At 58.9% G+C, this 97,592-nt stretch carries 102 protein-coding genes, 2 tRNA genes and 2 pseudogenes (1 of these 106 running past the window's edge); 48 read left to right on the top strand and 58 right to left on the bottom strand.

What is annotated here, in order from left to right; genetic code table 11:
- From A3H92_04705 to A3H92_04650, 12 genes and pseudogenes are all read right to left on the bottom strand, one after another.
- Positions 1-567, bottom strand: a pseudogene (locus A3H92_04705) (hypothetical protein); it reaches 776 nt to the left of the window's first position.
- Positions 568-574: 7 nt separating this feature from the next.
- Positions 575-1,225, bottom strand: a complete 651-nt coding sequence (locus A3H92_04700; protein OHC74978.1) for a protein-L-isoaspartate O-methyltransferase — start codon at positions 1,223-1,225, stop codon at positions 575-577.
- 75 nt (positions 1,226-1,300) lie between these two features.
- Positions 1,301-1,387, bottom strand: a tRNA-Leu gene (locus A3H92_04695).
- 17 nt (positions 1,388-1,404) lie between these two features.
- Entirely contained in the window at positions 1,405-1,836 is a 432-nt protein-coding gene (locus A3H92_04690; protein ID OHC74977.1) for an NTP pyrophosphohydrolase, read from the bottom strand.
- Positions 1,837-1,846: 10 nt separating this feature from the next.
- A complete protein-coding gene (locus tag A3H92_04685; protein ID OHC74976.1) occupies positions 1,847-3,037 on the bottom strand; it encodes a bifunctional ornithine acetyltransferase/N-acetylglutamate synthase in 1,191 nt (396 codons plus the stop codon).
- A 55-nt stretch (positions 3,038-3,092) separates the two neighbouring features.
- A complete protein-coding gene (locus tag A3H92_04680) occupies positions 3,093-3,932 on the bottom strand; it encodes a hypothetical protein (GenBank protein ID OHC74975.1) in 840 nt (279 codons plus the stop codon).
- Between the two features lie 98 nt (positions 3,933-4,030).
- The gene (locus A3H92_04675) at positions 4,031-4,552 is read right to left on the bottom strand and encodes an RES protein (GenBank protein ID OHC74974.1); all 522 of its coding nucleotides are present in this window, start codon (positions 4,550-4,552) and stop codon (positions 4,031-4,033) included.
- Complete coding sequence (locus A3H92_04670) at positions 4,549-4,953, bottom strand: DUF2384 domain-containing protein (protein ID OHC74973.1); 405 nt, start codon at positions 4,951-4,953, stop codon at positions 4,549-4,551. The genes A3H92_04675 and A3H92_04670 overlap by 4 nt, the downstream gene beginning before the upstream one ends.
- Before the next feature lie 359 nt (positions 4,954-5,312).
- Positions 5,313-6,029 (bottom strand): Crp/Fnr family transcriptional regulator, encoded by a 717-nt coding sequence (locus A3H92_04665; GenBank protein OHC74990.1) that lies wholly within the window; start codon positions 6,027-6,029, stop codon positions 5,313-5,315.
- Between the two features lie 143 nt (positions 6,030-6,172).
- Positions 6,173-6,853, bottom strand: a complete 681-nt coding sequence (locus A3H92_04660; GenBank protein OHC74972.1) for a hypothetical protein — start codon at positions 6,851-6,853, stop codon at positions 6,173-6,175.
- On the bottom strand, positions 6,850-7,605 hold the full coding sequence (locus A3H92_04655) for a cobalt-precorrin-6A reductase (protein ID OHC74971.1): 756 nt from the start codon (positions 7,603-7,605) through the stop codon (positions 6,850-6,852). Before A3H92_04655 ends, A3H92_04660 begins: the two co-directional genes overlap by 4 nt.
- Entirely contained in the window at positions 7,595-8,695 is a 1,101-nt protein-coding gene (locus tag A3H92_04650) for a cobalt-precorrin-5B (C(1))-methyltransferase (protein ID OHC74970.1), read from the bottom strand. The genes A3H92_04655 and A3H92_04650 overlap by 11 nt, the downstream gene beginning before the upstream one ends.
- 60 nt (positions 8,696-8,755) lie before the next feature.
- Between A3H92_04650 and A3H92_04645 the strand changes: the two genes are divergently transcribed.
- The 4 genes from A3H92_04645 to A3H92_04630 are packed head-to-tail and all read left to right on the top strand — an operon-like array spanning position 8,756 to position 11,844.
- On the top strand, positions 8,756-9,385 hold the full coding sequence (locus A3H92_04645; protein ID OHC74969.1) for a hypothetical protein: 630 nt from the start codon (positions 8,756-8,758) through the stop codon (positions 9,383-9,385).
- Positions 9,382-10,710, top strand: a complete 1,329-nt coding sequence (locus A3H92_04640) for a cobyrinic acid a,c-diamide synthase (protein OHC74968.1) — start codon at positions 9,382-9,384, stop codon at positions 10,708-10,710. The genes A3H92_04645 and A3H92_04640 overlap by 4 nt, the downstream gene beginning before the upstream one ends.
- Positions 10,703-11,146 (top strand): hypothetical protein, encoded by a 444-nt coding sequence (locus A3H92_04635; GenBank protein ID OHC74967.1) that lies wholly within the window; start codon positions 10,703-10,705, stop codon positions 11,144-11,146. The genes A3H92_04640 and A3H92_04635 overlap by 8 nt, the downstream gene beginning before the upstream one ends.
- Positions 11,143-11,844, top strand: a complete 702-nt coding sequence (locus A3H92_04630; GenBank protein OHC74966.1) for a hypothetical protein — start codon at positions 11,143-11,145, stop codon at positions 11,842-11,844. The genes A3H92_04635 and A3H92_04630 overlap by 4 nt, the downstream gene beginning before the upstream one ends.
- A 350-nt stretch (positions 11,845-12,194) precedes the next feature.
- Here A3H92_04630 and A3H92_04625 read toward each other — a convergent pair whose 3' ends face one another.
- Positions 12,195-13,397 (bottom strand): argininosuccinate synthase, encoded by a 1,203-nt coding sequence (locus A3H92_04625; GenBank protein ID OHC74965.1) that lies wholly within the window; start codon positions 13,395-13,397, stop codon positions 12,195-12,197.
- Between the two features lie 125 nt (positions 13,398-13,522).
- Between A3H92_04625 and A3H92_04620 the strand changes: the two genes are divergently transcribed.
- The 5 genes from A3H92_04620 to A3H92_04600 all read left to right on the top strand — a co-directional run bounded on the left by A3H92_04620 (position 13,523) and on the right by A3H92_04600 (position 18,867).
- Positions 13,523-14,260 (top strand): 3-deoxy-D-manno-octulosonic acid transferase, encoded by a 738-nt coding sequence (locus A3H92_04620; protein ID OHC74989.1) that lies wholly within the window; start codon positions 13,523-13,525, stop codon positions 14,258-14,260.
- Between the two features lie 136 nt (positions 14,261-14,396).
- The gene (locus tag A3H92_04615) at positions 14,397-15,338 is read left to right on the top strand and encodes an arginase (protein ID OHC74964.1); all 942 of its coding nucleotides are present in this window, start codon (positions 14,397-14,399) and stop codon (positions 15,336-15,338) included.
- Complete coding sequence (locus tag A3H92_04610) at positions 15,335-16,540, top strand: ornithine--oxo-acid transaminase (GenBank protein OHC74963.1); 1,206 nt, start codon at positions 15,335-15,337, stop codon at positions 16,538-16,540. The genes A3H92_04615 and A3H92_04610 overlap by 4 nt, the downstream gene beginning before the upstream one ends.
- 72 nt (positions 16,541-16,612) lie before the next feature.
- Positions 16,613-18,340 (top strand): hypothetical protein, encoded by a 1,728-nt coding sequence (locus A3H92_04605; GenBank protein OHC74962.1) that lies wholly within the window; start codon positions 16,613-16,615, stop codon positions 18,338-18,340.
- Positions 18,337-18,867 carry an HAD family hydrolase gene (locus A3H92_04600; GenBank protein ID OHC74961.1) on the top strand — a complete coding sequence of 177 codons (531 nt, stop codon included), beginning with the start codon at positions 18,337-18,339 and terminating at the stop codon, positions 18,865-18,867. Before A3H92_04605 ends, A3H92_04600 begins: the two co-directional genes overlap by 4 nt.
- 205 nt (positions 18,868-19,072) lie before the next feature.
- On the opposite strand, the gene A3H92_04595 is transcribed toward A3H92_04600, so the two are convergent.
- From A3H92_04595 to A3H92_04585, 3 genes are read right to left on the bottom strand one after another with little or no spacing between them, the layout of a single operon-like run.
- A complete protein-coding gene (locus A3H92_04595) occupies positions 19,073-20,839 on the bottom strand; it encodes a hypothetical protein (GenBank protein ID OHC74960.1) in 1,767 nt (588 codons plus the stop codon).
- 11 nt (positions 20,840-20,850) lie between these two features.
- Positions 20,851-21,852, bottom strand: a complete 1,002-nt coding sequence (locus A3H92_04590; protein OHC74959.1) for a cobaltochelatase subunit CobS — start codon at positions 21,850-21,852, stop codon at positions 20,851-20,853.
- A gap of 2 nt (positions 21,853-21,854) precedes the next feature.
- Positions 21,855-22,427 (bottom strand): hypothetical protein, encoded by a 573-nt coding sequence (locus A3H92_04585; GenBank protein ID OHC74958.1) that lies wholly within the window; start codon positions 22,425-22,427, stop codon positions 21,855-21,857.
- Positions 22,428-22,484: 57 nt separating this feature from the next.
- On the opposite strand from A3H92_04585, the gene A3H92_04580 reads away from it, so the two are divergent.
- Positions 22,485-22,757: a transcriptional regulator gene (locus tag A3H92_04580; GenBank protein OHC74957.1), complete on the top strand. Its 273-nt coding sequence runs from the start codon at positions 22,485-22,487 to the stop codon at positions 22,755-22,757.
- Here the strand turns inward: A3H92_04580 and A3H92_04575 are convergent.
- The 5 genes from A3H92_04575 to A3H92_04555 all read right to left on the bottom strand — a co-directional run bounded on the left by A3H92_04575 (position 22,754) and on the right by A3H92_04555 (position 26,479).
- Entirely contained in the window at positions 22,754-24,073 is a 1,320-nt protein-coding gene (locus A3H92_04575; protein ID OHC74988.1) for a peptide-modifying radical SAM enzyme CbpB, read from the bottom strand. The genes A3H92_04580 and A3H92_04575 overlap by 4 nt on opposite strands.
- Positions 24,074-24,159: 86 nt before the next feature.
- Positions 24,160-24,312, bottom strand: coding sequence for a modified peptide precursor CbpA (locus tag A3H92_04570; protein ID OHC74956.1), 153 nt, complete (start codon positions 24,310-24,312; stop codon positions 24,160-24,162).
- Positions 24,313-24,458: 146 nt separating this feature from the next.
- The gene (locus A3H92_04565) at positions 24,459-25,544 is read right to left on the bottom strand and encodes a hypothetical protein (GenBank protein OHC74955.1); all 1,086 of its coding nucleotides are present in this window, start codon (positions 25,542-25,544) and stop codon (positions 24,459-24,461) included.
- Between the two features lie 36 nt (positions 25,545-25,580).
- Complete coding sequence (locus A3H92_04560) at positions 25,581-26,222, bottom strand: isoprenylcysteine carboxyl methyltransferase (protein ID OHC74954.1); 642 nt, start codon at positions 26,220-26,222, stop codon at positions 25,581-25,583.
- A gap of 5 nt (positions 26,223-26,227) precedes the next feature.
- Positions 26,228-26,479, bottom strand: a complete 252-nt coding sequence (locus A3H92_04555) for a hypothetical protein (protein OHC74953.1) — start codon at positions 26,477-26,479, stop codon at positions 26,228-26,230.
- 168 nt (positions 26,480-26,647) lie between these two features.
- Between A3H92_04555 and A3H92_04550 the strand changes: the two genes are divergently transcribed.
- The 6 genes from A3H92_04550 to A3H92_04525 all read left to right on the top strand — a co-directional run bounded on the left by A3H92_04550 (position 26,648) and on the right by A3H92_04525 (position 33,642).
- Positions 26,648-26,956: a hypothetical protein gene (locus tag A3H92_04550; GenBank protein OHC74952.1), complete on the top strand. Its 309-nt coding sequence runs from the start codon at positions 26,648-26,650 to the stop codon at positions 26,954-26,956.
- 127 nt (positions 26,957-27,083) lie between these two features.
- Positions 27,084-27,749, top strand: coding sequence for a hypothetical protein (locus A3H92_04545; protein ID OHC74951.1), 666 nt, complete (start codon positions 27,084-27,086; stop codon positions 27,747-27,749).
- An 11-nt stretch (positions 27,750-27,760) separates the two neighbouring features.
- A complete protein-coding gene (locus A3H92_04540; protein ID OHC74950.1) occupies positions 27,761-29,428 on the top strand; it encodes a hypothetical protein in 1,668 nt (555 codons plus the stop codon).
- 13 nt (positions 29,429-29,441) lie between these two features.
- Positions 29,442-29,624 (top strand): hypothetical protein, encoded by a 183-nt coding sequence (locus A3H92_04535; protein OHC74949.1) that lies wholly within the window; start codon positions 29,442-29,444, stop codon positions 29,622-29,624.
- A 92-nt stretch (positions 29,625-29,716) separates the two neighbouring features.
- Positions 29,717-31,669 (top strand): sodium:solute symporter, encoded by a 1,953-nt coding sequence (locus A3H92_04530; protein OHC74948.1) that lies wholly within the window; start codon positions 29,717-29,719, stop codon positions 31,667-31,669.
- A 32-nt stretch (positions 31,670-31,701) separates the two neighbouring features.
- Complete coding sequence (locus tag A3H92_04525) at positions 31,702-33,642, top strand: acetate--CoA ligase (GenBank protein ID OHC74947.1); 1,941 nt, start codon at positions 31,702-31,704, stop codon at positions 33,640-33,642.
- 42 nt (positions 33,643-33,684) lie between these two features.
- Here A3H92_04525 and A3H92_04520 read toward each other — a convergent pair whose 3' ends face one another.
- Both A3H92_04520 and A3H92_04515 read right to left on the bottom strand, forming a co-directional pair.
- The gene (locus A3H92_04520; GenBank protein ID OHC74946.1) at positions 33,685-35,538 is read right to left on the bottom strand and encodes a dihydroxy-acid dehydratase; all 1,854 of its coding nucleotides are present in this window, start codon (positions 35,536-35,538) and stop codon (positions 33,685-33,687) included.
- Between the two features lie 7 nt (positions 35,539-35,545).
- Positions 35,546-36,055, bottom strand: a complete 510-nt coding sequence (locus A3H92_04515) for a hypothetical protein (GenBank protein ID OHC74945.1) — start codon at positions 36,053-36,055, stop codon at positions 35,546-35,548.
- A 138-nt stretch (positions 36,056-36,193) separates the two neighbouring features.
- Here A3H92_04515 and A3H92_04510 point away from each other — a divergent pair, with 138 nt between their 5' ends.
- Positions 36,194-36,514, top strand: coding sequence for a hypothetical protein (locus tag A3H92_04510; GenBank protein OHC74944.1), 321 nt, complete (start codon positions 36,194-36,196; stop codon positions 36,512-36,514).
- Here A3H92_04510 and A3H92_04505 read toward each other — a convergent pair.
- From A3H92_04505 to A3H92_04495, 3 genes and pseudogenes are all read right to left on the bottom strand, one after another.
- A complete protein-coding gene (locus tag A3H92_04505) occupies positions 36,511-37,695 on the bottom strand; it encodes an acyl-CoA dehydrogenase (GenBank protein OHC74943.1) in 1,185 nt (394 codons plus the stop codon). The genes A3H92_04510 and A3H92_04505 overlap by 4 nt on opposite strands.
- A gap of 236 nt (positions 37,696-37,931) precedes the next feature.
- Positions 37,932-38,678 (bottom strand): annotated as a pseudogene (locus A3H92_04500) (hypothetical protein).
- Between the two features lie 947 nt (positions 38,679-39,625).
- The gene (locus A3H92_04495; GenBank protein ID OHC74942.1) at positions 39,626-39,940 is read right to left on the bottom strand and encodes a hypothetical protein; all 315 of its coding nucleotides are present in this window, start codon (positions 39,938-39,940) and stop codon (positions 39,626-39,628) included.
- A 201-nt stretch (positions 39,941-40,141) separates the two neighbouring features.
- Here A3H92_04495 and A3H92_04490 point away from each other — a divergent pair, with 201 nt between their 5' ends.
- Positions 40,142-40,810, top strand: coding sequence for a phospholipase (locus tag A3H92_04490; protein ID OHC74941.1), 669 nt, complete (start codon positions 40,142-40,144; stop codon positions 40,808-40,810).
- On the opposite strand, the gene A3H92_04485 is transcribed toward A3H92_04490, so the two are convergent.
- From A3H92_04485 to A3H92_04470, 4 genes are read right to left on the bottom strand one after another with little or no spacing between them, the layout of a single operon-like run.
- On the bottom strand, positions 40,807-41,961 hold the full coding sequence (locus A3H92_04485) for a mannose-1-phosphate guanyltransferase (protein ID OHC74940.1): 1,155 nt from the start codon (positions 41,959-41,961) through the stop codon (positions 40,807-40,809). The two genes, A3H92_04490 and A3H92_04485, sit on opposite strands and share 4 nt — an antisense overlap.
- On the bottom strand, positions 41,958-42,911 hold the full coding sequence (locus tag A3H92_04480; protein ID OHC74939.1) for a multidrug ABC transporter ATP-binding protein: 954 nt from the start codon (positions 42,909-42,911) through the stop codon (positions 41,958-41,960). The genes A3H92_04485 and A3H92_04480 overlap by 4 nt, the downstream gene beginning before the upstream one ends.
- Positions 42,908-43,867, bottom strand: coding sequence for a hypothetical protein (locus tag A3H92_04475; protein OHC74938.1), 960 nt, complete (start codon positions 43,865-43,867; stop codon positions 42,908-42,910). The genes A3H92_04480 and A3H92_04475 overlap by 4 nt, the downstream gene beginning before the upstream one ends.
- Positions 43,864-44,505, bottom strand: coding sequence for a hypothetical protein (locus tag A3H92_04470; protein OHC74937.1), 642 nt, complete (start codon positions 44,503-44,505; stop codon positions 43,864-43,866). Before A3H92_04470 ends, A3H92_04475 begins: the two co-directional genes overlap by 4 nt.
- 153 nt (positions 44,506-44,658) lie before the next feature.
- Here A3H92_04470 and A3H92_04465 point away from each other — a divergent pair, with 153 nt between their 5' ends.
- Both A3H92_04465 and A3H92_04460 read left to right on the top strand, forming a co-directional pair.
- Positions 44,659-45,216, top strand: a complete 558-nt coding sequence (locus A3H92_04465) for an MFS transporter (GenBank protein ID OHC74987.1) — start codon at positions 44,659-44,661, stop codon at positions 45,214-45,216.
- Positions 45,217-45,358: 142 nt separating this feature from the next.
- Entirely contained in the window at positions 45,359-45,973 is a 615-nt protein-coding gene (locus A3H92_04460) for a 30S ribosomal protein S4 (protein OHC74936.1), read from the top strand.
- A gap of 210 nt (positions 45,974-46,183) precedes the next feature.
- Here A3H92_04460 and A3H92_04455 read toward each other — a convergent pair whose 3' ends face one another.
- The 3 genes from A3H92_04455 to A3H92_04445 are packed head-to-tail and all read right to left on the bottom strand — an operon-like array spanning position 46,184 to position 48,541.
- A complete protein-coding gene (locus A3H92_04455; GenBank protein OHC74935.1) occupies positions 46,184-46,873 on the bottom strand; it encodes a hypothetical protein in 690 nt (229 codons plus the stop codon).
- A 4-nt stretch (positions 46,874-46,877) separates the two neighbouring features.
- Entirely contained in the window at positions 46,878-47,690 is an 813-nt protein-coding gene (locus A3H92_04450) for a type I methionyl aminopeptidase (protein OHC74986.1), read from the bottom strand.
- 32 nt (positions 47,691-47,722) lie between these two features.
- Positions 47,723-48,541 carry an SAM-dependent methyltransferase gene (locus tag A3H92_04445; GenBank protein OHC74985.1) on the bottom strand — a complete coding sequence of 273 codons (819 nt, stop codon included), beginning with the start codon at positions 48,539-48,541 and terminating at the stop codon, positions 47,723-47,725.
- Positions 48,542-48,595: 54 nt separating this feature from the next.
- Here A3H92_04445 and A3H92_04440 point away from each other — a divergent pair, with 54 nt between their 5' ends.
- The 4 genes from A3H92_04440 to A3H92_04425 all read left to right on the top strand — a co-directional run bounded on the left by A3H92_04440 (position 48,596) and on the right by A3H92_04425 (position 50,986).
- Positions 48,596-49,342, top strand: a complete 747-nt coding sequence (locus A3H92_04440; protein ID OHC74934.1) for an amidophosphoribosyltransferase — start codon at positions 48,596-48,598, stop codon at positions 49,340-49,342.
- A gap of 18 nt (positions 49,343-49,360) precedes the next feature.
- Positions 49,361-49,624, top strand: coding sequence for a glutaredoxin 3 (locus A3H92_04435; GenBank protein OHC74933.1), 264 nt, complete (start codon positions 49,361-49,363; stop codon positions 49,622-49,624).
- 9 nt (positions 49,625-49,633) lie between these two features.
- The gene (locus A3H92_04430) at positions 49,634-50,452 is read left to right on the top strand and encodes an amidohydrolase (GenBank protein ID OHC74932.1); all 819 of its coding nucleotides are present in this window, start codon (positions 49,634-49,636) and stop codon (positions 50,450-50,452) included.
- Between the two features lie 105 nt (positions 50,453-50,557).
- Positions 50,558-50,986 carry a hypothetical protein gene (locus A3H92_04425; protein ID OHC74931.1) on the top strand — a complete coding sequence of 143 codons (429 nt, stop codon included), beginning with the start codon at positions 50,558-50,560 and terminating at the stop codon, positions 50,984-50,986.
- Between the two features lie 307 nt (positions 50,987-51,293).
- On the opposite strand, the gene A3H92_04420 is transcribed toward A3H92_04425, so the two are convergent.
- On the bottom strand, positions 51,294-52,811 hold the full coding sequence (locus tag A3H92_04420; protein OHC74930.1) for a hypothetical protein: 1,518 nt from the start codon (positions 52,809-52,811) through the stop codon (positions 51,294-51,296).
- 240 nt (positions 52,812-53,051) lie between these two features.
- Between A3H92_04420 and A3H92_04415 the strand changes: the two genes are divergently transcribed.
- From A3H92_04415 to A3H92_04365, 11 genes are all read left to right on the top strand, one after another.
- A complete protein-coding gene (locus A3H92_04415) occupies positions 53,052-53,945 on the top strand; it encodes a hypothetical protein (GenBank protein ID OHC74929.1) in 894 nt (297 codons plus the stop codon).
- Between the two features lie 22 nt (positions 53,946-53,967).
- Positions 53,968-54,249, top strand: a complete 282-nt coding sequence (locus A3H92_04410) for a hypothetical protein (GenBank protein ID OHC74928.1) — start codon at positions 53,968-53,970, stop codon at positions 54,247-54,249.
- 97 nt (positions 54,250-54,346) lie between these two features.
- The gene (locus A3H92_04405) at positions 54,347-54,598 is read left to right on the top strand and encodes a hypothetical protein (GenBank protein ID OHC74927.1); all 252 of its coding nucleotides are present in this window, start codon (positions 54,347-54,349) and stop codon (positions 54,596-54,598) included.
- A gap of 21 nt (positions 54,599-54,619) precedes the next feature.
- Positions 54,620-54,958 (top strand): twin arginine-targeting protein translocase TatB, encoded by a 339-nt coding sequence (locus A3H92_04400; GenBank protein ID OHC74926.1) that lies wholly within the window; start codon positions 54,620-54,622, stop codon positions 54,956-54,958.
- A 2-nt stretch (positions 54,959-54,960) separates the two neighbouring features.
- Positions 54,961-55,749, top strand: a complete 789-nt coding sequence (locus tag A3H92_04395; GenBank protein ID OHC74925.1) for a twin arginine-targeting protein translocase TatC — start codon at positions 54,961-54,963, stop codon at positions 55,747-55,749.
- A 26-nt stretch (positions 55,750-55,775) separates the two neighbouring features.
- Positions 55,776-57,050, top strand: coding sequence for a serine--tRNA ligase (locus A3H92_04390; protein ID OHC74924.1), 1,275 nt, complete (start codon positions 55,776-55,778; stop codon positions 57,048-57,050).
- Positions 57,043-57,819, top strand: a complete 777-nt coding sequence (locus A3H92_04385) for a 5'/3'-nucleotidase SurE (protein ID OHC74923.1) — start codon at positions 57,043-57,045, stop codon at positions 57,817-57,819. The genes A3H92_04390 and A3H92_04385 overlap by 8 nt, the downstream gene beginning before the upstream one ends.
- Positions 57,816-58,454, top strand: coding sequence for a protein-L-isoaspartate O-methyltransferase (locus A3H92_04380; protein OHC74922.1), 639 nt, complete (start codon positions 57,816-57,818; stop codon positions 58,452-58,454). Before A3H92_04385 ends, A3H92_04380 begins: the two co-directional genes overlap by 4 nt.
- The gene (locus A3H92_04375) at positions 58,451-59,452 is read left to right on the top strand and encodes a hypothetical protein (protein OHC74921.1); all 1,002 of its coding nucleotides are present in this window, start codon (positions 58,451-58,453) and stop codon (positions 59,450-59,452) included. Before A3H92_04380 ends, A3H92_04375 begins: the two co-directional genes overlap by 4 nt.
- The gene (locus A3H92_04370) at positions 59,452-59,850 is read left to right on the top strand and encodes an acetylglutamate kinase (GenBank protein OHC74920.1); all 399 of its coding nucleotides are present in this window, start codon (positions 59,452-59,454) and stop codon (positions 59,848-59,850) included. Before A3H92_04375 ends, A3H92_04370 begins: the two co-directional genes overlap by 1 nt.
- A gap of 351 nt (positions 59,851-60,201) precedes the next feature.
- Positions 60,202-60,573, top strand: coding sequence for a hypothetical protein (locus A3H92_04365; GenBank protein ID OHC74919.1), 372 nt, complete (start codon positions 60,202-60,204; stop codon positions 60,571-60,573).
- Between the two features lie 13 nt (positions 60,574-60,586).
- Here A3H92_04365 and A3H92_04360 read toward each other — a convergent pair whose 3' ends face one another.
- From A3H92_04360 to A3H92_04325, 8 genes are read right to left on the bottom strand one after another with little or no spacing between them, the layout of a single operon-like run.
- Positions 60,587-61,081: a hypothetical protein gene (locus A3H92_04360; GenBank protein OHC74918.1), complete on the bottom strand. Its 495-nt coding sequence runs from the start codon at positions 61,079-61,081 to the stop codon at positions 60,587-60,589.
- A 25-nt stretch (positions 61,082-61,106) separates the two neighbouring features.
- On the bottom strand, positions 61,107-61,838 hold the full coding sequence (locus A3H92_04355) for a hypothetical protein (protein ID OHC74917.1): 732 nt from the start codon (positions 61,836-61,838) through the stop codon (positions 61,107-61,109).
- Between the two features lie 20 nt (positions 61,839-61,858).
- Positions 61,859-62,224, bottom strand: a complete 366-nt coding sequence (locus A3H92_04350; protein ID OHC74916.1) for a hypothetical protein — start codon at positions 62,222-62,224, stop codon at positions 61,859-61,861.
- Positions 62,225-62,240: 16 nt separating this feature from the next.
- Positions 62,241-65,954 carry a cobaltochelatase subunit CobN gene (locus A3H92_04345; protein ID OHC74915.1) on the bottom strand — a complete coding sequence of 1,238 codons (3,714 nt, stop codon included), beginning with the start codon at positions 65,952-65,954 and terminating at the stop codon, positions 62,241-62,243.
- A 13-nt stretch (positions 65,955-65,967) separates the two neighbouring features.
- On the bottom strand, positions 65,968-66,990 hold the full coding sequence (locus A3H92_04340; GenBank protein OHC74914.1) for a cobalamin biosynthesis protein CobW: 1,023 nt from the start codon (positions 66,988-66,990) through the stop codon (positions 65,968-65,970).
- 3 nt (positions 66,991-66,993) lie between these two features.
- Complete coding sequence (locus tag A3H92_04335) at positions 66,994-67,512, bottom strand: bifunctional adenosylcobinamide kinase/adenosylcobinamide-phosphate guanylyltransferase (protein ID OHC74913.1); 519 nt, start codon at positions 67,510-67,512, stop codon at positions 66,994-66,996.
- Positions 67,513-67,548: 36 nt separating this feature from the next.
- Entirely contained in the window at positions 67,549-68,205 is a 657-nt protein-coding gene (locus A3H92_04330) for a hypothetical protein (GenBank protein OHC74912.1), read from the bottom strand.
- The gene (locus A3H92_04325) at positions 68,202-68,987 is read right to left on the bottom strand and encodes a cobalamin 5'-phosphate synthase (GenBank protein OHC74911.1); all 786 of its coding nucleotides are present in this window, start codon (positions 68,985-68,987) and stop codon (positions 68,202-68,204) included. Before A3H92_04325 ends, A3H92_04330 begins: the two co-directional genes overlap by 4 nt.
- Positions 68,988-69,084: 97 nt before the next feature.
- Here A3H92_04325 and A3H92_04320 point away from each other — a divergent pair, with 97 nt between their 5' ends.
- Positions 69,085-70,101 (top strand): nicotinate-nucleotide--dimethylbenzimidazole phosphoribosyltransferase, encoded by a 1,017-nt coding sequence (locus A3H92_04320; protein OHC74984.1) that lies wholly within the window; start codon positions 69,085-69,087, stop codon positions 70,099-70,101.
- Here A3H92_04320 and A3H92_04315 read toward each other — a convergent pair.
- Together A3H92_04315 and A3H92_04310 are read right to left on the bottom strand one after the other, a co-directional pair.
- Complete coding sequence (locus A3H92_04315; protein OHC74910.1) at positions 70,082-71,455, bottom strand: hypothetical protein; 1,374 nt, start codon at positions 71,453-71,455, stop codon at positions 70,082-70,084. The genes A3H92_04320 and A3H92_04315 overlap by 20 nt on opposite strands.
- Before the next feature lie 9 nt (positions 71,456-71,464).
- Positions 71,465-72,721 (bottom strand): hypothetical protein, encoded by a 1,257-nt coding sequence (locus A3H92_04310; protein ID OHC74909.1) that lies wholly within the window; start codon positions 72,719-72,721, stop codon positions 71,465-71,467.
- A gap of 150 nt (positions 72,722-72,871) precedes the next feature.
- Here A3H92_04310 and A3H92_04305 point away from each other — a divergent pair, with 150 nt between their 5' ends.
- The 5 genes from A3H92_04305 (at position 72,872) to A3H92_04285 (ending at position 78,214) form a co-directional block, all read left to right on the top strand.
- The gene (locus tag A3H92_04305; GenBank protein OHC74908.1) at positions 72,872-74,317 is read left to right on the top strand and encodes a DNA methylase; all 1,446 of its coding nucleotides are present in this window, start codon (positions 72,872-72,874) and stop codon (positions 74,315-74,317) included.
- 47 nt (positions 74,318-74,364) lie between these two features.
- Positions 74,365-75,102 (top strand): hypothetical protein, encoded by a 738-nt coding sequence (locus A3H92_04300; protein ID OHC74907.1) that lies wholly within the window; start codon positions 74,365-74,367, stop codon positions 75,100-75,102.
- A 21-nt stretch (positions 75,103-75,123) separates the two neighbouring features.
- Positions 75,124-76,062 (top strand): NAD-dependent dehydratase, encoded by a 939-nt coding sequence (locus tag A3H92_04295; GenBank protein ID OHC74906.1) that lies wholly within the window; start codon positions 75,124-75,126, stop codon positions 76,060-76,062.
- Positions 76,059-76,559 carry a hypothetical protein gene (locus tag A3H92_04290; protein ID OHC74905.1) on the top strand — a complete coding sequence of 167 codons (501 nt, stop codon included), beginning with the start codon at positions 76,059-76,061 and terminating at the stop codon, positions 76,557-76,559. The genes A3H92_04295 and A3H92_04290 overlap by 4 nt, the downstream gene beginning before the upstream one ends.
- 65 nt (positions 76,560-76,624) lie before the next feature.
- Positions 76,625-78,214 (top strand): DNA methylase, encoded by a 1,590-nt coding sequence (locus tag A3H92_04285; protein ID OHC74904.1) that lies wholly within the window; start codon positions 76,625-76,627, stop codon positions 78,212-78,214.
- A 36-nt stretch (positions 78,215-78,250) separates the two neighbouring features.
- On the opposite strand, the gene A3H92_04280 is transcribed toward A3H92_04285, so the two are convergent.
- From A3H92_04280 to A3H92_04260, 5 genes are all read right to left on the bottom strand, one after another.
- The gene (locus A3H92_04280; protein OHC74903.1) at positions 78,251-78,718 is read right to left on the bottom strand and encodes a DNA polymerase III subunit chi; all 468 of its coding nucleotides are present in this window, start codon (positions 78,716-78,718) and stop codon (positions 78,251-78,253) included.
- 19 nt (positions 78,719-78,737) lie between these two features.
- Positions 78,738-80,261, bottom strand: a complete 1,524-nt coding sequence (locus A3H92_04275) for a leucyl aminopeptidase (protein OHC74902.1) — start codon at positions 80,259-80,261, stop codon at positions 78,738-78,740.
- Between the two features lie 25 nt (positions 80,262-80,286).
- Positions 80,287-81,255 (bottom strand): hypothetical protein, encoded by a 969-nt coding sequence (locus A3H92_04270; protein ID OHC74901.1) that lies wholly within the window; start codon positions 81,253-81,255, stop codon positions 80,287-80,289.
- 86 nt (positions 81,256-81,341) lie between these two features.
- Positions 81,342-82,439 (bottom strand): AmmeMemoRadiSam system radical SAM enzyme, encoded by a 1,098-nt coding sequence (locus A3H92_04265; GenBank protein ID OHC74900.1) that lies wholly within the window; start codon positions 82,437-82,439, stop codon positions 81,342-81,344.
- 34 nt (positions 82,440-82,473) lie between these two features.
- On the bottom strand, positions 82,474-84,441 hold the full coding sequence (locus A3H92_04260; protein OHC74899.1) for a hypothetical protein: 1,968 nt from the start codon (positions 84,439-84,441) through the stop codon (positions 82,474-82,476).
- 295 nt (positions 84,442-84,736) lie between these two features.
- Here A3H92_04260 and A3H92_04255 point away from each other — a divergent pair, with 295 nt between their 5' ends.
- From A3H92_04255 to A3H92_04240, 4 genes are all read left to right on the top strand, one after another.
- Positions 84,737-85,240 carry a hypothetical protein gene (locus A3H92_04255; protein ID OHC74898.1) on the top strand — a complete coding sequence of 168 codons (504 nt, stop codon included), beginning with the start codon at positions 84,737-84,739 and terminating at the stop codon, positions 85,238-85,240.
- A gap of 32 nt (positions 85,241-85,272) precedes the next feature.
- A complete protein-coding gene (locus A3H92_04250) occupies positions 85,273-87,066 on the top strand; it encodes an aspartate--tRNA ligase (GenBank protein OHC74983.1) in 1,794 nt (597 codons plus the stop codon).
- 650 nt (positions 87,067-87,716) lie between these two features.
- Positions 87,717-88,004, top strand: coding sequence for a hypothetical protein (locus A3H92_04245; protein OHC74982.1), 288 nt, complete (start codon positions 87,717-87,719; stop codon positions 88,002-88,004).
- Positions 88,005-88,067: 63 nt separating this feature from the next.
- Positions 88,068-88,973: a restriction endonuclease gene (locus A3H92_04240; protein ID OHC74897.1), complete on the top strand. Its 906-nt coding sequence runs from the start codon at positions 88,068-88,070 to the stop codon at positions 88,971-88,973.
- Positions 88,974-89,194: 221 nt separating this feature from the next.
- On the opposite strand, the gene A3H92_04235 is transcribed toward A3H92_04240, so the two are convergent.
- The 6 genes from A3H92_04235 to A3H92_04210 all read right to left on the bottom strand — a co-directional run bounded on the left by A3H92_04235 (position 89,195) and on the right by A3H92_04210 (position 94,171).
- On the bottom strand, positions 89,195-89,734 hold the full coding sequence (locus tag A3H92_04235) for a peptidylprolyl isomerase (GenBank protein ID OHC74896.1): 540 nt from the start codon (positions 89,732-89,734) through the stop codon (positions 89,195-89,197).
- A 77-nt stretch (positions 89,735-89,811) separates the two neighbouring features.
- A complete protein-coding gene (locus A3H92_04230; protein OHC74895.1) occupies positions 89,812-90,354 on the bottom strand; it encodes a hypothetical protein in 543 nt (180 codons plus the stop codon).
- A 110-nt stretch (positions 90,355-90,464) separates the two neighbouring features.
- Complete coding sequence (locus A3H92_04225; protein OHC74894.1) at positions 90,465-91,457, bottom strand: hypothetical protein; 993 nt, start codon at positions 91,455-91,457, stop codon at positions 90,465-90,467.
- Positions 91,458-91,645: 188 nt separating this feature from the next.
- Complete coding sequence (locus A3H92_04220; protein OHC74893.1) at positions 91,646-92,197, bottom strand: iron transporter; 552 nt, start codon at positions 92,195-92,197, stop codon at positions 91,646-91,648.
- Between the two features lie 15 nt (positions 92,198-92,212).
- Entirely contained in the window at positions 92,213-93,214 is a 1,002-nt protein-coding gene (locus A3H92_04215) for a tryptophan--tRNA ligase (protein OHC74892.1), read from the bottom strand.
- 72 nt (positions 93,215-93,286) lie between these two features.
- Complete coding sequence (locus A3H92_04210; GenBank protein OHC74891.1) at positions 93,287-94,171, bottom strand: hypothetical protein; 885 nt, start codon at positions 94,169-94,171, stop codon at positions 93,287-93,289.
- Between the two features lie 250 nt (positions 94,172-94,421).
- Here A3H92_04210 and A3H92_04205 point away from each other — a divergent pair, with 250 nt between their 5' ends.
- Positions 94,422-95,399, top strand: a complete 978-nt coding sequence (locus A3H92_04205; GenBank protein OHC74890.1) for a hypothetical protein — start codon at positions 94,422-94,424, stop codon at positions 95,397-95,399.
- 288 nt (positions 95,400-95,687) lie between these two features.
- Here the strand turns inward: A3H92_04205 and A3H92_04200 are convergent.
- Positions 95,688-95,774: transfer RNA gene (locus A3H92_04200), tRNA-Leu, on the bottom strand.
- A 96-nt stretch (positions 95,775-95,870) separates the two neighbouring features.
- On the opposite strand from A3H92_04200, the gene A3H92_04195 reads away from it, so the two are divergent.
- The gene (locus A3H92_04195; GenBank protein OHC74981.1) at positions 95,871-96,374 is read left to right on the top strand and encodes a hypothetical protein; all 504 of its coding nucleotides are present in this window, start codon (positions 95,871-95,873) and stop codon (positions 96,372-96,374) included.
- On the opposite strand, the gene A3H92_04190 is transcribed toward A3H92_04195, so the two are convergent.
- Positions 96,367-96,687 carry a hypothetical protein gene (locus A3H92_04190; GenBank protein OHC74889.1) on the bottom strand — a complete coding sequence of 107 codons (321 nt, stop codon included), beginning with the start codon at positions 96,685-96,687 and terminating at the stop codon, positions 96,367-96,369. The genes A3H92_04195 and A3H92_04190 overlap by 8 nt on opposite strands.
- A gap of 52 nt (positions 96,688-96,739) precedes the next feature.
- Entirely contained in the window at positions 96,740-97,165 is a 426-nt protein-coding gene (locus A3H92_04185; GenBank protein OHC74980.1) for a peptide chain release factor I, read from the bottom strand.
- A 118-nt stretch (positions 97,166-97,283) separates the two neighbouring features.
- On the opposite strand from A3H92_04185, the gene A3H92_04180 reads away from it, so the two are divergent.
- Positions 97,284-97,544: a hypothetical protein gene (locus tag A3H92_04180; protein ID OHC74888.1), complete on the top strand. Its 261-nt coding sequence runs from the start codon at positions 97,284-97,286 to the stop codon at positions 97,542-97,544.
- The last annotated feature ends 48 nt before the right edge of the window (positions 97,545-97,592 follow it).

The raw sequence follows: 97,592 nt of genomic DNA, 5'->3' as shown, positions 1-97,592 counted from the left end.
GGCCAGCCGCGATTGCGCCTGGGAAACGTCGGTGCGGGTGATCTCGCCGACCTGGAAACGGTCTTCGGTAGCCTCAAGCTGGCGCCTGAGAACCTGTTCGTTATTGATATTAAGCTCCAGCACCGCCTGATCGCGGAAAACATCCATGTAGGCTTTTACCGCATTCAGCAACACGGTCTGCTCGACCACGTCAAGATGATGTCGTTCGGCGCTCACCGTATTTTCGGCGCCGCTGATCGCCGCCTGGGTCTGTCCGCCCTTGTAGATGGACTGGGAAAGATTAAGGCCGAGAGAACGCGGGTCGCGGTGCTGATTACGGTCGACTCCCGTCGAGCCGTTGCTCATGTTGGCCGAGGTTCCGACATCGCCCACCACATCCACCGTAGGGCGCCAGTCGGCAAGCGCCTGGGGCACCTGCTCGTCAACGGCGCGCAATTTGGCGCGCCCGCTCATCAAGGTGGGATTGTTGCGATAGGCGGCGGCCAGGGCCTCATCCAGAGTCTGGCCGTGGGCTAACCCCGTCGATCCCATCAGTAAACACAAGACAACGGGCGAAAGCTTCTTCATATGGAATTTATAGCGCGAAAGCGGGTTTATCGGCAAAACCGGAAAGAATCGGCGTTCCGGCGTCGAAAAGATCGCGGCGCGACACCCCCGTCGCGTGGCGGGTGACAAGAACGCCTTTACCCAGGGCGGCGCCGGAAATCATCGTCGCCAACCGCCCTCCCTCGGCAAGCTGCTTTATGATGCCGGCGGGGATGCTACCGACGGCGCCGTTGATAAAAATAATGTCGTAAGGGGCTTGTTTGGGATAGCCTTTTTCCAGTTTGCCGCTGACAACGGCGACATTGTTGATTTCCAGCCCGCCGAGCGTGGCGACGGCTTCCGCCGCCAGCGCTTTGTCGCTTTCCAGCGCCACGACCGTGGACGCCATGCGGGCCAGCAGGGCGGTCACATACCCGGCGCCGCAGCCGATTTCCAGAACCACGTCATCGGGTTGCACCTTAAGCGCCTCAAGCAAACGCGCCGACACCATCGGCTCCATAAGGTAACGTCCGCCGCCGAGAGGAACGGCTTCGTCAACATAGGCAACGCCCTTCATTGCCGCAGGCACGAAGGCCTCACGCGGGATTTCCGCCATGGCCGACAGCACCGGCAGGTCAGTCACCTTGTTGGCGCGAATCTGGTTTTTCACCATTCTCATGCGGGCGTCGGCGTAGTTCATGGCAAAGGCCCTCCAGTGAAAAAAAGACGATAATCCGACGGCGGCGCAAACTCAATAATAAGAAATAGGAATCATTGGTGCGGACGGCGGGAGTTGAACCCGCATGGGCTTGCGCCCAACAAATTTTAAGTCTGTCGTGTATACCAATTCCACCACGTCCGCGCCGTTGTCGGAAAACCCTACAGAAAATCCCTGAGCATGGCTACCAGAGGCTTGTCCGCCGGGAGCATTTTAAGGTCCATCATGCGGACAGGCTTCAGCCACTTCAGTTGTTGGCCTTCCAGCGGGGTGACGGCTCCCCTCCATACCCGGCAGACATACAACGGCATCAACAAATGAAAATCGTCGTAAATGTGCGAAGCGAAGGTAAAAGGTGCAAGGCAGCTTTCGCTGATGTCGATAGCCAGTTCTTCCTTTAATTCGCGCACCAGCGCCGCTTCGGGAGTCTCGCCCTGATGAACCTTGCCGCCGGGAAACTCCCAAAAGCCGGCCATGGACTTGCCGGCGGGGCGCTCGGCCAGCAGCACCCTGCCGTCGGTGTCAATGATCGCCGCCGCCGCCGCCAGCACGGTGGGAAGATTCCCGTCACGCCGACGGGGAATCGCCTGCATGCAGCCCGAATCAGGACCTGTATTTGGCATTGATATCGATGTAGCCGTGGGTGAGGTCGCAGGTCCATACGGTGGCAGAGCCTTTGCCGATGCCGACATCGACGGCAATATCGATCTCGGCGCCTTTCATATGCCCGGCTACCGGCGTCTCGTCGTAACCGGCCACGGCGGCGCCGTTCTCGGCCACCGGATGGCCGCCTATTATGATCGACAGCTTGTCCCTGTCTGCCCTTTCGCCGGCCTTGCCGACGGCCATGACTATGCGTCCCCAGTTGGCGTCCTCGGCGGCCACCGCCGTTTTGACCAGCGGCGAGTTGGCGATAGACAGCCCGATAGCACGCGCCGCCTTTTCGTTTTCGGCGCCGTTGACGGTAATGGAAATAAGCTTGGAGGCGCCCTCGCCGTCGCGCACCACCTGCAAGGCGAGGTCAAGCATAACCTCGTTCAGCGCCCGACGGAAATCCGCAAGATGGCGGTCGTCGGCGTCGGTTACCGGCAGATGCTTGTCGCCCTCGCCGGTGGCGAACAGCAGCAACGTGTCGCTGGTCGAGGTGTCGCCGTCAACGGTGGTGCAGTTAAACGAGCGGTTGACGGCTTCGCCCAGCAATTTCTGAAGCACGTCCGAGGGAATGGCAGCATCGGTGAAGACGAAGGCCAGCATGGTCGCCATGTCGGGAGCGATCATGCCTGAACCCTTGGCGATGCCGTTGATCGTCACCTTTACGTCGCCGATAGCGGCGACGCGGACGGCGCCTTTGGCAAAGGTGTCGGTAGTCATGATCGCCTCGGCCGCCGCCTTCCAGGAATCCGCCTTCAAATTATTCTCCAGGTCCGGCAGAACGGCGATGATCTTGCCGCCGTCCAGCGGCTCGCCGATGACGCCGGTAGAGGCGGCGAACACCGTTGACGGACGGCATGGGAACAGGTCGGCGACGGCCTTGACGGTATCTTCCAGCGCCCTGTCGCCGGCGGCGCCGGTAAAGGCGTTGGCGTTGCCCGAATTGACCAGCAGGGCGCTTGCCGTCCCCGAATGCAGGGCTTTGCGGCACCATTCAACGGGAGCGGAGGCGGTGAGCGATCTGGTGAAAACGCCGGCCACCGAAGCGCCGTGAGCCAGCTTCACCAGCAGCACGTCGTTTCGCCCCTTGTAGCGCAGACCGCACGCTCCGGCGGCCAGCATCACTCCGCGAAGGGGCGGCATGTCAGGAAATGAATCAGGGGCGAGAGGAGATATCTTGCTCACGGGTCCACTTTTTCTATTTGGATTTCACTTGTTCATCCATGGGCGAGCCGTCGGGTTTGAACACCGTAATCTTGGCGCTGCCGCGCAGCCCCGTGACCAGATCGCGGCCAAGCTCATTGGACAATAAAGACTTCACCTCATCCTTGGCCTCATCAAAGGAAGGCGTCTTGCCGGCGCGGCGATCCTCGGCCTTGATGACATGCCAGCCGAACTGGGTTTTGACCGGAGCGCCGGTATACGCTCCCTTGGCCAGCCCGAAGGCGGCCGCCGAAAACTCCGGCACCATCTGCTTATCGTTAAAGTAGCCGAGATCGCCGCCGTCGCCGGCCGACGGGTCCACGGAGTGCTCTTTCGCCAGTTTGGCAAAATCACCGCCGCCCTTGAGCTTGGCGATGATCTCTTTGGCCTTGTCCTCGCCGTCAACCAGGATATGACGGGCGTGCACCTCTTCCTTGCCTGATGTTTCCTCGACAAATTTTGCGTAGCGGAGCTTGACCGCTTCTTCGGTCAACCCCGTCTTGATGTGCTGCTTGAGCATGATGCGTTCGAGTAATTGTCTCTCTATCCGCGAAACCTGTTGTTTGTATATTTTATCCTCGTGAAGCCCCTGCTTGCGCGCCTCGGTCGCCATTAAATTGGTGTCGATAAGGCTGTTCACCAGCAAGCCGTAGACGGCTTCGGGGGGGTAGTCCTTGAAGCGGGCGGGCAGCCGGGTTTCGGCCTCGTCAATTTCCGAGCGGTAGATTTCCACGCCATTAACGACGGCGACGACCGGGCCGTCTCCCGCCGTTGCGCTGAAAGGCAGAAAAGCGGCGGCAACCACCATGACGGCGCAGAGGATTCGCAGAATCATCAGATAGAACTCCTTAATTAATAACGGTCTCGGGGAACAGTAAACATGTTCTTCGCCATTTCAAATGGAATCAAAGATGATGCCGGCGATCAGCGCATTTACGGCCATGAGTCCCGGTTCTTCGGCAAGGACTGATCAGGATCGAATATCGAGAGCATATCCGCAGCGCCGAACGTTCCGGGATAAACTACCAGATTCGTTCCACCTACAGACAAGCCGGACCGGAAGAGGATGCCTTTTGCCCCCGCCGCCGTGACTTCATCGCCTGCAACCCAACTGGGCGGTTCAATACGTTGGTTGAAGTACAATTCGCGCCAATCGCAGTAGAAATCATCCCAAATCGGATTCCAGTCGGTCGCCTCGAAACCATTCCGAAAATCGGCGACATCCCCTACCGTTATCTGGTAGCTGACCAGCGTACCCGGCGGCAATAACGCAGACGCCTGCCGGTACTCCCTGACCGCCGTCTCAGTGTCCAGCGCCAGATAGATCGCCGGAACGCCCGGTCGATTGGCGCGTCCGCCATGCATAGCGGCGCCTGCCCCGCTCTTCGGCGCGACGGCCCATTTGGGGACACACATTCGGTAGGCGGTCAGTTCCTCCAGCCGGGTCAGAATCATCCTGCCGCCCCGGCCTCCAGCGACTCGATGTAGCGCAGCAGGTCTTCGGTGCGACCATCGCTCACTAACTGCTCGGCCGTTTTGTAACCGAACGGCGGCAAGGGTTCGTTGTGATACCAAAAAAGAGCCTTGTTTACCTCGCCGGACAAATCCGCCGCCGCCCGAATGACGCGCAACGCTTCACGCAGGAACCGTTGTACGCTTTCAGAGGCGGGAGATCGACTGATGGTGTTGCGGTGGACGTGGGCCTGCGCGGCCAGGGTCAGGAGGTCCATGTTGAATACCTCGCTGAATCGCTTGGGCGAAAGCGCGGCGACGCCGATTTCCTGGTCGTGCAGAAAATCCAGAAAGCCATTAAAGTCCTTGCCAAAAGCAGGAACGGCATAAATCGTGGCCGTCATGATTTTACTCCTTAATCGCGAACCATTAATGCACTTATTGTGCACTTTATGTGCCGCAGATCAAGAGGCGCATCACGCAGAATCTATTTCTAGAGCATTATCCGACCAAACGGAACCGCCTGCGCCGGAGCGATTTTGAGTCGTGGGCAGGAAAAGGGCGCAGCCCGTAGCGGGTGCTATGGGCAAGCCTTTCGACGAACCCACGCCCCAAAAGCGCCCGGCCCTTCGGGTTTCGATGCGGCGGGCGCCCGCTTCGTTGCGCCGCTCAACCGATGCTTTTGCATCGCTTTTCGCGTCGCGCCTGGCGGATCGCCTCGCCGGATCGAAACGCAGATGATCCCATTTGGTCGGATAACGCTCTAATCGCCGCGCACCGCCTCGACCATGTCCCGCAGGCGTTCAATGTCACGAACTACCAGAATGTCTTTCTTGCGTTCGATAATATTTTTGCGCGCCAGTTCATTCATTACCCTGGCGACGGTTTCGCGGGTGGTGCTGACGCGGGCGGCGATCTCGCCATGGACCGGCATGGGATTGATCTTCGCCTCGTTACCCTCTCCTTTGCAGGCGAGGGCTTGGCGCAGCAGGTCGGCGTGGACTCTGTTGTTGGCGCCGAGCGTGCTCAAATCCATGATGCGTTCGGTGGATATGCGTATGATCTTCGCCATGCTTTTCATGATGTTGAGCGCCATTGCCGGATAATTGCCGACCGCCTCAAGAAAGTCGGCACGCGGAAGGGCGACGATCAGACTGTCGGTCATCGATCTGACGCCGGCCGAGCGCGGTTCGCCGTCGATGGCCGACAATTCTCCGAAATGGTCGCCTTGGGTAACGTCGTCAAGGGTAATTTCCCGCCCGGACAGGGAATAATTGACGATGCGCACCCGGCCGCGAACAACAAAAAAAACATCGCTGGTGGAACTGTTCCGGTCGAAGATTTGATCATGGGCGGAGAAGCGCCGATAGCGGCAGTGCGTGGCGATCTTCTTCAATTCATCGGGCTTGAGGCCTTTCAAAAGCCGGATGCCGGTCAGAACCTGGACAATGGAATCCGATGGCGGCGCCGGCTTCGGCACCGGCTTCGGCGTCGGCGTTTTCACCGTCACCGCCTTCACGATCAGCTTGTTTTCCGCCTTCGGCTTGTCCAAGTTCAGGTTTCTCCAAAAACCGCCGATGTATAGATAGCTTACGGCGAGGGCGGCGAATATCCTTTTTTACCCTAAGGGATCGCCGATATTCCGATAACGTACTCGTGGCCGAAAAGGATAGCGGCATAAAGCAATAGTCCGCCGATGATCCGGCGCCGGCCGATTCCCCTCCAGTCAGGCCGTATTCTCCCCGACAAAACGGCGGCAAAGGGAATATTGGAAGTAGACGCGAATAATTTCCTCAGCGCCTCGTCATCCGTTTTGACGCGCCGCTTGTGATCAAGGCTGACGGGACCGAACAGGCTTAACGCCAGAAACATCCCGAACAGGATCAGGTCAGGCGCGTCGCCGTTGGCCATAAAGTGCATTCCCGACCACAGCGCCAGCGCCCACATAAGCGGATGGCGGGTAATCGACACGATGCCGGGGCGTTCGGGATTAAAGCCGTCGCTTCCCGCCCCGATCGAGAAGGGATTGCGGCTGGTCGCCCCGGCCGTCAGCAGAATGCACGAGAAAGGCATTATCAGGACCACCGCCCACCGCATCCATTCCCAAGGATACCACAACATGTCATGGGGCGCGGCGGAATAGGCGATAATCAGCCAGGCAATGGCGGCAAGGCTGATGGTTCCGTAAAAAAGCTGATAGCCGACGGCCCCCATGCGGCGGATAAGGGCATCGCGCCATGGCCGGTAGGCGGGAATGGTGTGGCTGGCGATAAAAACGATCATGGCGATAATAAATTCAGTCATTGCCGGAGGCGCTCCTTAAGCCAGGCCATGGCCTCTTCCGCCGTTTCCACGCTTTCGCCCGGTTCGGGCGGAGGCCTACTGACGGCAACGACGGCGATGCCGGCTTCACAGGCGGCAATGATCTTCGCCTCTCCCATATGGCCGCCGCTTTGCTTGGCGATCAAGGCGTCGATGCCGTAGTCGTCGATCAGGGCGCGTTCGCTTTCCACCGTATGAGGGGGGCGTCCGGTGACCAGTTGATAATCGGCCAGGGGCAGGGGGGCGTCCGGTTCCTCTATCAGGCGCACCAGGAACCACACCCCTTTCACCGTGGAGAAGGCTTCGATGCCGCCCTTGCCGACGGTGAGAAAGGCCCGCCGCGATATGCGCGGCAACGCCGAGGCGACTTCCTCAAGGCTGTCCATCTCGATCCATTTTGCGTGCGGCGGCGCCTGCCACGGCGGACGAATCAACGACAGGCGCGGCACACCGGAGCTTAGGCACGCAACATAAGCATGACCGGAAATGGTCTCGGCAAAGGGATGGGTGGCGTCGATCACAAAATCGACGGCCTCGTCCTTGAGATAATCGATAAGCCCCTCAACCCCGCCGAAACCTCCGAAACGCACCCGTCCGGGAATGTCCGGCCTGTGCTTCAGACGCCCGGCCAGCGAGGTGATCACCTCGACCTTTCCTTTGAGGGCGACGGACGCCTTGCGCGCCAGATCGGCGGCCTCGGCGACGCCTCCCAGAATGAGCAATTTACTTACCATCCGCGTATCCCGTCATTTCGCCGGCGCCGTCGAAAACGGCGACATCGACCGCCGTTCCTCCGGCAAGGACGGCCAGCGCCGTTTCCCGCGCCCGTCGCGCCACCAGACCGGACAAGTCCAGGCCTTGATCGCGGGCCTCGGCAAGCACCTGGGCCGCCGTATTGGCGCGGCGCGACCGCTCGACCTGTTCGGGCGCGGCTCCCAGTTCCCCCAGCATAGCCGCCAGCGCGGCAAAATCCACCGGCGAGCGCGAAGAGTGCAAATCAAGACTGCCCTGCGCCAGCTTTGACATCTTGGCGAAGCCGCCGGCCAGAGTCAGTCGTTCCACCGGATGCCTGCGCAGATACTTGAGCAAGGCGCCGGCGAAGTCTCCCATTTCGATGCAGGCGGTCTCGGCTAGTCCGTGCAGGGCGCGCGCTCCGGCTTCCGAAGTGCGGCCGGTGGCGGCGGCTATATGATCAATATGCGAAGCGCGGGCCACGTCAACGCCGCAATGAATGGCGTGAATCCACGACGAGCAGGAATAAGGGATCACTATCCCGGTGGTGCCTAATATCGACAGACCGCCGATAATGCCGAGTCGCCGGTTCATCGTCTTTTGCGCCCGCTTGTCGCCGCCGGGAATGGAGATAGTGACCAAAAGATCGGCGTTCCCGCTCCTGCCCGATCTCGCGCCGACGGCCTGCACCGCGTCGACGATCATCTTCCTGGGGCCGGGATTAATGGCCGGCTCGCCCACCGTCAACGCCAAACCGGGGAGGGTGACGACGCCGACGCCTTCTCCGGCGCCGTATGTAATTCCGCTGCCGGGCAGGCCGAATTGCACCGTCGATATGATCTCGGCGCCGTGGGTAACGTCGGGGTCGTCCCCGGCGTCCTTGATAACGCCGGCGAAAGCCCGCCCGTCCTCAAGCCCGCACCAGGACAGGGCGAAGCCGGGCGTTTCGCCTTTCGGCAGGGTAATGGCGACCGGATCGGGGAATCTCCCGGTAATCAGAGCCTCATAAGCGGCGGCGGCGGCGGCGGCGGCGCAGGCCCCCGTCGTCCACCCCTTGCGCCACGCTTGTTGTTTTGCTTTGCTGCTCGTCATGGTATGAAATTGATATGCTCTATTTGCACGGAAATAAATAAGGGAGTAGAACAGGCCCCCATGGAAACTCCTGACAACATCCCCCAAAGCAAGCTGCCCAAACGTCGGCCCGGGCGCCTGATCACCTACCTGGGCCTTTTCATCATCGCCGGCGCCGTCGCCATAGGCGGACGCTTTCTCATGGAACCGGACAAAAAGGCGGTCCCCACGGTCGGCGGGCCGTTCTCTTTGGTCAATCATTTCGGCAAGCCGGTCACCGACGCCAATTATCGTGGCCGTTATATGCTGATTTATTTCGGCTATACATACTGTCCCGAAGTTTGTCCGACGGCGCTGACCATGATGGTGGACGCCATGGAACGGCTGGGCAAGAACGAGGAAAAGGTGATGCCCATCTTTATTTCCATTGACCCCGAGCGGGATGCGCCCGATGACCTGAAACAATATGTCGCCCATTTTCATCCACGGATGATGGGGCTGACCGGCGCGCCGGACCAGATCGAGGCGGCGTCCAAGGCCTTCAAGGTCTACGCCGCCAAGATCGCCGTGGAAGGCGCCGACAAGGACGACTATGTCATGGATCATTCGTCGGTCATTTTCTTCATGGGGACCGACGGAAAATACCTGACCCATTTCGGCGAAGGCACCACGCCGGAGACCATGGCCAAGCGGATGCGGGAATTTTTGTGAGTCTGGTCGGCGGCCTGATAATCGCCGCCACCGCTTCGGGCAGCGGCAAGACCGTGTTCACCCTCGGCCTGCTGCGTCATATGGCCCGCTCGGGCGTAGCCGTCGCCCCGGCCAAGGTCGGCCCCGACTATATCGACCCGGCGTTTCACGCCGCCGCCGCCGGCAGGCCGTGTCTCAACCTGGACCCCTGGGCAATGCGTTCCTCGACCCTGGCCGCCGCCGTCGGAACCCTCGCCCAAGGCGCGGAAATCATCGTCTGCGAAGGAGTCATGGGCCTGTTCGACGGCGCCACAATGAACGAGGGATCGACGGCGGATATGGCCCGGATTACCGGCTGGCCGGTAATCCTTGTCGTTGACGCCCGCGCCCAGGGCGCTTCGGCCGCCGCCGTAGTCAAGGGGTTCGCCACCTTGCGTCCCGAATTGAAACTCGCCGGCGTCGTCTTTAACCGCACAGGCTCCGGTCGTCACGTTCGGATACTATATGATTCATGCGCCGAATATGTGCCTGACGTCCCGGTTTTCGGCTTCGTGCCGCGCCATCAGGACCTCTGTCTGCCCGAGCGCCACCTGGGTCTGGTCCAGGCCGGCGAGCACGGCGACCTGGAAACCTTTCTCAATAACGCCGCCGACCTGATCGGCAAGGCGGTGAACGTGAAGTCCATTCAACGACTGGCCAGGCCGTGGCCGGGCGTCGCCGCCGATAATACGGCTGTTCCCTTGCCGCCGTTGGGCCAGGTCATCGCCGTCGCCGACGACGAGGCCTTCCGCTTCAGTTACCGACTGGTCATCGACGGCTGGCGGGCCATGGGCTGCCGGATCAGTTTGTTCTCTCCCCTTGCCGGACAGGCTCCGGCGGAAGATGCCGACGCCGTTTATCTGCCGGGCGGCTACCCGGAACTGTACGCCGGCAGACTCGCCGCCAACGCCGCCTTCCTCGACGGGCTGCGCCGGGCCGAAAGACGGGGCGCCGTTATTTTCGGCGAGTGCGGCGGCTATATGGCTCTCGGCGGCGGCATCGAGGACGCCAACGGCGTGCGTCACGCCATGGCCGGACTGCTGCCGCTGGAAACCTCGTTCGCCGAACGTCATCTGCACCTGGGTTACAGGTACGCGGCGCTGGAGGCCGACGGCCCCTTGGGCCGGGCGGGCAGGCGCTTTCGCGGCCACGAGTTCCACTACGCCAGGATCGCCCGGCAAGACCCCGGCTCGCCGCTGTTCAAATGTACGGATGTGGAGGGAATCGATCATGGTCCGGCAGGGTTAACGAAAGGCCGGGTGATGGGGTCGTTCATCCATCTGATCGACGGCGAAGACGATGGTTAGAACCCCTTTCTGGAAACGCAAATCGCTCTTTGACATGAGCCTCGCCGAATGGGAGGCGCTGTGCGACGGCTGCGCCAAATGCTGTCTTGATAAACTGGAAGATGAGGACACCGGCGAAATCTCCTACACCGAAGTCGCCTGTCGGCTGCTGGATTTAGAAACATGCCGCTGCAAGAATTACAAGAATCGTAAACGCTTCGTTGCCGAATGCGTGACTATTACGCCGGAGTCTCTCCCCAGGATATCGTGGATGCCTCCCACCTGCGCCTATTTGCTGATCTTGCAGGGTAAAGATTTGGCGCTGTGGCATCCGTTGGTGACCGGCGATCCCTCGACCGTGCATCTGGCCGGAATGTCGGTGCGCGGGCGCGTGGTGTCGGAAACCGAGGCCGGCGCCCTGGAAGACCATGTCGTCGCCTGGCCGGAGCAATCATGAACATCGGGCAGGCTTTTTCCATTGATCTCGGCGGGCGCGTCGTGGCGCTGAGGCTTCGGCGCAACCCTCGGGCGCGGCGGCTGATCCTGCGCATTGACGCGGACAGCGGCGGCGTCGTGGTGACTCTGCCCAAACGCGCTTCTGCGGAAGAAGGGATGGCGTTGGTCCGGCGCAAGGCGGCGTGGATCGCCGACCGCCTTGATGTCCTGCCCAAGCGCGTGCCGTTCGCCGACGGCGCGGTAGTGCCGCTGCTGGGGGATGAACGCCTGATTATCCACCGGCCGGATGGCCGCTTTTCCGTCGGCGACGGCGACGGCGGCATTGTGGTCGGGGGCCGCCCCGAACATCTGGCGAGACGGCTCACCGACTGGCTCAAGAAAGAGGCGCGCCGTCACATTGAACCGCGTGTCGAAGCCAAGGCGGCGCGTCTCGGCCGCAAGGCGGGCCGGATAACCATCCGCGATACCCGTTCGCGCTGGGGGTCCTGTTCATCTTCCGGCGCCCTGTCGTTCTGCTGGCGTCTGGTGATGGCCCCCGAAAGCGTGCTCGACTATGTGGTGGCCCACGAAGTGGCGCACCTTGCGCACCTGAACCACGGACCCGAATTCCGGCGCGTCGTCGGCGAACTGACCGATGACGCCATATCCGCCCGCGCCTGGCTCCGCCGCAACGGCGAAGACCTGCGCCGCTACGGGTAGACCGGAATACCCGGCCCGCGCCCCGCTCCACCATGTCAGTGAAGAAAGGTTGAAAGGCCACGGATAAACACGGATTAACGCGGATAATACCAGCGGCTTTAAAAAGTGACTCATCATCAGTGGGTAGAGAAAAATTCCTCCCCCTTGCTTCAAGGGGGAGGTCAGGAGGGGGTTAAGAGTAACCTCCCCTGCCCCCTCCTTCGTAAGAAGGGGAAAGTGCCGAGGCCGCTATGGGTCAATAATTATTGCCGCTGGCATAAGATAATCATCAGCGTTTATCTGTGTTCATCTGTGGAAAAAATGTCAAATGAGTTTCATCCTCCGCCAACTTAAGGCGCGGCGGCAAATGCCTACTTCTTTTTCCCCAGCTTTAATCTCAGGGCGTTGAGTTTGATGAAGCCTTCGGCGTCTTTCTGGTTATAGACGGCATCGGTCTCGAAAGTGGCGATGTTTTCGTCATACAGGCTGTTGGGCGATTTGCGTCCGGTAATGATAACGTTGCCCTTGTACAGCTTCATCCTGACCGCGCCGTTGACCGGCTCGGAAGCCTTGTCGATGGCGGCCTGCATCATTTCGCGCTCGGGCGAAAACCAGAAGCCGTTATAGATCAATTCGGCATAGCGGGGCATCATCTCGTCCTTGAGATGAGCCGCCCCCCGGTCCAGGGTAATGCTTTCCACGGCCCGCCGGGCGTGAGCCAGCACCGTGCCGCCGGGAGTCTCGTAAACGCCGCGAGACTTGATGCCGACGAAGCGGTTTTCGACCATATCGACGCGGCCGACGCCGTTGGCCCCGGCGACTTTGTTCAGGGTCTCCAGCAGGACGGCGGGAGACAGGCGCTTGCCGTTAATCCCAATCGGATCGCCTTTCCTGAACTCGATCTCGATCTCCGTCGGCCGGTCGGGAGCGGCCATCGGCGAAACGCTGCGGGTGTAGATCGCTTCCGGCGGCTCCAGCCACGGGTCTTCCAGCGCCTTGCCCTCGCATGAGATATGCAAAAGGTTGGCGTCCGCCGAATAGGGAGGGGCGCCTTCCTTGTCCTTGGCCACCGGAATCTGGTGGTCGCGGGCGTACTCGATCAGTTTGGTTCGGGAGTCGAGGTCCCATTCCCGCCACGGGGCGATAACCTTGATCGACGGCTTGAGCGCATAGTAGGCCAGCTCGAAGCGCACCTGATCGTTGCCCTTGCCGGTGGCGCCGTGGGCGACGGCGTCGGCGCCGGTGATTTCGGCGATCCTGATCTGATGCCTGGCGATCAGCGGACGGGCAATGGCGGTGCCCAGCAGATAGGCCCCTTCGTAAAGGGCGTTGGCCCTGAACATGGGGAAAACGTAGTCGCTGACGAATTCCTCGCGCAGGTCTTCGATGAAGATATTCCTGATCCCCATCGCTTCGGCCTTTTTCCTGGCCGGCTCCAGTTCCTCGCCCTGGCCGATGTCGGCGGTGAAGGTAATCACCTCGCAGCCGTAGGTGTCCTGAAGCCAGCGCAGGATCACCGAGGTATCCAGGCCGCCGGAATAGGCCAGCACGACTTTTTTTACGTCTTTTATCATAGCAGGCGCATCCCCATTTTAAGTGTGAGTGTAGTATAAGGGACCACGGCGGCGAGGCAAGCGCGGGACAACGGCCTGAACGTGAGCATCAGATGAAAAAACGACTTCAGGGAAAACGGGCGGCGATGAATTACAGCGACTACATTATTTACGTTGATGAAAGCGGCGACCACGGCCTGGAGTCCATTGATCAAGACTATCCCGTCTTCGTTCTCAACTTCTGCATCTTTCATAAGGATATCTACACAGCGTCCGTCGTGCCGAAGATTCAGGCATTCAAGTTTGCCCACTTCGGCCACGATCTGGTTATTCTTCACGAACACGATATCCGCAAGCAGAAGCCGCCATATGTCTTTCTGCAAAATCAGGCCAGACGCGCCGTTTTCATGGATGGTCTGAACCGGATCATTGAGGACGCAGATTTCACTATTATCGCTGCGGTGATCGACAAGATGCGGCTGTCGCGTCAATACGCTCATCCCGGCAATCCCTACGAGATCGCGCTTTGTTTTTGTATGGAACAAGCATATGCCTTCCTCAAGGATCAAGGCCAACATTTTCGGACCACTTACCTTGTGGTCGAGCGTCGCGGCAAGCGAGAGGATGACGATCTGGAACTCGCCTTCCGCCGCATACGCGACGGAGCTAACCGATGGGGACAAATGCCGGGCTTTCAGATCGTATTCGCCGACAAGAAGATCAACTCGTCAGGACTTCAGATCGCCGACCTGACGGCACGTCCCGTCGGTCGACACGCCATTAATCCCAAGCAGCCGAACCGAGCCTGGGACATCGTGGAAACAAAGCTGCGGAAAAGTCCGGCGGGAGAAACCACCGGCTGGGGTTTGAAAAACTTCCCCTGAAAAGCGAAAGGCCCCGATATACACCGAGGCCAGCCGCCGACCGGGAACATCCCCCAGTCCAATGAGTATAAGATCGGCTTCCGGCGATAAATTGTCAAGTTTTTCTGCTATCGACAGGACGGGAACGAGTTGTCAGATGAAGAAACGGCTTAAAGGAAAACGGGTGGCGCTGATCGGCGCTCCGACCGATATCGGCGCCGGTCGCCGGGGCGGGTCGATGGGGCCGGAGGCGCTGAGAATCGCCGGCTTGAAAGCCGCCATCAACCGGCTCGGCTTTGACGCAGAGGACAGGGGCGACTTGACCGGCCCGGTAAATCCGGGGGCCGAACCGATGAACGGCTATCGCCATCTCCGCCAGGTTGTCGCCTGGAATGAGGCGGTCAGGAACGCCGTTCATCAGGCGCTGAAAGACGGAGACTTTCCCGTCGTCATGGGCGGCGACCACAGCCTTGCCGTCGGCTCGACGGCGGGAGTATCCCGTTACTGCGCCGAGGCCGGCAAGCCGCTTACGGTGCTGTGGCTGGACGCCCACGCCGATTTCAACACGCCGGCGTCCTCGCCGACGGGGAACATTCACGGCATGCCGGTCTCCTTTATTTGCGGCCATGGTCCTTCGGAACTGGCCGGACTGGGGGCCTTTACGCCGATGCTTGATCCTTCGGCCATCGTTCAGGTGGGGGTGCGCTCCGTTGACGCCGTCGAGAAGCGACTGGTGGCGGAAAGCGGCCTGATCGTTCATGACATGCGCCGGATCGACGAATACGGCATGAGGGCGGTAATGAAAGAGGCGCTGGATCAGGTTCGTCGGCGAAACGGCCACCTTCACGTCAGCTTTGACGTGGACTTTCTCGATCCTTCCATCGCTCCGGGGGTGGCGACGGCGGTTCCCGGCGGTCCCACCTATCGGGAAGCCCAGCTATGTATGGAAATGATTCATGATTGCGGTCTGATGGCGTCGCTGGATGTCATGGAACTGAACCCGGTCTTTGACGATCATAACAAAACGGCGGAATTGGTCGTGGAGCTGATCGAAAGCCTCTTCGGGGAGCAGACCCTGGCGAGAAGTTCAAAGCCATGAGCAGGCAAGACGAAATTATCGCCCAGGCGGAAAAGTACGGCGCCAACAACTACCTTCCGCTGCCGCTGGTTATTTCCAGGGCGGAAGGCGTGTGGGCGTGGGATGAGGACCAAAACAAATATATGGATTGCCTAAGCTCCTATTCGGCGCTTAACCAGGGCCACCGCCACCCGGCGATCATCAAGGCCTTGATCGAGCAGGCAGGGAAGGTGACGCTGACTTCGCGGGCCTTTCATAATATGCGCATGGGCGCTTTCCTGGAGAAGCTGTGCCGCTTGAGTTCGATGGAAATGGCCCTGCCGATGAACACCGGCGTCGAGGCCGTTGAAACCGCCATCAAGGCGGCGCGCAAATGGGGATATCGCATCAAGGGCATCAAGGACGGGCGGGCGGAGATCATCGTCTGCAACAACAACTTCCACGGACGCACGACGACGGTTGTCGGTTTTTCCTCGGAGCCTCGCTATCGGGACGGCTTCGGCCCCTTTGCCCCCGGCTTCAGGCTGATTGATTTCGGCGATATCGGGCAACTGGAGGCGGCCATCACCCCCGACACGGCGGCCTTCATGGTGGAGCCGATCCAGGGCGAGGGGGGCATCGTCGTGCCGCCCGAGGGCTATCTGGCGGCGGCCAAGAAAATTTGCCGGCAAAACAATGTGTTGTTCGTCCTCGATGAAATCCAGACCGGGCTGGGGCGCACCGGAAAGCTGTTTTGCCATCAGCACGAGGCCGGCGCCGAACCGGATGTGCTGATCGTCGGCAAGGCGCTGGGCGGCGGCGTTTATCCGGTTTCGGCGATGCTGTCGTCAAAAGAAGTCCTCGGCGTATTCACTCCCGGCGATCACGGCAGCACCTTCGGCGGCAATCCGCTGGCCTCGGCGGTCGGCGAGGCGGCGCTTGACGTAATCGTAAACGAGCGTCTCGCCGAGAAGGCGGAACGATCGGGACGCTATTTGATGAAGCGGCTCGCTTCCATTAACGGCGGCGCAATCAAGGAAGTGCGCGGCAAGGGCCTGCTGATCGGCATCGAGATCAAACAGAGCGCCGGCCCGGCCCGGCCCTATTGCGAAAGACTGATGAAACTGGGGGTGTTGGTCAAGGAAACCCATGTCCGGGTGATTCGCCTGGCGCCGCCGCTGATCATCACCATGGAGGAAATCGACTGGCTGGCCGAACGGATGCAAATGGTTCTTGGTAACTGATATAAAGACCATTGAATCATGGTATGATCCTCAGCGGTAATCAAGACAACCGGTTATGAAGGAAGGTTGCGGGTGGCGAGAAAACGTTCAACGGATTCCGACGAGCTTGGAACGGCGGCGCGTCTGCGGGCCGCCGAGACCATGTTCGAGGTCACGACGCAGGGAATCATGATCTGCGATTCCAAAGCCAGGGTCGTCAGGGTCAATCCCGCTTTCACCAAAATTACCGGCTATTCACAAAGCGATATTTGCGGCAGGAATCCGCGATTCCTTTCCTCGGGACGCCACGACGATGCTTTCTACAAGTTAATGTGGGACGCCATTTACAGGACCGGCAAGTGGGAAGGTGAAATCTGGAACCGTCGCAAAAGCGGCGAGATTTATCCCGAATGGCTGATCGTCGCCGCCAACAAGAACGAAGACGGCTCTGTTGAAAGCTATCTCGCCCTGTTCAGCGACACCTCCAAGCACAGGCGCGATGAAGAACGCATCAGCTATCAGGAAAACTATGACGCGCTGACCGGCTTGCCCAACCAGCGCCTCCTCCATGACCGGGTTCATCAGGCGCTGAAGCAGGCTGCCGCCGCCGGTCATCAGGCGGGAGTTCTTTACCTGGACCTGGATAACTTCAAGATAATCAACGACAGTCTCGGCCATGGCGTCGGCGATGCCCTGCTGGTCGAAATGGGGAAAAGGATCAAGTCCTGCCTCAGGGATCACGATACCGCAGGCCGTTTCGGCGGCGACGAATTCCTGGTGGTCCTGCCGATGGTTCATTCCGCCGAGGAAGCCGCCATGGTCGTTCACCGTCTCCAGGCGGCGATTTCGCAGCCGATACGTTTAAAGGGTCAGGAGGACGACACCGTACTCACCGCCGGCATCGGAGTAGCTTTCTATCCCGACGACGGAAAGACCGCCGGAGAACTCATTCGCAACGCCGATACCGCGTCCTTCCACGCCAAGGAACAGGGCCGCAACACCTACCAGTATTTCACCGAGGAAATGAACGCCAGGGCCGTGGAAAGCCTGAGCGTGGAGAATATGTTGCGCAGTTCCCTGGATCGAGGCGAGTTTGTGCTTCACTACCAGCCCAAGGTCGATCTGCGTCATGGTAAAATTACCGGCGTCGAGGCGCTGGTGCGGTGGGCGAGGCCTGACAAGGAGGGGCTGGCGCTTCCGTCCACGTTTATTCCTTTGGCCGAGGAAACAGGTTTTATCATTCCCCTCGGCGAATGGGTGATGAAGACTGCTTGCGCCCAGGCCAGACTCTGGCATGGCGCCGATGCGCCGCCCTTGACGATGGCCGTCAATATTTCCGCCCGCCAACTGTCGAAGTCCGGTTTCATCGATGATATTTCCCGGATTCTGGAAGAGACCGGGCTGCCTCCCGGTTTACTGGAAATGGAAATTACCGAAACGGCGCTGATGAAAAACACCAGGGACGCCATCGCCATCCTTCGCCGAATCCGCGAGATCGGCATCCGCCTTTCCGCCGATGATTTCGGCACCGGTTATTCATCGCTGAATTATCTCAGGAGTTTTCCGCTGGACACCATCAAGATCGACAGCACGTTCGTTGCCGACATCAGCGGCGGCGGCGGCGGAGCGACGCTGGCCGCAGCCGTCGTCGCCATCGGCCAGAGCCTCGGCTTGAAGGTAGTAGCCGAGGGAGTTGAGGATAACGAGCAATTGACTTTCCTGCGCCAGCAGTGGTGCGATGAAATCCAGGGTTTCCTTTTCAGCCGTCCTGTGCCGGGCGACGATATATTGCCTTTGTTGAAAGAAGGCCGACGGATATGACAAAAAAACTTTCCCGCCCTGAATTGCTTGCGCGTCTGCGCGGGATCAAGCTTCTTTCCCTGGACGTGGACGGGGTGCTTACCGACGGCGGACTGTATTACGCCGAGGACGGCAGGCAGTTGCGCAAGTTCAACGTCAAGGACGGCATGGGCATGAAACTGGCGATGAGCGTCGGCGTCGAGGTCGCCATCATTTCCGCCGGCGATGCGCCGTGCATCCTCAAGCGCGGCAAAGACCTCGGCATCCGCAATGTTCATATCGGCGCCGAGGACAAGCTGGCCAAGTTGAAAGAGATATGCGCCGAGCTGGGAATAGCCCTCGCCCACGCCGCGCATATGGGCGATGACCTGAACGATATCCCGGCGCTGGAAGCCGTCGGCTGCGCGCTGACCGTCGCCGACGCCGTGGAAGCGGTGAAAAATCTGGCCGACTTTGTTACCGAAAAAGGCGGCGGCGGCGGCGCCGTCCGCGAAATCTGCGACTTGTTGGCGGAAGCAAAAACCTCCCCCAGTGTACGTCAGGATTGATCAGGATCACCTGCGTTGCGCATTGTCGTCATTGCGACCGTGAGAGCGTCAGCGACACGGGAAGCAATCCAGTGGCCGGTGGCGCTCTCTGGATTGCTTCGTCTTGCTTCGTCGCTCCGCTTCTCGCAATCCTCGCAAAGACGGTTAGGCATGGCCCACAGCGGCCTTGAGTGTTCCAATCAATCCTGACGCGCTAAACTCCCCCTTAAAGCAAGGGGGAGGATTTCTCATCAAACAGTTCGGTCAGTTCCTGCATCATGGCGCCGCCCAGGTCTTCGGCGCCGGAGATGGTGACGGCCCGTCGGTAATAACGTTTAACGTCATGGCCGATGCCGATAGCGGTGAGTTCGACCTCGGAGCGGGTCTCGATCCATGATATGGCCTGACGCAGGTGGGCCTCCAGATAGACGCCGGCATTGGCCGACAGGGTGGCGTCATCGACCGGAGCGCCGTCGGAGATAACCATCAGGATGCGCCGCTGTTCGCGCCGCGCCAGCAGGCGGGAGTGCGCCCACAACAGGGCCTCGCCGTCGATGTTTTCCTTAAGCAGGCCTTCGCGCAGCATCAGCCCCAGGTTACGCCGCGTCCGCCGCCAGGGGGCGTCGGCGCTCTTGTAAATGATATGATAGAGATCGTTGAGGCGTCCGGGATGGTCCGGCTTGCCGTCGGCCACCCACTTTTCACGCGCATGACCGCCCTTCCAGGCCTGGGTGGTGAAGCCGAGAATTTCCACCTTGACGCCGCAACGCTCCAGGGTTCTCGCCAGAATATCGGCGCACATGGCGGCCACCGTTATCGGACGTCCGCGCATCGAGCCGGAGTTATCTATCAGCAGGCCGACCACAGTGTCACGAAAGTCGGTCTCGGCCTCCTGCTTGAAAGAAAGAGGATGAACCGGATCGACGATCACCCGCGCCAGCCTCGCCGAATCCAGCAAGCCCTCATCAAGGCCGAAATTCCATGATCTGGTTTGCTTGGCCAGCAGGCGGCGCTGAAGACGGTTGGCAAGCTGTCTTACCATTCCCGACAGATGGGAAAGCTGTTGGTCAAGCTGGGCGCGCAGTCTGGTAAGCTCCCGGCAGTCGCATATTTTGTCGGCGTTGATCACTTGATCAAAAGCGGTGGTGTAGGCGCGGTAAACAACTTGCGCCGAAGCGGCATTATCGGGACGGCGGGCATGGCCGGGATCGGCGGGCATGTCTTCGCCGGGCATGGGCGGCGCTTTTGCTTTGTCTACGTCCGTCCCGCCCAGGCCGCCGTCAACAGACTCCTGATCGGCGGTGGCGGCGTCCGGCTGATGATCCTCGTCATCACAACCGGCGTCTTGTTCGCTTTCGCCGTGATCCGAATCCGGGGCCTGATCCGCATCGGAAAGCTCCAGACGGGAGATCATCTCGGTCATGGTTCCGGCGAAAGCGTCCTGGTCGTCAATATAATCGGCCAGTCGGCCAAGCCCCTTGCCCATCCGCTCGGCCAGCCAGGGACGCCACGCCTCCATCATGGCGCCGGCCGAGGCCGGCGGCGGCAATCCGGTGAGAACTTCGCGCACCAGCAGGGCTACGGCGTCGGCGATGGGCGTCGCCTCGCGGTCGGCGATACCGGAGAAATCCCGGCAATGCTCCTCAAGACGCGCCCCCAGATTATCGGCGACTCCCGACAGACGGCGACCGCCCAAGGCTTCAAGACGCGCCTGCTCTGCGGCCTCGTAAACCTGACGGGCTTCGACGCCGGAAGGCATGAGGCGATGATGCGCATCTTCGTCATGATGGCGAAAGCGCACGGCCACGGCGTCGGCGGCGCCCCGCAGTCTGGTTACGTCATCTTTAACGATGGCGCGGCGCGGCGGCTCGGGCAAAAGCGCGGCGTTGCCGCCGAATATTCGATCCGGCGCCCTGGGCGCTCCGGCGACGCCGACCAACGCGGCGGCGGTGACGCGCTTGAGCAGTTCCGAGGGAGGCTCCGCCTGTGGCATGAGTTTGGACCCTAAAGCAGCGGCGCCTTGGCCACCGATTCCGGCAAATCGGCGCCGAAGCAGCGTTGGTAGTATTCGGCGATCACCGAACGCTCCAGCTCGTCGCACTTGTTGAGGAAGGTCAGGCGGAAGGCGAATTCCAGGTCGCCGAAGATTTCGCCGTTTTCGGCCCAGGTGATTATGGTGCGCGGCGACATCACGGTTGATATATCGCCGTTCATAAAGCCGGTGCGGGTCATGCCCGCCATTTCCACCATGGCGGCTACCGTCCTGCGGCCTTCCTTGTTATCGTAGGACGGCGCCTTGGCCAGCACGATCCTGATCTCGTCCTCGGGCGGCAGGTAATTGAGGGTGGCGACCACATTCCAGCGATCCATCTGGCCCTGGTTGATCTGCTGAACGCCGTGATAAAGACCTGTGGCGTCGCCCAGCCCGACCGTATTGGTGGTTGAAAACAGGCGAAATGAAGGATGAGGAGTCATCACCTTGTTCTGGTCAAGCAGGGTCAGCTTGCCGTTAGCCTCAAGGATGCGCTGGATGACGAACATCACGTCCGGCCTTCCGGCGTCGTATTCGTCAAAAACCAGGGCGACCGGGTTTTGTAGCGCCCAGGGCAGCATCCCCTCCTTGAACTCGGTAACCTGCTCGCCGTCGCGAATAACAATGGCGTCCCTGCCGATAAGGTCGATGCGGCTGATATGACTGTCCAGGTTAAGGCGGACGCACGGCCAGTTCAGCCGCGCCGCCACCTGCTCGATATGAGTTGACTTGCCGCTGCCGTGATAGCCCTGGATCATGACCCGGCGGTTATGGGCAAACCCGGCGAGGACGGCCAGCGTCGTGTCATGATCGAACTGATAGGCGCCGTCGATCTCCGGCACATGCTCCTCGGCCCTGCTGAAGGCCGGAGCCCGCATATCGCTGTCGATGCCGAACGTTTGACGCACGGAGACGGCAATATCGGGGACTTGCAGGGGAAACCCCGGTGAAGTTGTTTCGGCGACGCCTTGCATGATTATTCCTGATGCACTCTAAGATGGGCCATGACCGTCTTGTAGGCCTGGCTGATCTGTTTGAATTTTTCCTCGGACGCCTTATCGCCGCCGTTGGCGTCGGGGTGGTGGCGCTTGACCAGTTGCTTGTAGCGGGCCTTGACTGCGCCGGGAGTGATCGGCGGCAGCAGATCAAGAACCGCCATCGCCTTTCTCTCCGGCGCATCCGCCTCTTGAGTTTTGCCGCGCCTGTTCCCTGATCCGTCGCCGGAGCCGAAATCATTAAACGCGGCCTGTGGGTCGAAAGCGTAGATAAGCCTGGCGGCGCCCATCGGCCATGTCGGCCTTCGACCGACGGTGTCTTTGCGAATATCGGCCTCGACTTCTTCATCGGTCATGCCGTCGTAGTAGTTCCATGACTTGTTGTAGGCGCGGATATGTTCCATGCAGAACCAGTGGTAACTTCTCAGTTCCTCGCGGGAGCGCGGCGCCCGGAACTCGCCCGCTTCCCGGCAAGCCGGCCAGGCGCAGCGGCAGGGTTCGTTATCCGGCGTTTCGGCGCGCTTGATGTTATAATTGGATTTACTGTTCGCCATGACGTCAACTATGGTCTGTTAAGAGACGTTTTTCAAGCCGAAGGAGCATTGAATACAATGAGCGTTGCCGCCGCCATCAAGGAGAAACTGGATAAGGCCTTGTCGCCGTTGAGCATCGAGGTCAATGATGATTCAATCCGTCATGCCGGACATGCCGGCTCAAGGGCCGCCGGCGAGAGTCATTTCAGCCTGAAGATCGTTTCTTCAGCCTTCGCCGGAAAATCCCGCATCGAGCGTCAGCGGATGGTCTATGCCGCCCTCGCTGATGAGTTCGCCGCCGGACTTCACGCCCTGGCCATGAAGACATTAACGCCGGACGAAGCGGACTAAAGTCCGAACACCGTTTCCGTGCCGTTATCCCAGCCTTCCCACAAAAAATCATTTTCCTTGCCGTCGGCGATCAGGCGGAAGGCATAGCGGGCCTGTTCTTCGTAGAATTCGCAATAAGCGCCGATTTTATCCATGCCGCCGTTCATTTCGTGGGCTTCGGCGGGACACGGAGAGCCGCAAAAGTGACGGATGGCGCAGCGATTACATGGCGATATATCTTCCACCTTGCGCCCGGTTACATGTTTGAACTGCGGGCTTTCCAGGATTTTTTCAACCGGATCGGTGAACAGGTTGCCGCCGTTGAAGGCGGGCAAGCCGATGAACTCGCTGCACGGGAACATGCCGCCGTCGGGGGCCAGGGCGAAGAAACTGCGTCCGCCGCCGCAGGGCGAGATGTCGCACATCAAGCGGCGCGCCGTCGGGGCGATGATCGAGATCAGGATATTGGCGAAGTTGGCGACTATCATCTTGCGCCCGGTTTGCCGGTAAAGCTGATGGCTGCGCTCGACGGCGGCGATGAAGTGTTCTGCCGTTTCGGCGTCCCCGGCCTTGATGCCCCGCGCCCTCGGCAAGGTGCAGCGGATGACGTTCAGCATACAGGCGGGAACCTCGTGGCCGTGCAGGAAATCGACCATCTTGACCAGGTTCTTGACGTTCTCCCGGGTAATGGTGCAGATGACGTTAAAGCCGTCATAGCCGCGCAGGCGTTCAATGGCCTTGACCACCGCGTCGAAGGTTCCGGCGCCGCCCCAGGTCGAGCGCGTCCTGTCGGCGATGGATGCCTCGTGACCGTCCAGCGACAGGCCGATGCCGCAACCGTGGCCGGTCAGGAAATCAATGGACTCGCCGTCCAGCAAGGTGGCGTTGGTCTGCACGCCGAAGCGAAAGGTATCGGCGAAGGCCTCGATGCCGGCGAAAACCGCCTCGCGGTTGAGCATAGGCTCGGCCCCGTGAAAGATAACCTGGGGCAAGCGGCCTTCAGGCACCGTCTTCTTGAAGTAGGCCTTGAGCTTTTCCAGGGCCGCCATCACTTCGTCGCCGGTCATGTGGCGACCGTGCTTGCGCATGTCGCCGGGAATGTAGCAGTAGGTGCAGTCCAGATTGCAGCGCTCCGTCGGATTAAAATAAACCGCCGACGGCTTCAGGTTAAAGCGCAGCATCTCCATCTCATCGGCGAAACCGGCTGATTTTTTACGGTACTCGTCAAGCAGCGGACCGCCGGCCAGAGTCTCGGCCAGCCGATCTTTGGGCACTAATGACCAGAACGCCGTGTCCGGATCGACGACGCCGATATAGGTCTCGTGACCGATGTCGATGCACTGTAGGGCGGGACCGGCGCCGCTGTTGAAATAGCGGCCCGACGGCGACGCCTCCGCAGAACGCGGGGCGAGATCGGCTTGAGTCATTCAGACTTGCCGGCGGTCGGCTTTTTATCCATCAGGATGTAATGAGACAGGCCGGTGCCTTCGGCGTCACAGCTCTTGCGATAGGCGATAATATCTTTCGGGGACTTGTCGGTTTTGCCGTTGGCGGTCGCTTTATTCGCTTTGGTCATCAGTTTTCTCCCTGCACATTAAAAAAGGGCCTCGGTGAGCCGTAACGACTCACCGCAACCCTTTACCGTCGGATTGCCGGTCGTTCAATTGCCCCGTCAGGTCTCCGCGCCTGAATGAATAACCTCTCGCCGCATTACGGTCAAGCTTAAGGAGAACCAAGTTTCCATGTGAACGAGCGCTCGACAACGCCGCCCACGGTGCGAATTTTCAGCAACACCGTGGAGGGAACGGGAGCCGTCGGCTTGAATGTCAGAAGCCCTTGGCGGTGGTGGCCGCCGGGCGGGTCGCCATCCCAGGCCGCCGGCTTGTGCTCGCCCCCGGCAGAGTCAACCAGCACGGCGACGGCCAACATATCCTGATCCAATGCGACTGAATGCGTATCGAGGACCACTTGGAACTGCCAAAGTTTCGCCGATGCGGACAGCATCTGCGGCGTTACCTTGACCGTTACCCGCCCTTCCCTATTCTCCAGGGGCGTCAGCATCGCGTTTTGCGCCATGACGGAAGCGGGCAAGCTTAAGGATGCCGCGCCGATGAATGCCGTCAGCAGCAAACCCGCCGCCATCTGCGGATTGCCGAAGTCGGCATGAATAAAAGCCGCCAGTTGGCGTGCAATATAGACAATTCCGGCAAGATTGGCGGCCAGACCGAACCAGAACAGTTCGATCTGGTACTGACTGACCAGCGAAACCAGCCCGGCGGCGCCGAGCGCCGGCAGCAGATTGACCAGATAGTGCGTACAGCAAGACACCATGGCCGCGCCGGAGGTGGCGCCGGTGACGGCAACCACTTTCCCCGAATGGGCGGCATGCAGGGCGCGGCGAAGATAGACGTACAGACCTACCTGGATGCCGAACCCCACCGCAAGCGCGACGATGAACGGCCCAAAATCGCGGAACTGGTCAAGGGTGAACGACCATCCCGAGACCAGGGTCAACAGACCGAAATAAAGGATCAGCAGCGCGGCTGTTCCCGATAAACCGACGCCCGCCGCCGCCCCGAACGACATCCATGTGAATTGCCCGGACGCCGATATCCGCTTGTCGCAACACGAATGTCCCTCGGATTTCAGGCCGGATGCGCCGCCGGCCGCACGAAAGTAGGCCGGATCGGCCAGAAAACGGTCACGACAGCCCAAGGAGCAGAAATAAATCTGCTCTCCCTCGAACTCAATGCCGGCCGCCGCCGCCGCCGGAGTCACTTGCATCTTGCAAACCGGGTCCACAGGCATGGGAAACTCCTTGATAAATGGTTGCAGGCGAAGGCATCATTTCATTCCCCCGATATGGGGGATGAAGGCGGGGACTTGAGCGACGTAATCGGCGTAACGCACGGGGAAGCGGTCTCGGGCTTCGCGCTCCTCGGTTCTTGCCAGACGGACATACATGACGACCAGCACAGGGAACATCAGCAGCGTCAGCAGGGTCGGCCATTGCAACAGGAAGCCCAGCAGCACGGCGATGAACCCCATATACTGGGGATGACGGATCACGGCGTAAGGGCCTGTGACCGCCGGCTCACCCCCGGCTTGGGCGGCATGCAGCACATGCCACGCCCTGGCAATGATGATGAATCCGGCGACGATAAGCAGGTTGCTGAGGATGTGCAGCGGGCTGAAGTGAGGGTCACCCTCAAGCCCGAACAGGGTTGACCACAAATGGCCGGCGTCATGGCCGAAGGGATCGAGCGCCGGATAACGGTCGCCCAGCCAACCCGACAGCAGGTATATAGTCAGCGGAAAACCGTACATCTCGGCGAAGAGGGCCACCACGAAGGCTGAAAAGGCGCCGAGCGAACGCCAGTCGCGGACATCCTTCGGGCGGCTGAAGCTGGCGGCGAACAGAATGAACACAGCCGAGTTAACGATAACGAGCAGCCACAAACCGTAGGCGGGAGCGGCGTCGGTCATCGCCGTCACTCCTTCTTGTCGGCAGAGCCGTGGCCGCCGTGGCCGTGACCGCCATGCATGAAGAAATGCATGCCGATGCAAATCAACAACGGCAACAACAGCGGCAACGCTCCCGCCAGATGCGCCCAGTGCTCAAAAACCAGCAATACGCCGGCAAAAGCGAGGAACGCCAGCAGAGCGACGCCGGTCCTGGAACGCCAGAAAGGAGCGTCATGAGAGCAACCGACCACGCCGGGCCTCCATATCTTAAAGACCATTCAATCATCGTCGCGTAAGCCGAATCATACCCGGAAATGTAAAAAATTGCGACAGAATTACGGGACAATCAATCTATGAGCAATTGACAGGCCTCGTCCGCTCCGACTAAGGTTCCGGCCATGGTGTTTCGATTAAGTCTTCGCCGGTGCGCATACGCCTTGACGGCGATGTTGGTAATCGCCGCCCTGGCCGGAGCGGGGAGCGCGCATGCCCGCCACTTGAGCGGCGCGGCTGATATCATTCCCGTTGACCGGCATCATGAACAGCACGCCCCCCTGAACACTCAGGCCCCCGACGGGACAATTTCGTCATCCGGCTACGCCCTGGTCTGTTGCCCCGCTCCATTACCGGACGGGGCGACGCCGGCGGCGAGCGTCAAGACTCACCCCCCGCTGCGCCTTATGCCGGGCGAGTCCCGCCCGCTTTCGGGCCGCACCCTTATCCCCGATCCCGCTCCGCCCCGAATCATCGTCTGAATTCCTTACCCCTCGGGAGGCCTATTCGTCCCGGGGAGTCTTATTCATCAACGACGATATTGGAGCAAAAGCGATGACACGTGAGCATGATCACGCCCGAAACCTGTCCACGCGACGGGGCTTCGTAGTGGCGGCAAGCCTTGGAATACTGGGCCTTTACGGCGTCTGGACGGCCCTGGGAGCGACGAAAAGCAAAACAAAAACGAATCCGGATGAGCATGGCGGCCACGGGGCGCCCCAACCGGAAGCCCAACCGGAAGCCATGAACGGTCATGGCGGCCACGGGGCGCCGGTCCAGGGACCGACGCCTGACGAATTCCGCCGACTTGTAAAGACCCATGCCGAACGCTGGAAACAGGCGGACGGCAGCGTGTTCCCCGGCTTTTCACCCGAACCAGCCGTCCTCGACCCCCACGCCGGACACGGCATGTCGGCAACGCATAACATGCCTTCCATGCCGCAAGGCCAGACGACGCACGATATGCACGGCGCGGTCGCTGAGGCCGATGACGGGGCCAAGGTCTACCTGATGGCCTATCAATGGGGATTCGATCCCGCGTGGCTGAAGCTGGAAATGGGGAAAAGCTACCGTTTCAGCATGATGGCGCTCGACGTCAGCCACGGCGCCTCGATTCAAGTAGGAAAAGGCAGTCTGATCAACCGTCTGCGTCCGGGCGCAGTGGCGGAGCGCGACATAACCTTCACCGAAAGAGGTTCGCATCTTGTCTATTGCACGGTCTATTGCGGCGCTTACCACGACCGCACCATGACCGCCCGCATCGACGTGGTTTGAGGGAGGCGACAATGACAATCAAACATCAAGACATCTCCCTCGGCGAGGCGATGGAAGCGATCGCCCCGCGTGACCGGCATTTGATCCGTGCCCTGTTCACGCTGTCTCTGGCCGCCTTGTTTTTAGGCCTGTTCATGGGACTATGGGCAGCCATGGCGCGCAACGGCATTGCCCGGCCCGAACTCCCCGAAACCGGCTATCGGGTGCTGACCATGCACGGGGTGGCGGTGTTCTTTCACTGGCTGTCGCTGGCGCAGGGAGCGCTGCTTCTGGTGCTGGCGGCCAAAGAACGCCGGGCGCCGCTGGCGCTTAACGGACTGGGCTGGGCCGGGGGGGCTTTGATGCTGATCGCCTTTGCCCTTCAGGCGACGGGAACGCTGTCGGGAACGCCGCTGCTTTATGACGGCTCCCCGGAATTGGCGGGCGAGGAACGCTTGGGCGCCTTTCTCTTCTATCTCGGTTATCTGGTGCAGGCGCTCGGACTGGCGGCGCTGACCATGCCCGCCATCGCCACCCTGATGGCGGCGAAACGAAGCCGGGGCGGGGAGTGGTCGGGTCCGGGGTTCGGAGCCGTACTCTGGGGCGGACTGGTGCTGGTAAGCGCGGCAACGCTCGCCAACGCCTTTCTGCCGGCGGCGCTGTGGGCGGCGGGATGGGAAGAGTTCCCCGCCGATCATGTCACGCTGTGGCATGTGCTGTTTCACAACATGCACTATCTGCCGCTGCTGGGCGCCATGCTCGCCTGGACCCTGCTGTTGCCCGAGATTTCGGGGGCGCGTTCGGTGTTCGGCAGCAATTTCTCGAAGATCGTCTTCACGCTCTATCTGGTCTTCGTGCCGCCGACCTCGCTCTATCACATGTTCCTGGAGCCGGGTCTTGATCCTCTGGTGCTGGTGCTGGGATCGCTCCTGTCGCTGTTCATAGGCGTTCCCACCATCGCCGCCTTTCTGGTGACGACGGCATCGCTGGAGGCGCATGCGCGGGCCAAGGGAGCAAAAGGATGGTTCGGCTGGATACGCAGCCTCGACTGGAGCGATCCGGCCACGAACGCGCTGGGAGCGGCGGTGGTGAACCTCGCCCTGGGCGGCATTCTGGCCTTCGTCCTGATCCAGGAGAAACTGGCCGGCCTGCTGTCGGACACCTTCTTCGTCCCCGGCGCTTTCCACTTTATTACTCTGGGGGTGGTGACGATGACGCTGCTGGCGGTCATGCTGCGCCTGCTTCCGCATCTGACGGGTCAGAACGCCCCGGCGCCGAAGTTGCTTTCCCGCCTGCCCTGGCTGATCACGGCGGGCCTGCTGCTGTTCGGACTCGCCGGCGCGGCGGCGGGGGCGCAGGGTATGCCCAGGCGGGTGCTCGATGCCGGCTATGAAGGCGCCGCGCCCGTTGCCTGGACGATGCTGTCCCAGATCATCGGCGCGGGAGCGGCGGTAATGGCCGTCGGCCTTGTGCTTCTGACTCTCGGGGCGGCGCTGCCGCTTGTGGGCCTGGGCCGCAAAGCCATAAGGGCGAAAACGGCGCTTGCTCCGGCGCCTGAGCCTCTGGCGCTCCGGCAAGCGGCATGGGGCGGCTCGACCTCGGTGGCGTTTCTTCTTTTCCTGATGGGAGCCGCCACCTGGGCGGCGTTTACGCTGATGACGTCGCTGCCGGTGATCGCCGGCGGCGCCGCCGGTCATTGAGGAGGACCAAGGTATGAGTAACGATATCAAGCTGTTGGTGCTGGTAGCGGTCGTCTGGCTGTTATTGGCTCTGGCCTATGCCCTGGTTCCCATGCTGAATATGCCGGGCGGCGCGTTGGCCTGGGGTTCGGGCGCGGCTCTGTTTATGCTCCTGGCCTTTTGGGCCGGGAAGGCGGAAAGGGCCGGGAAAATGTAACCAATAGTTCTGGGAATGCCGCAGGCGATTGAATCCGGTCACAAACCGCTAATCGTCTTGCGGCATTCAGGGAATCCCTTATTCTTAAGGCCATGTCGGCAAAAGCAACCTGGCTTTTCGTGTTCGTGGCGCTTTATTGGGCCTACTGCGTCTTCTGGGGCATCAAGTGCGCCCGGACGGCCAAGACGGCTGCCGATTACTTCATTTCGGGCCGTCAAACCCCGACGTGGGCATTCGTCCTCGCGGCCACCGCCATATCGTTCTCAGGATGGGTCTTTATAGATCATCCGGGGATGATTTACCGCGACGGGTTCCCCTATGCCTACGCCTCGTTCTGCGCCATAGCCATCCCGTTTACCGGCGTCCTTTTCTTTAAGCGCCAATGGATGCTGGGCAAACGCTTCGGCTATGTGACGCCGGGCGAGATGCTGGCGGACTATTTCCGGGGCGATGCCGTCCGCATCCTGACGGTAGGCGTGGCCCTGTTGTTTTCAATCCCCTGTCTCGGCGTGTTGTTGCGGGCGTCCGGCCTGCTGTTCAACGTGCTTACCGACGGTCTCATCAGCGCCAACGTCGGCATGTGGGCGCTTTCGGTTTCCGTTATAATCTATGTGGTCCTGGGGGGACTAAGAGCCGTAACCTATGTGGGCGCTTTGCAATGCGTCCTGCTCGGCCTCGGCGTCATAATCATCGGCATGATCGCCCTTGACCATATCGGAGGATGGAACGCCCTGCAGAACGGCCTTGCCGGACTCGCCGCGTCCGATCTCGGCAAATGGGGCGCGACCAAGGGCCTCGGCGGCGGCGACTATAACGCCTACTTCGCCATGCCCGGCGTGATCCAGTTCACCGCCGGACTGGGCAAGGAGACGCCGACAGGCGGCCTGTGGACGGGCGTCATGGGCTTGACCTTCCTGTTCGCGCTGATGGGCGTCCAGTCGTCCCCGGCGTTCACCATGTGGGCCTTCTCCGGCAACAATCCCAAGCCGTTCGCTCCTCAGCAGGTATGGGCGTCTTCCTTCGGCATCGGCTTTATCCTGTTCCTGTTCGCCGCCGTCCAGGGCATAGGGGCGCATCTTCTGGGCGCCGACGCCGCCGTGACGGAAGCCGGCCTTGCCCTCGGCAACGCACTGCCTGACCTGACCGCCGACAAGCATGGCGCTCTGGTCGCTCATTACATCAACTCCGTCGGTAAAAGTTCCCTGTGGCTGGTCGGCCTGCTGGCGGTCTGCGCCCTGGCGGCCCTCCAGGCGGCGAGCGCCTCCCATATGTCAACGACCGGCGGCATATTGACCCGCGATCTGTACAAACGCTACCTCAGCCCGACCGCTTCACATAAAGCCCAAAAGCTGTTCGGGCGCATCAGCGTTATCCTTATCGCGGCATCGGCGCTGACGACGGCGGCCTGTTTTACCGACAATCCGGTTTTTCTCGGCGGCATGGCGGCGGCTTTCGGCTTGCAGATGTGGCCGTCACTGGCGGCGGCGACCTATTTCCCGCAGCTCACCCGGCAGGGGGTGACGCTGGGCCTGATTGCCGGCATCCTCGGCGTTATCTTTACCGAATCGCTCGGCGTTTCGATTGCCGGCTTTTTCGGCGTCGATTTGGCCTGGGGCCGTTGGCCATGGACCGTTCATTCGGCGGTTTGGGGCATAATCATGAATCTGGCCGTCTGTCTGCCCGTCTCGGCGATGACCCAAAATAACAGCGAGCGCGCTCACCGCATGAAGTTCCATAACTTCCTGGCCGAAAATGCCGGTCTTCCCGCCGAGAAGCATGGCCTGAAGCCCATTGCCTGGATCATCACCCTCGGATGGTTGTTCTTCGGCGTCGGCCCCGGCGCCGTCATCGGCAACGATATCTTCGGATCGCCGAACGCCGGCGCCGTCAAGGCGTGGACTTTCGGCATGCCGTCGATCTGGGCCTGGCAGATTGTATTCTGGATTCTGGGAGTGGGAATGATGTGGTTTCTGGCCTACAAAATGGAAATGTCAACCATGCCCCGGAAGAAGGTCGAAGCCTTGGGCGAGGACATCGGGTTATAAACAACTGTTTGCAACAAGCCTCAGGAGGGAAAATGTCCGACAATCTGTTGTTTCCGGTTTCAGACGCTTTGGCCAAATCGGCGTGGGCGGATAACGGCAAGTACCTTGACATGTACAAGCAGTCGATTGATGACGGCGAAAAATTCTGGGGTGAGCAAGGCAAGCGCATCGACTGGATCAAGCCCTACGCCAAGGTCAAGGACGTCAGCTTCCAGGCCCCGGACGTCCATATCAAGTGGTTTTACGACGGCTCCCTCAACGCCTCCGCCAACTGCCTCGACCGCCATCTGAAGAGCCGGGGCGATCAGACCGCCATCCTGTGGGAGGGAGACAACCCGAACGAGTCCAGGACGATCACCTACCGTGAGCTTCACGAGCAGGTATGCCGTCTGGCCAACGCCCTGAAGAACGAGGGGATCAAAAAAGGCGACGTGGTCACCATCTACATGCCGATGATCCCCGAGGCGGCGGTCGCCATGCTGGCTTGCGCCCGCATCGGCGCCGTTCATTCGGTGGTGTTCGGAGGCTTCTCGCCGACGGCGTTGGCCGGGCGCATCAAAGATTGCGATTCCAACTGCCTGATCACGGCCGACGAGGGAATGCGCGGCGGCAAGCCGGTTCACTTGAAAGCCAATGCCGACGAGGCGCTGAAAACATGCCCGACAGTCAACAAGGTATTCGTCGTCAGCCGCACCAAGACCGCCGTCAACTGGGTAAAAGGCCGCGACGTGCGCTACTACAAGGCCTGTTCCGAGGCCTCGCCCGACTGTCCGCCGGAAGAAATGAACGCCGAGGACCCGCTGTTCATTCTTTACACCTCCGGCTCCACCGGCAAGCCCAAGGGAGTTATCCACACTACCGGCGGCTATATGGTTTATGTCTCGATCACCCACCAATACATATTCGACTATAAGGACGGCGAAGTATTCTGGTGCACCGCCGACGTCGGCTGGGTGACCGGACACAGTTACATCGTCTACGGGCCGCTGGCCAACGGCGCCATAACCCTGATGTTCGAGGGCATCCCCACCTATCCCGACGCCTCCCGCTTCTGGCAGGTGTGCGACAAGCACTCGGTCAACATTTTCTATACCGCGCCGACGGCGATTCGCGCCCTGATGCGCGAGGGCGACGGGCCGGTCAAGAAAACCGGGCGCAAGTCGCTTCGCATCCTCGGCACGGTCGGCGAGCCGATCAATCCTGAGGCGTGGCTGTGGTATCATCGGGTCGTCGGCGACGAGCGCTGTCCGATCGTCGATACCTGGTGGCAGACCGAGACCGGCGGCATTTTAATAACGCCGCTGCCCGGCGCCATGGCGCTCAAGCCGGGTTCGGCTACCCTCCCCTTCTTCGGCGTCAAGCCTCAGCTCGTCGATAGCGAAGGCAAAGAGCTGAAAGGCGCGGCATCGGGCAACTTGTGCCTTACCGACGCCTGGCCGGGAATGATGCGCACCGTATTCCGCGACCATGACCGCTTCGTGCAGACCTATTTCTCCACTTATCCCGGCCGCTATTTTACCGGCGACGGCTGTCGGCGCGACGAAGACGGCTATTACTGGATCACGGGCCGGGTCGATGACGTGATCAACGTCTCCGGTCACCGCATAGGCACGGCGGAAGTGGAAAGCGCCCTGGTCGCCCATCCCAAGGTGGCCGAGGCGGCGGTGGTCGGCGCTCACCACGACATCAAAGGCCAGGGCATCTACGCCTACGTCACCCTTAACCTCGGCGAGGAACCTTCCGACGCATTGCTCAAAGAACTCGGCAATTGGGTAAGGAAAGAAATCGGTCCCATCGCCAAGCCCGACTGGCTGCAATGGGCGCCGAGCCTGCCCAAGACCCGCTCCGGCAAAATCATGCGCCGCATCCTGCGCAAAATCGCCGAAAACGACTACGCCAATCTGGGCGACATCTCAACCCTGGCCGACCCCACCGTGGTCGAAAGCCTGATCGAAAACCGGAAGAACAGATAAAATCAAGGGCCACCTCCCCCGTAAGGAGGGGCCGGGGGAGGTTTATCGCGCCGTCTCGATTTGCGAGACGTCCCTGACGGCGCCCTTGTCGGCGCTGGTGGTCATGGCGGCGTAGGCGCGTAGCGCCGATGAGACCTGACGGTTGCGGCCCTCTGCTTTCCAGGCGGAGATTCCCTTGTTCTCCATTTCCCGGCGGCGCCTGTCCAGCTCGGCTTGAGCGAGGGCGACGTTGATCGAACGGCCCGGAATGTCGATCTCTATCCTGTCGCCGGTTTCGATCAGGCCGATGGCGCCTCCGGCGGCGGCTTCCGGCGATACATGGCCGACGGCCAGGCCGGAAGTGCCTCCCGAAAAACGGCCGTCGGTAACCAGGGCGCAGACTTTGCCGAGGCCCATGGATTTCAGATAGCTGGTCGGATAAAGCATCTCCTGCATGCCGGGACCGCCCTTGGGGCCTTCGTAGCGAACGATGACCACGTCGCCTTTTTTGACGCCGCCGCCGAGTATCATGCTGACCGCTTGTTCCTGACTTTCGCAGATGACGGCGGGGCCGGAGAACTTGAGGTTGCCGGCGTCCACCCCCGCCGTTTTGACGATGCAGCCGTCCTCGGCGATGTTGCCGTAAAGCACGGCGAGGCCGCCGTCGACGCTGTAGGCGTGGCCGACATTGCGGATACACCCTTGTTCCCGGTCAAGGTCGAGGTCGGGATAACGTTTTTCCTGGCTGAAGGCTTGTTGGGTCGGCTTGCCGCCGGCGGCGGCGCGGTAAAATCGACGTACGCTTTCTTCCCGGCAGCGGCCCACGTCCCAGGCGTTTAGAGCCTCGGCGATGGTCGGCGCGTAAACGGTGGGAACGTCGCGGTGGATCAGGCCGGCCCGGTCCAACTCGCCGAGGATAGCCATGATGCCGCCGGCGCGATGCACGTCCTCCAGATGGTAGTGGGAACTGGGGGCCACCTTGCACAGATTGGGCGTCTTCCTCGACAGGCGATCCATGTCGGCCATGGTGAAATCGACATTCCCCTCATTGGCGATGGCCAGCAGGTGCAGCACCGTGTTGGTGGAGCCGCCCATGGCGATATCGACGGTCATGGCGTTCTCGAAGGCCTTGAACGAGGCGACGGAGCGCGGCAGCGCCGAGTCATCGCCGCCGTCATAGTAGCGTCTGGCGATGTCAACGACGGTATGGCCGGCCTTGACAAACAGTTCGCGCCGGTCGGCATGGGTGGCCAGCAGGGTGCCGTTGCCGGGCAAGGCCATGCCGATGGCTTCGGCCAGACAGTTCATCGAGTTGGCGGTGAACATGCCGGAGCATGATCCGCAGGTGGGACAGGCGGAGCGTTCATACTCCAGCGCCGATTTATCGTCGGCGTCAGGGTCGGCGCCCCGGACCATGGCGTCGATCAGGTCAATCGGGGTTTCCTTGCCGTTTATGGTTATCTTGCCGGCCTCCATGGGACCGCCCGAGACCATCACCGTCGGAATATTGAGGCGCATCGCCGCCATCAACATGCCAGGCGTGATCTTGTCGCAATTGGTGATGCAAACCATGGCGTCGGCGCAATGGCCGTTGACCATGTATTCCACCGAATCGGCGATCAGGTCGCGGGACGGCAACGAATACAACATGCCGCCGTGGCCCATGGCGATGCCGTCGTCGATGGCGATGGTGTTGAACTCCTTGGCGACGCCGCCGGCGAAAGTAATGGCCTCGGCCACCAGTTGCCCCATGTCCTTGAGATGCACATGCCCCGGCACGAACTGGGTAAAGGAATTGACGACGGCGATAATCGGCCTGCCGAAATCACTGTCCTTCATGCCGGTGGCCCGCCACAGGCTGCGTGCGCCGGCCATGTTGCGCCCGTGGGTGGATGTTCTGGAGCGATATTCCGGCATCAGGCGCTCACTTTTCTTTGATATTTTCCCGGCGCTGTTCGATCTTGTCCCGGCGGTCTTCCATGCGTTCTTGGGTGTTTTCCCGGCGCTGTTCGATCTTGTCCCGGCGGTCGTCCATGCGCTCTTGGACGTTTTCCCGGCGCTGTTCGATCTTGTCTTGGCGGTCGCCCATGCGCTCTTGGACGTTTTCCCGGCGTTGTTCGATCTTGTCTCGACGATCACCCATGCGCTCTTGGACGTTTTCCCGGCGCTGTTCGATTTTATCTTGGCGGTTGCCCGCACGCCCTTCGGCCTTATCTTGGCGGTTGCCCGCACGCCCTTTGACGTTGTCTTTGCGGCCCTCAGGACGTTTTTGCGCTAATTGCAGTCGATTATCATGGGTATCTTGTCGCGCTTCCTGTTGATTCGACGGGTATGCAGCGGCAATTCCTTGAAAGGAAAAGAAAATAGCAAAAACAGCTATCAACATTGATGTTATTTTCATGGCGGCTTCCTTTGGTTTTGAATCGGCCTTCATACTTACCTCTTAACACAAAAAAAATAAAGTCCCCCGCGCTGCAATGCGGCGTTGAGTTCCTCGGCTACTTTTATTTCAGGCGGCGAGTTCCCATATTAATCGTACGGAGTGTTTATTTATCGATGAAAGGAGGATGTCATGACTCGGTATAAGAAAGAATTTCTGTCCGTTCTGACCCTCGTGCTGTCGGCGTTGCCGACGGTTGCGTCGGCGCAAGTTCAGGTGTTGATGGATTGCGGCGACCGCAACAAGGGCATAGCGGAACTGAAGAATAGGTTTGCCGAGGAACCTGTGTCCATGGGGTTGTCTTCCGGCGGCGAGGTGATTGAAGTGTTCAAATCGGATACCGGAACCTTTTCAATCATCATAACGCGGCCCGACGGCGTCAGTTGTCTTTTGCTGTCCGGCGAGAACTGGGAGCAACTGCCGGTGCGGCCCGTCGGCGGCGCTGCTCTCTAGTCCGCCGTGAAGGCCTGAATCCCGGTCTGGGCGCGGCCGAGGATCAAGGCGTGGATGTCGTGAGTGCCCTCGTAGGTGTTGACGCTTTCCAGGTTCATCAGATGGCGGATGACGTGGAAGTGGTCGGCGATGCCGTTGGCGCCGTGCATATCGCGGCTCATGCGGGCGATGTCGAGCGCCTTGCCGCAGGAATTGCGCTTGATCAGTGAAACGGCCTCGGGGGCGCATACGCCGTCATCCAGCATCCGGCCCACCCTCAGACAGGCTTGCAGGCCGATGGCGATTTCCGTCTGCATGTCGGCCAGTTTCTTCTGGATCAACTGGTTGGCGGCCAGCGGTCGGCCGAATTGTTTGCGCTCCATGGTGTAGTTGCGGGCGGCGAGCCAGCACGACTCGGCGGCTCCCAGCGCTCCCCAGGCGATGCCGTAGCGGGCCTTGTTGAGACAGCCGAAAGGTCCGGCCAAGCCCTCGGCGCCGGGCAGGATATGGTCATCGGGCGCGAAGACATCGTTCATGACGATCTCGCCGGTGATCGAGGCGCGCAGCGAAAACTTGCCTTTGATCGTGGGGGTGGTCAGCCCCTTCATGCCGCTCTCCAGAATGAAGCCGCGAATGACGCCGTCAAGTTTGGCCCAGATTATCATCACGTCGGCGATGGGGGCGTTGGTGATCCACATCTTGGCGCCGTTGAGGCGGTAGCCGCCGGCGGTCTTTTCTACCTTGCAGATCATTGATCCGGGGTCTGAGCCGTGGTCCGGCTCGGTCAGGCCGAAGCAGCCCACCCATTCACCGGCGGCCAGCCTGGGCAGATATTTCAGGCGTTGTTCCTCGGTTCCGTAGGCATAGATCGGATGCATGACCAGCGACGACTGGACGCTCATCGCCGAGCGATAGCTGGAATCGACGGCCTCGATCTCACGCGCCGCCAGCCCGTAGCACACATGATTGACCCCGGCGCCGCCGTATTTTTCGGGCAGGGTCGCGCCGAGAAGTCCCAGCCCGCCCATCTCGGTCATGATCGCCCGATCAAAACGCTCGTCGCGGTTATCCTGAACGATGCGCGGCATCAGCCTGGAGCGGGCGTAGTTGCGGGCGGCGTCGCGCACCAGCCGTTCCTCTTCCCGCAACTGGGTCTCCAGCAGGAACGGATCGTCCCATGAGAAAGGCGCAACCGAGGTCATCTAAGTCATTCTCCGGCGTCGGCGCGGATATTGAGCCACAAATTTCCCAATGGGTAGTTCTCTACGCTTTAGATTGTAAAACGGCTCCCGAATTTCCAACGCATTGACTGACGGAAATGCCGTTTTATTAACCACAGAGGCACAGAGGAAGATAGAGAAGAAAAAAGAAAAAGCAGAAGAAAAACTTCTCCTGATCTTCTCTGCGCCTCTGTGTCTCTGCGGTCAATCCGATCTATTCACGGTCCAGGCGTTGAACTATAAGGCTTCGCCTCCCACTCCCGCGCCAGCTTTTGCGCCTCGGCTATCTGGGCCGGGGTCATGAGTTCGGCGACCTTATCGCGGTTTTCGACGGCAACTTCATTCCCCTGAGTAGCCGCAAGGTTGAACCACATATGGGCCATGATATAATCCTGCGTTACGCCCCGGCCCTCATTGTACATATCCCCGAGGGTGATCTGGGCGAAGGCGTCGCCCTGGTCGGCGGCCAAGCTATACCACTTCACAGCTTCCTTGTGGTCCCGCGTCACGCCTCGGCCCTCGGTGTACATATCCCCGAGGGTGATCTGGGCGAAGGCGTCGCCCTGGTCGGCGGCCAAGCGAAACCACTTCGCCGCTTCCTTGTGGTCCTGCGTCACGCCTCGGCCCTTGTCGTACATACACCCGAGGTCGAACTGGTCGTAGGTGTCGCTCTGATCGGTGATCAGGCGAAACCACTTCATCGCTTCCTTGTGGTCCCGCGCCACGCCCCGGCCCTCGGCATACATACGCCCGAGGGTCTTCTGGGCGGAGGCGTTACCCTAGTCGGCGGCCAAGCGAAACCACTTCACCGCTTCCTTGTAGTCCTGCGTCACGCACCGGCCCTCGGCGTACATATCCCCGAGGTCGAACTGGGCGGCGGCGGCATCGCCCTGGTCGGTGATCAAGCGAAACCACTTCGCCGCTTCCTTGTGGTCCTGCGTTACGCCCCGGCCCTCGGTGTACATATCCCCGAGCATGAGCTGGGCGGCGGCGTCGCCCTGGTCGGCGGCCAAGCGAAACCACTTCATCGCTTCCTTGTAGTCCTGCGTCACGTCCCGGCCCTCGGCGTACATGACCCCGAGGTCGAACTGGGCATAGGCGTTACCCTGGTCGGCGGCCAAGCGAAACCACTTCATCGCTTCCTTGTAGTCCTGCGTCACGTCCCGGCCCTCGGCGTACATACGCCCGAGGTCGAACTGGGCATAGGCGTTACCCTGGTCGGCGGCCAAGCGGTACCACTTCTCCGCTTCCTTGTGGTCCTGCGTCACGCCTCGGCCCTCGGCGTATATATCCCTAAGGATGAACTGGGCCGAGGTGTCGCCCTGGTCGGCGGCCAAGCGATACCACTTCACCGCTTCCTTGTAGTCCTGCGTCACGCCCCGGCCCTCGGTGTACATATCCCCGAGGTCGAACTGAGCGGCGGCATCGCCCTGCTCGGCGATCAGGCGAAGCGCTATTTCATAATCCTGCCTATCGTGTTTCATAAATCCTGCCTACCGTATGCGGCAACCCCATCCTCAAAAGGCCCCGCCGCACTTGTCGCCGCACCGCCCACGGCCAGAACCATGCCTATCAGTCCGACTCTCAAAGCGCTACGCATTGGTCGCCCCCTATGACTGGTATGTCGTAATTGCCTTCCACTGTGAGTTTACGCTGACACAAATACAACGTTTCCGTCAAGTTCGGCGCGGATTTACCTTGCCGGACATGCTGTTAAGCGCGTCAGGATTGATGAGAATCACTCAAAGCCACGTTGGGCCGCGCCTCACCGTCATTGCGAGGAGGCGAAGCCGACGAAGCAATCCAGTCCCCGCGTCGCCGCCATATGGATTGCTTCCCGCGTCGCTGACGCTCGCGGTCGCAATGACGGTAATTTGTAACGCAGGTGATCCTGATCAATCCTGACACGCTGTCAGGCCGCATTACGCACAACTTCAAGCACCGCAACGGGATTGCGCTCGATCACCGCCAGCAGCACCCGCGCAGCTCCTTCCGGTTGCCGCCGGCCTTGTTCCCAGTTGCGGACGGTATCAAGGCTGACGCCGAAATTGCGGGCAAAGTCTTTCTGGGTCATGCCCAGCTTCCTGCGCGCCGACTTAACGTCCACCTTCGGTACTTTTACCACATGAGCAATGCCGCGACCGGCATCGCCGCGCACATAAGCCAAGGCGTCCTGAATGCCGCGCAAGATGCTTGCTTCCGTCTTGTTCAGTTTTTTTTCAGTCATCGCTTTCGACCCTTGTAGGCTTGAACGATCAACCACGGCGTGCGGCGCATTTTCACCCATGTCGCAGCATATCACATAAATCTGTCAGGAACCAGCCGAAAATAGTTCAATGGACGACAGTGAGCGTAAACGGCGGTTGGCTTTGGCGCGGCGTGATCATACCATGGAATTCAGCAAAAGACCTCAAGCAGGAGCATCTCAATGACCAAACTGCCCGTTTTGGACGGCCCCGGCCTGGGGCCGGTCGGCGGCGGGGCGCCCGGCAAGCTGGTGATCTTCGTCCACGGCCTCGGCGCCGACGGCAACGATCTGATCGGACTGGCTCCTTACTTTCAGAAGATTTTGCCCGACGCCCTGTTTATCTCTCCTAACGCCCCCTATTCCTTCGACATGGCGCCGACCGGCTATCAGTGGTTTTCGCTCAACGACTTCGGTCCTGAAAACCGCCTCAAGGGAACCCGGTCATCAGCCCCCATTCTCGACGCTTTTATCGACGCCCAGCTTAAAAAATATAATTTAAGCGAGGACAAGTTGGCGCTGATCGGCTTTTCCCAGGGGACAACCATGTCCCTTTACGTCGGCTTGCGCCGCGCCAAGCGGTTGGCCGGCATCCTCGGCTATTCCGGGCTGCTGGTGGGCGGAGAATCGCCGGAGAACGAGATCAAGTCCCGGCCTCCGGTTCTGCTTGTTCACGGCGACAGAGACCAGATTATCCCCGTTCAGGCGTTGGCGGAGGCGGTGGACGGTCTTGCCGCCGTCGGGATAAAGGCGGCGTCTCATGTCTGTCGCGGCCTGGGCCACGGCATCGACGACGAAGGCCTGCGCCTGGGCATGGAATTCATCGCCGAAATCTTCGACATCGCCCTCTAATCCAGAGTCTCGCGGTAGCGCTTCATCGCCAGCACTCCCGCCGCCGCCAGGATGATGAACAAGGCGCCGACTTCCGGGGCGACTTCGGCGACGCCGTTGCCCTTGAGCATGATGCCGCGAACGATGCGCAGGAAGTGGGTAAGCGGCAAGACCTCGCCCAATGTCTGCGCCCAGCCCGGCATGCCGCGATAGGGAAACATGAACCCGGAAAGAAGGATGCTGGGCAGGAAATAGAAGAAACTCATCTGCATGGCTTGAAGCTGGTTCCCGGCGATGGTCGAGAAGGTGAACCCGAACGCCAGATTGGCGGCGATGAAGACGACGATGCACATCGTCAGCAGGAACAGGCTTCCCACCATCGGCACGCCGAAAATGACCTTGGCGGCGAGCAGGATCAAGGCTACCTGGACATAGCCGATGACGATGTAGGGTACAATCTTGCCTATCATCACCTCGATGGGGCGAAGCGGCATGACCAGCAGGTTCTCCATGGTGCCGCGCTCACGTTCCCGCGTCACGGCGATCGAGGTCATCACCGTCATGGTCATGGTGAGCACGACCCCCATCAGGCCGGGGACGATGTTGAACTGCGAGACGCCTTCCTGGTTGTAGCGGCGATGCACTCTCAGTTCGAACGGCGGCGGCCCGGACTTGAGGTCGGCGAGAGCGCCCTTGAGGTCGCGGTCGAGCGCGTTGTGCGCCAGCATCTGCAAGGCGGCAAGCGCATTCGAGGTGGCCGCCGGATCGGTGGCGTCGGCTTCCACCAGCAGCGGCGGGCGGTCGCCACGGGCGACATCGCGGGAGAAGCCGGACGGCACGCTGACCACAAACTGCACCATACCCATGGCCAGCATGCGCTCGGCCTCAGCCTCGCTGTCGGCGGTATCGACTATGCGGAAATAGCTCGAAGCCTGCATGGCGGCGATCAGCGAGCGGTCGAACTGACCGTGATCGGCCGCCAGCACCGCCGTCGGCAGTCCTTTCGGATCGGCATTGATGGCGAAGCCGAACAGCACCAACTGCATCAGCGGGATGCCCATCATCATGGCGAAGGTCATGCGGTCGCGGCGCACCTGGATGAACTCTTTGATTATCATCGCCATCAGGCGTCCGAACGACAGGCGGGGATAGGGGTGCTTGTTCCTGCTCATGACGCCTCCGTGAACTGAAAATTATCGCGTGAGCGCGCCATCAGATAGATGAAGGCGTCTTCAAGGGTGGGATGGTCCTCGCTCCAGGCGAAGTCGCCCTGTTCCCGGAAAGGAGAGAGAGCGGCAAGAAGCGCCTCCCGGTCGGCGCCGCCGACATGGAGCGCCGCGCCGAACGCCGCCACCAGATCAATGCCGGCGATTCCGGCCAGCCGTCCGGCCAGGGCGCGGGCGTCGGACGAGGGCTTTGCCGGCAAGGCGGTGAAGGTGAACAGGCCGGAGCCTTCGATCACCTCGCGGACCGATCCGACGGCGAGCAGGTTGCCGTAAGCGATATAGGCGATGGCGTGGCAACGCTCGGCCTCATCCATGTAGTGGGTGGAAACCAATACAGTCATGCCGTCGGCGGCGAGGGTATGAATTTGCTCCCAGAACTCGCGGCGGGCCTTGGGATCGACGCCGGCGGTGGGTTCATCAAGCAGAAGCAGTCTGGGTTCGTGCAGGATGCAGGCGGCAAGCGCCAGTCTTTGTTTCCACCCCCCCGACAGATGGCCGGCGAGTTGCCGCTGCCGGTCGCCGAGGCCCAGCCGTTCGATAGCCGCCGCCACTTTATGCCGACGGTCGCTGAGGCCGTAAACGCGGGCGATGAAATCGAGGTTCTCGGCAATCGAAAGGTCCTCGTAAAGAGAAAACCGCTGCGTCATGTAGCCGACCTGGCGCTTGATGGCGTGGGCGTCGGCGACGATGTCGAGGCCGAGGCAGGTTCCATGTCCGGAGTCGGGAGTCAACAGTCCGCACAACATGCGGAGGGTGGTGGTCTTGCCCGATCCGTTCGGCCCCAGAAACCCCATGATTTTCCCCGAGGGGATAGTCAGGGTAAGCGCGTCCACGACTTTGGTCCCGTCAAAAGACTTGGTAAGGCTTTCGACGGCGATGGCCGTTCCCCCGTTCATGGATTTGTTGCCGCCTTCGGCAGAGTCAGCGTCACCGGCTGGCCGGGGCGCAGCAGGGCGGCGTCGGCTTGCGGTTTGGCCTCGACCAGAAACACCAGCTTGTCCTTGGCCTCCCGCGAATAGAGGACCGGCGGCGCGAACACGGCTTCCGGCGAAACATACGAGACCGTCGCCGCAAGACCGTCCGCACACCCGGCGCAGGCGACCGCCAGTCGAACGCCGGGAGCGACCCGCGCCACCAGCGGCGGCGAGAGGTAAAAACGCAAAAACACGTTCTCACGCGGCAACAGGCTCACCACGGGCCGGCCGGCCGCTGTTTCCTCGCCCGGACGAAACAGCACGTCCTCGACGCGGGCGGCGCCGGGAGCGCGGGCGGTGCGTTCGGCCAGCCGCCATTCGAATTGTGCGACGGCGGCGCGGGCGGCATCGACGGCGGCTTCGGCGGCGGCGACGGCGCTGCTGCGGGCGGCTCGGCGGGCAAGGGCGAGTTCGGCGGTAAGTTCGGTCACCCGGCTGCGGTCGCGCTCGACGGCGGCGCGGGATTCGTCAAGACGAGCCTCGGCGGAAGCGGCTGACCCGACAAGGTTCTGCTGTCTTTTAAGCTGCGCTGCGGACAGCCGTAGACCGGCCTCGGCCTGGGCGATCCGCGCCTCGATGGCGCTGATTTCTTCGACACGCTTGCCGGTGAGGAGATCGTCGCGCTGGTGACGAGCCTGTTCCAGACGGGCGCGGGCCTCGGCCAGCGCCGCCTCTTCGGCGACGGCGTCAAGGGAGAACAACACCTGTCCCGGCTGCACCTCGGCGCCGCGCTCTACCGCTACCGAGACCACGCGACCCGGCGCCGGCAAGCCGATCATGAGGTATTCGCCCTCGACATAACCTTGCACGGAAGCATCGTCATCGCCGCAACCGGCGAGAAGCGGGACAAGCGCAAGCAGCGGCAACAGCCGCATCATGGCGCTTTTCCCCCGATGCCGTCGATCATCACCCGGATTGCTTCCTCGGCGAAGGTCTCCGGGTCGAGACGACGGCCCACCGCCGCGCCCAGGGTGTTGTTCCATAGCGCCAGCATCAATATCGGGGCCAGCAGCACCTTGGCGGCCTCGGCCCTGGGGGTCGGAGCGATTTCGCCCGCCGCCGCCGCTTGCTCAAGCACCCGCAACATCAAGCCGGCGGCGCGGTCCACCACCTCGGTGACATAGAATTGCGCAAGGTCGGGAAAGTTAGTCGCCTCGGCGATCACCATCTTCGGCACCATGCCGACGCGGGTGCCGCCCATCACCGCCGCCGCCGTGCGGATCAAACGGCGCAGAAGTTCCAGATTGTCGCCCTGATGGTCCGCCGCCATGCGTTCGAAGCGGTCGAGGTTAGGCGCCATTGTCCGACGCACCACTTCCTTGAACAGGTCTTCCTTGGATTGAAAGTAGAGGTAGATGGCGCCCTTCGACACTCCGGCCCGCGCCGCAATGTCGTCCAGACGGGCGGCGGCAAACCCCTTCTCGAAGAATACCGACAACGCCGCTTCGATAACCTCGTCCGACCGCGCCTCCTTGCGCCGCCGCCGCGAGGGGGGCGTTGTTGCGGATGATGCCATGGCCTCACCTATATATTGACTGACCGGTCAGTCAATATATATAAACCGGCGCTCCGGATCAAGCATGGAATGACGGGCAAGATAGATGTTTGAAAAAAATATCCGGCTTGCTGTATGCTCTGCGTCAGTGGGAGGAGGAAGAAGCCGATGTCGATGGCGTGTTCCAATTTTCCGGCTCTGGTTCTCAACGCCGACTTCAGGCCGTTGAGCTACTTCCCTTTGTCATTGTGGTCGTGGCAGGAAACGATCAAGGCGGTTTTTCTCAGCCGCGTCAGCGTGGTGACCGAGTACGACCACAAGGTGCGTTCGCCTAGTCATGAGATGCGGCTGCCCAGCGTCATCGCCCTTAAAGAATATGTTCACATGGCGCAAAGCCCGGCCTTTACCCGGTTTAACGTTTTCCTGCGCGATAACTTTTCCTGTCAGTACTGCCGCCGGGCCTTTCCATCGGAGCACTTGACCTTTGATCATGTGGTCCCCCGCTCGCGGGGCGGTAATACGGCGTGGGATAACGTGGTCGCCGCCTGCTCGCCGTGTAATCTGCGAAAGAGCAACCGGATGCCGGGGGATGCCGGGCTGTTTCCCTTCCGCAGTCCCCGGATGCCGACTAATTTTGAACTACGGGAAAACGGACGCTCTTTTCCTCCCAATCACCTGCACCATAGCTGGCGCGATTTCCTGTACTGGGATGCGGAACTGGAATCTCCCTGATTGTGCGGCGGATGAAGGTTTGACTTCACGCCGTTGATGCGTATACTCCCCCGCCTTATTCCCGAGAAAGTGGGTTTAACCGCCCCGTCCGTCAAGGGCCTATCGGGACAAAAAATAAACAGATAAAAAAAGAGATGAAGACATGTCAAAACGCATAGCGTCCAAGTACAAGATAAACCGCCGCCTCGGAGAAAATCTCTGGGGCCGTCCCAAAAGTCCGGTCAACGTCCGTGACTACCGCCCCGGCGAACACGGCCAACGCCGCCGCAAGGAATCCGATTACGGATTGCAGATGTCGGCCAAGCAGAAGCTCAAGGGCTATTACGGAAATATCAGCGAGAAGCAGTTTCGCCGCTATTACGCCGAGGCCGTCCGCCGTCGCGGCGACACGTCGGAGAACCTCATCGGCATTCTTGAGCGTCGTCTTGACGCAGTCATATATCGCATGAAGTTCGTCCCCACCGTTTTTGCGGCGCGCCAGTTCGTAAATCACGGTCATATCAAGGTCAACGGCAAGAAGATCAACATTGCGTCCTATCTGATTCAGGTGGGCGATGTCATCGAGGTCAAGGAGAAGTCCCGCGAAATTCCCCTGGTGCTTGACGCCGTTGAGTCGGCTGAACGCGACATCCCGGATTATGTGAGCGTGGATGTCAAGAAAAGACAGGGCACGTTCGTGCGCGTTCCGACGCTGGCGGAAGTGCCGTACCCGGTGGTCATGGAACCGAATCTGGTTACCGAATACTATTCGCGTTAACGCCCGGCGCGTTTACTGAAGGAAGCACTGTTTTTTGGACCACAGAGGCACAGAGACACAGAGGAGGGTAGAGAGAAAAAAGAAAAAGCAGGAAGAAAACTTCACTTAATCTTCTCTGCGCCTCTGCGCCTCTGTGGTGGTCAAAACACAGGGGTTCATATGTGGTTTCATTAAAAAGGCAAGACCGACCCAATATAAAGGACGCATGTCCTAAAGCAGGCCCTTGCTCTTGAACGAGTAAGCGCCGCCTTTGGCGATGATGACGTGGTCGTGCAGGGTGATTCCCAGCTTTTCGCCGGCTTCCTTGACCTTTTTGGTCATCTCGATGTCGGCCTTGGAGGGGATCGGATCGCCGCTGGGATGGTTGTGAATCATGATCAGGGCGACGGCCCCCAACTCAAGCGCCCGCTTTACCACCTCGCGGGGATAGACGGGAGTGTGATCGACGGTTCCTTCCTGTTGAACCTCATCGGCGATGATCATGTTCCTGGCGTTAAGATAAAGAATCTGGAATTGTTCGGTTTTGTTGTGGGCCAGATTGGCGTAGCAGTAGTCCATCAGGGCCTGCCAGTTGCTTAACACCGGCTTTTGCGCCGATTCACGACGCATCAGGCGCAAGGCGGCGGCGCGAACCGTTTTGAGGGCGATGACGGCGACCTCTCCCATGCCGTCCACTTTCGCCAACGCCGCCGGTTCGGCGTTGATGACGCCGGCGAAGGTTCCGAATTTGTCGATCAGGGCCTTGGCCAGCGGCTTCACGTCGCGGCGGGGTATGGCTGAAAAAAGCAGAAGTTCAAGCAACTCGTAATCGGGCAGCGCCTCGGCCCCGCCCTTGATGAATCGTTCACGCAGGCGTTCACGATGGCCGGCATAATGAGACTTGCCGGGGTCGTCGTCCATCGCCTCAAGCGCCGTATGGAGGTTGGTGGAGGTTCGCCGGAGAAAGCGTAAAAACTTCGCAGCCGTCGGCGGTGACGCCGATGGAGTGTTCGAACTGCGCCGAAAGCGAACGGTCCTTGGTTACCGCCGTCCAGCCGTCGTTCAGCAATTTCACCTCGTATCGCCCCAGGTTGATCATCGGCTCGATAGTGAAGAACATGCCCTCGCGCAGGATGACGCCTTTACCGGGATTGCCGTAATGCATGATGTTGGGAGGCTCGTGGAAAACGCGCCCCAGGCCGTGGCCGCAGAAATCCCGCACCACCGAGAAACGGCGGGGTTCGACATGGCTTTGTATGGCGTGTCCGATATCGCCGACGGCGGCGCCCGGCCTGACCGCCCTGATGCCCTCCCACATAGCCTCAAAGGTGACATCCACCAGTCGCCGCGCCTTAACCCCGACTTTGCCGACGAAGAACATGCGGCTGGTATCGCCGTGCCAACCGTCAAGAATCGTCGTGACGTCGATGTTGACGATGTCGCCGTTTCTCAGCGTCCGGGCGCCGGGGATGCCGTGACAGACAACATGGTTGATCGAGGTGCAGATGGATTTCGGGAATCCCCGGTAGTTCAAGGGGGCCGGGACCGCATTATGGGAAACGATAAAATCATGAGCGAGACGGTCAAGTTCTTCCGTCTTAACCCCCGGCGTTACATAAGGGATAAGGTAGTCCAGGGTTTCGGCGGCCAGCCTTCCGGCCCTGCGCATGCCCTCGAAGTTTTCGGGAGTGTGGATGGCGATATGCCGCTCTTCAGCGGTTATGTGATCGGCGCTCATGTCATTCATCGGCGGATAATAGCGATTATTTGCTAACGGTTCAATTTTTGCTGTGACGGGGTCGGCGCCCAGGCGGTGAGGGTGATGATCTCGAAGGTGGCCGGGACGCGCCCGTCCCTGTCGCCGAACATCTCGCGGTAGCGCTTCGCCGCCTCGATCAGGGTTGCGCGCCTGGACAAGGTCTTGCGGCGCTCGATAACCGCATTGCCTTCGCCCATGGCGCGAAGGTCGGCCATCAGCTTCAAGGGGTCTGAATAGTAAACTGTGACGGCGTCCGAATCCGCCACCGGCAGGGCGAAGCCGGCGCGGCGCAGAAGGTCGCCGGCGTCTTTCACCTCGGCAAACGGGGAAATGCGCGGACTTAATCCCCCCTCTACATAAATCTCGGCCTCGGCCAGAGCCTGGCGCAACTCCTTCAATGTTCTCCCGCCGAGCATGGAGGCCAGGAACAGGCCGTCCGGCTTGAGTATGCGCCGCGTCTGAATGAGGGCGCCGGGCAGGTCGTTGACCCAATGCAGGCTGAGGCAACTCATGATCAGATCGAATGTTCCCTCGGCAAAGGGCAGGAACTCCTCATCGGCGGCGAGGCAAGGTGGAGCGGCCAAACGCGCCATTTCCGGGGACAGGTCGCAGTGGACCAGGGTTTCTATGCCGCCCCGTCCCCGCAAACAACGCCCCAGCCGGCCGTCGTGGCATCCGAGGTCAAGAGCCTTCGGAAACCGCCGCCTGATGTCGTCAAGCCTGTCGGCGAGGCGGTCGCCGGCTTCGTTTAAAAGGAAATCGCAGTCATTAATGGTCGCCGCCGCGCGATTTCTGTGAAGGCGCACCACGGAGCGGTTGAAGACGGACATGGAATCAGACATGGTTACTGTATGCCACAGACTGATTCGTCAATAAACGGCCGATTGACTGAACCGTCCGCCGTCGCCGGTTTTTTCAGGCTGGCGTTAAATACCCTGCTGCCGCCTCAATGCATGGGCTGCGGCGTCATCGTCGATGGAGCGGGCGCCCTGTGTCCGCCGTGCTGGGACAAGGCCGATTTCGTCACTCCGCCCCATTGCGCCGTCTGCGGCCTGTCCTTTGAATTTGATCCCGGAGAGGGCGGCTTGTGCGGGGCGTGCGCCCGCGAGCGTCCGGTTTACCGGCGCGCCCGAACGGTGATGGCCTACGGTGAAATCAGCCGCAAGCTGATTATCGCATTCAAGCACGGCGACGGCGTCGAGGCCGTCCCCGCATTCAGCCGGTGGCTGGTTCGCGCCGGAGCGGACTTGATCCTTGACGCCGATCTGGCGGCGCCGGTGCCGCTTCATTGGACGCGGCTTTTTGCCCGGCGCTATAATCAGGCGGCCATGCTGGCCTTGGCGGTCGGGCGGCAAACCGGAATCGCCGTCAGTCCCGACCTGCTTGTGCGGCGTAAAAGAACGCGCTCCCAGGGAGGCCTCGGGCCGGAGGATCGGCGGCGGAACATGAAAGGCGCTTTTGCGGTGCGGCCCTCCATGGTTGACGCAATCAGGGGCCGGAATATTCTGCTTATTGACGACGTGATGACGACGGGAGCCACCGTCTCGGCATGCGCCCGAACGCTTCTTGACGCCGGCGCCGCCGCAGTTGACGTGCTGACGCTGGCTATGGTCATGCGTCCAAGGTATTAATAAACCGGAGAACAAAAAATGGCCCATGTTGAAATATACACTCTGCCCCATTGCCCGTATTGCCATATAGCCAAAGAAATACTGGACAAGAGGGGCGTGCAATATACCGAGATCGACGTGGCGGAAAAGCCCGACATCCGCCGAAAGATGACCGAGAGGGCCGACGGCGCCAAAACGCTTCCCCAGATTTTTATCGATGACAGGCATGTGGGAGGATGTGACGATCTTATCGAACTGAATCTGGGCGGCGAGCTGGATGCCATGCTCGACGGCAAGGGCTGAAAGATCATCATGGCGGCGTCTTTCAAGGTTGCCTGCATCCAGACCAATGCGGCGCGTGAGGTTGCTCCCAACGTCGAGATCGCCGTCGGTATGGCGCGGGCGGCTCACGCCGAGGGCGCGTCCCTGATTCTTCTTCCCGAGAACGCCTCGATGATGGAGCCTGACCGGCGGCTGCTGTCGGCAAAGGCGATGCCCCAGGACGAGGATGCCGCGCTGAAGGCCTTTCGCCGTCTGGCCGGCGAAACAGGCGCCTGGATTTTGATCGGTTCGCTTCCCGTCAAGCTGTCCGGCGACAGGATAGCCAATCGCTCGTTCCTTATCGACGGCCATGGAGACATTGCTGATTACTACGACAAGATTCACCTGTTCGATGTCGATCTGGGCGGCGGCGAGGTCTACCGGGAGTCCGATGAACGCATTCCCGGCGCCCGCGCCGTTGTCGCCGACACCCCCTGGGGCAAGCTTGGGATGTCCATCTGTTATGATCTGCGCTTCCCCCACCTGTACCGGACATTGGCCAAGAGCGGGGCTGATTTTCTGTCCGTTCCCGCCGCTTTTACCCGCACCAGCGGCGAGGCCCACTGGCATGTCCTGTTAAGAGCGCGGGCGATTGAGACCGGCTGTTTCGTTTTCGCCCCCGCCCAATGCGGCGAACATGCCGGGGGGCGAAAGACCTTCGGCCATTCGCTGATTGTCGATCCTTGGGGCGCCGTGCTGGCCGACGGCGGCGCCGAGGTCGGTTTTATCATCGCCGATATCAATCCGGAACTGGCGGGAGAAGCCAAGCGAAAAATACCATCCCTAACTCATGATCGACCGTTTAGTTAATCGCTCCGTATTGTTGTTCATTTTTTAATGATTTTGCGTTACAGTTAACATATTGAGAAAGCGAATTATGATAACCTGGGACAATCGGAATAACGGTCTTTCGCCATGATTCTTTATCAACTCAGTTGCGCCGGAGGCCACCGGTTTGAAGCCTGGTTCAAAAACAGCGAAACCTATGGCGAGCAGTGCGAGTCAGGCTGCATCGAATGTCCGCAATGCGGCGACCAGCATATAAGCAAGGCGCCGATGGCTCCCTATCTGGGCAAGAGCCTCGGAGAAGAAAGATCGACCGAGGCGCGGGCCAGAGAGGTGGCGCAGCAGATACTGAAAGCCGTTGACAGGCTTCGCGTAAGCGTCGAGAAAAACAGCGATTATGTCGGCGACCAATTTGCCGAGGAAGCGCGCCGCATTCATTACGGCGAAGCGGATAAGCGCAGTATTTTCGGCGAGGCGACCGGCGACGAAACTTCCGAGCTGGATGAAGAAGGCATCGAATATTTCCGCCTTCCCTCCGCGCCGCGCAAAAACGATTAGAGCATCGGCCTCAATCATCGACCCATGGTGGCCCCCGCGCTTTCCCCTCCTTACCAAGGAGGGATCAGGGGAGATTGTTGCCGATACCCCTAACGCCCGGCGTGTTGACCGGAAGAAGCACTGTTTTATGAAACACAGAGGCTCAGAGACACAGAGGAGGATAGAGAAAATAAAGAAAAAGCAGGAAGAAAACTTCGCTTAATCTTCTCTGCGCCTCTATGCCTCTGTGTTCAAAGCACACAGACTGATAACTCTCCCTTCTCAAAGGGAGAGAATTTTTTAGAGTCATTCTTTACGGCCATTGATTTCAGACGGGTTTGCCGCTGCCCGGCAAGCCCAGGCTCGGCCATTTGCGGGTAACTTCATTGATGACGTCATCGCTCATGCGGATTTTCCTTCCCCACCGGCGTTTGGTCTCAGGGGGCATCTTGGCGGTGGCGTCAAGGCCGAGCTTGCTGCCCAGTCCGCATTCCGGCGAGGCGAAATCAAGGTAGTCGATGGGCGTGTTCTCGATAACCGTCATGTCCCGCGCCGGATCAATATTGGTTGAAATCGCCCACATGACATCTTTCCAGTCCCTGGCGTTGATGTCGTCATCGACGACGATAACGAATTTCGTATAAATAAACTGGCGAAGATACGACCATACTCCCATCATCACCCGCTTGGCATGGCCCGGATAGGCTTTCTTTATGGAGACCACGGCGATGCGGTAGGAGCATCCCTCCGGCGGCAGCCAGAAATCAACGATCTCGGGGAACTGCTGGACGAGCAGGGGGATGAATACTTCGTTCAGCGCCTCCGCCAGCACCGACGGCTCATCGGGAGGACGGCCGGTGAAGGTGGACAGATAGATGGGGTTCTTGCGCATGGTGACGGCGCTGATGGTGACCACCGGGAAAGGCTCCACCGCGTTATAATACCCGGTGTGATCGCCGTAGGGGCCTTCGTCGGCGGTTTCTTCCAGCGAGACATGGCCTTCGATGACGATTTCCGCTTCAGCGGGAACCTTTAACGGCACTGTTTTGCAATCCGCCAGTTCGACCTTCCTGCCGCGCAGCAAGCCGGCGAACTGGTATTCGGAAAAAGTATCCGGCACCGGCGTGACGGCGGCCAGAATGACGCCAGGATCAGCGCCGATGACGATAGCGATAGGCATTGGTTCGTTGCGCGCCTTCTTCCAGCGCTCGAATTGTTGGGCGCCTCCCCGGTGTCTGAGCCAACGAACAAGGACGGTGTTCGGACCGGTTACCTGCATGCGGTAGACGCCGAGGTTATAGCCGTCACGCTTGTCGCCGCCCTCCTTGTCGGCATCCGGTCCTCTGGTCACCACCAGCGGCCAGGTGATCAGCGGCGCCGGCTCCCCCGGCCAACATGTCTGAACGGGCAGGCGCCCAAGGTCGATGTCGTCGCCGCTCAATACAATCTCCTGGCATGGCGCCGTGGCGACGGTCTTGGGCTTCATCGCCATTACCTGTTTGAACAAAGGCAGCATATCCAGGGCCTCGCGCCAGCCGCCGGGCGGCTCCGGTTGCCGGAGGAAGGCCAGCATCTCGCCTACCTCGCGTAGTTGGCCCACTTCCCGGTTCATTCCCCAGGCCACCCGCTCGACGGTTCCGAACAGGTTGACCAGAACAGGCATGCCGTAAGCGCCGCCGTCTTCGCGCACCACGTTTTCAAAAAGCACTGCCGGGCCGCCTTCGGCCAACAGGCGGGTTTGAATCTCGGTCATCTCAAGAACGGGGGAAACCGGCTCGGTTACGCGCACCAGCCGACCGTCGCGCTCCAGACAGTCGATAAAATCACGCAATGAAGAGTAAGCCATAGCCGTATGTTTAACGGGTTTTCCCGCGTTTGCCCAGCATCCAAGTAATGAATGAAAAATTTTGTATCCGGCACAAGATATTGTGTTAGATATAATTCTGAATACATAGATATGGGATTGCGGATGGTGCTGACTGCGCGCTTGCCGCTACTTTTGGCCGCCGGATGTCTGGTGGCGGCAACACTCCCGGCGCCGTCTTTTGCGGAAGGGACGCCTTCGCGGGGACGGGCGAGGGAGGCTGTGTGTCCGCCGGGGATTTCATACGCTTCCGGCGTTCAGCCGGAGGAGTTTTCCCGCGCCGGCAGGCCGGTCATTTCCAATATCAGCATCGGCGCATACCCCGACAAGACCCGGATTGTTCTTGATGTAAGCGGTAAGTTTGATTTCTCGTACAGCATCAACCGATCAGGCACGATGGTCATAGTCAACCTTCCGCAGGTGAATTGGCAAACGACCCGCTATTCCCGGCATAACCTGGGGGTGGTTCAGGGCTATTTTTTTGATTGGGGCAAGGGGGGCGTCGGCCACCTCGGCATTCCGACGGCGACGGCGGTGCGGATAAAGGCGGCCTTCGGCCTGCCGCCCGACGGGCAACATGGATATCGTATCGTCCTGGACCTTGAGGCCCTTGAGGAACTGCCTGTCGCGGACGACAAGACCGATATGGTGTCAAACGAAAAGGCGGCGCTGACGCGGGACCAATTCGATGAAGCCGATGTCGCGGGATTGCTCACGAAGCGGGACAGGGAGGTCGAAAGCCGGTTGCCGCAAGGGATGTTGCCGCTTTTCGATCCCGATAAGCTGTCTTCTCCCGCCGAAGAGGGGATTGATGAAGTTGCATTTGCTCCACGCCGAGGGGCCGCTTGTCCGGCATTTCCGCATGTTTTATGGTGGGAGAATAATACCCACGAACAAACGATCAATTATGTGAACTCCAGGTACAAAGGCGACTGGAAGGCCTACGGCGCCAAATGGGAGAAGCATCTGGCCAAGGTGGTCGATGTGTTCGTCGAAAGAAAAGAGGCTCACATCGTCAAGGCCGGGGTAACCCTCAAGGGCGGGGACTTCATTGACTACATCGAAAAAATCGAAAAGCGGATAGCCGTTATCAGATGTCTTTCCCGCCATCGGTGACAACAATCTACATGAGGACGTCATGACGCAATTTATAACGGTATTTACGATGGTCTTCCTTGCCGAACTGGGGGACAAGACCCAGCTTGCGACCATGTTGTTCGCGGCAGACCGCAGCCACGGCCCGCTGATGGTGTTTATCGCCGCCGCCGTCGCCTTGTGCCTGTCAACCGCCATTGCGGTATTCGTGGGAAGCGCCGCCGGCCACTATCTGGAGCGGGTTCCGGTCAAGCTGTTCGCCGGCGTCGGTTTCATAATCATCGGAGCATGGACGGTTTTCGATCATTTCCGAAACATGACATAACGCGCTGAGTGGTGACTTTTTCACAGCGTTGCGGATGAAGCGGCTTTCTGCCATTATCCGCGCAGCATGGCGTCGTCAACACAGGTGGAATAATAAAATGGGTTCGTTCAGCATTTGGCACTGGGTGATTGTTCTGGTTGTCGTCCTCGTCCTTTTCGGCGGCGGCGGCAAGATTTCCCGGATCATGGGTGATTTCGGAAAAGGCCTTAAGTCCTTCAAAAAAGGCATGAAGGAAGATGAGGAAGACGTCACGGAACCCCTGCGGGAGCGCAAAAGCCTGGAAGCGGAATCGTCTTCGGCTTCAAAAACCGAATCGGTTGCCGAAAAGGATGGGGCGGCGAAAGGCTGACCGGTTTGGACCTTAGCATTCATGTTTGATATCGGTTGGCAGGAACTCTTCGTCATCGCCGCCGTGACCATTGTCGTCGTCGGTCCCAAGGAGCTTCCGCACATCCTGCGCACCATGTTCCTGTGGGTGCGAAAGGCGCGGGAGATTGCCAGTGATTTTCATAACGGCCTTAACGATATCGTCAACGAAGCCGGCCTTGAAGACATCAAGGAGGATGCGAAAAGGGCGGCGGCCCTTAACTTTCAGGACGAAATAGAGAAGGTCATAGACCCCGGCAAGGAGGTCGCGGCCGCTTTTGCTCCTGAAGACAAGCCCGATAACGCGCCGAAGGATCAGGCACCCAAGGCGAACGAGGTTTAGCGATGGCGGAGGAGTCGATAGACGAACAAAAGGCGCCGTTGATCGAGCACCTGATTGAACTGCGTCGCCGGCTTATCAACTCGGTTATTGCCGTCATCCTGCTGTTTTTTGTCTGCTACTACTTCGCCACCGATATCTACGGCTTTCTGGTGCAGCCGCTGGCCGACGCCATGAGCGGGACGGGGGGCAATCGGCGGCTGATCTTTACCGCCCTGCACGAAGCGTTCTTCACCTATCTTAAAGTGTCCTTCTTTGCCGCATTATTCGTGGCCTTTCCGTTCATTTCCATTCAGGTGTGGATGTTCGTCGCGCCGGGGCTTTACGCCAATGAGAAAAAGGCGTTTCTTCCTTTTCTGGTGGCGACGCCGATTCTTTTTTTCACCGGCGGGGCGTTGGTCTACTACTTTATCTTTCCTCTGGCCTGGAAGTTTTTTCTCGGTTTTGAATCGCCGGGCGGCGAAGGAACCCTGCCCATCCAGCTTGAAGCCAAGGTTGATCAGTATTTATCCCTGGTGATGCAGCTTATTTTCGCCTTCGGCCTGTGTTTTGAACTGCCGGTGGTGATGACGCTGCTGGGCCGGATAGGGATGGTCTCGTCCAAGGGAATGAAGGAAAAGCGCAAGTACGCCGTTGTGTTAGCCTTTATCGTAGCGGCCATTCTCACTCCGCCGGACGTCATCAGCCAGATCGGGCTTGCGATTCCGATCATCGTCCTCTACGAAATTTCCATCTATTGCGTACGCATGGTCGAGCGCACCCGCAAGGAGAACGAGGAAAAAGACGCCGCCTAACGCCTGTTCGCATAACTGGATTTACCATGTTTGACATCAAACGGATACGCGACAACCCCAGGGCCTTCGATGAAGGACTTAGCTGTCGCGGCCTGCCTGCGGCCTCCTCTGAACTATTGGAACTGGATCAACGGCGGCGCGACGCCTTGACCCGCGCCCAGGAACTTCAGGCTATGCGCAACAAGGCGGCCAAGGCCATCGGCGTCGCCAAGGCCAAGGGCGAGGACGCCACGGCGCTGATCGCCGATGTATCGCGCTCCAAGGCCGAGGAAGCCGAAGCCGAGGGGGTGGCGCATGTCGTCTCCGAGGAACTGGAGCGGGCGCTCGCCGGTTTCCCCAATCTGCCCGCCGCCGACGTCCCCGACGGCAAAGATGATACGCAAAACCGCGAGGAGCGCCGCGTCGGCGAACCGCCGTCCTTCGCTTTCCCGCCCAAGGAACATTTTGATATCGGCGAGGCGTTGGGACTGATGGATTTCGAGGCGGCGGCCAAGATATCCGGCGCCCGCTTCGTCGTGCTACAGGGCGCTCTGGCCCGCATGGAAAGGGCGCTGGCCTCTTTCATGTTGGACCTGCACACCGGCGAATACGGCTATGTCGAGGTCAACCCGCCGGTGCTGGTCCGCGACGGCGCCTTGTTCGGAACCGGGCAATTGCCCAAGTTCTCCGCCGATTTGTTTCGTACCGAAGACGGGCTTTGGCTGATCCCCACCGCCGAGGTGTCGCTGACCAATCTGGTCGCCGGAGACATCATCGCCGAATCGGCGCTGCCCAAGCGCTTCACGGCGATGACGCCATGTTTCCGCTCCGAGGCCGGCAAAGCCGGCAAGGACACCAGGGGGATGATCCGCCAGCACCAGTTCGCCAAGGTCGAGCTGGTCAGCATCGTTCATCCTGACCGATCGGCATCCGAGCTTGAGCGCATGACCTCTTGCGCCGAGGAAGTGCTGAAACGCCTGGAATTGCCTTACCGGGTGATGACGTTGTGCGCCGGAGACATGGGCTTTTCGGCGCAAAAGACCTACGACATCGAGGTGTGGCTGCCGGGAGCGGGGCGCTACCGGGAAATATCAAGCTGTTCCGACTGCGGAGAGTTCCAGGCCCGTCGCATGAAGGCCCGCTTCCGGCCCGAGGGCGGCGGCGAAATACGCTTCGTCCATACTCTTAACGGCTCCGGCCTGGCTGTCGGGCGCACCCTGGTCGCCGTGCTGGAAAACTACCAGAACGAAGACGGTTCGGTCAGGATTCCGGCGGTCTTGAGGCCCTACATGGGCGGCTTGGAGGTTATATCGGGTGGCTGATAAACCTCTCAAACAGGCGCGGATTCTGATCACCAACGATGACGGCATCAACGCGCCCGGACTGAAACTGCTGGAGCGCATCGCCCGCTCTATCGCCGGCGAAGTGTGGGTAGTCGCTCCGGAAAGCGAACAGAGCGGCGCCGGTCACTCGCTGACCCTGCGTCGGCCGTTGCGCATCCGCAAGGTTTCGGCCCGCCGTTTCGCCGTTGACGGCACTCCTACCGACTGCGTGTTGATGGGGATCAATAAAATCATGCGTGAGCGCCGTCCCGATCTGGTGCTTTCCGGCATCAACTGCGGCGCCAACCTGGGCGAGGATGTTACCTATTCGGGAACCGTGGCGGCGGCCATGGAGGGAACTTTGCTGGGCATCCTCTCCATTGCCTTCAGTCAGATAACCGACGACCGGCATGGCCCGCGATGGACCGTTGCCGAGGAATGGGCGGCGACGGTGATCAAGCGCCTGTACGCCGGCGATTGGCCCCGCAACGTGATGATTAACGTTAATTTTCCCGATGTTGCCGCCGGGTCGGTCACCGGCATCGAGGCCACCTGTCAAGGCCGGCGCAAAATAGGCGATCAAATCGCCGAGGGGGCCGACCCGCGTGGGCAGCCGTATTTCTGGATCGGCGCCCAGCGCTCCGAGAATTACTATAAGCCCGGCGCCGATCTGGAAGCGGTGAGCCGTGGCGCTATTTCGGTGACCCCGCTGTTCCTCGACCTTACCCACAAGCCGTCGCTGAAAGCCTTGAAGGCCATGTTTCAATGAACGCGAAATCAGGCATGGCCCGCATGATGGCCGAGCTGCGCGGCGGCGGCATTACCGATTTACGGGTGCTCGCGGCCATGGAAAGCGTGCCGCGCCGACTTTTCGTTTCCGAACCATTCAGCGCCAAGGCTTTTGACAATGTTGCCCTTCCCATCGGCCACCATCAGACGGTAAGCCAGCCGATGGTGGTCGCCCGCATGACCCAAGCCCTGGATGTGGGCGAACGCATGAAGGTGCTGGAGATCGGCACCGGATCAGGTTATCAGGCGTCGGTTCTGGCCCGCCTGTGCCGACGCCTTTATACCATCGAGCGTCACGCCCCTCTTCTTGAAGAGGCAGAGAAGCGCTTCACGGAACTAAGATTCACCAACATCACGGCCATACACGGCGACGGCAGCCTCGGCTGGCCGGAACAGGCGCCCTTTGACCGCATCATGGTCACCGCCGCCGCCATTGACGTGCCGCCTCTGCTGCTGGAACAGCTTGCGGTGGGCGGGCTGATGGTGGCGCCGATAGGCGACGGCGACCATGACCAACGCCTTGAGCTGGTTCGTCGCACCAATGACGGCGTCGAGACCGAAGACCTGGGCGCCGTGCGCTTCGTTCCCCTGGTCGATGGAGAGGGAACCAGATGAGGTCGCGCTTTCTTTTCCTGCTGCTTGTGTGCGCGGCGCCGGCCGGATGCGGCTGGGCCGAATGGCCGCCTCCCGGAAACCGGCCCCGCGACGTCAATCGACCGCCGGCAATGGAAACAAGCAACTCCGGCGCTTTGGTCGTCACCGCCGGCAGTGAAGACACCGTTTATATTCTATCCCGCCGCCATGGGGTTTCCATGCGCGCCATTATCGACGCCAATAACCTGACGCCGCCTTACCGTCTGACGGCGGGTCAGAGAATCATCCTGCCCGGCGAGATCAAGCATCTGATAGTGCGCGGCGACACCCTTTCCGGCATTTCCATCCGCTACAATATCGGCATGTATGAATTGGCCCGCATCAATGACCTCAAGCCTCCTTTCACCATCATTGTCGGAAAATGGTTGCACATACCCAAGGTGGGTGGGGGGAAGATGGAAACGGCGCCGGCCGCTCCGCCGGAAAAATCGTCCGTAGTGGCAGTTACTCCGCCGGAAAAATCGTCCGTAGTGACCGTCGCCCCGCTGGAAGAAGCCCCGGCGGCAAATAACGCGCCGGTTGTTGAACCGCTGGCAAAGCCGGAAGCGGTTCCGGATCCGCCGCCGAAAAGCGGCAAGAGGTTCTTATGGCCGGTTAAGGGTACGGTGTTGTCCGACTTCGGCCCCAAGGCCAAGGGGCTGCATAACGACGGCGTCAATATCGCGGCCCCTCGCGGCGCTCCGGTCATGGCGGCGGAGAACGGCGTCGTCGCCTACGCCGGCAATGAGATCAGGGGCTTCGGCTTTCTTTTGCTGATCAAACACGCGGATGATTGGGTCACCGCCTACGCTCACAACGAGACGTTGCTGGTGGCGCGGGGCCAGCAGGTCAGCAAGGGCCAGGTCATTGCCAGGGTCGGCTCTACCGGCTCGGTCGCCAAGCCTCAGCTTCACTTTGAAATCCGCAAGGGAAAGCGCGCCGTCAACCCCCAGTCCGTCGAGTTGATCAATAGTTTCTGATGAGTAAAAGATTCACTACGCCGCCCGGCATGGGCGATGTCGAGGCGATTGCCCGCGCTGCGTTGAAGACGATCCCCGACGACCTGATCCGTCATGTCAAGGACGTGGTGATCCGCGTCGAGGAATTCCCCGACGACGAAACCGAAAGGGAGATGGAGCTGGACAGTCCGTTCGATCTGCTCGGCCTCTACAGGGGAGTTTCGCTGGATCGCAAGAGCGTTGCCGAAACACCGGGCGATGTCGATATGATCCTTCTTTATTATCGCCCGATCCTGGATTACTGGTGCGAAACAGGCGAGGAACTGGCTCATGTCGTGCGTCATGTGCTGATCCACGAGATCGGCCACCACTTCGGCTTCAGCGACGACGACATGGAGCGCATCGAAGATCGGGAATAGAAAAAATTCCTCCCTCTTGCTTCAAGAGGTCAGAAAGGGGTCGAAGAGGGATTCGCCCCGATCAATACGCGCCTGCTTTCGCGCCGCCGCTTCTTCCCAAGCCGACAGGGGCTTTTGAGGGTATTTCGTCATGCCGACAATTATACGCAAACCGAGGTAAAGAGGGGAGAACTTGTTTGTTCATGCCTACGATCAACACAATATCTGGTATAATGCTTGCGCGCATTATGAAGATGTAGTAGACAATCATCCGGTCATGCTCATTGGGGCCTGTAATAAAACCAGAGGGGGATTGCTCGCGAAACGTCGGCGTAATCGGTCTTTACGGGCGGTAGCGCGCTAAAAATTATTATGACAGTTGAATGGATACCTTTGCGCGTCAGCGCGCTTATCGCTTTGTGGGATGAGGGATTGCCGACCAGCGAAATCGGTCGCCGACTCGGCGTGTCGAAAAATGCGGTTATCGGCAAGATTCACCGGTTAGGATTGTCGAATCGCAAGTCCCCCGTTCAGAAAAAACCCCAGAAAGCCGCCATTATCGGAATGGAAAGCCTTACGACCGGCATGTGCAATTGGCCGGACGGCGATCCGGGAACGGATGGATTTAACTTTTGTGGACGCCCGACGCTTCAGGAAAAGCCCTATTGCGCCGATCATTGCGCCAGAGCCTACATAACCGGCAGCAGGGAAAAGAGCCAACCCAGGACAGCGCGGGCGGCTTAGAGCGGCTTGCCGTTTATCCCTCTTTAAGATCGCGGATGGCGATCCCTGATGCTATATTTTCAAAAATCATGGAACCCTCGCTCTCAAGGTTTTTAGCCGTCTTGATAAGACGATTAAAGGCCGATTTGACCGTGCCGGACGGCACCCCGTTTTCAAATTTATAATTTAAATCTTCGGTGATCATCTTGCGTGAGCGGTCACTCATATTGCCGTAGAATTTCTCCAGCAATTCCTTGTCGTTTTCGGCGGTCTTGAGGAGAACGATAATATCATCCTCTCCGGCGACTATAATAAATTTCTGAATTCCGACATTGTCGGCGTGTTTGATATGACTGATGAATTCCCTGGCTTTTTCCTCGTAATTATCAGGCTGGATGCCGACCGGGATCAGAACCTTGGTTACATTGAGCAACAGCTCCTTGAGTTCATCGCTTTCAAGAACGATCTCCGCATCATCAAATTTCAAGGAGTACACGCCGGCGGCAACTTTTTTGACGGAAATTTTCATTCACAAACTCCACTGTATATCGTCATCACTGGCCGGGGCCTTTAACCGCCGCGCCGTCGATAAAGCGAACGCCGGCCTCGATTGCCGCAGCCATAAGCTCCGGGGTGGCGATGCCATGAACATACGCCTTCAGTCGATTAGCCTCCGTCGCCTTGGCGAAATTGGTGAGATGGGCGCCGACATCTTTCGCCGGCCACGGCTTGTTTTTAAGATCAAGAGCCACGCCCGAATAGTTGCAGGTGGCGCAGATGCTGAAGTCCCGCATCGACGGCAACACCCGCATGCCGTAAGTAAGACAGAACGGGAAAAGCACGATGGCGATGTCATCGAGAAACGACATGCGGTTCACATCAACTATGTTCGTCACCTCAAAAATAACGGCTTGGCGCACCGCATCATCTAGGGGTCTGCATATATTACTGAACTCAACGGCGACGGCCTTAACCAATAAAGCCAGTCCGTTGATGGGGATGATGATTTTTATATCCTCGCCGGAAGCCGCTATCTGTTTGGCCTTTTGCATCCCGGCCTGAAGCGTTCCCTCCATATTTTTTATCAACAGCTTCTCGTTGACGACCCTGCCGCCGCTGCCTTCTCCCAGCAACGCATCGTCCGCCACAAGCGAACCGTCCGCCTTGGTCATTTTCGGAAAGCAGTACAGGGTGTCGAATTTGTCATGCCGATGATCAAATATCGGCACGAAATCACAATTGATCACTCCTGTCTCGCCGGGCGCCGCCGCTACGTTTCCCATCATGCCTTCCAGGGTATAGAAAATTACCGCCGAACTCCAGGCTCCGCCTTCTTCATCGGCCTGAAAGCCGTCAGAAAATAGACAACTACCGCAATCACGGAAAGCCAGTAACCGATATCCCCGACAAAACTCGCCATCAACAGCAGGAACATGCTGATGCCGACGATCACTAACGGGAAGCTGTGCAACAAGACGGCGAAGACAAAACCGGCGTTAATAGCCAGTCCGACCGCCATGAACGGCGTCCAGCCGAGTTGTTTGACGCCGCTGTCATAAATGAAGGGCGCCGCCAGCAAGGCCGCCACGGCTACTACCTGCAACTTTTTGTGGACCAGAGGCGGGTCCATGCGCACCGGCGCTTCTTCCGGTTTTTCAAATTCCCCGCTCATGTATCTCTCTCCAATTTTATTTCACCAGTTCGTTCAGCAACATGCGCGTACTGTTCAGCCGGGGCCGCCACAGGCCTCTTTCCTGCGCCTCGATCAGGCGTTCGCTTATTTCCTTTAACGCCGCCGGGTTATTGTTGTCCATGAACTCACGAACTTTATCGTCCTTGAGGTAAGCCTCAAAGACGGCGTCAAAGTGATGATCTTTGACACAGAGCGCGGTGGCGGCAAAGGCAAACAGGTAGTCTACGGTCGCCGCCATTTCAAAGGCTCCCTTGTAGCCGTGACGCATTACTCCCTCGATCCACTTCGGATTAACCACGCGGGCGCGGACCACGCGGGCGACTTCTTCTTCCAAGGTGCGTATCCTAGGCGTTTCCGGGCGGGAATGGTCATTATGATAGACAACGGGCTGATTTCCCGACAGATGGCGCACGGCGGAGGCAATGCCTCCTTCAAATTGATAGTAGTCGTCCGAATCGAGCAGATCATGTTCGCGGTTGTCCTGGTTTTGCACCACCGCTTCGGTATTCCTGAGGCGTTCCTCGAACAGGCCGTGAGCGGCCTCGCCATGGGCGGCGGCGCCGTAAACATAGCCTCCCCAGGCGATGTAAGCGCGAGCAAGATCACCTTCGTTTGTCCAGCCTTTCTCATCGATCAAAGCCTGTAACCCGGCGCCGTAGGCTCCCGGCTTGGAGCCGAAAACGCGAAAAGCGGCGCGGCGCTCCGCTTCCTCTTTGGACAGGCCGGAAGCCCGCAATTCACCGGCTTGACGCTTTACGCCGTCCGCCAGAGGATTTGTTTGAGCCGACTCGTCAAGGGCGGCGACGGCGCGTACGGCGGAATCAAACAGGTCGATCAGGCCGGGAAAAGCGTCACGGAAGAAGCCGGATATCCTGAGCGTAACATCCACACGCGGGCGATCAAGCAGTCTGGCGGGCATAATTTCAAACCCGGAAACCCGCCGCGAGGACGAATCCCAGATGGGACGCACCCCCATCAGCGCCAAGGCTTGCGCGATATCATCGCCGCCGGTGCGCATGTTGCTGGTTCCCCAAGCGGTGAGCGCCATGGTTTTGGGCCAAACGCCGTGTTCCTGCATGTGACGCTCCACCAGAAGAGCCGCTGATTTCCAGCCGAGCATCCAGGCGGCGGGAGTCGGCGCCGTGCGGGGATCAATCGAGTAGAAATTGCGTCCCGTCGGCAACACGTCCGGCCTTCCGCGAGTCGGCGCTCCTGACGGTCCCGGCTCGACGAACTTTCCATCGAGAGCGTTCAGAAGGCCTTTGATCTCGGCGTGGCCCGAGGCCTCCACCGCCGGACGGATGGTCTTGTCCAGTTGCTCAAGCACGGACCTGGTCGCGGCCCATTTTTCCCCCGGCGACCGCGTTCCGGAAACCAGATCGCCGGCCAGTTTTTCCAGCCGCTCCACCGTATCTCCGCATGTTCGCCAGGGATCGTCGCCGTTCAGCATTTTCGGTTTCGGTCCCTTCCAGGGGGCGCTCATATCGCAGTCCAAAGGATCGAAGTCAAGGCCGAGATCGCCGGCCAAAGCCCTCGGCAAGGAGGCGTCGCCGGCGCCGGACCCGCGTGGGGTGCGCACCAGCGCAACCAGCAGATCGGTGAGCTGTTGTCCGACCGGCGTCTCGCCGAAAATATGCAGGCCGTCGCGGATTTGCATTTCCTTCAACTCGCATAAATAGCTATCGAGTTTTTTCAATGCCGCGTCATCGTCATCGCCGTCGTCCATGCCGCAGTCGTCGCCGAGGCCGGTAACGCGGCAAAGATCAAGGATTTGACTACGCAAAACCTTGAGCCGGCGCGGGTCCAGTCCGGCGGCCTCATAATACTCATCGACAAGCTGCTCAAGATTCCTCAAGGGGCCATAGCTCTCGGCCCTGGTCAGCGGCGGCGTCAAATGGTCGATAATGACCGCCTGTGAGCGCCGCTTGGCCTGGGTTCCCTCGCCGGGATCGTTGACGATGAACGGATAGATATTAGGCATCGGCCCCAGCGCCGCCTCGGGAAAGCAATCGGCGGACAGGGCCAGACCCTTGCCGGGAAGCCATTCCAGGTTGCCGTGCTTACCCATATGAACAACGGCATTCGCCGCGAAACGAAACCTCAGCCACGCATAAAAGGCGAGGTATCCGTGAGGCGGCGGAAGATCGGGATCGTGGTAGCCGGACGCCGGATCAATGTTATAGCCGCGCGCCGGTTGCAGACAAACGGCGGCGTTGCCGCAACGAAACGCGGGAACGGCGAAGGCTCCATCCACAAAAAACGGATCATCCTTCGGACTGCCCCAACGCTCTCCGACCAGACGTCGCACGGCGGCGGGAAGGGCATCAAAAAAGACGAGATAGCCTTCCAACGGCAGGGTCTCGGTAATTTCTCGCCCGGCGAGGACATGCGTATTGTTGGTGGGACCGGCGCTTAACCGTGCGATAAGCTCGCCGCCATTGTCAGGAACATCCCTTACATCGTAGCCGGCTCCGATCATCGCTTTCAGCACGACTACCGTTGCCGCCGGGGTGTCCAGGCCGACGCCGTTCCCCATCCGCCCGTCACGGTTGGGATAGTTGGCAAGCACCAGGGCAACGCGGCGCTCAGAGATTGCCGTACGCCTCAGGCGCGCCCAATTGGCGGCAAGCGCCGAGACGAATTCAATGCGGTCGGCAACCGGCTCGTAGTCGATAATATCGATCTCGCAATTAAGATCGCGTCGCTTCAGTCCCTTGAAGGAAACGGCGCGGCTGATAATCCGGCCGTCAACTTCGGGCAAGGCGACATTCATGGCTATGTCGCGGGTCGAAAGGCCGTGGTCGCCTTTGCTCCAGTCCTCCTTGTTGCTCCCGGCGAAAATCACCTGAAGCACCGGGCTTGAGACAGCATCAAAAGGCGTTGAGCGCCGGCCGCCGGGAGAAGATACGGCAAAGCCTGTAGCGTTCAATACAACGTCACAACCGGCTCTCTCCAGAATTTCTTCGAGCGTTGCCGCCGCCACCGGATCGCGCAGACTGGAAACAAATATCGGCAGCGGATTCACCCCTGCTCCCGCCAACCCCTTGATAAGCGCGTCCACCGCTTTCAGGTTTCCCGCCTGAACCAGCGCCCGGTAGAACACTACAGCCGCTACGGCCTGTCCCTTTTTCCAATTTGCGTTTATGGTGGTTAGAGCATTGTCCGGCCAATAGAGTCCGGCGCGCAGCAGAGGTCTCGGTTCATCCCACTCGGATTTATGGCCGATAAGATCGGCGGAGAAACGGAGAAAGTTCCCGGCGTTGTCGATGCCTCCGTGAACGCAGTACTGCCAAAGGCGATGAACGGCCTCGCCGGGCAGCGTTGAAAATGCGGAAAGCTCGGCGTCCGGCTGATCGTCGCCGGGCAGGAAAGCCGCCGGAATCGAGCGTCTCCGGCATTGGGCCGCCACCTGTTCAAGGCCGTAGGGCCAATAGCCGCGTCCGCCCAACAGCCGCACCACCACCAGCCGGGCGGCGGCGATGACGGTCTCTACATAAAGGTCTACGGACATATTGTGGGCGAGGTGCAGCAGACCGGTCAGCCTGAGGGAGGGGAATTCCTTGCCGCTCAACCCGCCGTAAGCGGCGGCCAGACATGACAGCTCCGTATCGGCGGCGGAAAGCACGACGATGTCGCCGGGACTCTGCCTTAGATCGACGGCTTGCGAACCGTCGGATACCCCGCCGGGTTGGGCGGCGAGCAGGTGCATGCCCGTCTATTCCTTAACTTAGAGTCCAAAGCGTTGCCTGAATGGCGGCTTGGTCAAGTCCCTTTTGACCGATCACCACCAGCCGACTGCGACGCTCTTCGTCCGGGCGCCAGGGGCGATCATAGTAACGATTAATCCGGCAACCGACGCCCTGCACCACATGACGCATTTCCTTGCCCGGCACATGGATGAACCCCTTGACGCGAAGGATATCATGGGCCTCGGTCGCCGTTCTTATACGCGCCTCAAGAGCTTGCGGATCATTGATTGACTCAAGATCAACGATAAAACTGTCAAAGTCGTCATGATCATGGCCCTCGTCGCCGTCGTGATGCGATTTCCTGGAATCAAGGTCATCCTCGGCGGCGGCGCCTATTCCGAGAATGACGCGAACATCCACGGCGCCATGTACGCTCTCTACGATCCTGACGGCGGATATCCTGGCGATTTCGGCGCGCACGAAGGCGATTTCCGTTTTGCTGAGGACATCTGTCTTGTTGAGCGCCACCAGATCGGCGCAGAGAATTTGATCTTCAAATACCTCTTCCAGGGGCGATTCATGATCGATGTTTTCGTCGGCGGGGCGTTCGGCCCGAACGGCGTCGGGATCGTCGGCAAACCGTCCCGAAGCGACGGCGGGGGCGTCGATGACGGCGATGACGCCGTCAACGGTGACGCGGGAGCGAATCTCCGGCCAGTTAAAGGCTTTGACCAACGGCTTGGGCAGGGCCAGCCCGGATGTCTCGATGACGATGTGATCAGGAGGGACAGGACGCTCCAGCAGCATTTCCATGGTCGGCAGAAATTCGTCGGCTACCGCGCAGCAGATGCAGCCGTTGGCCAGTTCCACCACGTTGTCATCTTCGCAACCATTAACCGGACATCCCATAAGCAACTCGCGATCAATGCCGAGATTGCCGAATTCGTTGATTATCAATGCGATGCGCCTGCCGTCGGCGTTTTCCAGCAGATGACGAACCATGGACGTCTTGCCGGCGCCGAGAAAGCCGGTGATCACCGTAGCGGGAATTTTCATAAATCAGGCCCTAACTTCCTTAAGCACCGTCGGCAGGCCGGCGTTGATAAAAATGACCCTATCGGCGATCATGGCTATCGATTGATTAAGCCGCCCTGAGGCGTCAACAAAATCACGGGCCAACCTGTTGTCGGGAATAATTCCTTGGCCCACCTCGTTGGAAACAAATACCACCGGCCCCTGCAAGAGACTAAGGGTTTCAACCAGAACGCCGGTCTCACTGCCTATGTTGCGTTGCGCCTCCATAAGATTACTCAGCCAGATCGTCAGGCATTCGACAAGTACAGGCCGCCGGGGCGAGGAATGCTCTTTCAATGCCTGAGCCAAATTCAACGGCTCTTCAACCGTCGTCCATGTTCGATCGCGCCGTCCCCGGTGAAGACGCACGCGCTCGGCCATTTCGTCGTCTCTGATCTCGGCGGTGGCAAGGTAAAGACCGGCCTCGTCGGTATTGACCAGCCGTTCGGCATAGGCGCTTTTGCCGGAACGGGCGCCGCCCAGCACCAGGGTAATCAACGGCAGCGGATAGCGGATGAGAGAAACCAGGATAAACTCCTCTTAGGCAGACGGCATGTTGATTCCGACGACTCGCCAAGCGCCATTCTTGCCGACGCGGATGCCGTAAGAAACATGTTCGCCTTCATCTGCCGTAAAATCAAGTCTGGTCAGCGCCAAATTGCTTGTCGTGACGGCAAGAGCGCGTTCGGGGGTCAGATCAAGAGCCATGGCGACGGCGGCGCGGATAGTTCCGCCATGAGCCACGGCAACGATGTCGGCCCCGGCGTAATCCGCATTGAAGCGTCGGATAACTGCGGAAACGCGGTTAATTACATCGACGAAGCTCTCGCCTCCCGGTGGGGCGTTATGTGCCGGATCATGCCAGAAAGCGCGATATAATTGATCCGTTTCGACATTAAGCTCATCCCAGGTTTTTAATTGCCAGTCCCCCATATTTTGTTCCGCAAAGTCCGGCTCGACGATAGGTTTCGACGTTTTCAGGCCTTGCGCGGCGATGGCGGCCGCAGTTTCCTTGGTGCGTGACAGATGGCTGGTCACCCACACCGCATCCTTCGGCAGTGTTCTTGCCAGCGCCCGAAAACTATCAGTATCAGAGGTGTCGCAAGGAACGTCCAGTTGGCCGTAGATGACGCCTTCTTTGTAGATCACCGGCGCATGGCGCACCCACCACCATCTGGTTACTGCCGAATCTTTCATCCCGCCGCCGCCGCCAGGACCAGCAAGACCACAATCTCGACGGCTTGCTGCACGGCGCCGAGGACGTCGCCGGTATAGCCGCCGATCTGAACTTCGGCCAGCCACACCATAGCCGCCGTAACGACGACCGCCATCGCCAAGGCCAAAACCGACGCCTCGGCGAGCGGAAAGACGAAGACCAGCGCCATGCCGAGCAGAACGGCGGAGGTTACGCCCTCGCTTCCGGGTTTCCCGACGCCGACGCCGAGGCCGTCCTTGCGCGCCGATTCCATTATTACCATCATAACCGGCAGGACGGCGCGTGAAACGGCTCCGGCGGCGATAAGGGCCAAAGCCGCCGTCCCCGGCGCCGATATTCCGGAAAGAGCCGAGGCGCGCAGGCCGATGCTGAACACAATCGCCAACATGCCGTAGACGCCGATGCGGCTGTCGCGCATGATCTTTAATTTATCGGCGCGGGTCTTGCCGCCGCCGAAGCCGTCGGCGACATCGGCCAGACCGTCTTCATGCAAGGCTCCGGTCAGCAATACTCCCGCCGCCAACGCAATCAGAGCGCAGGCTGGCGGGGGCAGTCCCGATTTTGAAGCCAAAAACAACATCAGGCCCGCCGCCGCCCCGACAGCCGCGCCGACGAGCGGGAAAGTTCGCGCCGCCTCGGCCGGGGGCCGTTGCGCTTCCACGGCGGAGAGGTTAACAGGAATGCGCGTCAAAAAAGCGGCGGCAACCCGAAGGTCGAGCCATATCTCCGAGAGCGTTATCATTATCGATTCGCTGAAAGGCATATCCCGGCCTTATTGATGTTTGATATCGATCAAGTTTATAGGCGATAAAGAGCTTAAATGAAATCCATGGCTTGAAAGGAACAGCCTATTGCCGGAATTGACCCCTAAAACCCTTGATGATGTCCGCCGTCTGCTGAAGGATATCCCCAGCCCCGATGAGGCGGCGATATCCCATGCCAGGGAGCGTGAACCGCGTCTGACCAAGCCTCAAGGATCGCTGGGGCGGCTTGAGCGATTGAGCGAGTGGCTGTCGGCATGGCAAGGCCGTCACCCGCCGCGCATACAGTATCCTTTCGCTTGCGTCTTCGCCGGCAACCACGGCGTCGCCCGGCGCGGGGTATCGGCGTTTCCGCCGGAAGTGACGGCGCAGATGGTGGCCAACTTCGAGGCCGGCGGCGCGGCGGTGAATCAGCTTTGCACGGCTTTCGGCGTCGGCTTGCGCGTCGAGGCAATAACGCTGGAGCGACCGACGCATGACTTTACGCAAGCCCCGGCGATGAGCGAAGCCGAGTGCGCAGAGGCCGTCGCCTTGGGTTTCAGCGTGGTCAACAAGGACATGGACGTGCTTTGTCTGGGCGAAATGGGAATCGGCAACACTACTTCCGCCGCCGCGTTATGCCATGCCCTCCACGGCGCTGCGGCGCTCGATTGGACCGGCCCCGGCACCGGCATTGAAGGCGAGGCGTTGGCCAAAAAAGCCGCGATCATCGACATGGCGGTTGCCCTGCATCTTGACGCCGCCACCGACGCCATAGACATCCTGCGTCGTCTCGGCGGGAGGGAATTGGCGGCGATTGTCGGCGCCGTGCTTGCCGCCAGACTCAAGCGCGTTCCCGTATTGCTCGACGGTTATGTCTGCACGGCGGCGGCTGCTGTCCTTGAGGCTCAGAAGCAAGGCGCGCTGGACCACTGCCAGGTAGGCCACGTCTCAGCCGAGCCGGGTCACCACCGCCTTCTCAAGCGCCTCGACAAGACGGCTTTATTGAATCTGGATATGCGGTTGGGGGAAGCTTCCGGCGCGGTGCTGGCGGTGGAGCTGCTTAAGGCCGCCGCCGCCTGCCATGGCGGCATGGCAACCTTCAGCGAGGCCGGGGTCAGCGCCCGAAAGGATTAATTCTGGGAATTACTTTCAAGATAGCCCCCGATTTTTTATCCTTCTTTTCTTCCACCTCTTCTTCTTCCGCCATTTCGCTCCGCTCCATGCGCCGCTTCAGGCGCAGCAATTCGCGGCGGCGATTATCCTCGGCGATAAGATTTTCGATATATCGTCCCTGAAATAATTTGATCCCCACAACATGGCCGAAGTCCACGGCTTCGCGGTTATCAACCCGGCACAAAATTACTCGATCCGCCCCGACCTTCCTTATGGTGGCGACCAACTTGTTACGCATGTCGTCGCCTTTGTCGGCTATATCCGGTTTCCATATGAGCTTGACCAGATCAACCCCCAGGTGTTCCCTGTCGATCATATCAAGGGTCTGGTAGGTTAGTCCGTCCAGACAGACGCGATAACCTTTCTCCTGGACAAATTCGCGGGCGAACAGATAAGCGCCGATATCGGCGAAAATATCCTGATTTTGCAGTTCAATAATCATGGCGCCGCGACGTGACGCAGTGATGTTATCGTCAAAGGCGAGAAATTCGGGCGACAACATGGTTGAAATATTCATATTGAAACTGATGTCTCCGGAAATTGTCAAAGCGTCAGTCTTGGAAAGCATAGCCAACATGCGTTTGTCCAGAGTCTCGGTCAGGTGCTGAAATAACCAGGAATTGGCCATCAAATTGACGCCGGGAAGCAACGTTTCACGCAGATCTTTTATGGAAATGAACAGTTCGCTGAATTGTTGTTCAGGCACCATCTTCCTGTCGACCCTGCACACGAACTGCCGGCGAACAAGATTGGAAAGATCGGCGCGAATCAGCGCCGCCTCGACCCGACCCAATATTTCGGGGGTAAGAGGATCGCCCATCTCTTGCCTGGCCTTAAGCGATGAGCGCGTATTCTGGCGCATGTCACGCGATTCCGACTGGCGTCGGTGTTCGGTTTCCACCAAAAGCTGAACCGCATGAAGTATTTTATCGAACTCGGTTTCAGCGTCGTACCAGACGGAAAATTTACCGGATTTAACGTTTTTCTCATCTTCGAATAAAGGGTCATCGCTGAACATATAACGCACTTGCTGAACGATGGTTTCGGTTTGCGCCTGCGCTCCATGCTTGAAGACAAAGAAAAGATCGCCGTTCTTGAGCGTAAAGAGTTGTCCGTGCAGCGCCTTGATCAGAGGCTCAAAACTGTTGGCGGCGGCGCGGATATGCTGATCGCGGCGATTAAATGCCTTAAGCGCGGAAAGCTTGAGGTGGACGGCTCTGCGCCCGTCTCTGTGGGTTTCAAGACGGTGGACATAGTCCAGCAACAGGTTTTCCTGACTGGGCAGTCGCTTTTGAGCTTCCGGATTAGGCGTCATTTATATCCTTTAGATAATCCCCTTGGCCCGCAGGGCTTTCACGATTGTATCTATATAATACCCCTGAAAACGGGTAATGCCGAAAGATAAGGCCCACGCAACGGCTTTTTCGTTATCAATACGCGCCAGGATGATGCGGTTTTTACCGGTTCTGTCCACGATATCTTGTATGCCGAGCATGTGGGCGCCGGGAACTTCGCTGAAAAATTCCTTTCCCCAACTGACTTTAACGAAATCAGCCTCAAGCACGCTGGGATCGAAATACTGAAGCGAAAGAGGATTAACGCCGTCAATAAGAACCCTGTAGCCGCGTTCCTGCAACATATTACGGGCATAGGCGAATGCTCCGATATCCGCGCATATATCCACCATCTGCATCTCTATAACCACCTTGTGGGCGTTATCGCCGACGTTGTGGTGAAATAACTGAAACTCTTTGGAAAGAAGGGTGCTGAGGTTAAGGTTGAGACTCATCGGCACATCCATTGTCGCAAAATCTCTGCGACCGATCACCGCCAATACACGTTTATCCAGGGTTTCGGTCAGGTACTGAAACAGCCATGTGCTGCCGAACAGATTAATGTCCGGCGCCACCCTCTTTTGCAGGCCGGACATGGTAATAAAATGCTCGCAGAACAGCAGTTTTCCCTTGCCGTTGGCCTCGATCTTGATTGCTGATTGCTGCTGGATGAGATCGGAGATTCTGGTCTCGCTCATTTTTTTGCTGATGTCGGCCAGATTGGCGGGGGCCAGCGGCGTTCCCGACATTTGCCTGGCGCCCTCCACCGCCTTCTCCTCGGCCAACTTTCGCAGACGCTCCTCGGCGTCCGCCGTCAGATCGGTAATCAACGAAACAAAGTTGTTATAATCTTCATCCTGTGAAAGGTCGTACCAGGTGGCAAAAACGTCCTCAATCGAGCCTTCCTCGGCGGCGGTCAGCGGATCTTCACTGAACAAAGCCCTGACCTTGGCGACAGCCGGGTCGATTTCATCAATGGCGACGTCCACGCAAAGCAGGATCAAATCGCAATTGGAAAGCTCGAAAAGAGTTGCGTTAAAGGCGGCGATTACCGGCTCGAAAGAGCGCTTGGCAATGCGGATATAGTGGGGCTTGCGGTTGCCGGGCCTGAGTTCAGACAAGCGGAGATGAATGCTGTAAGCGCCGACGCGGCTGTCCTCCATGCTGAACAAACGATCCAGCAACAAGCTTTCCTCGCTTGTTTTCTCCAAGTCGGGAATTGTCGCAGCGGCGCCGGTCTCGGCCATCGTTAACCCATAAACTCTATGCCTTCGGCTATTATGCCCCGGATTATGAAAACAAAACGTTAATAAACATCAGCAGGCTTAATGGAATAATTGCTTGATTGCACCCCCATGATTTTGACGTTACTTTCGCCCGGCGACGGAGGTGGACTCATGGGAAACTCACTGTACTACGGCGACAATCTTTCCATTTTGCGAGAGAGCATTCAGAGCGAGAGCGTCGATCTGATTTACCTCGATCCGCCGTTCAACAGTCAGGCCAACTATAACGTCTTGTTCAAGGGCGCCTCGGGCAACAGCGCCGATGCCCAGATCGAAGCCTTCAAGGATACATGGCATTGGGGGGAAGAGGCGGAAAGCGCCTTTTCCGAGGTTCTTGGTTCAGCCAACACCCAGGCCGCCGAATTGCTCCGGGCGCTACGCCTGTTCCTCGGTGAAAACGATGTAATGGCCTATCTCGCCATGATGGCCGTGCGTCTGCTCGAACTGCACCGCGTATTGAAACCGACGGGATCGCTCTATCTGCATTGCGATCCGACGGCGGGTCATTACCTTAAAATTTTGCTGGACGCGGTGTTTGGCGCTCGAAACTACAAGAATGAAATTATCTGGTGTTATCGAAAGTGGAGCGTTGCGGCCGGCCAATTTGTTCGCAATCACGATGACATCCATTTAGTCACTAAATTACCCAAAGGCGCGACATTCAACGTCTTATACACTGATCCGTCAAAGGGAACTATGAAGCGATGGAAGGGACACAAGCAGCAAGCGGATATGGAAGACGGCATTCGTAAAGCATCAAGTCTGGCGGATGAAAAAGCTCAATCGCCAATGCCGGATTGGTGGGAAATTTCGATCATCAATCCAAATGCCGCCGAGCGTCTCGGATACCCGACTCAAAAACCTCTGGCTCTCCTTGAGCGGATCATTTCCGCCTCATCAAACGAAGGAGATGTAGTGCTTGATCCGTTTTGCGGCTGCGGCACAACCGTTCACGCCGCCCACAAGCTCAATCGCCAATGGATCGGCATCGACATCACCCACCTTGCCATTTCATTGATCGAGCGGCGCTTGAAGGACGCCTTTCCCGGCATCGCCTTTGACGTTTACGGGACGCCGCAGGATTTGGCCAGCGCGCAAGATCTCGCCCGGCGCGATAAATATCAGTTCCAATGGTGGGCGGTGTCGCTGGTGGAGGCGCGGCCCTATGGCGGCAAGAAGAAGGGGGCCGACGGCGGCATTGACGGCATCCTCTTTTTCCGCAGCGGCAAGGACAAGACGGAAAAGGCGCTGGTCTCGGTCAAAGGCGGCGAGAACATCGGCGTCGGCATGATCCGCGATCTGATCGCCGTGGTCGAGCGCGAGAAGGCGGCGGTCGGCGTGTTGATCTCGCTGGCCTTTCCCACCAAGCCGATGGAGAAGGAGGCCGCCGCCGCCGGTTTCTTTGAGACGCCGTTTGAGAAGGTGCCGAGAATCCAGATCATCACCCTGGCGGAGCTGTTCCAGGGTAAACGCCCGCGCATTCCCAGAATCGACTCCGCCGCTACGTTCAATGCCGCCGCTCGCGAAAAAACCGACCGGCAAACTGAGATGTTCTGATGCTGACCGGATAGGCAAGCCCCCGGACATGGCATTTTAATAACCGCATGAAACATCTCTCCTGCGCTTCCCCCGGCGTTCCCGACGGCGTATGCGTTTACGCCATCGGCGATATCCATGGCCGCATCGACCTTCTTGAAGACCTGCGCCGGCGCATCGCCGACGCCGCCGAACAGGATTCGCCGGGGCGTAACATACTGATTTACCTGGGCGATTATGTGGATCGCGGTCCTCATTCATGCGCCGTGGTAGAATCGCTGATCACGGCTCCTCTTGAGGGCTTTGAGACCGTGCATTTAAAAGGCAACCACGAAGACCTTTTGCTCTGTTTTTATGATAACGGGGCAAACGGCGATGTCTGGCTGTTAAACGGCGGCGCGGCCACCATCGAGAGCTATGGGATTAAACTTCCCGGCATGTTCACGGAAATGGAAGATTTACAGTCGATACGGCGCGAATTCCGCCGATTCTTGCCGCCAAGTCACCTTGATTTCTACCGCAGCCTGAAAACATCATACACGGTGGGAGACTACATGTTTGTCCACGCCGGCGTTAATCCGGGAACGCCTCTTGAAAATCAGCAGGAGTCATCGCTTCTTTGGATTCGTGAGGAGTTTCTGAATTGCCGAGAATCTTTCGGCAAAATAGTAGTGCATGGTCATTCCGTCAGGCCGTTTCCCGACATCAGGCCCAACCGTATCGGCATTGATACCGGAGCCTTCTATAGCGGGATACTAACTTGTCTGGTATTAGAGGGCAAGGAACGACGATTTCTGCAAACTTAGCGTTATGAGATGAGGAGCGGATTGTTGAGAAAAAGGATTTTGGTAACCGGCGGAGCCGGTTTTTTAGGCTCTCACTTGTGCGAGCGGCTGATTGCCGACGGCCATGATGTCCTGTGCGTTGATAATTTCTTCACCGGCGCCAAAGACAACATTATCCATCTTATGGACGATCCCCATTTCGAATTGATGCGCCACGACATCACCTTTCCGCTCTATGTGGAAGTGGATGAAATCTACAATCTGGCTTGTCCGGCGTCTCCCGTCCATTATCAGTTCGATCCCGTGCAAACCACCAAGACCAGCGTACACGGCGCCATCAACATGCTCGGACTGGCCAAACGGACGCAGGCAAAAATCTTTCAAGCCTCCACCAGCGAAGTCTATGGCGACCCGGAGGTCCATCCCCAGACCGAAGACTATCGCGGTAACGTCAACGTCATCGGTCCAAGGGCGTGTTATGACGAGGGCAAGCGTTGCGCCGAGACCTTGTTTTTTGATTACAAGCGCCAGCATAACCTTAATATCCGGGTGGCGCGTATTTTTAACACCTATGGTCCGCGCATGCACCCCAATGACGGGCGCGTGGTCTCCAACTTTATCGTCCAGGCCTTGAAAGGCGAGGCGATCACCCTGTACGGCGACGGCTCACAAACCCGCTCATTTTGTTATGTAAACGATCTGATTGACGGTTTTATCCGATTGATGGGCGCTCCTGACAATATCACGGGGCCGATGAACCTCGGCAATCCCGATGAATTCACCATCCGTCAACTGGCGGAAACGGTTATAAAACTGACCGGATCATCTTCGATCATTGAAACCTATCCCTTGCCCGCCGACGACCCCACTCAACGCTGTCCCGATATCTCGTTAGCCAAGGACAAACTGGGCTGGCAACCGAAGGTGCCGTTAAAGGCGGGTCTGGAAAAAACCATCAACTACTTCAAAGGAGTCCTATGACCAAGCATCCCGCATTATACATCATGGGCCTGTTTGCGTTTCTGTTCGGCACGACGGCAATGGCCCAGGGGCTGCCTTCCGAGAAGATATTGCCGTTGTCTTTGGCCAACGAGGCGGCGCTTGCCGCGCTCGCCGACTGCGAGGCGAAAGGTTACCGGGTCAGCGTCGCCGTTACCGACAAAAGCGGGTTGATCAAGGTCCACATCAAGGGGGACGGCGCCGGTCCCCACACGCTCGACAGCAGTTCGCATAAGGCCTACACATCGGCGAGCATGCGCAAATCGACGGCGGTTCTTGTCGATATGCTCGCCAAGAACCCGGCCTCCGAAGGGATCAAGTACATGAACGACAAGATTCTGGTCCTCGGCGGCGGATTGCCGATAACGGTCGGCGAGGAAGCAATCGGCGGCATCGGCGTCGGCGGGGCGCCGGGGGGGCATCTGGACGAAGCCTGCTCACAGGCCGGCATCGACAAAATCAAGGATCGGCTGAAATAACGTAAAACAACCTATTGTGCCTATTTTTTGACCAGACTACTATATGTTCTCCAGATGGGGGATACATGACCAACGCGCTTTACTACGGCGACAACCTGAAGGTTCTGCGCGAATCGATTGCCGACGAAAGCATTGATCTGGTCTATCTCGACCCCCCGTTCAATAGCCAAGCCGACTACAACGTTCTATTCAAAAGTCATTCCGGCAAAGCCGCCGACGCCCAGATCGAGGCCTTCAAGGATACCTGGGCCTGGGGCGACGAGGCCGAGCTGGCTTATTCCGAAGTACTGGCCTCGCCCAACACCCAGGCCGCCGAGATGTTGAGCGCCATGCGCTCGTTCCTGGGCGAAAATAACATGATGGCCTATCTCGCCATGATGACGGTGCGTTTGCTGGAATTGCGCCGGGTCTTGAAATCAACCGGCTCGCTCTATCTCCATTGCGATCCGACAGCCGGCCATTACCTGAAAATTCTACTGGATGCCGTGTTCGGCAAAGAAAATTTCAGGAATGAAGTTATTTGGCAGAGGACAAACGCTCACAATTTCAAATCAAAACAGTTTCATCGCGTTCACGATACTATATTTTATTACACAAAATCAGATAGATATTATTATCGCCAACCCTTTAGGGCTTTTTCACAACAGCAGCTTGATCGATATGAAGAAGATCCGGAGACCGGACGCTTATTCACCGGACAAGACCTGACGATTATCGGCGGAGATTTAACGCCTTGGCGAGGAACCGTTCCTACAACGCCACGGGGCTGGGGTTTAAGCTTGGCCGAACGTGAAAAATTATGGAATACAGGATTGATCCTAAAGCGGAAGGATGGATCGCCTCGCCTTGATGGCCGCAAAGTATGGCTTGATGAAAAAGAAGGGACACCCGTTTCGGATATGTGGACCGATGTGCATCGTATTGCCAATACAAGCAGCGAACGTCTCGGCTACCCAACCCAGAAGCCCGTCGCCTTATTGGAACGTATTCTGAGGGCTTCATCGAACGAAGGCGATGTGGTCCTTGACCCTTTCTGCGGCTGCGGCACCACGGTTCACGCCGCGCAGAAAATGGGGAGGAGCTGGATCGGCATCGACATAACACACCTTGCTATTTCACTGATCGAGCGGCGTCTGAAGGACGCATTTCCCGGCATCGAGTTCGATGTCCACGGCACGCCCAAGGATTTGGCGAGCGCGCAAGACCTGGCCCGGCGCGACAAGTATCAATTCCAGTGGTGGGCGGTGTCGCTGGTGGACGCCCGACCGTACGCCGGCAAAAAGAAGGGGGCGGACGGCGGCATCGACGGCATCCTGTTCTTCAGGGGCGACGCCAACAAAACCGAAAAAGCCCTCGTTTCGGTAAAAGGCGGCGAGAATGTCGGCGTGGGCATGGTGCGCGACCTGACCGCCGTGGTCGAACGCGAAAAGGCCGCCATCGGCATTTTAATCTCGCTGGCGCTGCCTACCAGACCGATGGAAAAGGAGGCCGCCGCCGCAGGCTTGTTTGAGAAGACGCCGAAAATCCAGATCATCACCCTGGCCGAACTGTTCCAGGGCATCAAACCGCGCATCCCGCTGATCGACGCCGCCGCCACCTTCAAGACGACGGCCAAGGAAGATCACAACAAGAGCAAGCAGGGTAAACTTCTGTAATGCCGACCGCCGCCTGTCCATAAAACCGGGGTTAGCTCAGCTCACAGTTCCCTTCTTCTCCACTTCTTCCCATCCGCCCCGATCCGTCTGGCGCAGATATGTGACTTCGTGGCCGGCGGCCTCGTACGCTTTCCAGCGTTCACGCGCCGCTTGCTTGGCGGCCTCGTCATTGCCGTTGAACAACTCAAAGCAACGCTCGAATTCCCCCACCCGTTCCGATACCGCGCCGTCGGCAAGAAACAGGAAAGATGCCTGATTGGGGTTCTCGTCTTTATCGGTCAACCACACCGGTTGATCTTCGGCGGCGCCGTCTTTGGCGGAGCCGTGAGGCAGCCAGGAATTTTGGTCATAGGTCCACAGCAGAGCGTTCAGCGCTTCCACCCTCGCCGCCGAGCCGGCAATGACAACGGCCCGCTTCCCCGCCTGAAGGGTTTTTTCCAACAGTTTAGGCAGAGCCTTTTCCAACGGCCATTTTTGCAGATGGTAGAATTTGACCTCGGTCATCACCCCTGCTCCTGAAAGCTCACTTGTCCTCGTAGCAGTCGGCAATCAGACGGTTGAGCAGACGCACGCCGTATCCTGTTCCGCCCTTGGGCGTTATGGCCTTGTCCTTGCTTGTCCAGGACACCCCGGCGATATCCAGATGCGCCCACGGCGTTTTGCCGACGAAGCGTTGAAGGAATTGGGCGGCGGTGATGCTTCCCGCCCCTCGGTCGCCGCTGATGTTTTTCATGTCGGCGATGTTGGATTTAAGCATGTTGTCGTATTCATCATCCAGCGGCATCCTCCACAGTTTTTCGCCTTCCAGATCACCGGCCTTGGCGATGTGCGCGGCCAGCGAATCGTTGTTGGAGAACAGCCCCGCCTTCTCATTGCCGAGGCAGATAACAATGGCCCCGGTAAGAGTAGCCAGATTGATCATCATCCTCGGCTTGAAGCGCTCCTTGGCGTACCAGAGGGCGTCGGCCAGCACCAGACGGCCTTCGGCATCGGTGTTGACGACTTCAATGGTCTGTCCCGACATTGAGGTGACGACGTCTCCCGGACGTTGGGCGGCGCCCGACGGCATGTTCTCCACCAACCCGATAACGCCGACGGCATTGACCTTGGCCTTGCGCCCGGCCAGCGCCTTCATCAGGCCGATAACAACCGCCGAGCCGGCCATGTCATATTTCATATCCTCCATGCCGAGCGCCGGCTTGATGGAGATGCCGCCGGTATCGAAGGTCACTCCTTTGCCGACGATAACGATGGGAGCGTCGGCCTTGGACTTGCCGCCGCCGGTATGGTTGCGATGTGCGCCGTTCCATTGCATGACCACCAGTTTGGACTCGTGCGCCGATCCCTGGCCGACGCCGAGCAGCGCCCCCATGCCGAGGCGCTTCATGCTGTTTTCGCCCAGCACTTCCACCTTGATCCCCAGTCTGGACAGCTCCTTGGCGCGGCCGGCCAGAGTCTCCGGATAGAGAATGTTAGCCGGCTCGGAAACCAGATCGCGGGCGAGAAATACGCCGGCGGCAACGCACTCGCGCAGGGCGAAGGCGGTCTGCGCCCGCTCCGGCGAATCGCAAAGGAACTTCATCGCCTTGAGCGTCGGTTTATCCTCCTTTTTCTCCTTGGTGCGGTACTTGTCGAAGCGGTACGAGGCGAGGCGCGCCCCGTAGGCAAGCTCCGCCGCCATTTCCGCAGCGCCCGGTTTGACGCCGCTCAATGAATCAACAATCACCGATACGTTCGGAGCGCCCTTAACGGCGAACGCCGAGTAAAGCCGCCCGCCGATCGCCTGCAAACGCAAGGCGTTGATTTTCGAAGCCTTGCCCAAACCGATCACATAAGCGCGGTCCAATCTGGTTTCCGCCGGAACCAACAAGTTCAGGCTTTGGTCCTTGTCGCCGTTGAAGCGCCCGGCCTTGATGGCGCGAACCAATCCGCCCTTCATATGCCTGTCCAGCATTTTGGCGCCGGCGGTGAGCTTGCCGCCGTCAAGGACGCCGACAACGACGGCGCCGGTTGCAGGCAAGGCGGACTTGGCAAACGTAATCTTCATGGCAGCCCTCATTATTTGACGTGGGTCAGGAATTGGCGGTGAAATTTTTGGGAATGGGATCTGCGTTCATGCCGCCGCCGGTCAACCAAACGACGCCGCCCGGCAAACTGGTGACTATGCTGACCAGTCCGAATAAAAGCGACAATACCAGCGCCCCCTCTTCGGGAACGCCGATAAGACTGAAAGCATAGACCATGGCGCCCTCGCGCACGCCCCAACCGGCAATAGAGATGGGAAGAATGGTGATCAGGATGACCGGCGGAATCAAGGCGATGCAATCCAGCCAGCTAATCTCCAGACTCAGCCCCACCGCCATTAAATAAACCCCCAACGTCAAGTTCAGGTGGCCGGTGGCCGACCAGCTTATGACCTTGAAAAGATGCAATGGATTAAGAAAAACGGTGCGCGTATCGGCGGCCAGGGTGGCCAGACCACGCACCAGACGCCAGCGCCGAAGCGACGACGGCAAACGATCCAGCATCATCAGCGCCGCCATCCCCGCCCCCGCCCCCGCTGATAACAGCGCGATGCCGCTGACGGCCCATGAGGCGGTTTCAACGCTGACCCTCGGCAGAAAAAATGGTTGGGTCGCAACGACGACGATCAGCAAGGCAAGAACGGTGGCCGCTCTCTCCAGCATAACGCCGTTAACGGCATTGCCCAATGTCATCCCGACTCTATAGGTGCGATAAATACGCACCGCGTCGCCCCCTACCGATGACGGCAGGGTCTGACTGAAAAATGCCCCGATATAGTATATCCTGAGCGCCGTTATAAACTTCAGCGGCGCCTTGATGGCATCCATCACCGCCATCCAGCGAAAAACGCAGATCACCAGTTGTAACAAAAAAATAACCGTGGCCAGCGCCAACATCGTCCGGTCAACCTCAACCAGTCGCGTCATGGCGGCGTCGAGATTAATACGACCGAGCAGGAACCAGATCAGGGTTCCCGACACCAGAAATTTAACCGCAATGCCTATCCATTTTTTCATGACGGAACTGTTTGTTTATTGAACAAAGACGCACACCGGCGAACATCTAGCACATATCGTGATTCTGTACATGCGGGAATGCGTCATCAGTCCTGCTTGATCTTCAACGGCATCCGCTTGCGGCCCCAGGTTCCGGCGGGACCGTCAAAAACGCCGGCGCATGCGGCGCCGCACTTCACACAGCGCCCGTCATCGGTGAGGTTCCAGACGGAAAGTTGATACCAGTCCCGTCCGATGAGAATTTCTCCGCATTCGTGACAGTATGTGCTGTCGGATTCCGGATCATGAGCGTTGCCGATATAGGCGTAGCGCACACCGTTTCCGAGAGCGACAGCGCACGCTCTTTGCAGGGAGAACAGGGGCGTTTTCGGTTTATCCGTCATCTTCCAGTCGGGATGAAATGCGGAAAAATGCATAGGCACGTCCGGCCCCAGGTTGTTCACCACCCAGCGGGTCATGGCGTCAATCTCGGCCTCGCTGTCGTTCTCGCCGGGAATCAGCAAAGTAGTGATCTCAAGCCACACGTCCGTCTCCAGCTTGAGATATTGCAACGTCTCCAGCACAGGCTGCAAATGCCCGGAACACAGCCTTGAATAAAAATCATCGGTGAAGCCCTTGAGGTCTACATTGGCGGCGTCCATGCAGGAGAAGAACTCCTCGCGGGGCGCCTCCGAGATATAGCCGGCGGTCACCGCCACCGTCTTGACGCCCAGGGCATGGCAAGCCTTGGCCACATCAACGGCGTATTCCAGAAAAATCACCGGGTCGTTATAGGTGAAGGCGACGCTCTTGCAACCGGTTCGCACCGCCGCCTCGGCGATCATCTTCGGCGAGGCCCGGTCGGTCAGCCGGTGAAATTCACGAGCTTTCGAAATATCCCAGTTCTGGCAGAATTTGCAGGTAAGATTGCACCCCGCCGTGCCGAACGACAGAATCGGCGTCCCCGGAAGAAAGTGGTTCAGCGGCTTCTTCTCGATGGGATCGATGCAAAACCCCGACGAGCGCCCGTAGGTGGTAAGAACTACCCGGCCATCCTTGCAGGCCCGGACAAAACAAAGCCCGCGCTGCCCCTCGCGAATTTTACATAGTCGAGGGCAAAGATCACACTGCACCCGCCCGTCATCCAACGTTCGCCAGTAACGTCCGGGGTAAGTCTCAATGCCTGGTTCAAGCGGCGCATCCATAGTTTGCGGACTCCACGGCAAGCCGACAGACTCCTTACGACGGCTTGCCTTCCTCGGGTGATGGCGTCGTCTTCGGCGTCGTCTCCGGCGAACCCTCCTGCTGCGTCTGCGCCTGAGGAGTCGGCTCACTCGGCAGTTCTTGCGGCGCCGGTTGCTGCTCCTCGGGAAGCGCTTCCTCCACTTGTTGGGTGAGCGCCGGTTCTGCCGCCGCCTCCTCTTGCTTAGGTTCTTCCTTGGATTCTTCCTTGAGTTCCTCTTTAGGTTCCTCTTTAGGCTCCTCTTTAGGTTTTTCCTTGGGTTCTTCCTTGGGTTTTTCAACCTTCGGCGTCTCGACGCGGGCGCTGCCGTCCCAGTTCACTTCGTATAAGGTGAGGTCATCGGCAAACCCCTTCAGCGCGAATTTGCCGCGACTGATGAAGTTAATTCCCTTGCCGGCGCAAATGCCGTAAACGGTTTCGGAAGCGAATATCTGATCCGACTTGGCCTTATCGACAATGCGCGCCGAAAGCTGGACCGTAGTGCCGAACAGGTCGTCGTCTTCGGCTATCGGCTCGCCGGCGTTGATGCCGATCTTCAAATGCAAAGGCAAATCGGGATTATCCTTGTTGTGGGCCGCGACTTTTTTCTGGATCGAGATTGCCGCCTCAACGCCGTTGGAGGTATTGGCGAACGACGCCATGATGCCGTCGCCGGTATGCTTGATCTCCTTGCCGGTAAACTCGGTGAGAGCGTCGCGGACGATAACGTTATGGGCGCGCACCACTTTCTGGGCCACGGCGTCGCCCCTGGTTTGGGTAAGCACGGTAGAACCCACCATGTCGGTAAACATCACCGTGATCGGCCCCGTTTTTTCTTCTTTCTCCTTGGGCTTGTTCCACTCGTTAAGGGCATCGCCCAGATTCTTGCCGAGAAGCTTCCGGTCATCCCGGTAAGTATTCATGGCGTTGCGTCCGGCCTGGAACATCTGCATGTAGCGGGAGTCGGCCAGCAGATAGTTTTGACATTTGTCGGAAAAGGTTTCGGCTTCCGCTTTCTTGAAGCCCATGCTCTTGACGGCTTCGCCGAGGACAACCGCTTTGGTGCGACCGTCCAGGTTGTGTTTCTGACATTGAGCGTCGCAGGCGCCGGCGAGAAACAGATTGACCCCGAACTTGTTAAAATTGTCCTGCATGTCATGGCTGATCTTGACCTCAGACAAGCCGTCGTTAAGGAACTTCATCAGAAAGTCGATGTGCTCCATGGTCTGCGGCGAAACGGCTTTCAAAGCCTCCGCCTCTTTCAGCGTCTCTGCTTCCTTTTTCGCCTGATCATTGTTCCGGTCTTCATCCGGCGGCGTGTGGGGAAGCGGTTGGTTTTTTTGCTTCGGCTTCGGTTCCGGAGCAAAATCGGGGCGCTCAGGCGCTGCGCCGAGAGGCTGCCTGGTAAGCACCGTCTTGGCTATGGAGAGGCCGCTGACAAGGAAGGTGACGACAAAAACACCGAAAAGGATATTGGATTGAGTGTTCTTGGCAAACGAGGTATCGCGCAGCCATATGCCGCCCATCGCCATGAAAATGCCGGCGATGATGAGGCTGATCATTGTAATCAACAGAAGTTTGATGACAATGCTCATGAAAGACACCTGCGGACGCTTTTGGCTTTTACCCTTGTTTTCCGCCGCCGGCTTTTTATTTTTCGCCTTGTCGGCATGCGCCTTTTTGGCGCTGCCGGGCTTGGCGGGCGTAGGCTTGGCTTTTACGGGCGCAGGCTTGTGGACGGGAGGCGCCGCCGGCGCCGGCTTGGAGCTGTCGTAAATATTGCTTTCGGCGCCGACGCCCTTGACGGGATCGTACGCTTCCCTGACGATCTTGACGGCTGAAATCGTTGAAATATGCTCAAGAGACTTGGCGTCATTCATCGCTAGGTCTTTTTTTGCCGCAGGGTAGCGGGAGTGAAGCTCCCACTCTCCCTCCTGCCCGTGTTTTATATAAACTTCGAAATTTACTTCCAGCTTATCGGACATATCCCCTCCACGGGGCCGGATAAAAATAATTCGTCGTGAGCAGACTTTATTGCTTAATTATTTGACGCCATGCCCAATGCCGTCATCATTATTATATGGAAAATTATCATATAAGAATAATAATCTTCACAGAAAATGTGATGCGATCCGGAGGCCGGGCATATTATTGATCAGGAGTGGAAACCGCAGTGAATAGATCGGGAGATTATATAGAAAAAATCCTGTTCCATTTCACCTTGCCATTACCCGGTCAATCCATATAGGTTCTTGTCGAGTAACAGGAGACTACGAATCGATGGTAGAAGAAGACGAACCGATAGTTATCAAGCCGCCGCACTCGATAAATTCAAAGGTGTCGATCGGAGGCGCCGGAGCGGTTGACCTCGAAGCCTTGAAAAGGGCCGAAGAGGTCATCGCCGGCATGTCCGGCAACTACCTGGAATGGGTGGAGGAAGACCTGGTCAAGATCCAGAAAGCCTTCGACGCCCTGAAATCCGGCAAGCCTGAGGATCACAAGCATCTCCTCGATCAGATTTTCCGGGTCGCTCACGACATTAAAGGCCAGGGCGGCAGCTTCGACTACGGCATGATGACAATCCTCGGCAACGGGCTGTGCCGCTTCGTCGAACAGACTCAAACCGTCGGATCAAGCGAGTTTCAGGTCATTCAGCTTTATATCGACACCATGAAGCTGGTCATTTCCAAGCGCATGAGCGGCGACGGCGGCAAGGAGGGAGAGCAAGTCCTCAGAGGCCTCGATATGGTCGTCGCTAAAACCGCCAACAAGCAAGCCGTCTGAACCCTCCCCGAAACCTCCCAATGACCGAAGCTATGCATCCATATCGCACCCATACCTGTGGTGAGTTGAGACCGGACAACGCCGCCCGGAACGTCAGGCTGTCGGGCTGGCTGCACCGCAAGCGCGATCACGGCAACCTGCTTTTTATCGATCTGCGCGACCACTACGGCCTGACTCAACTGGTTATTGATATCTCCAGCCCGCTGTTCAAGATCGCCGAGAGCGCCCGCCCCGAAAGCGTGCTGACCGTCACCGGAACGGTGGTCAAGCGCTCCGCCGACACCGTCAACCCCGACCTTCCTACCGGCGAGGTGGAACTGCATGTAGAGCATATCCATGTGGAATCGCCCGCCGATGTGCTGCCCATGCAGGTCGCCGGCGACGCCGACTTTTCCGACGATATGCGGCTGCGTCACCGCTTCCTTGATCTTCGGCGCGAAAACATGCACGCCAATATCCTGCTGCGCTCCAGGGTCATTTCCTCTATCCGCCGCCGCATGACCGCGCAAGGTTTCCTGGAAATCCAGACCCCCATTCTTACCGCCTCGTCGCCGGAAGGAGCGCGTGACTATCTGGTGCCCAGCCGTAACCATCCGGGAAAGTTCTACGCCCTTCCCCAGGCGCCCCAGCAGTTCAAGCAGTTGTTGATGGTGTCGGGGTTTGACAAATACTTTCAGATCGCCCCCTGCTTCCGCGACGAAGACGCCCGCGCCGACCGCTCGCCGGGCGAGTTCTATCAGCTTGATTTCGAGATGGCCTTCGTCACCCAGGACGATGTGTTCGTCGCCATCGAGCCTGTGCTGCACGACGTATTCCATGAATTCGGCGGCGAGCGCACCGTCACCGCGCCGCCGTTCCCACGCATTCCTTATGCCGAGAGCATGCTTAAATACGGTTCCGACAAGCCCGATCTGCGCAACCCGCTGACCATCGCCGACGTTACCGAGTCGTTTCGCGGCTCCGGCTTCGGCCTGTTCGCCCGTAATATAGACAAGGGCTGGATCGTACGCGCCGTCCCGGCGCCCGGCGCCGCTTCACAACCGCGCAGCTTCTTTGACAAGCTGAATGACTGGGCGCGGGCTGAAGGCGCCGGCGGCCTCGGTTACATCATCTTCGCCGACGGCGAGGCGCGCGGCCCCATCGGCAAGAATCTGGAGGCCTCCCGCATCGCCGCCGTCAAGGACGCCTCCGGCGCCGGCGACGGCGACGCCGTGTTCTTCGTCTGCGGTCAGAAGAAAGACGCCGAAAAGTTCGCGGGCGCGGCGCGGGACAGGCTGTGCAATGAACTCGGCCTGCGCGAAACCGGCGCTTTCCGCTTTTGCTGGATCGTTGACTTCCCGATGTATGAAATGAACGAGGACACAGGCCGGATCGAGTTCAGCCACAATCCGTTCTCCATGCCCCAGGGCGGGCTGGAGGCGCTGGAGACCAAGCCGCCGCTCGACATCCTCGCCTACCAGTACGATATCGTTTGTAACGGAGTGGAGCTGTCCAGCGGCGCCATCCGCAACCACATCCCGCAGATCATGTACAAGGCCTTCGATATCGCCGGCTACGGCAAGGAAAAGGTGGAGGAACAGTTCGGCGGCCTGTTGTCGGCCTTCAGGTTCGGGGCGCCGCCCCACGGCGGCTCGGCGCCGGGCATCGACCGCATCGTCATGATGCTGGCCGACGCCCCCAATATCCGCGAGATTATCGCTTTCCCGATGAACCAGCAGGCCCAGGACCTGCTGATGGGAGCGCCGGCGAACGTCGAGCCGGAACGGCTGCGCGACCTGCACATCCGCCTTGTCCCGCCGAAGACAAGGAAAGAAGAAAGCGCGTAATGCCAACGGCCATTGATATTGACCTATGACAGCTCCGGCGCTTTCCCCTCCTTACCAAGGAGGGGTCAGGGGGAGGTTGCCGCGACTACCCCCTCTAACTCCCCCTTGAAGCAAGGGGGAGAATTTTTAAGAGTCATTTTTTACGGCACTGGCATAAAACCTCTACTTTACGTCGGCGGCTATCTGCATGCGGAAGTCTACGTTCCAAACCTATGCTCTCTTTATGTTCTGTCGATTGACCTGGGCTTTGATCTATCCTCAAGATATGGTTGGAAACCTCATTTAAGGAGCCGATAGCCATGGCTGTTATCCCTCATGACTGTCCCCATTGCGGGGTAAAGAATATAAGCTTCGATATCTTGCACGAATACCAGCATCCCTCCCAAAAAGGAATGATCTATACGTTTGTGAAGTGTGCGGGCTGCGAGGAAGCTGCGGTAGCGGTTTTTGTTCAAAATGGAAGTGAGGTGTCACGAGGCTCATTCAGTTTTGCCTCTCACGCCCAATCGTGTCCGAAGGAAGTGAAGTTGATAGCCTTCTACCCATCCCCTGAATCGCCGGATGCTCCCAATCATCTTCCGGATAATGTTCTGACTTTTTTTAATGAAGCCGTCGCCAACGTGAAAACAGGACCAACCGCTTCTGTAATGATGTTTAGAAAGTGCATTGAGGTCGCCTTAAAAATTATTGCGCCGGAACTTCAGGGCAACTTGGTTCAACGCATCGAAGAGGCGGCGAAAAAAGGGCGCATCACCTCAGAACTGGCCGAATGGGCGCATCATATCCGCCTCGCTGGAAACGACGCCGCCCACGACGAAACCCCATTCACGCCGGATGAAGCCGCTGAGTTGCACAAGTTTACAGAGCTTCTTTTAATGTATTTCTTCACCCTGCCGGGCATGTTGAAAGAACGGAAGAACATAAAGGCCGATCAATAAATTAAGTTCGCAATTCCGAGGATATGTACTTAATTTATGCAGAATTAAGGGCCAAAATTCAAAATGACGAAAGCGGTTTTTACTACGAAGATTAATCCGACCTACGATGATCTTCCCGAGGATCGCTACCACTTCCCACGGACATACTTGAAGACGGCTTCGGACGCAGTGGGCGACTGGATTGTATACTACGAACCTCGACGCTCCAGCGGCGACCTTATGAGCCGAGGCGGACGTCAATCATATTTTGCCATCGCGCGGGTAACTCGGATCGAGGAAGATACTCAACGCCCCGATCATTTTTACGCTTTTGTCTCAGATTATATGGAACTTGATCGGCCCGTCCCTTTCAGAGAGGGTGAGCACTATTATGAGGGTACGCTCCGGCGCGAGGACGGCGGAACAAGCAAAGGTGCTTTCGGACGTGCTGTCCGTCGCATCCCTGATAAAGAATACGACCTCATCCTCCAAGCCGGCTTCGCGGAGGAAATTGAACGGTCCGATACCAGCAATGTTGTCGCCACACACTTTTCAGAGTTTGCCGAGGATCAGGCAACATTCGATCATCCTATCATTGAAAGGATGATAGCCCGTCCATTCCGTGATGTTGCTTTCTCCCGACATGTTAAGACGGCCTATGACAACACTTGCGCCGTTACCGGCCTTCGCCTGATAAATGGCGGTGGCCGATCCGAGGTTCAGGCGGCCCACATCCGCCCTGTTGCCGCCTCAGGACCGGATTCAGTGCGTAACGGTTTGGCGCTTAGCGGAACGGTTCATTGGATGTTTGACCGTGGCCTAATCTCAATCAACGACGATTACAGAATCATCGTAAATCGTGACAATGTTCCGGATGCTGTCAGCCGTATGATAAATGCGGATGGGCATCTACGCCTGCCATCATCGCCGGACCTCCGTCCGCATCCTCAGTTTCTTCGGTATCATCGGGAGCAGGTGTTCAAGGGGTGAGATCGACCGCAAAACATGCGCGGCCTTTCAGCCGCAATAAACCTCCCTCTGCCCGACCTATATTTAACCTCCCCTGACCTCTCCTTCGTGAGGAGGGGAAGGAAAAATCCTCCTCTTGCAAAGGGGAGGTCAGGAGGGGTGTGTTACTTGAACGCTTCACATCTGGCGGGTCTCCTCCCCAGACGTGCCGCAATTTGACCCCAATCAATCTTGATGTGTCTCTACCTGACGTCGGCGGCTATCTGCATGCGGACGATGCTGTCGGGATCGTCAACGACGCCGTTGCGGTGACTCGGCCCCTTCTTGATGTTGTCCACGAGTTCCATGCCCTTCGTCACCTTGCCCCAGACGGTGTACTTGCCGTCAAGAGACGGCGCGGCGTCCAGCATGATAAAGAACTGGGAGTCGGCGCTGTCGGGATCGGAAGTTCTGGCCATCGACGCCACGCCGCGTACATGAAGCTCTTTGGAGAACTCCGCGACAAGCTTGTTTCCCGAGCCGCCCGCGCCGTTGTCGCCGCCCTGGGCCATGAAGCCTTCGATCACCCGGTGGAACTTAAGGCCGTCATAGAACTTTTCGCGCACCAGTTTCTTGATCTGGGCGACGTGATTGGGGGCCAGATCAGGCCGCATCTCGATGATCACGCGGCCATCCTTAAGGTCCAGATAGAGAGTGTTCTCGGGATCAGCCGCCTCGGAGGCTCCGGTCATGACCACGACGCCGGCAAAAAGAGCAATGATGAAAAATGCATTACGCACCATTTTGTTAAATCCATTTAATGATCTTGGTTGGGGCCGACGCTAACATATCAGGCAAGGCGCCGGACAGGGGTTATTCCTCAAGCGAACAGGGCGTCGATCTCGGCCTGGCTGATTTTGTTCTCGCTGTCCAGTTGGGGACCGTTAAGCAACTTCTCATCCTCGGTCTTTTTATGTCCGCCTTCCGGTTTAACCTCGATCTTTTCCAGTTCTTCCTTGCCCCAGATATCCATCAGGGCGGTTACCTTCTTTTCGACATAGGTGACTGATTTGGCGATCTTGGTTACCCGCTGGCCGGTAATGTCCTGAAAGGAGCAAGCCTCAAAAACGTTCTGTCCGTTCTTCTCAATCTTGTCGAGTTGAGCGAGCAATGCGGCATCGGTGATTCCCGCCCTCAGTTTTGCCACCGCCTCATCGTTGCCTTCCATGGCCCCCATTATGGTTTCGGTAGCCTCTTCGGTGGCGGCGACGATGGCGTCCAACTGGTCGGACATGCTCTCGAACTGATGTACGTTCTCGGAATCCCGCTCAATGGAAACCAGTTCCTCGCGGACCCTCTGAATGTAATGAAAAAGGCCGAGAAGTTCTTTCCTTAGCGCGTCAACTTCCAATTTATGCGTCATGATGCCGATCCCGTCGATCCGTTACGATCCCCAATAATAACAAAAGCGTAGCCGATTTCACCTATATTATTGGCGTCGATTCGCTACAAAAACATGACTGCCACATTATGCTAAATCGAGGGGCCTGTCACTCTCGGCAAATCGCCGAGACGCGCCTTATCAAGGTGTCGCAAATTATTAACGTCGATAATGGCGCTGATGGCCCTGACGTAGTTCATGCCGCGCTCCGAGTAGCTCTTCAATCTACCGGCCAGGGCCATGCCGTCCACCGTTGCTCCGATGCCGCGAATTTCTTCCCGCGCCTCGCGGAATTCCCGGTATGACCGGTGAGAATTGAGATTAAGGGCGTACGCCTTGACCGAATCAAGCAAACTTGAAAACGCCCTGATCCCATGGGATTTACCCTCATCGCGCTGGCCCGGAGTCAAATTGCCCGACGGTGAAAAAGCCCACTGTCCGAAGATGGCGTTGCCTTCACGAACATACCGCGATGTGCCCCAGCCGCTTTCCTCGGCGGCCTGCGCCAGAGCCAGCGAAGGAGGGATGACGTCGGCGCAACGCAACAGGCTGTCAATCAGTTCGACGCCGATGGCGGCTTCCTTAACGCGATAACGCTCGGTCATCACCTCCAGCCACAGCCTGTCGATGGGGTCCACCCCCTCGCCCATCACTATTTGATAGCGCAGTTGCCACAAGCGGCGACGCTCGGCCGAAATTTCCTCGTTAGCATGAAGAACCAGAGGAAGAATGCTCTTGAAAAAAACCAGCTTGCGCACCTCGTTCTCGCGGATATCGGACATATCCGAAGGCAGAGAGGCAATGAAAATACGAGGCACAATGTTATGGCCGGAAATACCCGATTTAAGATCATAGCCCATGCGTTTGAAGGTATCGGTAAGGCTGACGGCCGAATTACCGGCAAACGCCATGGATTCCGTCTTCCATCCCACGACCTCCGCTTTCGCCGCCCGCTCCGGCAGCAGCATGGATACCTTGGGAGTCGCCGTCGCTCCGATCAAGGGGTCAGATACCGCCACCGTCAACAAAGCGACAAAAAGAATGCCGACGAACCCCAGGGCGCTACGCTCAAAACTCATCGTCATTTGCGGGTCTCCTGCGCGAACGATCAAAGGCGGCGCCCGGCCGCCTTGATTTTTGGTCTCACGCTGAAGAAGCCCTCCCCCTCGTACACAGCAGTTGATAAACAAAATCCTGCGCAACGAAATTCTGACGGAACCTTAGGCCGGCCGGATAGCTTATAGTTGATGATGAATAAAAAAACCAGCCGATTTTACATGTCGTCCACGGAGCGCACTTCGGTTACCTCCGGGATATAATGCCTGAGCATATTCTCGACGCCGTGCTTAAGGGTCATGGAGGCGCTGGGACAACCGGAGCAAGCTCCGTGCATGTGCAGATAGACGATGCCGTCGGCAAAGTCATGGAAAGTGATGTCGCCGCCGTCCTGGGCCACCGCCGGACGCACCCTGGTGTCCAGAATCTCCTTGATCCTGGCGACAATAGGATCATCGTCGCCGCTCCCGACAATTTCCGCGCCCTCCTCGATGACCAGCTTGCAGGAAGTGAAATGATCCATGATGGCGCTGAGGATCAAGGGTTTTAAAACGTTCCAGTTCTTGTCGTCGGACTTGGTTACGGTAATAAAGTCTCCGCCGAGGAATACGCCGCTGACTCCTTCGATCTCAAACAAACGCAGGGCCAACGGCGAGCGTCCGGCGCTTTCAGCGTCGGCAAAATTGGCGGCGCCGCCGCCCATTACCGAACATCCGGGAAGGAACTTTATGGTTGCCGGGTTGGGGGTGCCTTCGGTCTGAATGAACATATGCTGCCTCCTGGTTTATTTGGTTATTAAAAACCCGACGATGTCATGAATTTCGGCGAGGATCGGCTCGGCAACGGCGCGGGCTTTCTTGACGCCGTCGCGCAAAACGCCGTCCACATAGTCCTGAGCATCCATCAAACGACGCATCTCGTCCTGAATGGGAGCCAACTTGGCTACCGCCAGATCCGCCAGCTCCTGTTTGAAGGCGGAAAATTGACCGCCGCCGAACCGCTTGCAGATATCCTCGACGGAGGTCTCGGACAAGGCGGCGTAGATGCCTATCAGATTGGCGGCTTCCGGTCTGCCGTCCAAGCCCTCGGGAGTATCGGGCAGGACCTCGGGATCGGTTTTGGCTTTGCGTATTTTCCTGGAGATGTCGTCGGCGCTGTCGGTCATGTTGATCCGCGATTGATCGGAGGGATCGGATTTACTCATCTTTTTGGAGCCGTCGCGCAGACTCATAACCCTGCCGGCGGCGCCGAAAATCAGCGGCTCCGGTATCGGAAAAAAGTCGGTTCGGTAATCGTTGTTGAACTTCTGGGCGATGTCGCGGGACAATTCCAGATGCTGCTTCTGGTCCTCGCCGACCGGCACATGGGTGCTCTTGTAAAGCAGGATGTCGGCGGCCATCAGGTTAGGATAGGCGTACAGCCCCACCGAGGCGTTCTCCTTGTCCTTGCCGGCCTTTTCCTTGAATTGGGTCATGCGGTTGAGCCACCCGAGACGGGCGACGCAGTTGAGTATCCATGCCAGTTCGGCGTGACCGGCAACCTGACTCTGATTGAAAATGATGTTGTGCTTCGGATCAACGCCGGCGGCCAGCAGGCCGGCGGTCACCTCGCGGGTATTGGCGGAAAGCTCGGCGGGATTCTGCCAGACCGTAATGGCGTGCAGGTCAACGACGCAAAACAGGCAGTCGTAGTCCTTCTGCAGGCACACCCAGTTACGGATGGCCCCCAAGTAATTTCCCAGGTGCAGGTTGCCGGTAGGCTGCACGCCCGAGAAGATACGCTTCATGGTCCGATCCCTTTAATCTCATGAGGAGAGCGCGGCGGAGTTATGACGCTTAAGACTGCGGACGGTCAAGGCTCACTGTTCGGGATCAAAAAACAACACCATGGGAGGGATATCGGAGGACACAGCCGCACGCCTCATGCCTTGGCAGTTGTGAGGCATCGTAATGTTGCCCCACCTGTCGACCGCAATCATGCCCCCTGCTCCTCCGAGCCTGGTTATTTCTTCCATAGTCGCCGCCGCCGCCGTCTCAAGCCCGACCTTTTCATAGCGCATGCGGGCGGAAACGGTATGCGAGGCGCAGGTGCGGATAAAGTATTCCCCGGCGCCCGAGCAGGAAACGGCGACAAGATCATCCGCCCATGTTCCGGCCCCGATAAACGGCGAGTCGCCGACCCGCCCCCATCTTTTAAGAGGCGTTCCGCCCGTCGAGGTGGCGGCGGCAAGATTCCCATGGCGATCAAGGGCAACGGCGCCGACGGTTCCATGGCCCGTTTCCGGGCTTTTCCGATCCGTCCCTGCCGCTTCATGCTTTTTGATGAAAAAAGCGGCAGGATCAGAAATGGTTTCGATGCCCTGTGAACGAGCGAAACTGTCCGCGCCGTCACCGGCCAACATAACTTGCCGGCCGTCCTCCATCACCGCCCGCGCGGCGACAACGGGGTTGGCGATTTGACGAACAGCCGCCACCGCGCCGGCGCGGCGGGTCGCCCCGTCCATGACGGCGGCATCCATCTCGACCACGCCGTCCTCGTTCGCCGATGACCCCTTGCCGGCGCCGTAAAGCCCGGAACTCTCAAACCGATGAACCACCATTGATACGACATTGATTGCCGTGTATCCGGCTTCCAGCGCCTCCTGCCCCTTAACGATAAGTTCGCCAAGGTGAGCGTTTTGCTCGGCATAATCAAAATCACGAAGCGTAATGACCCCCCCGTGTATGGCCAAGGCATATGTCATTACAGGGTTCTGGAAGGTCCGAACGCCATCCGCCACGCGACATGGAAGCTGAGCGCAAACAGCGCCACGCCGGCTACATAAGGATCGCCATAGGGCACCATGTTGAACGGCATGCACCAGATATCCCAGAACCTTAAAAAAATGTTTAATATCATATCCATGACACATATCCTCCTTAATAGGATAAATAGTGCCACAATTTGAACAATGCGTCTGTGATTAGCGTCACGCTGATAAATGGAATGTAAAGATGATTAAATCCGTGTCGATGGTTTCCTTGGTCTGTCTGGCGCTTGGGGGATGCGCGGAAGCTTTCCCCGAGCTTGATGCTTTGGTTAAAGAGCTTAAGGCGGGACAGTCCACCGACCTGCGCGCCTTCGACGCCGCCTATGCGCGGGGCGACTACGCCGTCGCCGTCGGCGCGCTGGAAGACCTGGCCCGGCGAGGACATGCCAAGGCCCAATTCAACCTCGGCCTCATGTATGACAAGGGCGAAGGCGTTCCGGTAAATCACACGGAGGCGGCAAACTGGTATCTTCCGGCCGCCGAGCAGGAGATCGCCGAGGCTCAATACAACCTCGGCATCATGTACGCCAAGGGCCAGGGCGTGTTCCGCAATAATGACACGGCGATGGAGTGGTTCGCCAGAGCGGCCGGACACGGCTATGCGATCCCCCGGATCGCCCCTGAAAAGAAACTGGAGCTTTTCCATAACTCCCCGGCGACCGACGCCGCTCCCCCCATAGCTTCCGCCCCGCCGGCGGCGCCCCCTCCCGCTCCGGCCTCGGCTCCACCGGCGGCTTCGGCCCCACCGGCCTCGGCTCCCCTGCCCCAGGGGCCGCCTCCCGCTGATCACGCCACGGCCATGGATTGGTACCGCTTGCCGGCCGAGGGAGGAAATGCCGAAGCCCAGACCAAGCTCGCCACCCTGCTTGCTGCGGGCAACGGAATAAACCGGGATTACGGCGAGGCGTTCAATTGGTTCACCAAGGCGGCGGAGCAGGGAAACGCCGAGGCCCAAGCCAATCTCGGCATCTTCTATTTCAGGGGCTACGGCGTCGCCAGGGACAGGATCAAGGCCTATATGTGGCTCGATCTGGCGGCTTCACAGGGCTTCAAAACGGCGGAAGGCGCACGCGACAACATCAGGAAAATGATGAACGACGAACAAGTCGCCGCCGCCCGAGACATGGCCGAAGCCTGGCTGGAGACTCACGGCGGCAAGTGAACAAACCGCGACGGCGATTAACGGGCACGACCGACCGGATCGACCGGTTCAGCCAAGCAGTCGAAGGCGCGGGTAAGATTGAGCAAAGCCAGACGACGAGCGGCGACGGCGTTGCGGTACGCTTGAACAGCCTTTACAACGCGATAAACGAAGATCAAGCCCAGCAAGATAGTCAGAATCAAAAACACCATGTTTTATTGTAACATGGCAACGGACACGGCGGAACACGCGATTCGATGATTCTTCTCCGTTCGGATCAGTTTTACAATTCTTTTCTCAGGGATTGTCTGGTGCGGGCGGTCGGACTCGAACCGACACTCTGTTGCCAGAACTGGATTTTGAGTCCAGCGCGTCTACCAATTCCGCCACGCCCGCACGAAATGGAAAGTCGTCGCCATCATAATGAAGGGTCGGCCCCGGTCAAGCATCACCGATTGCCCAAAGACGCCTCGGCTGTTAAATACGCTCATCATGTTCAACGCGCTCCTCCAAACTCCCTCGCGCTTTGTGCCTTCGGCCATTCTGGTCGCCGGCGTCGGCGCTTTGAGCGCGGCCTACGCCGCCGAATACATATTCGGCCTGGAGCCTTGTATTTTGTGCCTTTACCAGCGAATCCCCTACGCCGTCGCCGTCATTCTGGCGATTGCGGCCCTTGGCCTGCGCTCAAACACAATGCGGGCGGCGGCGGTGACATTGTGCGCGGCGGCATTCCTCGTCGGCGCCTCGATAGCCTTCTACCAGGTGGGCGTCGAGCAGCACTGGTGGAAAGCGGCGACCGGCTGCGGCGGCGCCCTTCCCTCCAATATAACTTTGGAGCAGATGAACCTGCAAATCACGTCCAAACCGCAAAAGCCCTGCGATCTGGTGGACTGGACCCTATTCGGCATTTCCATGGCCACCTATAACGTGGCGGTTTCGCTGTTGCTGGCGGCGGCGGCGCTGGCCGGGGCCAAACGAATCAGGAATGCTACTTAACCTCCTCCACGATCATTCCCTCTTCATCAAACTTTACAACAGGAGGCTTGCCCTGCGATGCAGAGGCCGGAGCCTTTTGCATTTCCTCAACGGGCGGAGCCTCTTGGATGTCCGGCGCCGCTTCCATCAGACCGAAGTTCTGCAACAGGCCGTTAACTCCATCCAGCAACATGTCGGGCAGCGCGGTCGCCATGTCGATCGCCGCCGCCAGCGCCGCAAAGAAAGAATCAAGATCAACAATGTTCATCAGGCCGATGAACATTATCAGCGCGCCCCCGCAACCAAGAAATATCAGCAACGGCCAATCCGTCATGACGCGCTCCCCGCTCCGGATTGCACGATATCTCTACAATAAAGGCAACGCACTAATCTTCATCTCCCTTAACCGAGATCCGGCGGCTTTTGGTTTTACTTTGACGGCGCTTGCCGTCAAGGCGGCGTTCCCTGGCGCCGATTGTCGGCTTGGTCGGGCGACGAGGCTTCGGCGGGACGGCGGCCCGGCGAATAAGGTTAATCAACCTGTCCATGGCGTCGCGGCGGTTTCGTTCCTGGGTGCGGAATCGTCTTGCGGTAATGATTATTACCCCGTCACGGGTCATGCGTTGTCCGGCCAAGGATTTAAGCCGCTGGAACACGGCCCCGAACAGGGTCGGACTGTTAGCCGCGTCAAAGCGTAGCTGAACCACTGTTTCAACCTTGTTGACGTTCTGCCCGCCGGGGCCGGAGGCGCGGATAAAGCTTCGGCAAATCTCGCTATCATCAATGATGATGGAGGGCGTGATATGAATCATCAAAGAAATACCCTGGGATTTCAGCGAGCGATTAGGATAAGCTAACATATTAGAGCATTATCCGACCAAATGGAATCATCTGCGTTGCGCATTGGCGAGACGATCCACGAGACGCGCCGTGAAGAGCGATGCAAAAGCATCGGTCGAACGGCGCAACGAAGCGGGCGTCCGCCAAGGCGCAACCCGAAGGGCCGGGGTCTTTTCCGGCGCAGACGGTTCCATTTGGTCGGATAATGCTCTAACCTTCAAAAGGAAGAATCACATGCAATGGGGCGGAATATTATTGTTCGTGGTCGCCGTCGTCGCCACAGTCTATTTGATCTCGCATATGGGATTGAAAACAAAACCCAAGGATACCCCTGACGACGAAAAAAAGTAGGCGCTCCAGTCGACCGTTAATAAGCCGGGTTGAGTGCTGATTGAGGCA

It is taken from the genome of Rhodospirillales bacterium RIFCSPLOWO2_02_FULL_58_16 (genome assembly GCA_001830425.1).
In the GTDB taxonomy this organism is placed as follows: domain Bacteria; phylum Pseudomonadota; class Alphaproteobacteria; order Rhodospirillales; family 2-02-FULL-58-16; genus 2-02-FULL-58-16.
The sequence above is the reverse complement of the archived record's forward strand: the minus strand, read 5'-3'. Positions and strand labels throughout refer to the sequence as shown.

Coding starts and splice junctions, on each gene's coding strand:
- A3H92_04210 (OHC74891.1), bottom strand. CDS start 94,171: ATGACATATGCCTTGGCCATACACGGGGGGGTCATTACGCTTCGTGAT.
- A3H92_04405 (OHC74927.1), top strand. CDS start 54,347: ATGGGTTCGTTCAGCATTTGGCACTGGGTGATTGTTCTGGTTGTCGTC.
- A3H92_04630 (OHC74966.1), top strand. CDS start 11,143: ATGAACATCGGGCAGGCTTTTTCCATTGATCTCGGCGGGCGCGTCGTG.
- A3H92_04265 (OHC74900.1), bottom strand. CDS start 82,439: ATGGATGCGCCGCTTGAACCAGGCATTGAGACTTACCCCGGACGTTAC.
- A3H92_04450 (OHC74986.1), bottom strand. CDS start 47,690: ATGAGCGCCGATCACATAACCGCTGAAGAGCGGCATATCGCCATCCAC.
- A3H92_04185 (OHC74980.1), bottom strand. CDS start 97,165: ATGATTCATATCACGCCCTCCATCATCATTGATGATAGCGAGATTTGC.
- A3H92_04370 (OHC74920.1), top strand. CDS start 59,452: ATGAGTAAAAGATTCACTACGCCGCCCGGCATGGGCGATGTCGAGGCG.
- A3H92_04330 (OHC74912.1), bottom strand. CDS start 68,205: ATGAAAGATTCGGCAGTAACCAGATGGTGGTGGGTGCGCCATGCGCCG.
- A3H92_04685 (OHC74976.1), bottom strand. CDS start 3,037: ATGCCGCCCCTTCGCGGAGTGATGCTGGCCGCCGGAGCGTGCGGTCTG.
- A3H92_04465 (OHC74987.1), top strand. CDS start 44,659: ATGGCGTGTTCCAATTTTCCGGCTCTGGTTCTCAACGCCGACTTCAGG.
- A3H92_04635 (OHC74967.1), top strand. CDS start 10,703: ATGGTTAGAACCCCTTTCTGGAAACGCAAATCGCTCTTTGACATGAGC.
- A3H92_04455 (OHC74935.1), bottom strand. CDS start 46,873: ATGGACGACGACCCCGGCAAGTCTCATTATGCCGGCCATCGTGAACGC.
- A3H92_04195 (OHC74981.1), top strand. CDS start 95,871: ATGTTCAACGCGCTCCTCCAAACTCCCTCGCGCTTTGTGCCTTCGGCC.
- A3H92_04375 (OHC74921.1), top strand. CDS start 58,451: ATGAGGTCGCGCTTTCTTTTCCTGCTGCTTGTGTGCGCGGCGCCGGCC.
- A3H92_04410 (OHC74928.1), top strand. CDS start 53,968: ATGACGCAATTTATAACGGTATTTACGATGGTCTTCCTTGCCGAACTG.
- A3H92_04550 (OHC74952.1), top strand. CDS start 26,648: ATGTTGGTAATCGCCGCCCTGGCCGGAGCGGGGAGCGCGCATGCCCGC.
- A3H92_04245 (OHC74982.1), top strand. CDS start 87,717: ATGTTTAGAAAGTGCATTGAGGTCGCCTTAAAAATTATTGCGCCGGAA.
- A3H92_04675 (OHC74974.1), bottom strand. CDS start 4,552: ATGATTCTGACCCGGCTGGAGGAACTGACCGCCTACCGAATGTGTGTC.
- A3H92_04585 (OHC74958.1), bottom strand. CDS start 22,427: ATGGCGAACAGTAAATCCAATTATAACATCAAGCGCGCCGAAACGCCG.
- A3H92_04470 (OHC74937.1), bottom strand. CDS start 44,505: ATGGCATCATCCGCAACAACGCCCCCCTCGCGGCGGCGGCGCAAGGAG.
- A3H92_04365 (OHC74919.1), top strand. CDS start 60,202: ATGACAGTTGAATGGATACCTTTGCGCGTCAGCGCGCTTATCGCTTTG.
- A3H92_04700 (OHC74978.1), bottom strand. CDS start 1,225: ATGAACTACGCCGACGCCCGCATGAGAATGGTGAAAAACCAGATTCGC.
- A3H92_04430 (OHC74932.1), top strand. CDS start 49,634: ATGGCGGCGTCTTTCAAGGTTGCCTGCATCCAGACCAATGCGGCGCGT.
- A3H92_04215 (OHC74892.1), bottom strand. CDS start 93,214: ATGAAGCGTATCTTCTCGGGCGTGCAGCCTACCGGCAACCTGCACCTG.
- A3H92_04395 (OHC74925.1), top strand. CDS start 54,961: ATGGCGGAGGAGTCGATAGACGAACAAAAGGCGCCGTTGATCGAGCAC.
- A3H92_04490 (OHC74941.1), top strand. CDS start 40,142: ATGACCAAACTGCCCGTTTTGGACGGCCCCGGCCTGGGGCCGGTCGGC.
- A3H92_04345 (OHC74915.1), bottom strand. CDS start 65,954: ATGCACCTGCTCGCCGCCCAACCCGGCGGGGTATCCGACGGTTCGCAA.
- A3H92_04520 (OHC74946.1), bottom strand. CDS start 35,538: ATGCCGGAATATCGCTCCAGAACATCCACCCACGGGCGCAACATGGCC.
- A3H92_04670 (OHC74973.1), bottom strand. CDS start 4,953: ATGACGGCCACGATTTATGCCGTTCCTGCTTTTGGCAAGGACTTTAAT.
- A3H92_04355 (OHC74917.1), bottom strand. CDS start 61,838: ATGATGGGAAACGTAGCGGCGGCGCCCGGCGAGACAGGAGTGATCAAT.
- A3H92_04230 (OHC74895.1), bottom strand. CDS start 90,354: ATGACGCATAAATTGGAAGTTGACGCGCTAAGGAAAGAACTTCTCGGC.
- A3H92_04525 (OHC74947.1), top strand. CDS start 31,702: ATGTCCGACAATCTGTTGTTTCCGGTTTCAGACGCTTTGGCCAAATCG.
- A3H92_04485 (OHC74940.1), bottom strand. CDS start 41,961: ATGAGCAGGAACAAGCACCCCTATCCCCGCCTGTCGTTCGGACGCCTG.
- A3H92_04310 (OHC74909.1), bottom strand. CDS start 72,721: ATGGCCGAGACCGGCGCCGCTGCGACAATTCCCGACTTGGAGAAAACA.
- A3H92_04290 (OHC74905.1), top strand. CDS start 76,059: ATGACCAAGCATCCCGCATTATACATCATGGGCCTGTTTGCGTTTCTG.
- A3H92_04325 (OHC74911.1), bottom strand. CDS start 68,987: ATGCCTTTCAGCGAATCGATAATGATAACGCTCTCGGAGATATGGCTC.
- A3H92_04660 (OHC74972.1), bottom strand. CDS start 6,853: ATGACTGAATTTATTATCGCCATGATCGTTTTTATCGCCAGCCACACC.
- A3H92_04435 (OHC74933.1), top strand. CDS start 49,361: ATGGCCCATGTTGAAATATACACTCTGCCCCATTGCCCGTATTGCCAT.
- A3H92_04270 (OHC74901.1), bottom strand. CDS start 81,255: ATGAAAAAATGGATAGGCATTGCGGTTAAATTTCTGGTGTCGGGAACC.
- A3H92_04300 (OHC74907.1), top strand. CDS start 74,365: ATGAAACATCTCTCCTGCGCTTCCCCCGGCGTTCCCGACGGCGTATGC.
- A3H92_04555 (OHC74953.1), bottom strand. CDS start 26,479: ATGGTCTTTAAGATATGGAGGCCCGGCGTGGTCGGTTGCTCTCATGAC.
- A3H92_04600 (OHC74961.1), top strand. CDS start 18,337: ATGACAAAAAAACTTTCCCGCCCTGAATTGCTTGCGCGTCTGCGCGGG.
- A3H92_04350 (OHC74916.1), bottom strand. CDS start 62,224: ATGAGCGGGGAATTTGAAAAACCGGAAGAAGCGCCGGTGCGCATGGAC.
- A3H92_04280 (OHC74903.1), bottom strand. CDS start 78,718: ATGACCGAGGTCAAATTCTACCATCTGCAAAAATGGCCGTTGGAAAAG.
- A3H92_04510 (OHC74944.1), top strand. CDS start 36,194: ATGACTCGGTATAAGAAAGAATTTCTGTCCGTTCTGACCCTCGTGCTG.
- A3H92_04680 (OHC74975.1), bottom strand. CDS start 3,932: ATGATTCTGCGAATCCTCTGCGCCGTCATGGTGGTTGCCGCCGCTTTT.
- A3H92_04655 (OHC74971.1), bottom strand. CDS start 7,605: ATGGTAAGTAAATTGCTCATTCTGGGAGGCGTCGCCGAGGCCGCCGAT.
- A3H92_04590 (OHC74959.1), bottom strand. CDS start 21,852: ATGCAAGGCGTCGCCGAAACAACTTCACCGGGGTTTCCCCTGCAAGTC.
- A3H92_04475 (OHC74938.1), bottom strand. CDS start 43,867: ATGATGCGGCTGTTGCCGCTGCTTGCGCTTGTCCCGCTTCTCGCCGGT.
- A3H92_04480 (OHC74939.1), bottom strand. CDS start 42,911: ATGAACGGGGGAACGGCCATCGCCGTCGAAAGCCTTACCAAGTCTTTT.
- A3H92_04645 (OHC74969.1), top strand. CDS start 8,756: ATGGAAACTCCTGACAACATCCCCCAAAGCAAGCTGCCCAAACGTCGG.
- A3H92_04240 (OHC74897.1), top strand. CDS start 88,068: ATGACGAAAGCGGTTTTTACTACGAAGATTAATCCGACCTACGATGAT.
- A3H92_04580 (OHC74957.1), top strand. CDS start 22,485: ATGAGCGTTGCCGCCGCCATCAAGGAGAAACTGGATAAGGCCTTGTCG.
- A3H92_04220 (OHC74893.1), bottom strand. CDS start 92,197: ATGTTCATTCAGACCGAAGGCACCCCCAACCCGGCAACCATAAAGTTC.
- A3H92_04650 (OHC74970.1), bottom strand. CDS start 8,695: ATGACGAGCAGCAAAGCAAAACAACAAGCGTGGCGCAAGGGGTGGACG.
- A3H92_04190 (OHC74889.1), bottom strand. CDS start 96,687: ATGACGGATTGGCCGTTGCTGATATTTCTTGGTTGCGGGGGCGCGCTG.
- A3H92_04535 (OHC74949.1), top strand. CDS start 29,442: ATGAGTAACGATATCAAGCTGTTGGTGCTGGTAGCGGTCGTCTGGCTG.
- A3H92_04530 (OHC74948.1), top strand. CDS start 29,717: ATGTCGGCAAAAGCAACCTGGCTTTTCGTGTTCGTGGCGCTTTATTGG.
- A3H92_04445 (OHC74985.1), bottom strand. CDS start 48,541: ATGTCCGTCTTCAACCGCTCCGTGGTGCGCCTTCACAGAAATCGCGCG.
- A3H92_04690 (OHC74977.1), bottom strand. CDS start 1,836: ATGCAGGCGATTCCCCGTCGGCGTGACGGGAATCTTCCCACCGTGCTG.
- A3H92_04540 (OHC74950.1), top strand. CDS start 27,761: ATGACAATCAAACATCAAGACATCTCCCTCGGCGAGGCGATGGAAGCG.
- A3H92_04360 (OHC74918.1), bottom strand. CDS start 61,081: ATGAAAATTTCCGTCAAAAAAGTTGCCGCCGGCGTGTACTCCTTGAAA.
- A3H92_04570 (OHC74956.1), bottom strand. CDS start 24,312: ATGACCAAAGCGAATAAAGCGACCGCCAACGGCAAAACCGACAAGTCC.
- A3H92_04235 (OHC74896.1), bottom strand. CDS start 89,734: ATGGTGCGTAATGCATTTTTCATCATTGCTCTTTTTGCCGGCGTCGTG.
- A3H92_04420 (OHC74930.1), bottom strand. CDS start 52,811: ATGGCTTACTCTTCATTGCGTGATTTTATCGACTGTCTGGAGCGCGAC.
- A3H92_04285 (OHC74904.1), top strand. CDS start 76,625: ATGACCAACGCGCTTTACTACGGCGACAACCTGAAGGTTCTGCGCGAA.
- A3H92_04400 (OHC74926.1), top strand. CDS start 54,620: ATGTTTGATATCGGTTGGCAGGAACTCTTCGTCATCGCCGCCGTGACC.
- A3H92_04625 (OHC74965.1), bottom strand. CDS start 13,397: ATGATAAAAGACGTAAAAAAAGTCGTGCTGGCCTATTCCGGCGGCCTG.
- A3H92_04260 (OHC74899.1), bottom strand. CDS start 84,441: ATGTCCGATAAGCTGGAAGTAAATTTCGAAGTTTATATAAAACACGGG.
- A3H92_04560 (OHC74954.1), bottom strand. CDS start 26,222: ATGACCGACGCCGCTCCCGCCTACGGTTTGTGGCTGCTCGTTATCGTT.
- A3H92_04460 (OHC74936.1), top strand. CDS start 45,359: ATGTCAAAACGCATAGCGTCCAAGTACAAGATAAACCGCCGCCTCGGA.
- A3H92_04515 (OHC74945.1), bottom strand. CDS start 36,055: ATGAAGGCCGATTCAAAACCAAAGGAAGCCGCCATGAAAATAACATCA.
- A3H92_04495 (OHC74942.1), bottom strand. CDS start 39,940: ATGACTGAAAAAAAACTGAACAAGACGGAAGCAAGCATCTTGCGCGGC.
- A3H92_04255 (OHC74898.1), top strand. CDS start 84,737: ATGGTAGAAGAAGACGAACCGATAGTTATCAAGCCGCCGCACTCGATA.
- A3H92_04315 (OHC74910.1), bottom strand. CDS start 71,455: ATGACGCCTAATCCGGAAGCTCAAAAGCGACTGCCCAGTCAGGAAAAC.
- A3H92_04565 (OHC74955.1), bottom strand. CDS start 25,544: ATGCCTGTGGACCCGGTTTGCAAGATGCAAGTGACTCCGGCGGCGGCG.
- A3H92_04425 (OHC74931.1), top strand. CDS start 50,558: ATGATTCTTTATCAACTCAGTTGCGCCGGAGGCCACCGGTTTGAAGCC.
- A3H92_04275 (OHC74902.1), bottom strand. CDS start 80,261: ATGAAGATTACGTTTGCCAAGTCCGCCTTGCCTGCAACCGGCGCCGTC.
- A3H92_04305 (OHC74908.1), top strand. CDS start 72,872: ATGGGAAACTCACTGTACTACGGCGACAATCTTTCCATTTTGCGAGAG.
- A3H92_04620 (OHC74989.1), top strand. CDS start 13,523: ATGAATTACAGCGACTACATTATTTACGTTGATGAAAGCGGCGACCAC.
- A3H92_04380 (OHC74922.1), top strand. CDS start 57,816: ATGAACGCGAAATCAGGCATGGCCCGCATGATGGCCGAGCTGCGCGGC.
- A3H92_04610 (OHC74963.1), top strand. CDS start 15,335: ATGAGCAGGCAAGACGAAATTATCGCCCAGGCGGAAAAGTACGGCGCC.
- A3H92_04390 (OHC74924.1), top strand. CDS start 55,776: ATGTTTGACATCAAACGGATACGCGACAACCCCAGGGCCTTCGATGAA.
- A3H92_04615 (OHC74964.1), top strand. CDS start 14,397: ATGAAGAAACGGCTTAAAGGAAAACGGGTGGCGCTGATCGGCGCTCCG.
- A3H92_04205 (OHC74890.1), top strand. CDS start 94,422: ATGATTAAATCCGTGTCGATGGTTTCCTTGGTCTGTCTGGCGCTTGGG.
- A3H92_04250 (OHC74983.1), top strand. CDS start 85,273: ATGCATCCATATCGCACCCATACCTGTGGTGAGTTGAGACCGGACAAC.
- A3H92_04595 (OHC74960.1), bottom strand. CDS start 20,839: ATGCCACAGGCGGAGCCTCCCTCGGAACTGCTCAAGCGCGTCACCGCC.
- A3H92_04225 (OHC74894.1), bottom strand. CDS start 91,457: ATGACGATGAGTTTTGAGCGTAGCGCCCTGGGGTTCGTCGGCATTCTT.
- A3H92_04340 (OHC74914.1), bottom strand. CDS start 66,990: ATGAAAATTCCCGCTACGGTGATCACCGGCTTTCTCGGCGCCGGCAAG.
- A3H92_04505 (OHC74943.1), bottom strand. CDS start 37,695: ATGACCTCGGTTGCGCCTTTCTCATGGGACGATCCGTTCCTGCTGGAG.